This is a genomic window from Achromobacter sp. JD-1, from assembly GCF_038594925.1.
GTDB classification, from domain to species: domain Bacteria; phylum Pseudomonadota; class Gammaproteobacteria; order Burkholderiales; family Burkholderiaceae_B; genus Achromobacter; species Achromobacter spanius_C.
On record NZ_JBCGCS010000006.1, the window covers coordinates 56999 to 172341 of the forward strand.

Genomic DNA, 115343 nt, shown 5'->3' on the forward strand with positions numbered 1-115343 from the left:
GGGCATGTTCTCGATGGTCATCTCCACCCCGATCTGCCGCCAGTCCTGCATCAGCAGTTGTTGCGACTGCTCGCGTGCCTGCGCGCCGGCCGTCGTGGAATTCGTGAACGCCAGGCGCTGGCCGTTCTTGACCCGGATGCCATCGCTGCCCGGCACCCAACCGGCCGCATCCAGCAAGGCGCGCGCGGCCTGCGGGTCGTGGCGGTGCGCTGGCAGCGCGTCGTTGTACGCCCAGTGGCCTTTAGGCACATAGGATTCCGTCGGCAGCGGCCGGCCCTGATAAATGGCCTTGATGCGGGCTTCCTTGTTCATGCCCAGATACAGGGCTTGGCGCACTGACTTGTCCGCGAACGGAGCAAAGCCCAGGTTCAGCGCCACGTGTTCAATGAACGGCGTGGGCACCGCCATGATGCGCGCACCCCGCAGCTTGGCCGCCTCTTGCTCGAAGCTGGGCTGGATGCCCGACAGCCCAAGGTAGTCGATCTGGCCGCTGCGGAATTGCGTATACAGCATCGTCTGGTCGGGGATGTACTTGAAGATGACGCGCAACAAGTAGGGGCCCTGGCCGTGATAGGCGGGATTGCGTTCCAACTGGATATGGTCGCCCGCGCGGCGCGCGCCCCAGCGGAAAGGACCCGTACCCACGGGCGCCTGGTTATACGGCGCGGTGTTGGGGTCGGCGGCCGTGGCAAGTATGTGTTCCGGCACCATGAAGGTCTGGGACAGCACCGACATGTACGGCGTGAAGCTGCTTTCCATGCGCCAATGGATTTCGTCATCGGCCACGACGGTGATGTCGCGCACCAGCGAATGGCCGACGCGATTGCGCGCCCGGAACGCAGGGTTGTTGATCAATTCCAGCGTGTACTTGACGTCGCGGGCAGTGAACGGCTTGCCGTCGTGCCAGGTGACGCCCGTCTTCAGCTTCACCTTCCAGACCAGGCCGTCGGCCGACAGACCGCCGTTGGCGACAGACGGCACTTCGCGCGCCAGGTCGGCCACGATGTTGCCTTGCGCGTCGATGAACCACAGCGTGCTGAACAACTGCCACCACACGCCCTGGTCCACTTCGCTGCCCGGCATCAGCGGATTGAATACCGTGGGTTCCTGCGAAATGCCGGCAATCACCTGTCCGCGCGGGGCGGACGGCGGCGTTGTCGTGGCTGGTGTCGCTTGTGCCCAGGCGGGCGCGGCCATCAAGGTGCCGGCCGTGGCCGACAGCTTCAGGAAATCCCGTTTGGAAATCTTGTGTTGGATCATGGCTTGCGTTTCCCCGTTGTGGTTTGCTTGTTTGAATTTGCCGAAATCAGGCGGATCGCAGCGTGGCGCGGTCGGGCGACAACGCCTCGGGCGTCAGGCCACGGGCTTGCAACGCGTCGGGCAAGGCATTGCGCTGCGCCAGCGCCGCCACGGCCTGCCCCATCGCTGGCGAGGTCAGCACGCCGCAACCGCCCAGCGCCGCATACCAGATGAAATCAGGGCTGTCGGCGCGCGCGCCGCAGACCGGGTTGCGGTCGCGCACATAGCTGCGCACGCCCGCCCAGACGCTGAGGGGTCGCGGCACGCGCAAGCTCGTTTCCATCTCAATGTTGTAGATGCCCTGCGCCACGTCCAGCTCTTCGGGATAGACCTCGCCCGGGGCCACCGGTTGCGCGTCGGCGGGCGAGCCCATGAAGCAACCATGTTCCGGCTTGACGTACCACTGGTAGTCCGCGTTGCACACATGCGGCCAGTGCCCGCCTTCCGAACCCGGCAGCAGCGGAAAGGTAAAGGCCGTGCGCTTGTACGGCGTAATGCCGATGGGCGCCACGCCCGCCATCTGGGCAATCGTGTCAGCCCAACCGCCGGACGCATTGACGATCACGTTGGCGGTGTAGTCCTCTTCCTGGGTGCGGATGCGCCACTTGCCGGCGTGCCGTTCTATCCCCTGCACCGGCGTATTGGTCGCCAGCACGGCCCCGTTGCGCTTGGCGCCTTTCAGGTAAGCCTGCAGTAGCGTGTTCACGTCGATGTCCTGCGCGTCTGTTTCATGGACGCCCAGGTCGAACTTGTCGGCCAGCAACGCGGGGAACAGGGCCATCGCTTGTTCGCGGTCCACCCATTCGGCGTTGCCGCCCGCTTGCCCGATACGGGCGTGCAAGGTGTCCAGCACGGCCTTTTGAGCATGGCGGCCCAAGGTCAGACTGCCGCGCTGCTCGATCAGGGGAAGGTCGGCAAAGCCCGAGGGCGGTTCATAAAAGAACGCGCGGCTGGCAGCGGCCATGGCGCGCATCTGGTCGGCCGAAATGCCAACGGTGAACTGGCCGGCGGTACGCCCCGAACTATGAAAACCGAAATGCGGCTCTTGTTCGATCAGCGCCACCTTTCCCGACCGAGAAAGAAAGTAGGCGGCTGCCGCGCCTGAAATCCCGCCGCCCACAATGACAAAATCCACCTGCATCCTGCGTTCCCCTTTCATCTGGAATGCCGCGAGGCCTGCTGCGCGGCGCCGGGCTGTTCCCGGAATGACCCGATTGAATCCCAACGCCTTCGGCAGTGTCGAGTCGAATAAATGGAATCGAAACCGCAATAATCTGCACCGGGTCCGGGGTCGCCCAAGCGCGGGGGCACGCGCTACGGGAAAACCATGACCAGGCAAGTGCCCTGTCCGGCGTCGTGGCGAAGCGGCCATCCGCCGTCGTTCTATTAATTGCATCCCGCCCGCGATTTTTTGACATCGACGCGGCAACGCCTTTCGCGCGATCCTGCTCGCCAATGAAGCACTCCTGGATGAAACCCAATATGAACGACAACACCCGCCACGGCAGCAGCCGCAAAGCCATCTACTCCGGCAGCGAGTATGAACGCACTTACAGCTATGCGCGCGCCGTCGCGTTGAACGGCCACATCCGCCTGTCCGGCACAACCGGCTACGACTATGTCGCCGACGTGCTGGCCGACGGCGCCCAGGCGCAGACCGAGCAGATCCTGCGTAATGCGCAGCATGCCTTCCAGCAGGCGGGCGCGTCGCTGCGCGATGTGGTTCGGGTGCGTATCTATATCGCCCGACCCGAAGACTACGACGCCGTCATGGACGTGTACGCGGCGGCGTTTCGGGGCATAGATCCCGCGTGCACCACCGTGCAGGCCGGCTTGTTCGATCCCGCCATCCGGGTCGAGATCGACATGGACGCCATCGTCGATGCCGCCGCTTAACCTGTTGCACCATGCGCCGGCCGACGCGGTGTCGCGTCTGCTGGACAGGGCCGAGCCCCTGCCCGCCACGGCCGACGTGGTCATCATCGGCGGCGGCATCATGGGCTGCAGCGCCGCCTGGTATCTGGCTCGCGCCAATCTGAAAGTGGTGCTGCTGGAAAAGAACCGCATCGCCTCGCAGCAGTCGGGACGAAATTGGGGCTTTGTGCGGTCGCTGTACCGAGACCCGGCCGAGCTGCCCCTGGCGGCGCAGGCGCTGTCGCTTTGGCCCGGCTTGCGGGCAGAGCTGGGCCATGAGACAGGTTGGATGCGCAGCGGCTGCCTGTTCCTATGCGCCGACGAGTCCGAGCGCCGGTCCTACCAGGCTTGGCTTGCCGAGGCCGGAGGCCGGGTCAGTGACACGCGCATGCTGAGTCCCGACGAGATCGCGGCGCGGTTTCCGATGGTGTCCCGGCGTACCGAAGGCGGCATCATCGCCGAATCGGATGGCCAGGCCGAACCCACCCTGGCGACCCTGGCTTTTGCCCGCGCGGCCATCGGCGCCGGCGCCGTGGTGCTGGAAGATTGCGGCGTCAGCGCCCTGGACGTCGCGGGCGGCAGCGTGTGCGGCGTGCAGACCGAACACGGCAGCGTGCGCGCCCCCATCGTCATCTGCGCGGCCGGCGCGCAGACCTTTCGCCTGTTGCAGGCGCTGGATGTGAAACTGCCGCAGAAGGTCGTACGCAGCACCGTATCGCTGACAGCGCCGCTGCCCGCCATGGGCCTGCCTTGCTTCGTGGGCTACGGGCTGGGCTTGCGTCAGCGGCCCGATGGGTCCTGCATCATCGCCACAGATGCCGGCACCGATATCGACCTGACGCTGGACTCTTTGCGCGCCTCGCATTATTTCCTGCGTGAAGTGGTGCGCAACCACAAGGGCTTTTCGTTCCGGCTGGGCAAGCCCTTCGTCAATGACCTGTACACCCGGCTGTCGGTGCCGAAATCGGATTGGGCGATCAAGCCCCGCGATCCGGACATCGCCCCCAACACGCATCGCGTGCGCGACAACCGCAAGCGGTTCGCGGAATTGTTCGCGCGGATGCCCCCCGTTGAAATCGTCAAGTCCTGGGCTGGCAACATCGACGTCATGCCGGACGCGCTGCCGGTGATCGATGCCGCCTGGCCGGCTCGCGGCCTGATCATCGCCACGGGGTTTTCCGGACACGGATTCGGCCTGGGTCCCGCGGTCGGCAGCACGCTTGCCGCCTTGGCCCGAGGCGCCGAACCCAAGACCGACCTGGCGCCGTTCTCGGCCGACCGTTTCCTGCGTGGAGCGTATTCACGCCCCTACGCGGCCATCTAATTCCTGGAGCAATGATGTCCGAACCCGCCCTGCCCCTTCCCAGCCATGCAGAACTGCAGCGCATGGCCGCCGGCCTGCGCTTGCCCGACCGCGCCTTTATCGACGGCGACTGGTCGGCGTCCGATAACGGAGCGCTGATCGAAACCAGCAACCCCGCCACCGACGCCGTGCTCGGCACGTTGGCCCATTGCGGCCAAAAAGACGTGGACCGCGCGGTGGCGGCGGCGCGCTCGGCGTTCCGCGGCGGCGCCTGGTCGCGCTGCGCACCGGAGCAACGCAAGGAAGCCCTGCTGAAGCTGGCGGCGTTGATCCGCCGTGATGGCGTCAAGCTGGCCGTCATGGAAAGCCTGGAAAGCGGCAAGCCCATTCGGGACTGCCTGCGCGAGATCACGCAGGAAGTGCCGGCGATCTTTCAGTGGTACGGCGAGCTGGTGGACAAGAGCTACGGCCACGTGGCCCCGACCGGGCAGGAAGACTGCGCGATGGTCGTGCGCGAACCCATCGGCGTGGTGGCGGCGGTGCTGCCCTGGAACTTTCCCCTGCTGATGGCCACGTGGAAACTGGCTCCCGCGCTGGCCAGCGGCTGCTCGGTCATCGTCAAGCCAGCCGAAGAAACGTCGCTGACCACCCTGGCCCTGGCAGCGCTGGCGATCGAGGCTGGCATTCCGCCGGGCGTCTTGAACGTGTTGACGGGGCCGGGCGAAACCACGGGACGCTTGATCGGACAGCACCCTGACATCGATGCCGTATCGTTCACCGGGTCCACCGACGTGGGGCGGCTGTTCCTGCAATACGCAGGGTCCAGCAACCTGAAAACGGTGGGGCTGGAGATGGGCGGGAAAAGCCCCTTCATCGTCCTCGATGACGCGGACCTGACCGACGATCTGATCGACAATGCCGTGATGGCCGCGTTCTGGAATGGTGGTCAGAATTGCTCGGCCAACATGCGCCAACTGGTGGCGCGGTCGCGGCAGGACGCCTACGTGGAGAAGATCATCGCGCGAACCAAGCAGATCGTGATCGGAGACCCGCTGAATCCGGCAACCGACATGGGCCCGCTGATTTCGGCGGGCCAGCGCAACCGCGTGCAGTCCTATGTGGCCAAGGGCCTGGAGGAAGGCGCGCGCCGCGTGCTGGAAGCCGGTGGCGCGCCGGGCGGTCGCGGGCACTACCTGGGTCCCACCGTCTTCGCGGACCTGCGTCCGGACATGGTTATCGCCCGCGAAGAGATCTTCGGCCCGGTCCTGGGGGTCCTGCCCGTGGACAGCATGGACCAGGCGCTGCGGATTGCCAACGGCACCGATTACGGCCTGCATGCCACCGTCTACACCCGTGACCTGGACCGCGCCATGTACTTCGCGCGCCGCCTGGAGTGCGGCACGGTCGCGGTCAACGGCTTTACCGAGGGTGACATCAAGACCCCCTTCGGCGGCTACCGGCGCTCGGGGTCGCTGGCGCGCGACAAAGGGCTGGAGGCCATGGCGCAATACCAGCAGGTCAAGACGATCTGGTTGCGTCTGTCCGCAATGGGGCTGAGCGCGTGAACGCGCCGGTGCTACGCGTCGCCGGCCTGCACACCCGCTTCCGGGTGCCGGGCGGCTGGAAGACCGTCGTCGACGGCCTGGACTTCGAGGTGGCCCCGCGTGAAACGGTGGCCGTGGTGGGCGAATCCGGCTCGGGCAAAAGCGTGACGGCCATGTCGATCATGCGCTTGCTCAATCCGCGCGACACGCAGGTGTCGGGCAGCGTCCTGCTGGGCGGCCGCGACCTGCTGGCGCTGCCCGAACCCCAGATGCGCAAGATTCGCGGCGCCGATATCGCAATGATCTTCCAAGAGCCGATGACCAGCCTGAACCCGGTGCGCACCATCGGGTTCCAGGTGGCTGAATCGCTGATGCTGCATCGGGGCCTGGACTGGCCGACGGCGCAGGCCGAGGCGCTGCGCCTGCTTGAGAAGGTACGCATCCCGGCCGCGGCGACTCGTTTGAAAGACTATCCGTTCCACCTGTCGGGCGGCATGCGCCAGCGGGTCATGATCGCCATGGCGCTGGCCTGCCGGCCCCGGCTGCTGATCGCCGACGAGCCGACCACCGCGCTGGACGTCACGATCCAGGCACAGATTCTGGCCCTGATCCGCGAACTACAGCAGGACGACGGCATGTCGGTGCTGTTCATCACGCATGACATGGGTGTGGTGGCGGAAGTGGCGGACCGGATGGTCGTGATGTGCGGCGGGCAGCAGATCGAATGTGGCGACACCGCTCGTATTTTCGAGGCGCCCGCCGAGCCCTATACGCGGGCCCTGTTGGCGGCCGTGCCGCGCCTGGGCGCCATGAAAGACGTGGCGCGTCCGCTGCCGTTTCCCGCCATCGACCGTCAAACCGGAATCAAGACGCCAGCCCGGGAAACGGCGAACACCGTGCGCGCCGATGCCCCGCCTGTGCTTGAGGTTCAGGCGCTGACGATGCGGTACCGCATGGGTTCGGGGTTGCTGTCGCGCGACCGCGGCATGGTACATGCCGTCGAGAACGTGTCGTTCAGCGTACAGCCAGGCGAAACCCTGGCGCTGGTGGGCGAATCGGGTTGCGGCAAGTCCACCATTGGCCGCAGCATCATGAACCTGCTGACGCCAACCTCGGGCACGGTGCGAGTCAATGGCCAGGACATCCACGCAGCCAGGGGCCGCGACCGCGACGCCATGGCGCGCCATGTGCAGATGGTGTTTCAAGACCCATTCTCCAGCCTGAATCCGCGCAAGACCGTTGCGGCGGCGGTGGCCAGCCCCCTGATAGTGAATAAGGTCTGCAAGGGCGACGCACTGCGCGCCCGCGTGGCCGAACTGCTGGCCTGCGTGGGCCTGGACAGCGCGGCCGGCGACCGCTACCCGCAGGAATTCTCGGGGGGACAGCGCCAGCGCATCTGTATCGCCCGCAGCCTAGCGCTCGGGCCGTCGTTGCTGGTGGCCGACGAGGCAGTATCCGCGCTGGACGTATCGATCAAGGCGCAGATCATCAACCTGATGCTGACGCTGCAACGCGACCTGGGGCTGGCTTATCTTTTCATCTCGCACGACATGGCCGTGGTGGAGCGCGTAAGCCATCGCGTCGCGGTGATGTACATGGGCGAGATCGTCGAGATCGGCTCCCGCGCCGCCGTGCTGTACGACCCCCGCCATCCCTATACGCGACGCTTGCTGGACGCCGTGCCCGTGGCGGACCCGGGCGCGCGCCTGGCCATGCCGCGCCATCTTATCCAGGACGAGATCCGGCACACGCTGCGCCCGCCGGGCTATACGCCACCCAGGCGGCGCTACCAGGAAGTCGCGCCCGGCCACTTTGTGATGCAGGACGACTAAGGCCCGCATGGCGCGCGCCTTCCGTCCACCACCCATGAATTCAAATCTGGAACCTGCCATGCCCATGACGCCCGCCCTGAAGACGCATCTGATGCGGTTCTACGACGGCACGCTACTTCCTGACGAACTTGCGCGGGCGCTGTCCAGCGACCCCGGCTGGTTTGCGTCCGACACCGTGGCGCGCGGCGAGCGCGTGCGTGATCTGCCACTGCGGCCCGGCGGCATGCCCGCCTTGCGCATCCAGGATCAAGGGCGTGTGTTCGACCTGTACGACTATCTGGCCACCAACGGCGTGGCCGGCCTGTTGGTGATGAAGGACGGGCAAGTCGCGTTCGAGACCTATCAGCGTGGCATCGCGCCTGAAACGCGCTGGAACTCGTGTTCGCTGGCCAAGTCGGTGGCGGCGACGCTTGTGGGCGTGGCGCTCAAGGAAGGGCTGATCCACTCGCTGGACGATCCGGTGACACGGTACGCGGACTTGGGCGGGGTCTATCGCCAGGTTACGCTGCGCCAGATGTTGCGCATGTGCTCGGGCGTGCAATGGAACGAAGACTACGGCGACGCGGCATCCGAGCGCCGTCAGTTGCTGGACATCCAGACCCGCTGGCAAGCAGGCGGCATCCGCGACTTCATGAAAGGCCTGCCCGCGCGCCAACCGGCGGGCCAGGCCTGGGCCTACAACACGGGGGAATCGTATCTGCTGAGCGCGGTGATGGAAGGCGCAACGGGCCAGCGGCTGGTCGACTACCTGGAGTCGCGGCTGTGGTCGCGAATCGGCATGGAATCCGACGCGACCTGGTGGGCGGAATGCCCCGGCGGCATGACGATCTCGGGCAGCGGCATGAATGCCACCCTGCGCGACTACGCACGGTTCGGGCAATTCGTCCTGGAAGACGGGCAACTGGATGGCGAACGCCTGCTGCCCGAGGACTGGGTGGCGCAGGCAGGAACCCCGTACCGTATTGGCGACACTGAAATTCCCTACGGCTACATGTGGTGGGTGCCAGAGTTGAAGGACCCCGCCCTGGCCGGCGCCTTCCAGGCAGAAGGCATCTATGGGCAGTTCATCCACATCAACCCGGCGCACAAGCTCGTGGCCGTGGTGCTGAGCGCGCGCGGCAAGCCCAGCTATAAAAAGCGCGTCGAGATCAACGACGATGCTTTCTTCGCGGCGCTGGCCCGGGCGTTCTAAGCGCTTTGGGCCAAGACGAGCGAGTCCGGCCGCCTCAACGTTGACGTCGCCATACTGAAGTCGCCACATAAGCGCCTTCACATTGATGTCCCCAATTAGCTTAGAATCGGAACAATTCTCAATAAAACTTCTTGCCCGCAAGCTCACGGCGGCAATCCCACAATAAGAGGTTCGCTCTGAAATCCGGTTTCCGCCTATCCATGGCCTGGTTGCACACCTGGGTCGGCCTGTGGTTTTCGTGGCTGCTGTACGCGGTTTTCCTGACCGGATCGCTGGCCCTCTTCGCCGAACCCATCACCCATTGGATGACGCCCGAGCACCACGCGGCCGAAGTGGCGGCGGTCGATGCCGCGGCGGCCGCGCAAGACCGCACACCCGTGGACCGCGCACGCCGTCTGGACCTGGCCGTGGACTACATGGCGCAGCATCACCGGGGCGCGGGCATGTGGGAGATCTGGCCCGTTAACCGGCACCATGACAACGGTTTGTCGGTCTACTGGTTCGACAAGAACGGCATGTACGCCGACGCCGAACTGGACCCCGCCACGGGCGCCGAACTGGACGACCATCATGACGAAGCAGGCCGCGCCACCCTGGGCGGCACACACTTCGTCAACTTCCACTACATGCTTCACGAAAGCCGCTTCGGCGTGTGGATCGTGGCGTTCGCCACCATGGCGATGTTGGTCGCGCTGATCTCGGGCGTGGTCACGCACAAGCGCATCTTCAAGGACTTCTTCACCTTCCGCGCCAAGAAAGGCCAGCGTTCGTGGCTGGACGCGCACAACGCCGTGGCGGTGCTGACGCTGCCCTTCCAGTTCATGATTGCCTACACCGGCATCGTGATTTCCAGCGCGCAACTGATGCCCGCCCCCGTCGTGGCGCAGTACGGGGCCGGCATGGAAGCCACCCGCCTTTACCTGGCCGAAATGCAGGGCGAAGAAAGGCCCGCGCGCACCGGCCAGGCGCTGGCCATGCCGCCGCTGGAACCGCTGGTGGCGCGCGCCGAATCCCTGATTGGCCAAAGCGCGCGCGCCATCGTCATCCAGAACCCCGAAGACAGTTCCATGCGCGTTGCGGTCTACGGCTGGAACGAAACCAGCGACGCCTTGCACAACATCAGCGCCACCACCGGCATGGCCGAGTTCTCGGCGGCCACGGGCGAACTGCTGCGCATGCGCCCGGCGGGCGGCGTCATCGGCGGCGCGCCGGCACTCACGCGCCAGGTCATGGGTGACCTGCACATGGCGCCGTTTGGCGGGCTGGCCGTGAAGTGGCTGTACTTCGTATGCGGCCTGGCCGGGGCCGCCATGATGGGCACGGGCGCCGTGCTGTTCATGGTGAAGCGGCGCGCCAAGCTGGGTAATGAATTCGGCGCCGCCACCGCGCGGATGTATCGCCTGATCGAAGGCCTGAATGTGGCCGCGCTTGCCGGTCTGGCGGTGGCCTGCATTGGCTACTTCTGGGCCAACCGCCTGCTGCCCGTCGCACTGGAAAACCGCGCCTTGTGGGAACTGCGCTGCTTTTTCGGGCTGTGGGCGTTGATGCTGGCGCATGCCTGGCTGTGTCGGCCCCGGCTTGCGTGGACGACCCAACTGGGCTTGCTGGCGGCGCTATGCCTGCTGCTGCCGGTGCTGTCATTCGCCACATTGGGCGACCACCCCGTGGCGCAGATGGCGCGCGGCGACTGGGAAAGCGCGGGCGTGGAACTGACCGCCCTGGCCGTTGGCGTACTATCCGCCTGGGCAGCCATCCGTTTGTGGAAAAGGCCTGAGCCCGCGCCCACCCGGCGCACCCCTCGCGCGACTCAAAAGGCTGCGGCATGAACCTGAACGACGTATTCGCCATTGCAGTGGCTTTGTTGCTGACCTATGCGGGCATGGCCTGCCTGAGCCTGGCCATGCCACGCCATTACGATCAGGTCTGGGGTCGCGATCCGTCAGCGGGCCACACGCGCGTGCTGCGCGGCGCGGGCGTGCTGTTGCTGGCGCTGGCCTTGCTGCCTTGTGTGGGCCTGTGGGGCAACACAGTGGGTGTGGTGGCGTGGCTGGGCTGGCTGTCGGCGGGCGCGCTGCTGTGGGTGGGCATGCTGTCTTGGGCGCCCCGCCCCGCCGCCCGCACCGCTGCGCTGGCCGTGGCCATTTCCTTGGCGGGTATTGGCATCGGCTTCTGACGCCAGGCGAAAGCCGCATTGCGATTTTCCCCTCCGTTTTTCCCTGTTTGACCCGCATCAAGCCAGGCTGACATCGTCTTCCATAGGCAGACATCAACACCATATGTAGTGATAGAGTTTTGACACCCCACTACATATGGTGTCCGACATGCTGCTTCCGCACGATCTCCCCCCTAACGTCCCAGCCCCTCCCGCTGCATTCGACCGCAACAAGCTGGTCGATGTGGAAAGCGCCATGGAGGAATACCTGGACCAACGCGATTGGCGCGTCAACGCCAATGCCAACCAGGGCTACAGCCTGGGCGGCCTGATCCTGAACGTGGCCGGCAAGGTCACGGCCAACTATTGGCTGTCGCACGTGTTCACGCCCGAAGCGGGTCAGGCGCACCGCGACGGCGACCTCCACATCCACGACCTGGACATGCTTAGCGGCTATTGCGCGGGATGGTCCTTGCGCCAACTGCTGACCGAAGGCTTCAACGGCGTGCCCAGCAAGGTGGAATCCACGCCGCCCAAACACATGTCGGCGGCCATCGGCCAGATCGTCAACTTTCTGGGCACACTGCAAAACGAATGGGCAGGCGCGCAAGCCTTCAGTTCGTTCGATACCTACATGGCCCCTTTCATCCGCCGCGACGCCATGACCTACGCGGACGTGAAGCAGGCCATGCAGGAACTGATTTTCAACCTGAACGTGCCTAGCCGCTGGGGCACGCAAACGCCCTTCACCAACCTGACCTTCGACTGGACCTGCCCCGCCGACCTGAAAGAACAGGTGCCCTACGTGGGCGGCGAGGAAATGCCGTTCACCTATGGCGAACTGCAAGCAGAAATGGACATGATCAACCGCGCCTACATCGAAGTGATGATGGCCGGCGACGCCCGGGGCCGCGTGTTCACCTTCCCGATTCCCACCTACAACATCACGCCGGACTTTGATTGGAGCCACCCCAACACCACGCGCCTGTTCGAGATGACGGCGCGCTACGGGCTGCCCTATTTCCAGAACTTCCTGAATTCGGATTTGGAACCGCACATGGTGCGGTCCATGTGCTGCCGCCTGCAACTGGACCTGCGCGAATTGCTCAAGCGCGGCAACGGCCTGTTCGGTTCGGCCGAGCAGACCGGATCCGTGGGCGTCGTCACCATCAACTGCGCGCGGCTGGGCCATACCTGCCGGGGCGATGAAGCCCGGCTGATGCAACGGCTGGACCACCTGCTGGAGCTTGGCCGTGACGTGCTGGAAACCAAGCGCTGCGTGGTGCAGCGCTACATCGACCAAGGCCTGTACCCCTACACCCGCCGCTACCTGGGCACCTTGCGCAACCACTTCAGCACGCTGGGCGTAAACGGCATCAACGAGATGATCCGCAACTTCACCAACGACGCCGACGACGTCACTACCCCGGCCGGCCACGCGCTGGCGGTGCGACTGTTGGACCACGTGCGCGAGCGCATGACCGAATTCCAGGAACAGACCGGGCACCTGTACAACCTGGAAGCCACACCCGCCGAGGGCACCACCTACCGCTTCGCGCGTGAAGACCGCAAGCGCTTTCCCGGCATCTTGCAGGCGGGTAGCTTTGCCCAGCCTTACTACACCAACTCCAGCCAATTGCCAGTGGGCCATACCGACGACCCCTTCCACGCGCTGCAATTGCAGGAAACGCTGCAAAGCAAGTACACGGGCGGCACCGTGCTGCACCTGTACATGAACGAGGCCATGTCATCGGCCCAGGCATGCAAGGAATTGGTGCGCCGCGCGCTGTCGAACTTCCGGCTGCCTTACATCACCGTCACGCCCACGTTTTCCATCTGCCCCCACCACGGGTATCTGGCTGGGCACCACGACGTCTGCCCCAAGTGCGAGGCCGAAGGCAACACCCCCGAACCGGTGCGCTGCGAGGTCTGGACCCGCGTCATGGGCTATCACCGTCCCGTGTCGTCCTTCAACACCGGCAAACAAGGCGAATTCCATGAACGCCGCTTCTTCGTCGAACAACACTGAACCGGTCGCGCGCAGGGCTGCGCATGCAGGGCCCCCGCAACCCGTGGCGACGGCCCTGCCCCGGCATGCGCCCGCCATCGGCGGACTGGTTCCGTTTTCCACGGTGGATTGGCCGGGGCAGTTGGCCGCCGTGGTCTTTATTGCCGGTTGCCCGTGGCGATGCCATTACTGCCACAACCCCGATCTGCAAACCCGCGCCGCCCGCTACGACTGGCGCGATACGCGCGCCTTCCTGCGAAGCCGCGCGGGTTTGCTGGACGCGGTGGTGTTTTCGGGTGGCGAACCGCTGTCCGAACCCCGCCTGCCATCGTTGATACGCGACGTGAAGCGCATGGGCTACCGCGTGGGCCTGCACACGGCCGGCATCTACCCCTTGCGCCTGGCCGATGTGTTGCGCCACCTGGATTGGGTGGGTCTGGACATCAAGGCCGATGCGCAAGGCTACGACGACATCACCGGCCGCCGCGATTCCCATCGCCCGGCCATGGCGTGTCTGACGCAGTTGCTGTCAGCCGGTACGGACTTTGAATGCCGCATCACCTGGCACCCCGATTGGCTGGCCGAGGAACGGCTGCTGGACTTGGCGCAAGCGCTGGCGCACCGGGGCGTGCGGCGCTTTGCCGTGCAGTCGGCGCGCGGTGCTTCCAACCTGCCCGCCGCGCGCATGCTGAGTCCGCAGGCGCAGGCGAGCATAGGGCAATGGTTCGAGGAGTTCGCTTATCGCTGAACCAGAAAAGCCGGAGGAAAAAAGCGGCAGAAAAAAGCGGCAGATACAACCGGCAGTCTCAGGTGCCTAACGCCGCGCCGCCAGCGCCGCTTCCAACGTGGCCCGAAAACGCGGCGACCCAATCGCGCCCACATTGCACCGCGACCACGGCGACACCGCCGTGGGATCCACGCTGAACACGCGGCCCGGCGCCATGATGACTTTCTCGGGCATCAGATCCGTCGCCAGCGTCAACGAATCCGCCACGCCGGGAAACGATGACCAGAGATACAAGGAACTGGTCGGCCGCGAATACACCTCGGCGCCCAGCGCATCCAACACCTGCAAAGCATGGCCCGTGGCGGCCTCCAGCCGTTGGCGCAAGCGCGCCAGATGGCGCTCGTAGTGCCCTTCGCGCAGCATCACGTCCACCATGCGCTCGCAGTATTCCGAACTGCTGACGTGCACCAGCGCCTTCAGGTCGGCCAGGTCGCTGGCCAGCGCCGAGTTACAGGCGATGAAGCCCACGCGCAACGCCGCCGAGAACGACTTTGAAAAGCTGCCGATGTAGATGGTGCGTTCCAACTGGTCCAGCGCCGACAGCCGCACCGCCGACGTGGGCTTGAAGTCCGCCAGCGCATCGTTCTCCACGATCATCAGGTTGTAGCGCTCGGACAACTGCAGCACCTTATAGGCCTTGGCCAGCGAGATGTCCGACCCGGTCGGGTTGTGCGCCAACGACTGCGTAAAAAACAAGCGCGGCTTCTCGCGCTGCAACAAGGCTTCCAGCGCCGCCACGTCGGGCCCGTCCGACAGGCGCGGCACGCCCAGCATGCGCACGCCCGCCAGCTTCAGCTTGCCGAATAGCGGGTAGTAGCCCGGGTCGTCCACCAACACGGTGGCGCCCGGCGGCACAAAGTAGCGGATCACCAGGTCCATCGCCTCGTTCGCGCCATGCGTCAGCACCAACTGCGACGGCGCCACATTGACGCCCACGTCGCCCAGCTTGCGCACCAGGCTTTCGCGCAGCGGCGCGTAGCCAAAGCGGCTGCCGTAGCGAAACAGCGCACCCAAGCCGGTACGCACCACCTTTTGGTGATAGCGGTCCATGCGCATGTCGGCCAGCCATTCCACGGGCGGAAAGCCATCGCCGGCCTGGACGGCGTCGGGCTGCGTCTTGAGCTGTTCACGCATCAGCCAGACGATGTCCATGGCGCGGCTCAATTGGCCGGGTTCCTCGTCGGCCGCCTTGCGCGCGAAATCGCCGTCCAGCACGAAGAAGCCCGAGCCACGGCGCGGTTCGACCAGCCCCTGGGCCACCAGCATTTCAAACGCCACCACCACGGTGTTCTTGGCGTAGCGGTGCAACTGCGACAGTTCGCGCAGCGACGGCAGTTTGTCGCCCGGTCGGTAGACGCCATCGGCAATCTGCTGGCCGATCAGCTTGGCCAGGCTTTCCGCAATGGGCGCGCCGCGCGGCCGCTTACCGGTGTTGCTGGGGTCATTCATGCTGTGTTTTTCGCCCTGGGCGTCCGTCAAAATTGGTGCAGTGCGATGGTACTGTTTGGCAAAACTGTACCTCTCAATAGCGGTACAGTTTACCTAGAATCAGGCCACTCAATAACGATACGGAGACCTGCCATCGTGGCCGATTCACGCCTACCCAACTTCCGCGCGCTGACCCCCGCACAACGCCTGGCCGCCATTGCCCAGGCCGCCGCGCTGACCCCCGATGAACAACAGTTGCTGGCCCAGCCCGGCGCGCTGGGACTGGACCGTGCCGACGGCATGATCGAAAACGTCATCGGCGCATTCGAACTGCCGCTGGGCGTGGCGGGCAACTTCCAGGTCAATGGCCGCGACGTGCTGGTGCCCATGGCCGTGGAAGAACCGTCGGTGGTGGCGGCGGCGTCCTACATGGCCAAGCTGGCGCGCGAATGCGGCGGCTTTGAAACGTCCAGCACGCGCCCCTTGATGCGCGCGCAGGTGCAGGTGCTGGGCCTGACCGACCCGCACGGCGCGCGGCTGGCGCTGCTACGCGAACGTGAACGCATCCTGACGCTGGCCAACAGCCGCGACAAGGTGCTGATCGAGCTGGGCGGCGGCTGCCAGGACATCGACGTGCATGTGTTCGCCGACACGCCGCGCGGCCCGATGATCGTGCTGCACCTGATCGTGGACGTGCGCGACGCCATGGGCGCCAACACCGTCAACACCATGGCCGAAGCCGTAGCGCCGCTGGTGGAAGAAATCACGGGCGGCTCGGTGCGCCTGCGCATCCTGTCCAACCTGGCCGACCTGCGCCTGGCGCGCGCCCGCGTGCGGTTGACCCCGCAAGTGCTGGACACCAAGGATCGCAGCGGCGCCGACATCATCGAAGGCGTGCTGGACGCCTACACCTTCGCCGCCGTCGACCCGTACCGCGCCGCCACGCACAACAAGGGCATCATGAACGGCATCGACCCCGTCATCGTGGCCACCGGCAACGATTGGCGCGCGGTGGAAGCCGGCGCGCACGCCTACGCCGCGCGCTCGGGCCGCTACACGTCACTGACCACCTGGGAAAAAGACAACTCGGGGGCCTTGGTCGGCACCATCGAAATGCCCATGCCCGTGGGCCTGGTGGGCGGCGCCACCAAGACGCATCCGCTGGCGCGGCTGGCGCTGAAGATCATGGACGTGCGCTCGGCCCAAGAGCTGGGCGAAGTGGCGGTGGCCGTGGGCTTGGCGCAGAATCTGGGCGCGCTGCGCGCCCTGGCCACCGAAGGCATCCAACGCGGCCACATGGCCCTGCACGCGCGCAACATCGCGCTGGTGGCAGGCGCCGTGGGCGCCGAGATCGATACGGTCGCCAAGCGCATGGCCGAAGAAAAAGACGTACGCACAGACCGCGCGCTGGCCTTGCTGGAGGAACTGCGCGCCAAGAAATAAGCCCTGGCCCCCGGCTACATAAGAACAGAGGCGATGCGACCAAGGCACGGCCGCACCGCCCCACCACAACGGAGAGAGACATGGAACCAAAATCCCCAGCGCCGTCCTGGCGCCTGGCAGAAGTGTGGAACGACACGGTGGACCTGCGCCAACTGGCGTGGGCCATTGGCATTGGCATCGCCATCAGCGTCACCGGCTTCTACGCCGCCAGCCGCTGGCTGCGTGGCGTGGTGGCGTCGCCGGAACTGGCGCACGCCTACGCCATGCTGGCCGGCCTGGCCGGCTGCGTGATCGCGGGCGTGATCTGCGCGCGCCTGTTCCCGCCCAAACGCGAAGTGGTCGAATACGCCTCCACGCATGACCCCGCCTGGCGCGCCGAAGTGCTGGCCGAACTGGCCGAGCAGCCGGGCGGCCTGGGTTCGCTGGCCGACCTGCCCGAACCCGTGGTGCGCGAGCTGAAGGAACTTGGCCTGTACGAACTGTTCGCCGAGGCCAAGCCGCAGTCCGTCACGCCGCCGTCCACCGACCTGCCGCAAGGCGCATCCAAGGAGGCGCTGGCATGAGCGACCCCATCCTGCTTGAACAAATCATGGTGGCCGCCGCCATGGGCCTGCTGGGCGCGGTGGTGTTCGCCGCCATCGGCCTGGTGTCCGGCACCGACGAAACCACCACGCTTGCGCCGCTGACCTTGCTGGTGGTGCTGCTGGGCGTGCCGCCCGCCGGCGTCTTCACCTTCTTTCTGGCCGGCGCCGTGGCCAAGCACATGACGCACGCGGTGCCCACAGCGCTATTGGGCATTCCAGGCGACACCATGGCCACGCCGCTGCTGCAAGACGCGAACATGCTGCGCAAGCTGGGCGTGCCGCACATTGCGTTGCGCAAGATGGTGTCGGGCGCCATCGTGGCCGCCTTCGTGGCGGTGCCGCTGGCCGTGCTGTTCGCCGTGCTACTGGCGCCGTTTGGCGCGGCCATCACCAAATCCGCGCCCTGGATCTTCCTGGCGGCGGCGGTCCTTATCGCGTACTTCTCGGCCGGACGCTGGTCGGCGGTGGCGCTGCTGGTGCCCTTCGTGGTGGTGATCATTGCCCTGCAAAGCCTGACCGCCAAGTACGGCGTCAAGCTCAGCATCAGCTATTTCCTGGGCATCGCCATCGGACCCTTGATCGCGGATTTGTTCACCGTGGTGTCGCCCATGGGGCGCAAGAGCATGATGCGCGACAAGGTCCGCACGTTCTCGCTGGCGCCCGACGTCAAGGGCTGGTCGGGTTATTTTCCCAACCCGCTCAAGGTCATGGACCGCGTGCAGACACGTTGGACCCTGGCCACCGCCGCCGTCTCCAGCGCCACCTTCGTGTTCAGCCCCGTCGCCATGACCGTGGTGCTGGGCGAGCTGGTGGGGTCGCGCATCAAGCATGCCTACCATCGGCTGACGACCGTGCTGTCGGCGCGCAACGGCGTCACCGAAGCCACCTACATTGCCGAGGCGCTGATTCCGCTGATCGCCTTCGGCCTGCCGCTCAGCCCCGTGGCCGCCGGCCCCGCCGCGCCGCTGTTCAACGCGCCGCCGCGCTTCACGGTGGACGCCGCCACCGGCCAGACGCACAACCTGCACAACCTGCTGAGCCATTGGGAATTTCTGGGCTACGGCATGCTGGCCGTGCTGCTGGCGGCACTGGTGTCTTACCCCTTCGCCATGAACTTCGCGCGCCGCGCCGCGCTGTTCGTGTCGCGCCGCGTCAGCCACGAAGCCATCATCGCCACCTTCGTGGGCCTGATCATCGTCATCAGCATCTGGGAAGGCCAATTCCTGGGCCTGCTGGTCATCCTGACGATGGGCCTGTTCGGTGGCCTGCTCTCGCGCCGCTTCGGCTTCAACACGGGCGTGCAGTTCATGGGCTACTACACGGCCGTGCTGTCGGTGCCGGCTATTGTGAAGCTGATGGCGTAAGCGCTTGACACACTAGACCAGCACCAACACCGGCGGGGCCATGCGCCCCGCCGACTCAATCCCCGCCGCTTGATCCCGCGCAAGGCAACCCGCCATGCCTTGCTCTAGCCTCTGTCCACTTGACCAGAGGAAAGGCATCAACATGACGTGGTTCACATCCCTCAAACTTGCCGGCCGCGAGCTGTTGCCCATTGTGCAGGGCGGCATGGGCGTCGGCGTGTCGGCGCATCGCTTGGCGGGCGCGGTGGCCAGCCAGAATGCGGTGGGCACCATCGCCAGCATTGATTTGCGCCACCACCATCCCGACCTGCTTGAAAGAACCGAAAAGTGCAATGACCGCGACCTGATCGACAGCGTCAACCTGCTTGCGCTGGACCGTGAAGTGCGCGCCGCGCTGGACACGGCGCAAGGCCGGGGCTTGGTCGCGGTGAACGTCATGAAAGCCGTGCGCGGCCACCCCGCGCTGGTGCGGCAGGCCTGCGAAAGCGGCGCGCAGGCCATTGTGATGGGCGCGGGGCTGCCGATGGACCTGCCCGAGATGACGGCGGATTTCCCCAAGGTGGCGTTGGTGCCGATCTTGTCCGAAGCGCGCGGCGTGGCCGTTGTGTTGAAGAAATGGATGAAGAAGGGCCGGCTGGCCGACGCCGTGGTGATCGAACATCCCGGCTATGCGGGCGGCCATCTGGGCGCTGCGCGCATCACCGACATTCACGACGAGCGCTTTGATTTCCAGCGCGTGCTGGCCGACTGCCATGCGCTGTTCGATGAACTGCAATTGGGCCGCGACGCGCCGCAACTGATCGTGGCGGGCGGCGTGGGCAGCCATGACCAAGTGCGCCATTGGCTAGCCCACGGCGCCGATGGCGTACAGGTGGGCACCGCGTTCGCCGTCACCCAGGAAGGCGACGCCCATGAAAACTTCAAGCGCGTGCTGATGGATGCCGACCCGGCCGAACTGGCTGAATTCACCAGCGTGGCCGGACTGCCCGCGCGCGCGGTCGCCACCCCTTGGCTGACGCGCTATCTGCGCCAGGAATCCACCTTGCAAGCCGGCACGCGTTGCGATCCACGCCGTTGCAGCCAGCGCATGGACTGCCTGACGCAATGCGGGCTGCGCGATGGCTTGTCGCGCTTTGGGCAGTTTTGTATTGATTTAAAGCTGGCTGCCGCGCTGCGCGGAGAAGTCAGCCGTGGGTTGTTCTTCCGAGGCGCGTCCAAGCTGCCGTTCGGCAGCGCCATGCGGTCGGTGCGCGAACTGATGGACTATCTGCTGCATGGGCAGATGCCGGCAGCGGCGTAAGCCGCCTACCGCGCCGCCGACAGATCAAACTGAAACACCGCCCCCGGTTCCGGCCGTTCCACCAGCCGGATCTCGCTTTGATGCAGTTGCAGAATGCGCTGCACGATCACCAGACCCAGGCCGCCGCCATCACGCGGCCCCCGGTTCAACGCCGAGGCGCGCGTGAACAAACCGCTGCGCAATTCCAGCGGAATACCCTTGCCCGTGTCGCTGACCTGCACCTGCACACGGTTCTGCGCCACGCCCAACTGCAAGGCAATCCGGCTGCCCGGTGGGCTATGGCGAATGGCGTTGTCCAGCAGGTTCGTCAGCACCCGCTCGATCAGGCCCAGGTCGGCGCGCACCAAGGGCAAGGCCTGGGGAATGTCGGTCGTCAGTTCCTGCTGGCGCGCTTCGGCGGCAAGTTCAAACTTCTGCATCACGTCCTGCACCAGTTCCGGCAGGGAAAACGTTTCCGGTTCCAGCCGCACCAAGCCAGACTCAAGCCGCGCCAGTTCGAAGAGCTCTTGCGCCAGCCGCCCCACCTTGCGGCTTTGCGCCAGGGCTATGTCCAGATAGCGGCGGCGCTCGCTGACGTCCAGCGTCTCATCTTTCAAACGCAGCGTTTCCAGGTAGCCATGCAAGGACGTCAGCGGCGTGCGCAGGTCGTGCGAAATATTGGCGACGAGGTCGCGGCGTTGCTGGTCTTGCCGCGTCAGCTCGCGCCATTGGTCAGAGATGCGCCCGCCCATCTGCACGAAGCTGCGGCGCAGTACCGAGATTTCATTCAGGCTCTTGTCCGTTGCGTCGCCGGGCCGGGCCAACGCAGCCAGCGCTTTGCCATCGTCGCCTTCAAACGCGCTGACCGCCCGCGTCAAGGCGCGCAGTGGCCGCGTGATGAGCGCAAACGCCGTCAAGCCCGCCACCAAGCCCAGCAAGGCCACCAGGGCAATCGACCACAGCGTGGTGCGCAACACCGAACTGCGCGACACCGACATCGCCAATGCATCGTGCGCCTGGCCTTGCAACACCACGTAGACGTAGCCTGCGTCCGACGCCCCCACACGCACGGGCGCGGCGCTGAACACCTTCTGGGCATCCTCGCTGCGCGGATCGTCGCCCACAATGGGCAGCGTGTCGCCCGCCAACAGGCGCTTGACCGGGTTCAGATCCACCTGACGCCGCTTGATCTGCCCGGCCGGCGCGGCGTCAGCCACGATGCGGCCGTCGTTGTTCAGCAGATAGACCTCAACGGCGGGGTTCACCGCCATCAACATGTCGAACAGCGAGCGCACGGCGTCGGGCTTCCAGCCATTGGCGTCCATCAGTTCGGTGCTGCCGGCAATATGCTGCGCAAGGCCACTGGACAAGCGCTGCACCACTTCCTGCTCGTAACGCGAATTGGCGGCAATCTGCAACCAGGCCGACGCGCCGCAGCAGGCCAGCAACAGCAGCGCAAACACGGCGGACAAACGCTGGGTCAAGGTGAATCGTTTCATGGTGCGGCTCCGGCAGCGCCCGGGCCAGCGGCGAATTTATAGCCCCTGCCCCATACGGTCAGGATGCGGCGGGGGTCGGACGGGTCGGCCTCGATCTTCGTGCGCAGCCGGTTGATATGCGTGTTGACCGTGTGTTCATAGCCTTCGTGCTGATAGCCCCAAACGTGGTTCAGCAGGTCCATCCGAGAAAACACCTTGTCGGGATGGCGGGCAAAGAAATGCAGCAGATCGAACTCGCGCGGCGTCAGGTCCAGCCGGCGATCATCCACATCCACCGTGCGCGCAATGGGGTCAATGGACACGCCATGCACGGCCAGGCTGCCGGCATCGATGCGCGCATTGCGCTCAATAGCGTTACTACGGCGCAGCAGCGCCCGCACCCGCGCCACCAGTTCCAGCATGGAAAACGGCTTGGCCAGATAGTCGTCGGCACCCAGTTCCAGGCCCAGAATGCGGTGCACCTCGCTGGACCGCGCGCTGGTGATGATGATGGGGGTGTAGCGCGCCATGGCCCGCGCGCGCTTGCAGATTTCCAGGCCGTCGATGCCGGGCAGCATAAGGTCCAGCACCAGCGCGTCCCAACTGCCCTCTTCCAGCCGGCGCATGCCCTCGTTGCCGTCGGCCGCGTGTTCCACCTCATAGCCTTCGTCGCGCAGATGCAGGCGCAGCAATTCGGCAATGTGGGCGTCGTCTTCAACAATCAAAACGCGGCGGGGCGTGTCCATGGGGGGCTCGGGCAAAGGGAACACCGCCATTGTCGCCAATCCGCGGGCGGTGAGTTATCACAATTTTTTTAAGTTTGCGTGAGGACTTCGATATCGGCCCCGGGAAAGAATGGCTCCAACGACAGCACCCCGCCCCGGAGACCCGCCATGATGGCAAGCCCCGCCAGTCACATTCCCCCCGCCGCCGCCCGGCCCCCCGGCGTCATCCACCCCGGCTGGCTGCGCGTGGTGCACTGGCTGAACGCGCTGGCGGTGGTGATCATGGTGATGAGCGGCTGGCGCATCTATAACGCCGCCCCGTTCTTTGATTTCACCTTTCCCAACGGCATCACGCTGGGCGGCTGGCTGGGCGGCGCCTTGCAATGGCATTTTGCCGCCATGTGGCTGCTGTTTGCCAACGGCCTGCTGTATCTGGCCCTGAACCTGGCCACCGGCCGGCTCTGGCGCAAATTCTTCCCTTTAAGCCCGCGCGGCGTGGCCGCCGACCTGGGCGCCGCCCTGCGCGGCAAGCTGTCCCACGGTGACCTGCGTCACTACAACCAGGTGCAGAAGCTGGCCTACCTGTTCGTCATTGTCGACATTGTGGTGCTGGTGCTGTCCGGCCTGGTGCTGTGGAAGTCCGTGCAGTTTGACCTGCTGCGCGAGCTGATGGGCGGCTATGAATCCGCACGCCGCGTCCACTTCTTCGCCATGGCGCTGCTGGTGGCCTTCGTGGCCGTACACCTGGTGATGGTGGCGCTGGTGCCCCGTAGCCTCATCGCCATGATCCGCGGCAAATAAGGAGCCCACCGTGAGCCAGAAAAAACGTTTGTCGCTGCTGGGCCTGGACGGCGCGGCCATTCTGAAAGAAGCCAAGAACCTGATCAGCAAGCGCGTCGAGCAACCTTCCCGCCGCGCCTTCCTGCGCAACAGCCTGACGCTGGGCGGCGTAGCGATGCTGTCGGGGTGTTCCTTGTCCGACGATGAGAACGTGGAAAAGGCGCTGACATCCGTATCGCGCTTCAATGACCGCGTGCAGGGCTGGCTGTTCGACCCCAACAAGCTGGCGCCCACCTACCCGGAATCCATGATCACCCGGCCGTTTCCCTTCAATGCCTATTACGGCATCGACGAAGTGCGCCACGTGGACGAGGAAACGTTCCGGCTGGAAGTCACCGGCATGGTGGCCGACAAGCGCCAATGGCGGCTGGAAGAGCTGCGCGCCATGGCGCAGGTGGACCAAGTTACCCGCCACATCTGCGTGGAAGGCTGGAGCGCCATCGGCAAATGGGGCGGCGTGCCGTTTTCCACCTTTCTCAAGCGCGTTGGCGCGGACTTGACGGCCAAGTACGTGGGCTTCAAGTGTTCCGACGACTACTACACCAGCATCGACATGCCCACTGCGCTGCACCCGCAGACGATCTTGGCGCTGACCTATGACGGCAAGACCTTGCCCCCCGAGTACGGCTTCCCCATGAAGCTGCGCATGCCTACCAAGCTTGGCTACAAGAACCCCAAGCACATACAGGCAATTTTTGTCACCAACACCTACCCAGGCGGTTACTGGGAGGACCAGGGCTACAACTGGTTCGGCGGAAGCTAGGTGCACCCCTGTCTTACTCAATCCATCAAAGGAACGCATCATGAAGACACTCACCACCGCTGCTTTTTCCCTGTGCCTGGCCTTTGGCGCCGTGGCCGCGCATGCCGCCGACACCATGGGCAAGGACAGCATGAGCAAAGACGGCATGAGCAAGAGCTCGATGTCCAAGGACGGTATGTCGAAAGACGGGATGGCCAAGGACGGCATGTCGAAAAGCGGCATGGCCAAAGATGGCATGAGCAAGGACGGCATGGCGAAGGATTCGATGTCCAAGGACTCGATGTCCAAGGATTCCATGTCGAAGGACGGCATGAAGAAGTAAGGAACAGGCACCGGGGCGTGCGCGGGCCGGCTGTCGCCACCCGCCCCGCCGCCCGCCGCCTTGCTCGCGCCCCTTTTTTTGCGCCCCCGCCTTTTCGCGCCCGCTTTGCTGTGTCTTGAAGGAGCCACGCCATGACTTTGAACCGTAGACATTTCCTGACCCTGGGCGGCGGCGCCGCGCTGGCGGCCGGCCTGGCCCCCTGGCTGACTCCCCGCAGCGCCTCGGCCGCCAAAGCCGCCGCAAGCTATCCCTACACCTTGACCGACGAGCAATGGCGCGCCCGGCTCACGCCCGCCCAATACCAGGTGCTGCGCCGCGACGGCACCGAACGGCCCTACTCCAGCCCCTTGAACGACGAACACCGCAACGGCACGTTCTCATGCGCCGGCTGCGAGCAGCACCTGTTTTCGTCCAACACCAAGTTCGACAGCCACACCGGCTGGCCCAGCTTCTGGCAGCCCCTGCCCAACGCCGTCGGCGAAACCCGCGACACCGGCTTCGGCATGGTCCGCACCGCCGTGCATTGCGCGAATTGCGGCGGACACCTGGGCCATGTCTTCGATGACGGCCCCCGCCCCACCGGCCTGCGTTACTGCATGAACGGCGTCGCCATGACGTTTACGGCACAGGGCTGACCGCCCGGGGCTGACCTGCCCGGGGCTGACCTGCCCGGGGCTCACCTGCCCGGGGCTGACCTGCCCGACTGAACATCCGCACCTTCAGGATTTACGACCATGAACTTCCAAGCCAAAAAATTCTGCGCCGCCCTTGCCGCCGCCTGCGGCCTGTTGGGTGCGGGCGCATCGCAATCCGCCGAAACCGCCTTCATCATTCCCGCCCCGGCCGTTGACCAAACCCAGGCCGCCGCCGGACAAGCAAAAGCTGTCATTGCCGGCGGCTGCTTCTGGGGCGTGCAAGCCGTGTTCCAGCATGTCAAAGGTGTCAGCAACGCCGTATCCGGCTACGCGGGCGGCAAGGCGGATACCGCGGACTACGACACCGTCAGCGGCGGCCGCACCGGCCACGCCGAAGCGGTTGAAATCACGTATGACCCCAAACAGGTCAGCTACGGCGAACTGCTGCAGATCTACTTCTCCGTGGCCCACGACCCCACGCAACTGAACCGTCAAGGCCCCGATCGCGGCACGCAATATCGGTCCACGGTGTTTCCCGCGGACGAAGGCCAGCGCAAGGTGGCCGAAGCGTATATCGAACAATTGAACAAGACCGGGGTGTATTCGAAGAAGCTGGCCACCACGATTGAACCGCTGCAAGCGTTTTACCCGGCCGAGGGCTATCACCAGGACTATCTGGTGCGCCACCCGACCAGCATGTACATCGTGATAAATGATGTGCCGAAAGTGGAAAATCTAGCGAAGACGTTTCCCGCGAAGTATCGGGAAAAGCCGGTTCTGGTGAGTGAAAACGCGAAGTAACGCGGCGACACATAATCCCGGCCCACACGTAGGATGGGTGAAGCGCGCGAAAACCCGCACAAGATAAGCAGCCCCGAACGCGCGGAACCCATCGTGCAGCCATTGCGTTGTGGCTGAAACGGTTTGGGGCTGCTAGGTTGCTTTATGGGTTGCGCGCGTTGTAATTCAACGTATTTTTCACCGGCGTGCCGCGCTTCACCCATCCTACGATTGACCCAAGCACCAGCCAGTGTGTACGTAGGATGGGTGAAGCGCGCGAAAACCGGCACAAGATAAGCATCCCCGAACGCGCGGAACCCATCGTGCAGCCATTGCGTTGTGGCTGAAACGGCTTGGGGCTGCTAGGTTGCTTTATGGGTTGCGCGCGTTGTAATTCAACGTATTTTTCACCGGCGTGCCGCGCTTCACCCATCCTACGATTGACCCAAGCACCAGCCAGTGTGTACGTAGGATGGGTGAAGCGCGCGAAAACCGGCACAAGATAAGCATCCCCGAACGCGCGGAACCCATCGTGCAGCCATTGCGTTGTGGCTGAAACGGCTTGGGGCTGCTAGGTTGCTTTATGGGTTGCGCGCGTTGTAATTCAACGTATTTTTCACCGGCGTGCCGCGCTTCACCCATCCTTGTATGTTTTCATAGCACTTACCGATCTTGCTTCGGGGGTGCTGATCGTGGTGAGGTGGCCGTCGATCTGGCCGCCAAGAATGGCCGTCAGCCCATCCGCGGCGGCCGCACACGAAAATGCTACGCCCCCTAACAGCAAACTGCGACGAATGGCGAAAGGCAAGGCTTGCTCTTATTCGGTTGTCTCCCTGAAAGTGTGAAAAGCCATCCGCCCATCCAATACCGCCATATTCTGAAGATCTCTTCTGCAAAAAACGCAGCACGAAGGCATCGGCATTACAGGCGGGCCGTGTCCGTTATTCCTGCGATTCGCGCAGTTCAGATCTGCGGGTTCAGCTATAGCCAAGCTCGTTCAGCTACCTAGAATTTAGAGCTCCTGATAATTCAAAAATGAATTCAAAAAGAATTCAAAGATTCGGAGACAAGCAATGACCCAATCCCTTCCCACACGACGGGCCATCCTGCTGGGCGGCATGCTGATGGGCCTGGGCGTCAACGCCTTTGCCGCCCAAGGCAATTGGCCCGACCGACCCATCCGGCTGGTGGTTGCCGGTTCACCGGGCGCGGGCGGCGATATCTTTGCCCGCCTGATCGCCGCGCCCTTGTCCAAGGCGCTAAAGCAGCCCATCGTCGTGGAATCGAAGCCCGGCGCGAACGGCTTGATCGCATGCGACGCGGTGGCCAGGTCAGCGCCCGACGGCTATACCTTGGTGCTTGCGCCCTCTTCCGCCATCCTGCTGAATCCGGTTGTGCTTCCCTCGCTACCCTACGACCCGGAAAAAGACCTGCTGCCCGTCGCCCAGGTCGGCGCGGCAGGGATTCTGCTGGTTGCGAACCCCAGCATGGGCTTCAAGAATCTGGCGGACATGGTCGCCTACGCCAAGGCCAACCCCGGCAAGCTTGCCTACGGATCCTGGGGCACCGGTTCGTCCGGCAACCTGGCCATGGAGGGCATCAAGTCCCATTACGGCCTGGACATGCCGCATATTCCCTACAAGCAATTGGTCACGGAAAGCACCGACCTGATGGCCAACACGATCAGCGTGGGATTCATGGACATCGCCTCACCCGTTCCCTTCATGCGTAGCGGCAAGTTGGTGGCCCTGGGTCAGACGGGTTCGCGGCGCTGGCCTGCCACGATGGACGTGCCGACCCTGGCCGAGCAAGGCTACAAATTCGAAGCCGACGGCTGGTATGGCGTATTTGCCCCGGCGGGCACGCCGCCCGAGATCATCGACCGGCTTAACGCCGAGATCTACCGCGCGCAGCACACGCCCGAGGTCCGAGCAAGCATCGAAGGCCAGAACATGATCGTGCCCCCAACAATTTCCGCGCAGGAATTCGCGGCATCGATCAAGCGCGACGCCGTCATCTGGCAAGGCCTGGCCAAAGTGGCCGACCTGAAAAACAAGTAGGCCAAACGCATGGACACGTCTTTCAATCCCGCCTTCGCGGTCGACGCCTTGCAAGGCCGCGTGGCGGTGGTCACGGGCGCCACGGGCGGAATCGGCCTGGCCATCTGCAAACACCTGCGTTCCCTGGGCGCGGCCGTGGCGCAGGTGGATATCAACGCCTCCGATACCGCCCCGCAACCCGATGGCTTGCTGAACGTGCGTTGCGATATTTCCGACCCGGACTCGGTAGCGACGATGGCCAGCCGGCTTGGCGAGCGCTTCGGCCGTTGCGACATTCTTGTCAACAACGCAGCCATCAGCGCCGCGCCGGTGGGGCTGGAGGACTTCCCGATCGACTTATGGGACCGCATCTTCCGCGTCAATCTGCGCGGCGCGTTGCTGTGCGCGCAGGCGCTGTTTCCCCTGATGCGGCCGCAGCAGGCGGGCAGCATCATCAATGTGGCGTCGATCTCTGCCCAGACACCAACGCGAGTCGGCGCCTACGGCACCACCAAGTCCGCCTTGCAAGCCTTGACCCGCCAGATGGCCGTGGAATGGGGCCCGCTGGGGATCCGCGCAAATTCCATCAGCCCGGGCATGATCCGCACGCCCCTGTCCGAGGCGCACTACCGCGACGACGCCGTGCTGCAAAAGCGCATCGCCCACATCCCGGCGCGGCGTATCGGATTGCCGTCGGATATCGCGGGAGCCGTCGCGTTTCTTGCCAGCGATGCGTCGCTGTATGTGAATGGGCAGGACATCGTGGTGGACGGCGGGTTTGTCAAAGCGTCGCTTGCGAACCTGTATGCAAGCTAAGACATTGAGGCTGAGCCATCAGTGCCACCAAGGCGCCAACCCACTTCCCGAAAGGGACCGACGGAATGACGCGTCAAAGAACGACTTCTAGCCAGCCGCGGCTTCCGCTGCCACATGGGTTACGCGCGGTTTATGCCGCATTTCTTGCTTCGACTTTGCCGCGCTGCACCCATCCTACGGTCGGCATTTGTAGGATGGGTGCAGCGCGCGGTGCGGGGCAGAAGATTATTGATGCTGTATCGCGCGTAACCCATCTGGCGGCGTCCGCGTCAGAGCCCCGGCTGCTGATGGGTTCCGCGCGGCTTATGCCGTATTTCTTGCTTCGATTTTGCCGCGCTGCACCCATCCTACGGTCGGCATTTGTAGGATGGGTGCAGCGCGCGACGCGGGGCAGAAGATTATCGGCGCTGTATCGCGCGTAACCCATCTGGCGGCGTCCGCGTCGCCGGTGAAGCCTGGGCGAGCGGACGCTTCCAGCAAGTTACAGCGGATCCGGCGCGCCCCTCAGCCTGATCTCGGCGACCGTGCTGTCACCGTGCTGATCCAGCGAAAAAGCGTATCGTCCGGCGTAGCGCAACTCAAGGCGGCGGCAAAGATTGCCTAGCCCACCGCCGCTTCCGACCAGATCAACCGGGGCTTGCAAGCGGCCGGGGTTTTCTACCAGGATGATCAGTTCGTCGCCCTGGAGCCGGGTACGAATGTGGATCACAAAGCGCTCGCACGCAGACCGCATGCCGTGCTTGATGGCGTTTTCGGCAAGGCCTTGCAAGGTCATCAGCGGCAGGTTGATCTGTAGCGTGGCCGGGTCGATCTGGCATTGGCATTCAAGCTGCGTGTCGAAGCGCAGGGCTTGTATGCGTACGTAGGCTTGAGCCGCCTCGATCTCTTCTTCCAGCCTGGACAGGCCGCGCCCACGACGGTCCAGCGAATAGCGCAGGTAGTCCGCCAGGCGGCGCGTCATTTCTTCCGCAATGGCGGGGCGCTCGGCAATCTCGGCCACGATCGTGTTGAGCGCATTGAAAAGAAAGTGGGGCTCTATCTGCAAGCGCAGATGCTCAAGCTCCAGTTGCAAGGACCGGGTCTCGGCCTTCATCTTGGACATGCGTTCGGTGCGGGCGGCAAGTTCGGCCGACACGCCGAAATACACCAGCGTCCAAATCGAAAAGATGCCCATGTAATAGAGCAAACCCAACCGGTAGGCATGGCTGGGAAACAGGTGCACGACCCCTGGCGGCAACAGCCGATGGATGGCGTAGGCAATTGACGCCAGCAGCGCCCCCGCAGCCAGGCACAGCAGCACGGCGCAGGCAAGCACCACGACCGGCGAATCGGCCTTGCCCGCGCGACGTCCATGCAACACGGCGGCCGTGCTGGTCATCGCAAACGCCAGCGAGTCCATCACAAGCGTCAGCCACAATGCCGCCGCCGCATTGTCGAACAGCGACATCCGGATAAAAAAACCGACCATCGCAAGAAAAATCCATCCCAGGATCTGGGCGCGCCAGAAGCCCGGCGACGATTCCCCTTGACCAAGGCCCTGGCTGAGTGATGTCGACATCATGGACGCGCTCTTCTCGTAACAGCCATATTCAAGCAACGCGACGGGTTCACGGAACAACGCATATGGCCTTATATTTACCGGCGGTTCGAAACCGAAGCGATATCGGAATCGACGATATCGCCGAACCGAAGAATATACCCGTCACACTCCGCCGCCTGAGAGGAAAATGCTACGTGTGCTGATCGTCGACGATGAAGCCCCGGCACGGCGCTACCTGCGCCGGCTGCTCGAAGCCATGCCCAATATCGACGTCGCCGGCGAGGCCTCCACCATTGAGCAAGCCCACGACCTGATCCAGGCCCATGCGCCAGACGCCCTGTTTCTGGATATCGAACTGACCTCCGGCACCGGGTTCGATCTTCTGAGCCGCCTGGAATCCGCGCCCACCGTGGTCTTCGTCACCGCGCACAACGACTACGCCACCCGCGCGTTCGACGTCGCGGCGGTCGATTACCTGCTCAAGCCAGTCAGCCCCGACAGGCTTGCGCGGGCGCTGACGCGGCTACGGCCCCGCGCCACTGGCTACGTGCCGATGAAAACGAAGGTCGGCACCAAACTCATCAAGGTCGAACGGCTGACGCTTGTGCAGGCGCAAGGCGACTACGTCCGCCTGTGCAGCGCCGCCAATGACAACGAGCTGATGCACATCACGCTCAAACGCCTGGCCGCGCATCTGCCCTACCCGCCTTTCTGCGCCTTGTCCCGGTCGATCATCATCAATCTTGAGCACATCGCGCAGTTGTCGCCCCTTTCCGGCGCGCAAACGGAAGTGAGCTTCAGCAACGGCGTAGCACCCATCGTGCTGGGCCGCGTCGCGTCGCTACGGCTGCGGCGCGCGGTGGCGCGGAGCTAACCATGGCGCGCCGCGACTTGCTTCCGCCATTGAATCCCGCCCGGGCGTTCGAAGCCACGGGACGCCTGCTGAGCATTTCCAAGGCAGCCGATGAACTGTGCGTGACACCCGCGGCGGTCAGCAGGCAGGTCCGGGCGCTGGAAAACTATCTGGGCACGCCGCTGTTTTTACGCATACGCGGCGGCCTGACGCTGACACCGGCAGGCGCACGCTACCTGTCGGATTTGATCCCTTTGTTTGCAACGCTGCGTGAGGCCACCCTGGCGGTGGCCGGCAACAGCCAGGGCCGGGATACGCTGCGCATCCGCTCACCCGCCACCTTTGCCGTACGCTGGCTCATCCCGCGACTGGCAAGTTTTCATCAGAAGCATAAAGACATCGACGTTCAAGTCATGACGTCGTTCGCGCCGCTGGATTTTCAGCGCGAAGACATTGACGCCGGCATACAACTGGGCGATGGCCGCTGGCCGGGAATGCGCACGCTGCAGCTTGTGCGCAACGAGCTGATTCCCGTGGCGGCCCCCACGCTGGGGCTGACGCACAAAAGGCAGTTGGCGACACAAACCTTGCTGCATTCGATGGCGCGACCCGACGACTGGATGCTATGGCTGCGCGCGGCAGGCTTGCGCAGCGTCAACCCCGCGCAAGGCATGAAGTACGAAACCTCGTTGCTTGCCTACCAGGCAGCCATCGAAGGCCATGGCGTCGCCATTGGCCAAAAGGCGCTGATCGAAAAAGAACTGGCGGACGGAAGCTTGGTGGCGCCGCTGGATCGCATACTCGACCACGAGGATTTCACGTATTACTTCGCCTGGCCGACGGGCAAGCCGCAATCCCGAGCGTTGCGTGTGTTCCGCGATTGGCTGTCCACCCTTGTCGCCGTTTGATCCCCGCGCGCCTGCATTGACCCTTTTACAAAAAGTCAAAGCATCCGGTCGATAAAGTCGTTTGCCGGGTCTGGCGCTGCTACCTATTCTGCCTGCATGACAAGAGAACACGGTCACCCATCAGACCGTGTCGTGCAGGAGACAGGACATGTTCAAACGTAGCTTGCGAGACCTGCGGGTCGTGGATTTCTCGCACGTACTCGCGGGACCCGTCTGCACCATGATGCTTGCGGACATGGGCGCGGACGTCATCAAGATCGAACCCCCCGGCGGGGAACTCGGCCGGCAGATCGGCCCGCCCTGGATCGCGGGCGAAAGCGCCGTGTACTTGAGCGTGAATCGCAACAAGCGCGGCATCGCGTTGGATCTGAAATCCGACAGCGGTCGCGAAGTCGCGCGCCGCTTGGTCAGCCGCGCGGACGTGGTGGTTGAAAACTACCGTCCGGGCGTCATGCAGGCGTTTGGCCTGGACTACGACACGCTGGCCAACAGCAACCGCGGATTGGTGTATTGCTCCATTTCCGCGTACGGACAAACCGGCCCGCTGCGTGGCCGGCCCGGCGTGGACGGCATCATCCAGGCCGCCAGCGGCTTGATGAGCACCTTGGGGGTCGCGGACGGCGAGCCGGTAAAAGTCGCGACGCCGGTCGCCGACATGACCACGGCCTATATGGCCACGATCGCGATTCTGGCCGCATACCACGCAGCCCAACGCAGCGGCCAAGGCGAATACCTGGACATCAGCCTGTACAACGCAACGTTGATGCTGCAGCAGATCGGCTACGCGTCGTACTTTGCCTCGGACACCGCACCCGCCAAGGCGGGCAGCGCCGCCCCCTACGCCGCGCCCAACGAGGCCTACCAGACCCTTGATGGCTGGATCATGGTGGCCGCCTACCATCCCAAGCGCTGGCAAGCCTTGTGCGCCGTATTGGGCGCCGGGGAACTGGAACATGATCCGCGTTTTTCCAGTAATGAATCCCGCGTCGCGCACCGCGACGCGCTGCGCCAGGCGTTGACGCCCTTGTTTCGGCAGCGCGCCACCGACGAATGGGTGAATCGGCTTGCCAAGTCGGACATCCTGTGCGCGCCGGTGGCGGACTACGACGATGTCGTCCGCTCGCAAGCGTACGCGGCCAGCGGCATCGACAGCTGGGTTGACCATCCTGTTGCCGGAAAAGTGCGCATGCCGGGCTTCGCGCCCGGGCCCGCTCACGCAACCAGCGCGCATGACCCCAACACGGCCGCGCCAACGCTGGGCCAGCACAGCCGCCAGATCCTGAACGAATGCGGCTATGACCCAGCAGAGATAGAAGCCATGTTCGGTAGCGGCGTCCTGGGAATGCCCGAGCCATTTTCTACCTGAAAGCCAAGGAAACTCCGATGACATCCAATGCATCCATCGCCGAAGCCGGCGCCTCTGTTCCGGACGAGGTATTGATCCAGCAAGACATCGCCGACGGCGTGCTCACCTTGAGCCTCAACGACCCGAACACAGGCAATGCCATGTCGGTACGCATGGCCGAGGCGCTTGCCGAGGCCCTGGAGCAGGCCAACTCGCTATCAAACGTGCATTGCGTATTGCTGCGCGCCACAGGCAAGCACTTCTGCACGGGCGGCAATGTAAAAGACATGGAGCGAGGATCCGACTTGATGCAGGGCTCGGCCACCGAGGTCCGCACCAGGCTGAAATCCACCCTGCATCGAATCACCCACGCCTTGCAAGCATTGCAGATGCCGTCAATTGCGGCGGTCAACGGGGCGGCGGTCGGCGCCGGCTGCGACCTGGCGCTTATGTGCGACCTGCGCGTGGCCAGCGAACGCGCGACGTTTGCCGAAAGCTTCCTGCGGCTGGGCCTGGTGTCCGGCATAGGCGGCGCCTGGTTCTTGACCCGCATCGTGGGGACGGCAAAGGCCCTGGAGTTGACGCTGACCAGCGAATTCATCGACGCGTCGACCGCGTTGCAACTGGGCATGGTGTCCCGCGTGGTGGCGCCGGAAGCCTTGGACGAGACAAGCGCCGCCTTGGCCCGGCGCATTGCGTCGAACCCGCCCCAAGCCTTGCGCATGGCCAAGCGTCTGGTATTGGATGCCGCCGAGTCGACCTTGCCGATGGCGCTGGAGAACGCTGCCGCCCTGCAGGCGATTTTGCTGTGCGGGGATGAGCACAAGGCCGTTGTCCGCGAGTTTCTCGCGCAGCGCGACCGCCGCGATCTTGCTAGTCAGCCCGCTTGAGCGCGTTGAGCGCGCACTCAGGAAGCTGGCATACGAAGCGTGCAGGCCAATGACGCCCGCACCAACTAACTACAGGAGACAAACATCATGAATCCCATCATCACTTCTATCGTCCGCCTGGCGGCCTCGGTGCTGGCCGTGCTTGGCCTTGCCTGGACCGCATCGGCACAGGCGGGCGGCTACCCGGAAAAGCCCGTGACATTTGTCGTGCCATTCGGCGCAGGCAGCGCAACCGACCTGCTGGCACGCGCATTGTCAGCGTCGCTGACACAGCAGACGGGGCAAGCCGTCGTTGTGGAAAACCGCCCAGGCGCAAGCGGCATGATCGCCGCGCATCACGTTGCCCGAGCCGCCCCCGACGGCTACACGGTGTTGATCACCACCAACACCACGCAGGCCGCCAACCCCCATCTTTTCAAAACGCTCCCGTATGACCCAGCCGCGGATTTCACCCCACTGACAGGATTGGGACGCGGCGGCCTGGTTCTGGTGGTGAAGGCCGACTCGCCTTATCGCACTGTCGATGACCTGATTCGCGCGGCCAAGCAAGCCCCCGGCAAACTGAGCTTCGGCAGCGGCAATTCGTCCAGCCGCATCGCGGGCGAAATGCTCAAGCAACTGACCGGCACGGATATCGTCTGGGTCGGCTACAACAGCAATCCCAATGCGCTGAACGATCTGCTGGGTGGGCACATCGACATGATGGTGATCGACACCGTAACGGGTTTGTCGCAGATCGAAGCAGGCAAACTGCGCCCGCTTGGCGCATCAACCCAGGAACGCCTGCCCCAACTGCCGGATGTATCTACCCTGGACGAGGCCGGCATCAAAGGCTATGACATGGGCTATTGGTTCGCCGCCTACGTACCCGTCGGCACACCCGCGCCGACGGATGCGAAGCTAAGGCAGTTATTGATCGAAGCCGTAGCCAGCGAGGGCGCGCAAGCGTTCTTTCGGAACTCAGCAACCCAGGCATGGACAACGACCTCCGCCGAGCTAAACGCGTTTCAGGCTACCGAGCTTCAGAAATGGGGCCGAGTCATCAAGGCGGCAGGCATCAAGCCGGAATAGCTGCGTATGGGGCATGCACCGAATCGGCGTGCGCGCCGGGCCATCTTTGAATGGCCCCATCAGCCGCTTCCAGGCCATCCAGCACATCATTGAGCCGGATCAGAACTTGTAGCGCAACTGCGCGAACACGTTGCGCGGTGCACCGTAGAAGACCGAGTTGTAGTTGCCCATGCCCGAGTAATAGTGCTTGTCCAGCACGTTGTTCACGTTCACCGTCAGGCGCAAGTCCTTGCTGAAGTCATATCCCGCCATCAGACCAAAAACGGCGTAAGTGCCCTGGGTGAAGCGATGGTTACGCGCGTCTACTTCCTGCGTGAAGTAGGTATTGCCTTGCCAGTGCACGTTTCCGCCCACGGTCAGGCGGTGCCAGTCACCCCGCAGGCGATAGGCCGTCGCCAGCTTGAAGAGATGCTCGGGTTGTGTGGTGCTGACGCGCTGGCCGTCGCGGTCGCGCGAACGGCTGTAGGTGTAGCCCGCGTTCACTTGCCAGCCCGGCAACACTTCGCCGGAGACTTCCAGTTCAAGGCCGCGCGTGGTTACGCCCGGCACCGCGATATAAGCCGCGCCGCCGGTGGGCGTCGAGGCACCACTGGGGTCGGGTTCGGCAACGTTGTCCTGCTTGAGCTGGAACAGCGCGACGCTGGCATTCAAGCGCCCGTCCAGATACTCGCCCTTGGCGCCAAGCTCGATGCTCTTGCCCGTCAGCGGGTCAAGCTGGCGGTTGTTCGCATCGAAGTTGTAGGCCTGGGGCTTGAACACGTCGGTGTAGCTGGCGTACACCGTGTGGTTCGCATCCAGATCGTAGGTAACCCCCGTGTAGGGAATGAGCTTTCTACTCACGTTCGTCGAGTAGCCAACGTAGCGGCCGTTCGCATACCGGATGTCCTGGCTCCAGGAATAGTTCGTCAGCCGGCCGCCGAGGATGAACGCAAAGCGGTCTGTCGGATGCAGCACGGTCGCGGCATACAGGATCTTCTGATTGACCTGCATGTCTTGCGTCAGCCACCAGGCGTACGAGCCGGGCTCCGTGGCGTTGTTGTTCCAGTTGAACGCATCATCGATCCACAGGTCGGTGTCACCGTCCTCGCGGCGGGATTGCGCGTGCGTGCGCGCCGCGTTGTAGCCGACCACCAAGTCGTGCTGACGGCCAAACAGCGTGTAGGGGCCAGACGCCTGGAAGTCGATACTGTTTTCTCGCGAGTCCGTGTCAAAACGCGCGGCGCCGCCGGGATAGAACCCGTGGCTTACGCTGTGGTCAACCACGTCCACCGTCGCGCTGCCCATGCCCGAAATCAGCTCGCGCGATTTGTAGTCCCGGTGCGCGGCGGCCAGCTTGAAGTTCCAACCGTTGTCCAGCCTGTGGCTGATGTCCGCGAACAGGCGCGTGGTGTCCTGGTTGCGCCATGCCCATTTGTCGGCCGGGTTGGTCGAACGCGAGAACGTCACTTGCGAGCCGTCCGAAAACAGCGAAGGCAGGTGGGTGTTGGTGGTGCCGTCATTCCGGTTCTGTTGGTAGTCCACGCCGAACGACGCGGTGGTGCGGGGCGACAGGTCGGCTTCGAGGATGCCGTAGCCGATGGACTCCTTGCCTTTTGCATGGTCCATGAAGCTGCCGTGGGTCTCGGCGGCGCCCACGACGCGGCCTCGCAGCTTGCCGCTTTCGCTCAACGGGCCACCCAGATCGACTTCGCTGCGGTAGCGGTCCCAGGAACCGGCTCCCGCCGACAGGCTGCCCTGGAATTCCTGGGTGGGACGCTTGCGAATGAAGTTGACCACGCCCGAGGGATAGCCTGCCCCGTTGACCAGGCCCGTGGCGCCCTTCAGCACTTCGATGCGGTCATAGATGACCGAGTTCGTGATGCTGTAGTTATCGCGGACGTTGCCGCCGTCGCTGGACAGGCTGGGAAGGCCGTCGAACTGGAAATTCGACAGCTGAAAGCCGCGCGAGTAAAAGCTGTAACCCTCGGAGTTGTCCTGGCTGACCGTAATACCCGGCGTCTGCTCGAGCGCCTGCGCCACGTTGACGATGCCCTGGTCGTCCATTTGCTGGCGTGTGATGACGCTGACTGACTGCGGCGTTTCTCGCATCGTCAGCCTCATTCGGGTAGCCGAGGTGGACTCGGGGATTGTGTAGGAACCGGTGCCTTCGCTGGGCGGGATGATGGCACTGGCACTGACCAGGACGGGTTCAAGCGACGTCACCACGCCCACGGCGGGCAGCGGGCGCACGGTAAGCACGCCAGCGCTTGTCACGACAAGCTCCAGGCCGGTTCCCGCCAGCGCCTGCCGGGCCGCCCCCTCCGCGCTCAGCACGCCGCGCACCGGCGCGGCTTGCCGGCCAGCCACCAGCTCCGCGCCCGCGGAGATGGTTTGACCGCTTTGCAACGAGATCCGGCTCAGGGTGTCGGTCAACGGGCCGGCGGGCAGGTCATAGGCAACGGCGGCCCGCTGCCCGACGCCCACGGGAGCGTTCTGGGCATATGCGCAGGGAGCCATCAGGCAGGCGTTCAGTGCGCCGGCGACAAGCGTCGCGGCGGTAGTCAGGGGAAATTTCATAGTTGCGGGAGGTTTTTCGGATAGAGAATTCGGTTGCGTCATTAGTCATGACGGCTACCGGCCTCCAATCCCCTCATTGCCCTGTCATGCCGCATCCAGAAGCGTCAGCCACGGCCCAAAGCGCTGCATCCGGATCGGCAGCGTTTGGCTCAGCGCCAAGAGTGTCCGGTCCGGATCGTCCAGCGGAAAAACACCGAACACCCGCAACGCGGCAGCCCTTTGCGAGACCCGTATCAGGCCGGGCTGATACGCCCGCACCTGAGCCACGACCTCGTCCAGCCGCGCGTCGCGCACACTCAGGATGCCGTTTCGCCAGGCATCCTGCGCGCCATCCTTGCGTGCCCAAGCGCGGTCCTGATCGAAGGCCGCCGTAGCGGACTGCGGCAAGGCCATGGGATCGCCGCGCGCCGGGCGCACAAGCAACGAATGCTCAATCGCGCTGGCGACGGCGTAGTCGTCGAACTGGCTGACCGCCAGCCGGGTCGAGTGGGCGGATACGTCGCCGTGGTGAGTACGCACCACGAAGGGCCGGTCGCCGGCGCGCGCCTCGGCGTACAGGCCGCCTTGGCGCAGTACGACAGTGCGCTGCGCGTCGTCGTAATGCACGTCGACAGCCGAGCGCGCGTTCAACGTCAGCACAGAGCCGTCGGCCAGCGCGTAGGTCTGACGCTTGCCGGTCCGTGTGGCGTAACTGGCGGACAGGCCGGCCAGCGGAATGTAGCGGTCGGTGACTAGCGCGCCGGTGGCGATGCCGCCCACCAGCATCGCAAGCTTCAGCACCCGGCGCCGATCCAGACCGCTGGTTTGCAGCAAGGTGGCGCGGGCGGCACGCGCCGGGCCGGGCGCATCGCCCGCGGCCGCGCGTAGCCGGGAAAGGGGCTGGCGCATCAAGCCGTCTACTTCAGCCCACGCACGCGCGTGGTCCGGATGGCTGGCGAGCCAGTGCTCGAAGCGCTGGCGATCGTGGTCGCAGGCGTGCCCCGACGTCAGCAAGACAATCCAGTCGACCGCGCGCTCCGTCAGCGCGTCGCCTGCGGGTGGCGTATTCATCGGGAATCCGCCGCGCGCCGCGCGGCAAGACAATGCAGGAATGCCCGTTTCACATGCCGCTCGACCGTGGCCAGCGACACACCCATCGTTTGCGCGATGGCGGGATGGGTCATGCCGTCAAGGCGGTTCAGCAGGAACGCATGCTTCACCGGCACGGGCAGGCCGTCGAGCAAGGCATCGATTTCCATGACGGCTTGCTTGAGCATGAGCAGCGTTTCGGGCGACACGGCCACCGGTTCCTGCTCGTGCGCCAGCGCTTCCAGGTAGCGCGCTTCAACGTCACGCGCCCGCCACAAGTCGATGGTCAGCCGGCGCGCCAACGTCAGCAGGTAGGCACGAGGTTCGGCGATGGGGGTGGAGGTGGCCGACGTCAGTACGCGGCAGAAGGTGTCCTGCGTCAGATCGGCGGCGTCGGCGCGATTGTTCACGCGCCGGATCAGCCAGCCCAGCAACCAATCATGGTGTTCCGCGTAAAGCCGGTGGACGTTCTGGTTCGCGGGTGAATCCATGGAGGGTGGGCGACAGGCATGTTAATAGGAATAACACTCATTTATAACGTGGATCGCCCTCCAAGACAATCGCCACCAGCCGCCCGCAAGCCCTACTCCGCCTTGATCCCCCCGCGCTGAATCACGCCCGTCCACTTCGCCACATCGTCCTTTATCCGCTGCGCGAATTCTGCCGGGGTGCTGCCCACCGGCTGAAAACCCAAGCCCGCCAGCTTGTCGCGCAGCGCGCCGTTGCGCACGGAATCGGCCAGCGTTTTCGACAGCCGCTCGATGATCGGTTCCGGCACGCCCGCAGGCGCCACCAGGCCGAACAGCGGCGAGATGTCCACGCCCGGCAGACCCGCCTCGGCAAACGTCGGCACGTCCGGCAACTGGCTGACGCGCTTGGGACTCGTGACCGCCAAGGCCCGCAGGCGCCCCGCCTTGATATGTTCCAGCAGCGTGGGAACCGTGGCGAAGGCGAATTGCACCTGGCCACCCAGCAGGTCGGTGATGACGGTGCCGCCGCCGCGATACGGCACGTGCAGCACGTCCACGCCCGCCTGCTGTCGCAGTTGCTCGCCCGCCAGATGCGGACCGCTGCCCACCCCCGCCGACCCGAACGACAGCGTGCCCGGCTGCGCCTTGGCCAGCGCAACAAAAGCGGCAACGTCGGTGGCCTTGACGGACGGATGCACCACCATCACGAACGGCGCGGTCGCCATCAGCGAGATCGGCGCAAAGTCCTTGATCGCGTCGTAAGGCTGGCGATCGCCCAACAGCGCGGGGTTGATCGTGAACGTGGAGTCGACCATGCCGATGGTGTAGCCGTCCGGCGCCGACACCGCCAACGCGCGCGTGCCGATCGTGGTGCCGCCCCCGCCCCGGTTCTCAACCACGAAGGGCTGGCCCAGCGCCTCGGCGTACACCTGGCCCGCCATGCGGCCCAGCGTGTCGGTCGCCGCGCCCGGCGGATAGGGAATGTACAAGCGCACCGCCTTGTCCGGATACTGCGCGGCGCGTGCCGCGAAGCTCCAGGGCAACGCGGCCGCGCCCACTGCCATGGCCGTGCCGTTGATCAAGAACGCTCTGCGCGATGGGTGCATGTTGTTGTCTCCAGGTTTATGTTTTGATGCGGCCTCTTTGGGCTCGCGTTGTCGTCGTGTCAGGCGCTGAACCGGCCTTCGGCAAGTTCCGCTTCCGGGTCGGCGCCCAGCCCGGGCCCGTCCGGCACGGTCACCCAACCGTTTTCAATGGGCACGCTGCGCCCATAAGGCACGTGGGCCAGTTCCACGTATAGGCGTTCCAGCGATACCTCGGCCTGCTGCGCCGCGATCAGGTGCAGGCTGGCCAGATAGCCCGGTCCAAAAAATGCCACCTGAGGCGCGCAGACAACGTTCGTTCCCGCGCACTTCTGCGCGATGCGCCACGCGCCGGTCAAGCCCAGTTTGATGACGCTGGGCTGCACGTACCGCGCGGCTTCGTTGTCCACCACCCGTTCCAGGTCGGTGACGCTGCTGGCGTTCTCGCCCACGGCCAGCGGCACGCCGCAGGCTCGCTTCAAGCGGGCCAGCGCGCGGTCGTCCTCCGGCGGCCACAGCGGCTCTTCGATCCAGAACGGGTCATGCGGGCGCATGGCGGCGATGGCGGCTTCGGCTTCGCCAGGCAACCAGGCGCAGTTGGTGTCCACCATGATGGGCACGCCCGCCCCCGTGCTGCGGCGCACGGCGGCCAGCGCATCGCCGGTGCGCTCGTGCAGCTTGATCTCGGTATAGCCTTCGTTCATGGCGCGCGTCGTCACCGCGTCCAGGCGCTCGGCATTGCCGTAGTACTGAAGCAGCGACGCATAGACGCGCACGCGCTCGCGGCGCTTGCCGCCCAGTAACTGATGCAAGGGCACGCCCGCCCGCTTGGCGCGCAGGTCCCACAGCGCGATGTCCAGGCCGGCCAACGCATGCACCACGGGACCGGACCGCCCCAGGTTATGCAGCGTGCGCTGCATGCCCGGCAGCAAGGTGTCGTCATCCGCGTCGCGTCCGCAAGCCAGCGGTGCGATCAGGGTTTCAAAAATTGCGACCAAGGCGCGCGGCTCCACGCAATACGACTCGCCCCAGGCCACCGTGCCGTCTTCCGTCTGCACACGCACCAGCGCGCTGTCCAGCTTGTTGCGCGGCCGGCCGGCGAACAGCGGCGACGGGCTCCAGTGATGGAACGGCAGGCGCAGGGGGATGCAGGTGACGGAAACGATAGTGTTGGCGGGCATGGCGATAGCTGAAGAAGCAGAATGCGATCCGGCTATTCTGGCGGCGCCTTATTCATATGGTCAAATAGCTGAATTGACTATTTTCATATGAAATTCATATGCTCAACCGGCGAGAACTCCTGCTGCTGCGCGCCATGTATCGGCACGACACCGTCACCGCCGCCGCGGCGTCGGTCAACATGACCCAGCCCGCCGCCAGCGCGCTGTTGCGTGACATGGAAACCCGCTTGGGCTTCGCATTGTTCAGCCGCGAGAACCGCCGGCTGCACCTCACCAGCCAGGGCCGTGCGCTGATACCCGAGGTGCTCAACGCACTGGCCGGCATCGAAGCCGTCGACCGGCTCGCCGTCGATATCCGGCAAGGCGCGCTGGCGCGGTTGGACGTGGGCGCGGTGGCGATAGCGGCATCCAGTCTGCTGCCTCCGGCGCTAGCCGCCATGCGACAGGCCCACCCGGCGGTGGCGGTAACCGTTCGCGCCGGCACCGCGCTGGAGATCATCGAAATGGCGGTCGACCATCGCATTGATCTGGGCATCATCATCGGCGCACCGTCCGACATCGACCGCGTCAGCAGCTTGCGGCCGGCGCCGTTAAGCCTGCATGCGGTCATGGCGCAAGATCATCCCTGGGCGCGGCAGTCGGCGCTGACGCTGGAAGAAGTCGCCAACGCTGGCCCGATCGTGCTGGCCCCCGCCCTGCCCGCCGGCCGCGCAACGCGTCAGGCGCTGGAGTCGCGGGGGCTGCCGTATCGCCCCATCATAGAAGTGGCGCAATCATCGGCGGCCTGCGCACTGGCGGCGCAAGGCTTGGGCGTGGCCATCGTCGAAAGTCTTGGCGCGCAGTATGCGGAGCGCCAGGGATTGGTGGCGCGGCATTTGCTGCCTTTGGAAGACCCGGTCCTTGCCGTGGTGTGGTCGCGCGACCGCGCCATGAGTGGGCCAGCGCAGTTGTTGCAGCAGGGGTTGGCGGAACAAGCGCGCATGTGGTTGGCGCGGAGGTAGGGTGTGCCGGGTTGTTCTATCTGAACCCCACCGATTCGATCCGATTGCGCCCCCGTTGCTTGGCGTAATACAGCGCACGGTCGCTGCGGCTAAGCGCCAGTTCGGCGTCGTCGTCGTTGGTATGCAATGTGGAAATGCCGATGCTGACCGTCAGCGGTATGTGCCGCTCGCCCAACAGATACGGCGTGTCAGCCATCTGGCGCTGCACGTTCCGGGCGAACAGGTGCGCGCTTTCGATGTCGGTATCGGGCAGCACGACGGCGAACTCCTCGCCGCCGATGCGCCCCACCAGGTCGGTATCGCGCAACTGCGCGCGCAGCATGTGCGCAAAATGCTGAAGCACGCCATCGCCGATAGCGTGCCCCCAGGTGTCGTTGATGTGCTTGAAGTGGTCCAGGTCGCACATCAGCACCGCCGAACCCAGGCCGCCCCGTCCCTTGATCCGCGTGAGCTCGGCCGCGATGTGCGACATGAAGTGGCGGCGGTTGGGCAGGGTCGTCAGCGCGTCCGTGGCGGCGAGCTCGCGCAATTCGAATTCAGCGCGCTTGCGGTCAGTGATGTCCGTGACGAACCCGTGCCACACCACGCCATTGTCAGCGTCGAGGCGCGGGCTGGCGGCCCCCTGCCGCCACCGCAGGCCCTGCACCGGCAGGCAGACGCGGAACTCCAGGTGCCACGGCGTCAGCGCGGCCGCCGCCGCATGCAGCGATGCGCGATAGGCGGCCAGGTCCTCGGGATGAATGCGTTGTTCGATCGCGGTGGTGCTGGCGAGCACGTCATGGGCGGTAAGCTCGAACATGTCCCGGATGCCCGCGCTGACATACGAAAACCACGAGCCACCCTCGGGCACCGCCCGACACTGGAAGACCAGGCCGGGCACGGCGTCGGTCAGGTTGACGACCAGGTCCGCCGTGCGCTTGAGCCGCTCGGACATGGCGCGCACCGCGCTGATGTCGGTGGTTGTGCCCATCATCCGCAGCGCCCTGCCCGCTGGGTCCCGGCTGATCACCTTGCCACGGCTGCAGATCCACTTGTAGCTGCCGTCCTTGCAACGGATGCGGTGTTCGACTTCGTAGCTGTCGGTCTTGCCGTCGAAATGGTCCTGCATGGCGGCGCGCACGTAGTCCAGGTCGTCCGGATGCAGGCGGTTGTAGGCGTCTTCGATACGCGTCGTGAGTTCTGATTCGGAATAGCCAAGCAAGGCCTTCCAGCCGGGCGAATAGGTGATCTCGCCTGTCACCACGTTGCGGTCCCAAACACCCGTGCCACTACCCGCGATGGCCAGCGACAGTTTTCGGGCTTCTTCGCGCCAGGTGTCTTCGTCGGCGCGCTCGCTCAACCGCATATGGCGCTGTTCAATGGCCGCAGCCGCCAGGCCGGCCAGGTCCGTCAGGGCCTGGCTGTCTTCCTCGGTGACATCGCGCGCCTGCCCGTGCAGCAGCCGCAAGCTGCCCAGCAGGCGCTCGTCGGCGGCGCGCACCGGGCATTCGATGGACCAGGGCAGCGAGCTCGCGGGCGGTGTGCCATCCGCCACCTGCCATTCGCCATCGACGTCGGTGCCTGCCAGGATTGCCATGTCCACACCAAACACGCGCCGGGCAAGACGCACGAGCCGGTCCAGAGAACCGTCGGGTTTGCATTGCGCGCCGCCCGAGCCATCGCCAGGGGGTTGGATTAGGTACGGATCACCGATAACGGTCATTTCAGAACCTGATCAATACGGAATTCACCGGTACAGCCGGACGGAACGTGCCTGACATTTTGTCACATTCCTCACTACAATTGCGTGGGCTTTTTGGGATTCTTGTGGCCGGGCGGTCGCAAGTACGTCGGCACCCCGCAACGCCCACGTATCATGCCCACGATCAACGCCGACCTGTTTGTCGGCGCGCAACCCTGGCTTTCAAGGACACCTCATGAAATTTGGATACACCATCGTTTACGTGCCTGACGTGGCGGCGTCGTTGTCTTTTTTTGAAGCCGCCTTTGGCTTTCCGGTGCGATTCCTGCACGAATCCAAAACGTACGGAGAACTTGATACCGGCGCCACCACGCTATCGTTCGCCGCGCATGAACTGGCTGCAATGAACTTCGCCACGGGGCACATCGAAGCGTCAGCGTCGCCCAAGCCGTTGGGCATGGAGGTCGGCTTTGTGACGGACGATGTTGCCGCCGCCCACGCCAAGGCCTTGTCGTTGGGCGCAACGGAACTCAGCGCGCCGACCGCCAAGCCGTGGGGGCAAGTGGTGTCGTACCTGCGCTGCCCTGACGGCACGCTGGTGGAACTGTGCACGCCGGTGCAAGGCTGAGGATTAACGCTTCGCCCCCGGACAGACAACTTTTCAGGGTTCCAACATGACGCTTGCAGTACAAATGACGGCAATCATTGTAGGCATCGTCGCCTACGGCCTGGGCAAACTCAGCGTTTACCTTCGACAGGATGACGAGCGAGATCCGGCGCTTCCCGAGGATCCCGCCATGTTTTGGGAACCGCGCCGGTTTGAGCTGTGGACGAAGGCCCAGGAAAATGAGGTCGCGGCGGAACGAGCAGTGGCAACATTGATTGCGACGCTGTCGCTGGCAAGCATCGCCGGCGTCGCCGCGTTGGGGCAATTGAATATCATTGGCAACCGCGGCGTCGTAGCGCTCATCCTGGGCTTTTTCTTCCCGGTGATCTTCTGCATCGCCAGCATGCAATGGCGCCAACTCCTGCTCAGCGATCGTGCGCGCCGGCTTCAAGACGCCTTCGACCTGAACCAACCCATCCGCCGCCTGCCGCGCGACCGCAGACGGCAGTTCCTGGCGTCCGCGCTACCCAAGCTCGCCGGGATCATGTTCATGGCTGCGCTGACGCTGACCGCGCTGGCCCTGCCCGCCAGCAGCGTGAACTGTGCCAGCCCTCGTGCCGAATACAGCTACGACCATCTGTTGTGCAGCGGTTTTATCCAAGCGCTGGCGCACAGGGATTGACGGCGCAAGGCGCCCGCATATGGAGTTTTCCGCGCGTCCACGTAGGACGGGTCAGCGCTTGGGGGGCTTCATGCCTCGGTCTCATACACCAGGCCGTAGCGCCCGCGGCTTTGTTTTATTCGCGCGAAGCCAAGTTCCCCCAAATGCATGCCGGCGATCAAGAGTTTCTCTGAACTGACCATGTCCAACAGCCGGGATCGCGTGGCGGCGGCAAGGGAAGGATTCTGATCAAAGGCAATCGAAACATCCGGCCGTTCAATCTGGATGTGGGGAAAATGAACAATATCTCCCCAAACAAGCAGGCTCTGATCGGAGGATTCGAAAAGATATCCGGAATGTCCATCCGTGTGCCCCGGTAGTGGCAAGGCTCTGATACCGGAAACCACCTCGCCTTCCTCGAAAGTGCGGAGCATGTTTCGGTAGCCGTCGAATACTCTACGCGCGATCAGGAAGTTGCCGCGCGCGCGCTCGCTGGCACGACTTAAATTTCCGTCATCCTGCCAGAAGGCAAGCTCGCGCTGATGCGCCACAAGCTGCGCATTTGGAAAGACGATTTGTCCGGCTGCGTCCACCAGCCCACCGACGTGATCGGGATGGGCGTGTGTAAGCAGGAGGGTGTCGACGTCCGAGGGTTCGACGCCAGCCAGCGATAAATTCGATAGCAGCCGGCCACCCCATTGTTTAATCCCTCCCGCCCCGCCGTCGATAAGCATGGTGCGCCCCGCACCGCGGACCAAGTAGGCATTGATATGGACAGCGGTCGGCTCGTTCTGGCCCGCGGCATTTTGCATTCTGCAGGCCTCGCCCAGCTCGATATTCGAGAGCAAGTCCAGGCTGGCGGCTAGGTAGCCGTCGCTGAGGGCGGTAACCGTGAAATCCCCGGCTTGCTGGCTTGGAAATGGATTGGCGGACACAAATTTCTCCGGTGGACTTTGTAGTATCGGGCTTGAATATTCAGCGCTGCATAACCGAACAACGGATGCGCGCCTTTCAATCAGCACAGCGCGTGATGGCGTTGGTTTACGCGCTGCGGCAACTTGTCAGTTGTTCCGTCATCGGCGCATACAAGTGAACGTCTTCAGACAAGCGCTCGATTAACCGAGCTTGTCGCCGAGGCAGTTTGCCCAGCCAACGTCGCTCCGGAAACTTCTCGAGCGCAACGGCTCGCATGGCCAAGGGGGTAAGGCCCATCTGGATCAGAGGTTCGGCGCCGCTTGCACACAGCACAAGGAGTTCGTCCTTACTGACCGCTGGCGCATGGCCAATATCTCCGTACAGATTTCGGTGCCAGTCGGTGATGTGCTGTTGCCACCTTGCGAAATTGCCGCCGCCCTTCTGGCGGTATTCGTCGCCCGTCAGAACATCCGGGCCGTCAATCGTGTGCAGGGCCAGGTAGATCGGGCAACCAACGCTTAACGCCTTGAAGCGCTGCGACGTGTGAAAGCCCTTGACCGAGATAAGGGCGGGTAGTTTTTCAGCACTGTAGAAGTCGTTCCATTCGGCTTCGCTATTGGGATCAGCGAAGCTGCATTCCACGGTATAGATCATCAGGAAAATCCTTCGTCACGGGCTAGGCGCTTTCGGCACTCAAACCCATTTCATTGCAGTAAGGTCATGCTAAACGCGCCTCTATCGTGTATATAGCGATATAAAATCAGCCTTCAGTGACATTGACTCAAGCTGCTTCAAGCGCGCCCCCATCAACGAGCCCCCATGCGACGTAAGATTCCCAGTAACTCCGCGCTTCTGGCATTCGAGGCAGCGGCGCGACACGGCAGCTTTGCCCGCGCGGCCCAGGAATTGGCGCTGACCGAGGGCGCGATCAGTCGTCAGATCGGTCGCCTGGAGGCGTTTTTAGGCGTCGCACTCTTTGAGCGCGTGGGGAATCGGGTACGGCTTGCACCCAACGGCATGCGATACGCGCTGCAAGTGCGCGAGATCCTGAATCGCCTTGAGCGAGACAGCCTTTATGTGATGGGGCAGCCCACCGAAGGCGGGACGATTGATATCGCCGCTATTCCCACCTTCGCCACCCGCTGGCTTATCCCTCGGCTGAAGCGCTTTCAAAACGCGCATCCCAACATCACCGTGCATATCACCGAGCGTATGGAACCCTTCATTCTTGCGGGTAGTGGTTTCGACGCGGCCATCCATTTTGAGCATCCGGCATGGGCGGGAATGCACTTGCATCACCTGCTGGAGGAAGTGCTGGTGCCCGTCTGTAGCCCGGCCCTGCTGGCGGAAGCGGGTGCCAACACGTCGCTGGACGAGCTGCCACGCCTTCACAGGCGGCAAAACCCGGACGCATGGCAGCGTTACGCTCAAGAGGCCGGCATCGAGTTGACGAATTCGGCGGTAGGCGCGCGCTACGATCTGCATTCCATGCTGATCGCGGCGGCGGTAGCCGGCCTGGGGGTCGCGCTGGTGCCGCGTCTTTACATCGAGGCAGAGCTTGAACAAGGCCGTCTGGTCGCGCCTTGGCCGGACAGCAAAGCGATTGCCAAGCACTTCTGCCTTGTACTTCCCGAGCCGATCACGTTGAGTGAAGCGCCACTACAGGCATTTGCAAAATGGATGCTTCACGAAGCGCAGGGCGTGGCGTCGTCGTTCAGCGCCTGACGTGCATCACTTAACGTGGAAACCGCCCCCTGAATCACGAGGCGCCCGCAACCAATCGCGGAACGCGCGCACCTTGTCCGCCATCGGCCCCCTGCCCGGCCAGACCAGGTAGTAGCCAAAGTCCTCCAGCCAGGCATCGTCCTCCAAGCGGACCAGCCGCCCCGTGGCAAGCTCGTCTTCCACCATTGCCACCGGCAGCAGCCCCGCGCCCTGCCCGGCGGCGACCGCCTTCAAGAGCAGGCTGCCGTCGTCGAACGCCGGCCCCCTGGGCATGCCTGCATCTTCGACGCCCTGCGCCGCAAACCAAAGCTGCCAGCCACTGCGCTTTTCGTCATGCACGCGCGGCCAGCGCAGCAGGTCTTGCGCATTCGCCGGCATGCCCAACGAGGCGACCAGGCTGGCCGATGCCACCGGCACGACGCTCACCGTCAACAGGTGTTCGCTTTGCAGGCCCGGGTAGCGGCCCAGCCCATGCCGGATGGCGATATCCACGCCGTCGCGTGAAAAATCCGTCAACGCGTTGTTGGTCACCACTTGCAAGTCAATGTCGGGATGGCGCGCGTGAAAGTCGTTCAGACGAGGAATCAACCAGGCCGAAGCAAAAAAAGTGGTGGTGCCCACCGTCAGCACGCGGCTTGCCGGCGGCGCCGCGATGCGTGCCGAGGCATCCAGAATCTGACGAAACGCATTGCGAATGGGGGGCAAGTAATTCTTGCCGGCATCGGTCAACAGAATGCCCCGGTTCACTCGCACAAAGAGCGCCACGCCCAGGTGCTGTTCCAAGGTCTTGATCAACTGGCTGACCGCGCCGGGCGTTACGCACAGTTCTTCCGCCGCGGCCTTCATGGACTGATGGCGGGCGGCGGCGTCAAACGCGCGCAGCGCATTAAGCGGGGGCAGTCGTGACGGGGTCATGAGCGTTCATCGCGGCATTATTCAGAATAGTTTTACTAATCTGAATTCAATAGAAAACAGGGTTTGTTGCATTGGCTTATTGCCGCTAATTTACCCGGATTATTGCGAAACATCGATTCATCCGGGAATAGCTTAACTATATGAATGAGACCATCACTACACACCTTGCCGACGCCGACCTGCTGGACCAGGACCTGACCTATGTCGCAAGCTTGATCCAAGCCCGCGACGTATCGCCGGTTGAACTGACCCACCGCCAATTGCAACGCATCGAAGCCCGCGACGGCGCACTGCACAGCTACGCTTGCCTAACGCCCGACCTGGCCCTGCAAGCCGCACGCGACGCGGAAGCCGAGATACGCGCGGGGCGATATCGCGGCCCGCTGCACGGCATTCCTATTGCGCTGAAAGACCTGTGCCGCCAGAAAAACGTACCCGCCGCCGCCGGCATGACGCTCCATCGCCACGCGCCCGCCACGCATGACGCCACCGTTGTCCGCCGCCTGCGCGACGCGGGCGCGGTCCTGCTGGGACAGTTGCAGATGACCGAGGGCGCGTACTCCGATCACCACCCAAGCATCACGCCACCGCGCAACCCTTGGAACGCGGACTACTGGACCGGCATCTCGTCCAGCGGCTCCGCGGTAGCCACGGCGGCCGGGCTTTGCTTTGCGGCGACGGCGTCGGATACCGGGGGATCCGTCCGCTGGCCCTGCGCCGCCACCGGCTTGACCGGCATCAAGCCGACCTGGGGCCGCGTCAGCCGGCACGGCACCCTAGAGCTGGCCGCATCGTTGGACCACATCGGCGTCATCGCGCGCAGCGCGCAAGATGCCGCCGTCATGCTGGAAACCATGGCGGGCGCCGATCCGCTGGACCCGACCGCGTTGCAGGCGCCCGTGCCGCGCTACACGCAACACGCCACCAGCTCTCTGCACGGCCTGCGGATTGGCATCGATTCCGATTGGAACGGCAGCCACGTCGACGCGCAAACACAGCGCATGCTGGCCTCGGCCGCGCAGACGTTCCAGGACTTGGGCGCGACACTGGTCCCGGTGCAATTTCCGATTGCGGACGCCGAACAGGCGGTACTCGACTGGGCGCCCATTTGCGCGGTGGAAGCCGCGGTGGCCCATGCCGATACCTACCCGTCGCGCCGCGCGGAGTATGGCCCCGTCCTGGCGGCGGTGCTGGATGCGGGCCACGCCTTGTCTGGCCTGGACTATCAGCGCCTGTTGCTGCGCCGCATGGCGCTGCGCGGCAAAGTCGACGCCCTCTTCGTCGGCATCGACGCGCTGCTGACACCCGTGCAGCCAATGCCGCCGCTGACCTTGCACACCATCAGCACGCTAGGCGAGCAGCCCGAACTGATTGCGGCGCTTCAGCGCTACACCTGCGTATTCGACATGACGGGACACCCCTGCTTGACGCTGCCGGCGGGCCAGTGCAGTGCCGGCATGCCGATGGGCGTTCAACTGGTGGCGGCGCATTTGGCCGAGATGAGCTTGTTTACCCTGGGCGCCGCCTTCCAGGCCGCCACGCCCTGGCATCTGCGCAGGCCCACCACCAAGGCGCAAGCATGACGATGCCCCCACCACAGACCGCAACGCCGTCCACCCATGGCCGAATTTTTCATGGGTGGTTCGTCGTGGCCGCCGCCTTCGCCATTACCTTGCTGGGCTTCGGCAGCGCCTATTCCTTCAGCTCGTTTGTCGATGCCTTGCAACGCGACTTCGGCGCCTCGCGCGGGGCGGTGTCGCTGGTGTTCTCGCTGGCGGGATGCCTGTACTTTGGATTCGGTGTATTCAGCGGGCCGTTGGCCGACCGATACGGATCAAGAGCGTTGGCGCTGACGGGAATGCTACTGCTGGCCTTGGGACTGCTGCTCGCCGCCGCCGCACAGAACATGACGCAGATCTATCTGGCTTATGGGCTGGGCGTGGGCCTGGGTGTGGGATGTTCGTATGTGCCGGTGGTGGGCGCGGTGCAGCGCTGGTTTCAGCGGCGGCGCGGGCTGGCGTCGGGGCTGGCGGTCAGCGGCATCGGGGTGGGCACGCTGCTGATGCCGCCACTGGCTGCGGCGCTGATCGGGCTGTGGGGATGGCGAAGCGCCTATCTTGCGTTGGCCGTGGGCGTAGCGGTGCTGGGTGTCGCCGCATCGCGTTGGGTGGAAAACTCGCCGCTGGACCGGGGTCTGACGCCAGATGGCGAGCCACCGGCCCCGACGTCAGCAAGCACGCCAGCGCCCGAAGGCCTGTCGGTACGGGACGCCGTCCGCAGCAAGCCTTTCGCCAAGCTATATGCCGCCTGCCTGGTCTGCGCGTTTGGCGTCTTTGTGCCGTTCGTGCATTTGGTGCCCTACGCAATGGACCACGGTGTAAAGCCCGAACTGGCCGTGCTGCTGCTTAGCCTGATCGGCGTGGGCAGCACGGCTGGCCGGTTCTGCCTGGGTCCGCTGGCGGATCGCATTGGCAGGCGCAACGCGCTGGCGGCCATGTACGGTGGAATCGCCGCCACGCTGGCAGCCTGGGGCGCTTGCAGCCAGTTTTGGACGCTGGCGTTATTCGCCTTGGTGTTTGGCGTGTGCTATGGCGGCTGGGTAGCGCTGCTGCCGGCGGTCGTGATGGACGCTTTTGGTGGCCGCCATATCAGCGGGATTATTGGGGCGCTGTATACCAGCGTGGCGCTTGGCACCTTGGTCGGGCCGGTTGCGGCGGGATATGCCTACGATTTAAGCGGCAGCTACGGGCTGCCGATTGCCGCGGCGGTTGTGGGCAGCGCGCTGGCGGCGGCAATAACCAGTTTGGACAAAACGCAGCATGTTGCGCGCACGCCGCGTTGGCACCCGCCCGCGCAATCTAAGTAATAGTATTTCTTATTCGCATTCGGTAAACTTCCGGGCATCTTGCCATCACCCGACTCTTTTACCCTCCCCGCCGTCGAGCAGCTTTATCGCCATCACCATGGCTGGCTGCAAGGCTGGCTCCATCGCAAGCTGGGCAACAGCGGCGACGCGGCCGATCTGGCGCAGGACACGTTCTTGCGGCTGATGGCCGCCCGCCGCCCACCCGTGTTGCGCGAGGAACCGCGCGCCCTGATCACGCATATTGCCAAGGGGTTGCTGGTTGACCATTGGCGCCGCCGCGCGGTGCAGCAAGCCTACCTGGACGCCATCGCGCATCTGCCCGAACCGCAAGTGCCGCCGCCGGAAACGGGCCTCATCATCGTGCAGACCCTGGTGGCAATTGACGCCATGCTGCAGCGCCTGCCTGCGGCCACGCGCGACATGTTCCTGCTGGCGCAGCTGGACGGTCTTACCTTGCAAGAGATCGCCGAGCAAACCGGCAAACCCGTGATTACGGTACGGCGCCATCTGCGCAAGGCCTTGATGGCCTGCATGGCCGTTGCCGCATGAGCGCGCTGGGCAGCAACGCCATGACGGCCATGCCCAGCGACCGGTTGCTGGAAGAAGCGGCCGACTGGGTGATCCGGCTGCGCTACGAACCCGCCGATGCGACCACCCGACGAGCATTCGAACGTTGGCTTGAGCAGAACGAAGCTCATGCGCAGGCTTGGGCACGTGCCGAGCAGGTGCTGGGCGCGTTTGACGGCCTGCCCGCCCAGATCGGCCATGACGTGCTGCGCGCCACCCGCAAGCGGCAAGGCCGCCGCGCCGTACTGCGCGTGGCGCTGGGCCTGGGCGTTGTGGCGCCGGTCGGCTGGATGGCGTGGCGCGAAGCGCCCGCCTGGCGCGCGGACATGCGCACCGCCGCGGGCGAACAACTGACACGCGTGCTGGACGATGGCACGCGGCTGGTACTGAACAGCGGCAGCGCCGTCGACCTGCGCTTTGGCACTGCTGAGCGCCGTCTGGTGCTGATGGCGGGCGAGGTCATGGTGACCACCGGACAGGAACCGCAATCCACCTACCGACCGTTCATAGTCCAGACCCCGCAGGGCGAGGTGCAGGCATTGGGCACGCGCTTTTCGGTGCGTTTGATCGATGATCGCACCGAGGTCATGGTGTTTGAACACGCCGTACTGGCGCGCCCCGCGCAGGCCGCCCCCTTGCGCATCGACGCGGGGCAGCGCGGCAGCTTCACGCTAGCCCAGGCCGGCGGGATCGCGCCGGTGGACGACAGCGCGGCGCTCTGGGAACAAGGCATGTTGGTCGTGCGCGACCAGCGCCTGGCCGATGTGGTGTCCGAGCTGGCTCGGCATCGCCCGGGCATCCTGCGCTGCTCGCCCCAGGTTGCCAACCTGCGGGTGTCGGGCGCCCTGTCGCTACGCGACACCGATGCCGCCCTGCGCGCGTTGGCCGAACGTCTGCCTATTGCCGTGCAACGTGTCACGCGCTACTGGGTATCGGTCGGGCCGGCGGGCGCTTGATCTGACGCGCAATAAAAATAATTTGCATTCAGGTGATCACTTTTTCGTTGTCGTGCGGAGTAGGTAGTGAAACCGCATCGAGGGGATGCGGGCGCTTCTTGCTTGACGATGAAAGGATGAAAGAGTGATGGCACGTGTACGCGCAACGCGGGGCAAAGCACCCCGCAAGGCAATGATCTGGTCGGCGCTTTGGTGCACCGCCATGGCGAGTGCAACGGCGGGCGCGCAGACCGCAGCACAGTCGGTGGCACAGCGCGGCACGACGCCCAGCTCGCAAGTGCGCGCCGTGGAGATCGGCGCGGGCACGCTCGATACCGTACTGGCGCGCTATGCCGCTGCGGCCGGCGTACAGATCGTCTACGATCCCGCCTGGCTGGCTGGCCGCCAAAGCCCGGGCATCTCGGGCGAGATGAGCGTGCAGCAAGGCTTCGACCGCCTGCTTGCGGGCACCGGCTATCGCGCCGTGCCCAGCGCCGCGGGCACCTATGCCTTGCAGGCCGCGCCGCAAGGCGGCGTCACGCAGCTAGAGGCCGTGACCGTCATGGGCGCGGCAACGCCCGCCACCAGTGAAGGCACCGACTCGTACACCAGCAATGCCGTCACGCTGGGCAAGGGCACGCAGACGCTCAGGGAAATTCCGCAGTCGGTGTCGGTCGTGACGCGCCAGCAGTTGGATGACCAGAACTTGAATAGCCTGTCGGACGCAATGCGCAACGTGACCGGCATCACCGTTGAAACGCTTTCCAGCGGCGGCAATATTTCCAGCTTTATTTCGCGCGGCTATACGCTGGATACGATCCAGTTTGACGGCCTGCGCGCACCGGCCGGCGCGGGCAACCTGTCGGCGGGCTTCGACCTTGCCATCTACGACCGCATTGAAGTGCTGCGCGGCCCGTCCGGGCTGTATCAAGGCACCGGTGAACCTGGCGGCAGCGTGAATCTGGTGCGCAAGCGCCCGCTACAGGAATTCGCCTTCGGCGCGCAGGCCAGCGTGGGGTCGTGGGATTACTACCGGGCCGTGGCCGACCTGAGCACACCCTTCGATAGCGAGGGCAAGCTTCGCGGCCGCTTCATCGCGGCCTATGAAGATCGCGGTTCGTTCGTGGACCGCGTGAATTCCGAGCGCCCTACCCTTTACGGCATCATCGAGGCCGACCTGACGCCGCACACCACGCTGGCGGCCGGCATCACGCATCAACGCTCGCGCACGACCCCGGCGTTCGGCCTGCCCGCCTATGCCGATGGCTCGCTGCTTGACGTGCGCCGTGGCACCAACCTCAGCGCGGAATGGAACCGCATCGAAGAGGAATCCACCGAGTTCTTTGCCGACCTGGAACACCGGCTTGAAGGCGGTGGCGTGGTCAAGGCAAGCGTGTTCCATCGCGATACCGATACGCCCACGCGCCAGACCACCTGGTCCAACCGAGCCGTCGACCCGCTTACCGGCGATACCAATCTTATTGCCTGGTCATACCGCAATCACTGGAAAACCACCGGCGCGGACGCCCACCTGAACCTGCCGGTTGAAGCCTTCGGCCGCGAACACAGCCTGCTGGTGGGCGCTGACTACAGCTACACGCGCAAGCAGTTCAATTACGGCGGCGGCACGCTGTTCCCAACCAACGTCTACGAGCCCGTCATCGACATGCCCATGCCCGACATGGAACAGGTCAACGGCAACGACGGGCGCACCAGCGAGTTCGGCCTGTATACCCGGGCGAACTTCCAGGCGACCGACAATTTGAAGTTCATCGCGGGTGCTCGTCTGGGCTGGTGGAAGAACGACGCGCGCAACGCCAACCAGTACTTCGGCGACTTCAGCCAGACCGAAACGCGCATCGCCGCGCGCACCACGCCGTACGCCGGCTTGGTCTACGACCTGACGCCGCAAGTGTCCGCCTACGCCAGCTACACCAGCATCTTCCAGCCGCAAACCGACATCGACGCGCAAGGCAACACGCTGTCGCCGCGCGTGGGACGCCAGATCGAAACCGGCTTGAAGGGTGCGTTCATGGACGGCAGGCTCAACGCGCATGCCGCACTGTTCCAGATCGTGGACCGCAACCGCGCAATGAGCGACCTGAACAACCCCATGTATTCGGTGGCGGCGGGCAAGGTGCGCAGCCAGGGCTTCGAAACCGAGATCAGTGGTTCGCCCCTGCCCAACTGGGACATCGTGGCGGGCTATGCCTACACGCAGACCAAGTACCTGGAGGCGGCCGCGGCCACGGAAGGACTGTCGTACAGCACGATCACCCCGCGCCACGCCATCAACCTGTGGACGCGTTACCGGTTTAGCGAACCGACGCTGCAAGGCTTTAGCGTGGGCACGGGCGTGCGCTGGAACAGCGGGAATTATCTGCAAAGCGGCAACGTGCGTTGGGACCAGGGCAGCTATGCGGTCGTGTCGGCCCAGATTGGTTACCGCTACAACCGCCACGTTGAGGGCACGCTGACGGTCGACAACCTGTTCGATCGTAAGTACTACGAGAAGCTCGGCGGCGCGTCGCGGCAGAACTACTACGGGCAACCGCGTAGTGTGATGTTGACGTTGCGGTATCAGTATTGAAACGAGGGTGGGCGCGGTGGCTGCTGTCGATCGAACTTCTGCCGCGCTTGCCTGAAGCCATCCGCATTCTCGACGCCCCAGGTCCACGACGGGATCATCCGGACCTGCAGCTCCGTGCCCGAGTCCGAGATCTGGTGCTCCACTCTGGAAAGCGTCTCGTCGAAATCATGGCGCAGCACCGGGCCATCACGCTCCAGCTGCCGTAAGGTGCGCGTCAACATGCGTTGCGTCACCCCGTGCATGCGTCTGCCGATTTCGGCTGCCATACACGCCTAGCGTGTGGACGACACCGCGCGATGGGTTTCGCGCGATAGGCAGCGATGTTCTTGTCGGCGATAGGACGCGCTGCACCCATCCTACAATTCACGCAATTCACGCAATTCACGCCCGTAGGATGGGTGCAGCGCGAGAAGGCCTTCGCAAATGCCGCAACACCTACCGCGCGAAACCCATCAAACATCGGTGAAACCACAACCAAACCAGCCGACATCTGACTCTCACGCCCGCGAGCTACAGCGCCTTCAGTTTCAAGCCATGTGCAGCAGCAGCTTGCCCACCGTAGGCCGACCGCCACCTGGCGTTGGCATTGGAAGCGATGCACGACGCCCCGGCCCAGGACTGGACGGCGGAATCGCTGGCGCGCACGGCCGGCATGTCGCGCTCTGGTTTTGCTGCCAGATTCAAGGCCGTGGTCGGCCAATCACCGCTGGACTATCTGACCGGATGGCGGATGCACTGCGCGAGCCGGTTGCTTCAGGAGAATCACGCTCTGTCCAACGTGGCTAGCCAAGTTGGCTACGAGTCGCCGGCTGCTTTTAGTCGAGTGTATCGACGTGAAATGGGGATGACGCCGGCGAAGTTTCGCAGGGGTGGAAAGTCGGGATGAGGTGCGAGGCTAGGCAGCCAGCGAGCATCCTCGCCGGGCTTGGCGCTCACTCTCCCTTGATCTTCGCCTCTTTGATGACGCCGCTCCACTTTTTCATTTCGCTATCGATGAAGCCGGCAAAGTCCGCCGCGTTGCCGGGACGGGCTTCCATGCCCTGCGCCAGCAACTTGCGCTGGACGTCCGCGTTGTTGAGCGCGCCGTTGATTTCCATGTCAAGGCGGCTGACGACGGCGGCAGGCGTCCCGCCGGGAGCCAGGAATCCGTACCAGCCGGAGGCGACCACGTTGGCCAGGCCTTGTTCGCGCAAGGTCGGCGCGTCCGGGTAGATCTTGCTGCGTGCCGCCGACGCCACGCCCAATACCCGCAGCTTGCCTGCCTGGATGTGCGGTAGCGCGGCGGTGATGGCGGTCAGCGTCGCGTCGAGCCGGCCTGCAAGCAGATCCGTATACGCAGGGACGTCGCCGCGATATTGCACGCTCAGACCCTTGACGTCGGCGTCACGCAGAAACAATTCGGCGGCAAGGTGAGGAAGCGAACCGGTGCCCGGTGTACCGAAAGTCAGCCCGTTGGCCTGCGATTTGCCTAAGGCGATCAACTCCTGCGCTGTCCGTGCCGGCGACTCGGCATTCACGATCAAGAACAATGGCACGGTCGCCGCCATGGCGACCGCCTGCAGGTCTTTCTTGGGGTCGTAGCCAAGCTTGCCGTACAGGGCTTCCAACGTGGCGTATGGCGCCGCGCCATACAGCAGTGTGTAGCCGTCAGCCGGCGCGTGGGCAACGAATTCATTGCCCACCCGGGTGCCCGCCCCCGTCTTGTTTTCGACGATGAAGGACTGGTGCAGGCGACGGCCAAGGTATTCCGCGATCAGGCGGGCCGACAGGTCATTGGGGCCGCCGACGCCATACGGGGAAATGATGCGCACGGGGCGTGCGGGCCAATCGCCCTGAGCGAAAACGCGCGGCGCCACGCCGCCGCACAGCCCTGCCGCGGCCGTGCCGATAAAAGCCCGCCTGGTCATGTTCATAAGAGTCTCCTGATTATTGGTATGTGATCGCCGTCCCGGCACCGTGCCGATAGCGTGGGGAGGCGATCTTTTGGAATATTAGGGGCGCAAATCTATCAGTACAAACTTCATTTTCTTGATAATTCAAAGGGTAAAGTTATAAATTCCAGGCCGCCGGAAATCGGCGAAATAAAGGAGACGTCATGGCAATCGAGGTAACGCTCAGGCAGTTGCGTGCATTCCTGGCCGTACGGGAATGCGGCAGCTTTTCCGAGGCGGCGCAAACCCTGCATCTTTCGCAGGCGGCGCTGAGCGGCTTGGTCAAGGAGCTGGAGAGCCGGCTGGGCGTACGGCTGCTGGATCGCAACACCCGCAGCGTCAGCGCCTCGGCAATCGGCGAGGCATTCGAGCCCATGGTGCGGCGGGTACTCGCGGACCTGGACGAGGCGTTGGAGGGGGTCAGTAATCTGAAGGCGCTGCGGCGCGGACTGGTGCGGGTTGCCGCGCCCGAGCCCTTGTCCTGCACGTTGCTGCCCGAGCTGATCGCCGGTTACAGCGAGGCTTATCCAGGGATAGAAGTGCGTTTTGACGATATTCCCATCGAACAGGTGTTGACCAATCTGCAAAATGGCAGCGCGGACATCGGCTTTGGACCCGCGGGTGTGTTGACGGGCGACGCAATCGATGTGCACGTGGCGCGGGCGGACCCCTTATGGGCAGCGCTGCGCGCGGACGACCCCTTGGCAAGCGGCGAATCGGTGACCTGGAAAGATTTGCGTGAGCGGCCCTTGATCAACTACATGCCCAACCTGGCGCTGAATGTCCTGGCCAACGTGCCCTCTAGCCGTCACCCTCGGGACATCGTCGCGGTCCACCGGGTGAACACGGCCTTGGCCATGTTGCGGGTACGGTCCGGATACGTGATCTGCCCATCCATGGCTCGCCCCCTGGTCGAAGGGTTCGGACTGGTGTTTCGCCCCATCCTGCAGCCGGTGGTGACCTGGCGGATCGCCATCTTCGTGCGGCCCCGCAGTTCGATTTCGCCCGCAGTGGAAGGGTTTCTGGACCATGCCTTGCGCTTCGGCAGCCGCAACGCCGATAAATAAGATTAGCTTATAGAAACTTCAGAAATCACAGTTTGTTTGATAAGAGTGCGCCCGGTATCTTTGCCTATTCCCGGAGACCTGCCGCGCGCCAAAACATGACGTCATCGCGCTAACGGTAGTCGCCGCTTTTAGCCATCGGATGCCCATGACGTTGCCCGACCTTGATTCTTTTCTCTCACCCCGTTCCATTGCGATCGTGGGTGCGTCTTCCAGCCCCGCCAAGATCGGCGCCGTGCCCGTCCGCTATTTGGTAGAGCACGGTTACGACGGCGCCATCTATCCCATCAACGCCCGCGCGGACCAGATCGAAGGCCAGCGGGCGTATCCATCGTTGCGGGCGGTCGAAGCCCCCATCGATCTTGCCGTTTTCGCCATTCCAGCATCCAGCGTCGACGCGGCGTTGGATGATGCCATCGCCGCCGGGGTGAAGAATATCGTCATGTTCTCGGCTGGCTTTGCCGAAATGGGCAAGGAAGGCGAGCAGGCCCAGGCTGCGTTTGCCGCCAGGGCCAAGGCCGCCGGCATACGCGTGCTGGGGCCGAACTGTCTGGGCTTCATGAATGTGGCCCGGGCTGTCTATGCCACCTTTTCGCCCGTGGTTGCCACCGGCGCGAACGAGTCGGGTTGCGTCGGTATCGTCAGCCAGAGCGGCGCCTTTGGCGCCTATGCCTACGCGATGGCGCGCGAACGCGGGCTGGGCCTGTCGGCTTGGATCACCACCGGCAACGAGTCGGATATCGGTGTTGCCGATTGCATTGCATGGATGGCACGCGATCCAGCCACGCGGGTGATCATGGCCTACCTGGAGGGGTGCAAGGATGGCCGTAAGCTGAGAGATTCCCTCGACCTGGCGCGGGCCGCGGGCAAACCCGTCGTGGTGGTCAAGGTGGGCCGGACTGAACTGGGCGCCTTGACCGCGGCGTCCCATACCGCCGCGCTGGCGGGCGACGACGCGGTTTTCGATGCCCTTTTCCGGCAACACGGCGCGTATCGCGCCCGCACTATCGAGGAGTTCTTCGACGTTGCCCATGGGCTGGCGGTGGCCGGGCTGCCACCCAACAAGCAGGTCGGCTTGTTGACGGTGTCCGGCGGTGTGGGCGTCATGATGGCCGACGAGGCCGCTGACGCGGCACTGGAGGTCACGGCGCTTCCTGCCGCCGCGCAAGCGATGATCCATGCCCGGGTGCCGCTGGCGGCCACCCATAACCCGGTGGACATTACCGGCCAGGTCACCGCCGAGCCGGATCTGCTGGAGGCCACGGCGCGCATCATGCTGGGTGAAGCCGGTCACGGCAGCCTGCTGATATTCCTTGCGGCGTTTGGGGCCACGCCGGCCATGCGGATATTGCAGCAGCAGATGGCGCAAGCGCTGCGCAACGACTTTTCCGGACGCTTGATCATCTTCAGCACCCTGGCCGACACTGCGCAACAACGCGCGCTGGAAGCCGCTGGGTGCCTGTCCTTTACCGATCCGGCGCGCGCGGTGCGGGTCATGGCCGCCATGCAGTTCTTCATCCACCAACAAGAGCGCGTCAGCCCCCCGGACGCGGAAACGCTCTGGCCTGACACCATGGCCGCAATGCCGGCGCCGGCGGACGCCAGCGCCGCGCCTGGTCCCTTGCGACGCGGGGCTCACAACGAAGCCGATGCCCTGAGAATGCTCGCGGCACACGGTATCCCCATCGTCCCGTTTCATCGCGCGAACAGCCCTGACGACGTCATTGCCGGCGCGCAGTCGCTGGGCTTCCCCGTGGCAATGAAAGTTCTTTCCGCCGACATCACGCACAAGAGCGATGTCGGCGGCGTGGTCCTCAACATCCATGATGCGGACGAAGCCGCTACCGCCTATGCCCGCATCCTGGATGCCGCGCGGTCCTTTGCGCCAAACGCCCGGATAGATGGCGTGCTGGTCGCGCGCATGGTGCGCGGCGGCGTCGAATGCATTCTAGGCGCGCGGCGCGACCCGGCGTTGGGCGTCGTCGTCATGCTGGGTTCAGGCGGCGTGACGGTCGAACTGCTGGGCGACGTCACTTTCCGCCTGGCGCCCGTCGATATCGATCAGGCCCGCGCGATGGTCGGTGAGCTCAAGACCGCAAGGCTGTTGCAAGGCTTTCGGGGCAAGCCCCCCTGCGACGTCGAGGCCTTGGCCGAAGCCATCGTCCGCTTGTCCCGTTTTGCGCTAACCGCGGGAGACTCGCTTGAATCGGTGGAACTGAATCCGTTTGTCGTGCTGCCCGCGGGCCAGGGCGCGCTGGCGCTTGACGCCGTGTTGCTGACGGCTCCACCAGCCGCAACGAACGCAAGCTCGCCGGCATTGGCGCCCTCCACTTCTCTCTAAGAGTCGTTTGACCATGAACAACGATATCGAAGCATCCAGCGTGCAAGCGGCCGCTCGCCATGCCGTCATGATCACATTGCCCTTGTTCGAGATGGCCCGCATGCGCGCCGCCAACACGGCGCGCAAACACCCGGCCCAGGGGTTTGCCGGCGATAGCCCTTCGTCACGCATGCGCTGGCTGAATCAGTTCACCCACACGAGGCGCCTGCGGAGCCCGGACGACAAGGAGGTCGTCACGCCAAACAATGACACCTTATTCACCAATGCCTGGCTGGATCTATCCGAGGGCCCCGTCGTCATTGATGTACCGGCCATGGGTCAGCGCTATTGGGTCTTGGGTTTTCTGGACGCCTGGACCAACCCCTGGGCCTACGCCGGCCGCCGCATGACGGGGTGCGAGGCGCAGCGACTCTTCGTGCACGGGCCGGCCTGGCGCGGCAACGTGCCCGCGGGGATGCATGAAATCAGCGCACCTAGCAATGATGTCTGGGTCATCGGCCGCATCCTGGTCGATGCAACGGCGCAAGATCTGGCGGAAGTCCATGCGTTGCAAGACCGTTTCGCCCTACTTCGCATGGACGGTACGCCGGCGCTTTCACGCATCGATACCTTGATCGACGAGCGAGGCGCCGGCGTGCCCCAGGCACAGGAGTATGCGCGCGTGGTCGACACGATGCTGGCGCGCAATCCATCCGCGCATCCATTGCCCGCCTGGCCGATCGCGCCCGAGTTGCTTCAGCAGGCGTTGGGTGACGTATACACGGAACTGCGTGACGTCGCGCAGTCTTCTGAACTTGGCGGCGGCTGGACGACCGCTGTCAACGTGCGCGACAACTTCGGCGACGACTTCGTTACCCGAGCCCGCATCGCGCGTAACTGGATCGGCACCTTGGGTATCGACGAAGCCATGTACATCATGGCGGAAGTCGATGAACAGGGGCTGGCCTTGAGCGGGGCGCATCGTTATGAATTGCACTTTCCACGATCCGGCTTGCCGCAGGTGGCATCCTTTTGGTCCATCACCCTGTACCGGCGCAGCGACTGCCTGCTGGTCGCGAACCCCATAGGCCGTCATTCGATCGGTGACCGTACACAGGGTTTGCTGCAAGACGCCGATGGCGGGCTGCGCATACGCATCCAAGCTGACGACCCCGGCCATGGGCACAACTGGCTGCCTGCGCCCGCGGGTGAAGGCTTCTACCTGACACTGCGCCTCTATACCCCAGCGCGCGCACACCTGGAAGGGACGTTTGCTTATCCGCCGGTACGGCGTATGGCATGAAGGAAGAATCCATGCAAAAAATGTCTATGTCATCACCACGGCGCAAGGGAAAGCAATGTCGAACTTCTTGAAAAACCGGGTGGCGATAGTCACCGGCGCAGGCGGCGGGCTGGGGCGCACCCATGCGCTGGAGTTGGCGCGTCACGGCGCCCAGCTTGTCGTGAATGACCTGGGCGAATCCGCACAGGCCGTGGCCCAGGAAATTCGGCGAGCAGGTGGTCACGCCATCGCGCATCAGGGCGACGTTACCCGTTACGAAGACATGGAAGCCATGGCTGCGCATGCCGTCGCTGAGTTCGGACGGGTGGATATCCTGGTGAACAACGCCGGGGTTCTGCGTGACCGTAGCTTCGCCAAGATGTCGCTGGATGAATTCCGCCTGGTACTCGATGTGCATATCATGGGGACGGTCCATGCCACCAAGGCGGTGTGGACGGGAATGCGCGAACGGAACTATGGCCGCATCATCATGACGACCTCTTCGTCAGGGCTATATGGGAACTTCGGTCAGTCCAACTACGGTGCGGCGAAGATGGCGCTGGTGGGGCTGATGCAGACGCTGGCGCTGGAAGGCGCCGCAAGAAATGTGCGGGTGAACTGCATCGCCCCCAGCGCGGTCACGGCCATGACGGAAGGACTGCTGCCGCCCGAGGCGCAGGCGGTAATGACGCCGGAACGCGTTAGTACCGCGTTGTTGGCCTTGGTGGGCGAGGACGCTCCCACGCGCATGATTCTTCTGGCGGGCGGCGGCAGTTTCGAAAGCGCCCAGATCACCATGACGCAAGGCATTCATATCGCCGATGGCAACGATCCCGCCCTTACGCTGCCGGCAAAGTTGGCGGAAGTGCAGGATCAGGCTGGCCAGATGAGCCCGGCCTCGGGCTGGGACCAAGCCAGACATGAAGTGGCTAAAGCGTTGGCTGGGGGCAGCAGCAGATAATGCGCCTGATTCAGGCCATAGGCCGCGGCATACCAATCGAAAAGCGCGCGCTTGGCGTGCCGGCTGACTGGAATTGCGTGAGAGTCGCCGCCGCCCCCCGGGCGCTAGTGCTTGCTGCCCAAAAGGCTCAGCACGTGAGGCAGGAGTGGCAGGGTATTGGCGGGATTCCATACTGCCGAGTACTCCGCTTCGACCACCAGGCCATCGATGTCCTTGAACACCACGCCCGGAACGCCGGCGCGGGCGAATGACCGTGGCACGAGTGATACGCCGCGCCCCATGGCAACCAGGCTCACCACCGACACGAAGTGTTTGGCGTAATGCATGATCCTGGGGCTGAAACCGGCCTCCATGCAGGCGGCGATTGTCAGGTCATGAAAGCTTGGCCCGCTGTGCCGGGGAATCGCGACGAAGGCATCTTCAGCCAACTCTTCCAGTTTGACGCGCCGGCGTCGCGCCAGCCGGTGTCCTTCATCCAGTGCGATCACCAGCCCGACGCGTCCCACCGGTATCGACTTCATGTCGCCCACGCCCTGAGAAACCTGGGCGAAGCCGATGTCGATGCGATCCTGCTCCAAGGCCTGAAGCTGCTCTGACGACCCCATTTCTTCCCATACGCTTTCCAGGCCGGGCAGATCGCGTTCCAACCCCAGCACCACTTCCCGAATATCCATGAACAGCACCGCCGCCACGAAGCCAATGCGCAGGTGCCCCGCATCGCCCCGTTCGGCGCGCTGCACCGTGCGAATGGAGAGTTCCGTCTGCGCCAACAATCTGCGGGCTTCCTGGACTAGCGCCGTGCCGGCCACCGTCAGCTTGACGCTACGTTTGTTGCGGTCAAAAAGGGTGACGCCGAGCCGTTCTTCCAGCTGCTGGATGGCCTTGGTCAACGGCGGCTGGGAAATGAAAAGACGCGCGGCGGCCCGCCCGTAGTGGAGCTCTTCAGCAAGCGCAAGAAACATGCGCATCGACTTCAAATCCATGGCGCGGGACGTCAGAAATGGGAAAGCGTGAATGGGACCGCCGAACTCAGTAATTCCAAATAAGAATTACTGACATCCGAAAAACATATTGGACGGCTATTACACAGAATAAGCAGAATCGCTCCATAGAACAATATTCATATCGGAGACTTTCATGCGCAGCCCCTATTTTCGATGGTTTGCCGCAGTTGGCGCTTGCGTGCTGGCCGCGGCCAGCGGGGTGGCGCAAGCCGACTATCCCGAACGCCCCATCCGCCTGATCGTGACGTTCGTGCCGGGCGGCGGCGCCGACCTGCTGGCGCGATATCTGGGCCAGGCCCTGACGGCGGAATTGAAGCAGACCGTCGTGGTGGAAAACCGGCCCGGCGCGGGCGGCATGATCGGCGTCGAGACAGGCCGCAACGCGCCCGCTGACGGCTACACCCTGACGCTGATTTCCTCCAGCTACACGGTCAACCCCAGCCTTTACCGGATGTCGTTCGATCCGGTCGCGGACATCACGCCCATCGTGCAGGTGTCGCGCGGCCCCTTGCTGGTGGTGGCCAACCCCGGCTTCGCCCCCAATACCGTGCCCGAGCTGATCGACTACGCCAAGAAGCATCCAGGCGCCATCAACTACGCGTCTTCCGGCCAGGGCAGCGTCATTCATCTGGCCAATGAAATGTTCAACCGCAAGGCGGGCGTCGAGATGACGCACATCCCTTACAAGGGCGGCGGCAACGCACAGAATGATCTGATGGCCGGCCAGGTCCAACTCTATTTCGCGGCCACCGCCAGCGCGCTGCCGCACGTGGCGTCCGGCAAGATGAAGGCGCTGGCCGTCACCACCGCTACGCGCATCGCCGCATTACCCAATGTGCCGACCATCGCCGAATCCGGCATGCCTGGCTATGACGCCACGCTCTGGTACGGCTTGATCGGCCCCAAGAACCTGCCCGCCCCCATCGTTGAAAAACTCAATGCCGCCGTCAATCGCGCGTTGCTGACCCCGGAAGCCCGCGAAAAGTTGTTGGCAGATGGCGCCGAACCGGCCGGCGGCACGCCCGCCGAATTCACCACCACGATCCGCAACGAGATTTCCCAGTGGGGCAAGGTAGTTCAGGACCTGGGCATCAAGCCCGAATAATTCAGGAGCAAGCATGGCACGCGTCAGTCCCCCGCAGGTTCAGGACATGTCCGCCGAACAGAAGCGCATTTATGACCTCATCGCCTCCGGCCCGCGCGGCCGCGTGCGCGGCCCGCTGGCGGTGTGGCTGCACCGGCCATCCATGGCCGAACCCGCGCAGGCGCTGGGCCAGTTCTGCCGCTACGACAGTTCTCTTTCCCCCCGCCTGTCCGAATTCGGCATCCTCGTGCTAGCGCGCTGGTGGGGCTCGGAATTTGAATGGTGGGCGCATAAGGCCATCGCGTTGAAGGCTGGCGTGTCCGAAGCGGTGATCGACGCGTTGCGCGATGGCAAGCCCATCCCGTTTGCGCAAGCCGATGAAGCCTTGGTCCACGAGTTCCTGACGCAGCTGCACGAGACACGTCGCGTGTCCGACGACGTCTACGCACGCGCCGAAGCCATGTTTGGCCAGAACGGCGTCATCGACTTGGTGGCGCTGGCCGGCTACTACACCCTGATTTCGATGACGCTGAATGTCTTTCAGATAGACCCGCCCGAGGGCGAGCCCCACGAGCTGAAAGCCGCCGACAGCGCCAACCCTTAACACTGCACGTCATCAACAGATAGAGCGAAGATCATGAACAAGAGGCTGGAAGGAAAAGTTGCGATCGTCACCGGCGCGGGCTGCGTCGGTCCGGGTTGGGGGAATGGACGCGCCGTCGCGGTGCGCTTCGCGCAGGAAGGCGCGAAGGTTTTCGCGGTGGACAAAAGCGCGGATGCCATGGCTGAAACGTTGCAACGCGCCAAGGATGCGGGCGGAGACATCACGGCCTGGACGGGCGACGCGACGGTCAGCGCCGACGTCCAGGCCATGGTGCAGGCTTGCGTCGAACGCTATGGCCGCGTCGATATCCTGGTCAACAACGTCGGGGGTTCTCGCCGCGGCGGGCCGGTGGACCTGTCCGAAGCGGACTGGGACGCGCAAATGGACTTCAATCTGAAGAGCGTGTTCCTGGCCTGCAAACACGTCATCCCCGTTATGCAACGCCATGGCGGCGGCGCCATCGTGAACACCGCGTCTACCTCCGGCATACGCTGGACGGGAGCGGCGCAGGTCGGCTACGCCTCGGCCAAGGCCGGCATCATCCAGCTGTCCCGCGTTGTCGCCGTGGAATATGCCAAGCACAACATCCGCGTGAATACGGTAGTGCCCGGCCAGATGCACACCCCCATGGTCGAAGCGCGGCTGGCCGGACAGCGCGCAGGTGGCAACGTGGATGCCCTGCTGGCCGAGCGCCAGGCCCGCATTCCCCTGGGCTTCATGGGAGACGGCACAGATACCGCGAATGCCGCGCTGTTCCTCGCCTCTGACGAAGCCCGCTTCGTTACCGGAACCGAGATCATCGTCGACGGCGGCATGAGCGTGCGCTGCGACTGACTTCACCCACTGAAAAGAGAGAGGCGCACAAAGCGCCTCCCAGGAGACATCATGCATGATTCAAAGCGGTTCTTCTTGTCCAAGCGCAGGCATATCCTGAACGCGCTGGCCGGCGCGGCACTGTTGGCGTTTGGCGGCGCACCCGCGTTGGCGGGCGCCTTTCCCGAAAAGCCGATCCGGCTGATCGTCGCGTTCTCGCCAGGTGGGCCGACGGACGTGCTGGCACGGCTGGTCGCCAAGCGCCTGGGCGACGGACTGGGCCAACAGGTCGTGGTCGAGAATAAGCCCGGCGCGGGCGGGAACATCGCCGCCGAAATGGTCGCCAACGCGCCCGCCGATGGCTACACGCTGCTCTACAACAGTTCGTCCATTGCGATATCGCCGGCATTGTTCGCCAATGACAAGCTCGACCCGGGAAAGATCTTCACCCCCGTCGCCTCCGTGGCGAACGTACCCTTGGTGTTGATCGTCAACCCCTACGTCTCCGCCAACACGGCTGTTGAATTCGTCAAGCTGCTCAAGGAAAAGCCTGGCAAGCTGAACATGGGTTCGTCCGGCAACGGCACCATCGATCATCTGACCAGTGTTCTTTTCGCGCGCCAGACCGCAACGGACTTCGCGCACGTGCCTTACAAGGGCAATGCCGCGGCGCTTCCCGACCTGCTTTCTGGCCGCATTGAATTCATGATGTCCGGCAGCCTGAATGCGTTCCTGCCCTATGTGAAGGAAGGCAAGTTGAAAGCGCTGGCCGTCACGACGGCAAAGCGCGTATCGGTACTGCCGGAGGTTCCCACCCTGGCCGAGACCGTTGCCCCCGGCTTCGATTCCGGCACGTGGCAAGGCATTGTTGGCCCCGCCGGCATGCCCGCCGAGGTGACCGCCCGGCTGAACCAGGCCGTCAACGACGCCATCAAGGACCCCACCCTCAAGGCCAGCCTGGATGCGCAGGGCGCCGAGGCCACACCCGGCACGCCCGCCCAGTATGGCGATTTGATCAAGTCGGAATACCGGCGCTGGAGTGCCATCATCAAAGAAACCGGCGCCACCTCAAACTGAATCGAGCCCACCCATGCCCCTGGCCCGTGAACTCTGGGATTGCCATACGCATATCTTTGGCCCCTGGAACGAATACCCGCTTGCCGAGCGTCCCACCTATGTGCCCGACGAAGCCCCCTTCCCGGCACTGGAAGCCTTGCATGCCGAATGCGGCATCACGCGCGGCGTCATCGTCCAGGCCACGCCTTATGGCGATGACCACCGCGCCTTGCTGGCGGCGCTGTCCGCCAGCAAAGGCGCGTATCGCGGCATTGCCGTCATCACGGAACACACGCCCGATGAAAGCCTGACGCAAATGCACCAGCACGGCGTGCGTGGCATACGCCTGGGGATGATGAAGCATCTGGCCGGCAAGCCGGATGTTTCGCGTATGGGCGAGCTGCTGGCGCGCATCAAGCCTTATGGCTGGCACGCGTTGGTGCATGCGGAGCTGGCCGATGTGCTTGCCACCGTGCCCGCCCTGCTTCGGTGTGACGTACCGCTCATCATCGATCACATGGCCCGTGCGCCCGTCGCACGCCCGCAGGAATGGCAGCCGCTGCTGGATCTGCTGCATCACCCCAACCTCTGGATCAAGGTCTCGGGGGCTGACCGCGTGACGGAAGGCTCGGACGGCTTCCAGGCGGCGCTGCCGCTGATGTCGGCGCTGATCCAGGGCGCGCCCAGCCGGGCCATCTGGGGCAGTGATTGGCCGCACGTCAACATCCGCTACCCCCAGCCGCGCATGCCCGACCTGCTTGCCCTGCTGCGGCGCGCCTGCGGCGAAAACCCGGCCGCGCTGGATGCCGTGCTGCACGGCAACCCCCGGCGGCTCTACGGCTAAGTCCATCCATCCCTTCTTGTGGAGGCCCTATGTGGGAACCCTCTCAGCGCTACCCCGACCCCGCCATTCGAACGCTGGCGCCCCAATTTGAGAAATACCATCTGCTGTCCGCCGCCGTGGAACGCTTGGCAACGGGTTGCCGCTGGGCCGAAGGCCCCGTTTGGTTTGGAGATGGCCGCTACCTGCTGTGGAGCGATGTGCCCAACGACCGCATCCTGCGCTGGGACGAAATCAGCAACTCGGTCCACGCGTACCGCGCGCCATCCAACCATGCCAACGGCAACACACGCGACCGCCAAGGCCGGCTGATCACCTGCGAACATCGCACCCGCCGCGTGACCCGCACCGAGCACGATGGACGCATCACCGTGCTGGCCGACAGCCACGCGGGCCGACCGCTCAATTCACCGAACGATGTCGTGGTCAAGTCGGATGGCTCCATCTGGTTCACCGACCCGCCCTTCGGCATCGTCGGCCACTATCAAGGCGAACCCGCCCGCCAGGAACTGCCCGCAAACATCTACCGGATCGACGGTGTGTCGGGAGAACTCACCGTTGCTGCCGAAGGCGTGAACGGCCCTAATGGGCTGGCGTTCTCGCCCGATGAAAAGCTGCTGTACGTCATCGAATCGCGCGCACGCCCGCGCAACATCCTGGTGTTTCAGGTTCAGGACGACGGCGTCACGCTGTCGCGGCCGGATGTGCTGTTGAACGCCGGTTCCGGAACGCCAGACGGTTTTCGCGTCGATGTCGACGGCAACCTTTGGTGCGGCTGGGGCATGGGCACCGAAGAACTCGACGGCGTGCGCATCTTCTCGCCCGACGGCGAAGCCATTGGACATATTGCCCTGCCCGAACGCTGCGCGAACCTGTGCTTTGGCGGCACCCACCGCAATCGCCTGTTCATGGCGTCATGCACATCCATTTACTCGCTATACGTCAACACCCAAGGAGCCCTCGGCGGTTGAATCGCTGGCTTCCAGGAGACCACACACCATGAAAAATAGAATCCTCAGCACCATTTTGGGCGGCGCCTTGGCGACCGCATTCGCGTTTGCCAGCGTCAGCATCGCCGCGCAACCTACGCGCCTGGTCGTCGCTTTTCCGCCGGGCGGGCCCGCCGATTCCTTGGCGCGCATTCTGGCCAAGGAGCTTGAAACCGAGCTCAAGACGACCGTCATCGTTGAAAACAAGCCGGGCGCCAACGGCGCCATCGCCGCCAACTATGTAATACGTAGCCCCGCAGACGGCAGCGTGCTGTTCCTGAGTTCGGCGGGCGCCATCGCGATCAACCCGTCTCTGTATCCCAGCCTGTCCTACAAACCAATGGAAGACTTCACGCCGATTGCGCTGGTGGTGCATACGCCCGAAGTCTTGGTGGTGTCTCCCAAGAATCCCGCCAAGACCGCCGCAGACTACGTCGCCGCCGCGGCCAAGCGCAGCGAACCCGCTACGTTGGCCTCGTCGGGAGTGGGAAGCATGCCGCACATGACCATCGAGCTATTCAAGAACCAGACGAAGGTCGACTTCCTGCATGTGGCGTACAAAGGCGCCGCACCGGCCATCGCCGACACCATCGGCGGTCATGTTGAGGCTTTTTTTGGGGATGTGTCGGGCTTGATGCCGTTTATCAATGATGGACAACTAGTGGCGCTGGGCGTCGCAGCGCCCGCACGCTTGAAGTCCTTGCCCAACGTACCTACGCTGGCTGAGCAAGGCGTTCCGAACGTGGAAGCCAGCAACTGGTACGGCGTGTTCGCGCCCAAGGGCACGTCTGCTGAGCTCGTGGCCAAGCTGAACGAAGCCGTACGCAACAGCCTGAAGGCCAACGCGCTAATCGCCAATCTGGCCAGCCTGGGTGTGGAACCCAGTCCCTCGTCGCCGGAAGAATTCCGTGGTCTGGTGCAAAGCGACACTGCCAAATGGGCGGCGGTCATCAAAGCGGGGAACGTCAAAGCCGAATAAAGCAATCCCGCAAGCCGAGATGCGGCGCGCCCCAGATGGGGCGCGCATTGCATTCAAGTGATCCTACCTTTTTGAGGTAGCTCCATCAGGCAGTTGGTGCACCTCTCAAGCAAGAATGTCCGTAGCGCGGTGGTCTTCCGGCACACCTTGGACGAGAAACACTGCCCCAACGCTGTTTGCCGTCCTTAATGGCTTTATCGCTTGGTAGGCCGGTGACTCATACCAGCGCGACGCACGCTCCAGATCGGGAAACTTGACGACGATCAGGTCGGCCGTTGGCTCGCTCTCCAACGAAAGATACGGCCCGCCGTGGATGATGAACTGGCCTGCGAACGGCTGGAGTGTCGAGTCGATTTGCTCGAGATAGGCGCGGATCTCGTCGTTCAGGTGCGTTTCGGAAATGATGGCGACGGCATAAGCTGGCATGAATGACTCCTGAAATGACGGTGTTGATAGCTGCGCAACCATGCAATGTGTTGCGGCGATGTGATGCCAGTGTCGACTGGACGATCCTGTACGTCGATGACGTCGGAGGTAATCACGTCGTGTGCCATCCGCTGTCGTCTTTCCAATCGCGCGAACGACCGAGGCTTACCGGTTGCCGGGCCAGCCGCTGTCTACGTCAAGCGCGAAATAGCGTTATTACCTGGCACGTAATCGATCGGGATCGCCCGCTGCAGCAACATCACGCTATCGCATTCGACAATGCGTGTCCGCAGCAACCAAACCATTTTTCCAAGGAGATTCCCATGAGCGAAAATGTCCGTCCAAGCATCCCGGCCCAAATTGCCGAGCAATATGTTGGCATTTGGAACGAAAACAATCCGGCACGCCGCCGCACGCTAATCGAACAGACCTTTACGGCGCAGGCCAGTTATCTGGACCCGGTCATGCAGGCGGCTGGGCACGATGGCCTTGATGCGATGATCAGTGCCGCCCAAGCACAATTTTCCGGTTTACGCTTTCATGTGTCCGGAACGCCGGATGGACATCATGACTTCGTTCGCTTTTCGTGGTCCCTTGGTGCAGAGGATGCCGAACACCTGGCGGCTGGCACCGATATTGTCGTAGTAGCGCCGGACGGACGCATCGAACGGATCACGGGCTTTCTTGACAAGATGCCTTCTTGAAGCCGGACGTGTCGTGTGGCAGCTAGTCAGCATGGAGATCGCATGGAACAACAAGACCACGCCCGGCAGAGTGAGCGCGACAGCCGCTACTTTGCCGATTTCGCCACGGCACTGCGCTATTGGCGCGACAAGCGTGGCTATACCCAGCTTCGGCTGTCGAGCGAGAGCGGTATCTCGCAGCGACACATCAGCTTCCTTGAAAGCGGCCGTTCGCAGGCGAGCCGCGAGATGGTTCTGAAACTTGGAATCGTCCTCGACATCCCGCTGCGCGAGCGCAACGTGATGCTGCTGGCGGCCGGCTATGCGCCGGCCTACCGGGAACGCCGCCTGTCCGATCCGGAACTAGCCGCGGTGAAGCAGGCCTTGGACTTCATGCTGGCCCAGCAAGCCCCGTATCCGGCGCTGGTGGTCGATCGGCTGTGGAATCTCGTGATGGCCAATGCGCCGGCGGCAATGATGATGCGCTGGCTGCTCGAGATGCCGAACGGCGCCCCCTTGCCAAGCGAGGGCGTCAATGTGCTGAAACTGATGCTCGATCCGAATGGGGTTCGCAAGCACCTGCAGAACTGGGAAGACGTCTGCGCTGATCTGCTGCATTGGATCCAGCGTGAAGCGATGAGCGACGGCCTCGGGAGCGAGGCGGCGAACTTGCTCGATGAATTGACCGCGTTGCCAGGGATCAACGAAACAACCCGCGTGGCCAACCTGGATGCGCGTGCGCTGCCCTTCCTACCGATGCAGATTCGCAAGGATGGTGTCGCGCTGAACTTGTTCACTTCAATTGCCACCATGGGCACTCCGCACGACGTGACAGTGCACGAGTTGCGGATTGAATCGTTCTTTCCGGCTGACGAGGCCACGGCACGCTGGTTCCGTGAGCGCGCAGCGATGTCGGAACAAGCTTGAAGGAGATGGGTGTACGCGTAGATCGTAAACCTGCGGTGGCCGTGTCAGCTTGCACTGCGCTTCCCAGCGCTACTTCCGCTTCGGAGCGGGAACGGTCATAGACCCGACCCGACCGCCCCTCCTTACTGCTCCCATTCCCCCGTCACTCCCATCACTTCAGTTCTGGAAAGTCCACGACGGTGTCATTCGCACGATTGAACACGTTCGTAAACGTGATAACGGCGATGGCCAATGCGATATCCACGACGGCCTCGTCCGGATAACCCGCCGCGCGCAAGGCCGTGAGTTGCTCGGCGTCGAGGGTGCCTCGGCCTTCTTGAAGGTGCCGGACAAACTGGATCAACGCATCGCGCTTTGCATCGCCGGTCGGCTGCAGCGCCCTGATGGCGCGCACGGTGTCCACGGGCAGGCCGGATGCCTTGCCCGCCAGGCTGTGCGCGGCGACGCAGTAGTCACAACCGGCAATCGCGCTTACCACCAACTTGATGGCTTCGCGGTCCTGCGCGGACAGGACGCCTTGCGCCAGCACCGCGTCGGCGGACAACATCGCCTTAAGTGCGGGCGTATTCAAGGCGCCAATGGCCGCATAGGCATTGGGGACCATGCCCACCGCTTTGCGGATAGCGGCGAAAACGTCGGCGGTTTCACCGGAGGCGCTTGCGGCGGCGGGCGTATTGATACGGGAAGTCATTTTCTTGGTTCCTTTCAAAGTGGTGTTGCTGAAAACCGGCAGCGGTGAACCCGCCGATACAGAGAAATTCAAGCTTTACGCGCAATGGCGGCGTTCAGGCCCAAGGCGATCAGTTCCGCCATGGCCGCCACGACGCCAATTGCTCAAATGGCTCCGGCGCCCAACACGGTGGCCCCCAGCGCACTGCCGATTGAAAATCCGAAATACATCGTCGAGGTGTTAAGCGCTAGCGCAACGGGCGCTTGCGAGGGGACGCCCGCGCCGATAAGCCGTGCCATTTGCGCGGGAAAGAATGACCACACCGTGAAGCCCCACACGGCGACGGCGGCCAGGACCAGACCCAGTGAAACTCCCGGTGGCAGCGCCGTTGCAATGGCCAAAGCCAGGAACGACAACGCCAACAGCACGAGCGACCCGCGCACCACCGTGCCAGCCCCGAAGCGATCATTGAGGACCCCACCCGTCATGACCCCCGCCGCTGCACAAAGCCCCCAGAGCGAGACAGACGCTGTGATCTCCAGTGGGCCGAAGGCCAACACGGCGCTCAGATACTCGGCGATATACGGGTAGGCAGCAAAGGCGCCGATTGACCAGAACAGGCTGACCGCCAGCAAGCGCAACACGGAACGCTGCGCAACCACCGAGACACGTTCGCGCAAACTGGCCACCGCGATGCCCTGCCCCGCGTCACGGTCGATGCCAGTCAAAATGCCTGCAATGGCCACCAGGCTCATCGCGCCGACCAGCAGAAAGGTTGCCCGCCAGCCGAACGCGTGACCGATCAGTCCGCCAAGCGGCAGGCCCAGTGCGATGGCCAATGTCTGCCCCCCGCTGACAATGGCAAGCGCACGCCCCCGCATCGTGGGTGGGACGATGACGCCGGCCAGGCCATTGGCGGCGGGCACATATAGCCCCGCCGCAATGGCCATCAGCACGCGCGCGGCGATCAGCACGGGGAACGACGAAGACAGCGCGGCCACGACGTTGCCAATGGCGAACAGGGCCATCGCAATCAGCAGCACCTGCTTGCGGGCCATGCGGCCGGTCGCCACGGTGGTCACCGGCGACGACAATGCCAGCACCAGCGTGAACACGATCACCAACAGCGCGATGGTGGGCACGGGCAGCGCAAAGTCGTTCGCCATGACCGGCAGCAAGGGCGCGATCATGAAGCCTTCGGTGCCAATGGCGAACGTTCCCAAGGCCAGGAATCCCGCCGGCAGCAACACCGTGCGCGAATCGTCGGCAAGCGTTGCGGTCATGACGCAACTCTCCTACAAATGCAGTCTGTGCGGGCGCGAGCCCGCCTGTCAGGCGTCTTAGACGGGGATGGGATTGGCGGCGATTTCAGTGTTGAAACCGTCAATCAGCGCATGTTCACCAATGCCGGGGTTGTCGCGCAGGGCACGAATCGCCTCAACAAATACTTCCGGTGCGTCGGTTGCCAGCCCCTTCATCGTTTCGGCGATAAAGGCGTCCAGCGGCATGGCGCGAGGGTCACCGCTCTTTTTGATCAGGTCGGTGTCGACCCACGGCGGCGCGATTTCCTGGACGGTCACGCTGCTGCCTTTGAGCATGAAGCGTTGCGACAAGGCATACGAGTGCAGCGCCGCCTTCGAAGCGGAATAGACGGCATTGGTGGCAATAGGCACGTAGGCCAGAACCGAGGTGTTGTGAATGATCGTCGCGCGCGGCTGCGCCTTCAGGTGTTCGATCAGCGCAGAGGTCAGCCGGATCGGGCCAAGCAGGTTCGTGTCGAGAATTTGGCGAGACACGGCATCATCGATCCGGCCCGAAGGGTCGTCGAACGGCATGATCCCCGCATTGTTGATCAGTACGTTCAGCGTCGGGTAGTCGCGGATCAGTTGCGCGGCAACGCGGTCGATGTCGGCCGCATCCGAGATGTCCAGGGCGACACCCTCGATCCCCGGATGGGCGGCGGCCACTTCATCCAGCAGGGCCTGACGGCGCCCGGCGATGATGACCTTGTTACCCAGGGAATGAAACTGTTCGGCAAGCGCGCGGCCAATGCCCGAGGTGCCGCCCGTGATAAAGATTGTGTTGCCCGTCATCTGCATGATTTGTCCTTGTGTTGCGCCTGGATGGCGCCTTCGATGGACGTACTATGCGCGGGTCGGGTGAAGTCTCAAATGCCATAGATCCAGCAAAAACGGACACGGGTGATAAGCAGGCCGCCCATGGCCGGTCAGGCGGCGTCGCGGTCTTGCATCGACACCAGGCTCCGCTTCACGCTGGCCGGGGGCTGGCCAAGGTTGCGCAGGAAGGCGCGCCGCATTCGGTCACGGTCAGCAAAACCCGTGTCACGTGCCACGATTTCCAAAGGGTGACGGCCGTCTTCCAACATGACGCGCGCAGCCTCCAAGCGCAGCATTTCCACGGCCTTGGCCGGAGACCGCCCGGTTTCTTCGCGAAATACCCGGCTGAACTGACGCGGTGACAGGCTGGCAGCTTCGGCAAGCTCTTCGACAGACAAGGGATTGCGCAGGTTTTCACGGGCGTAGGCCAGCGCGCGCTTTACCCGGTCAGAGCGAGGCTCCAGCGCAAGCATCGCCGAAAATTGCGATTGCCCGCCGTGGCGACGATGGTAGACAACGAGCCTACGAGCCAATGCCCGGGAAAGCGCAGCCCCATGGTCGTCCTCGATCAGCGCAAGCGTCAGGTCGATGGCCGATGACATTCCCGCCGACGTCCAGATGTTGCCGTCACGGACGAAAATGCGGTCCTCTTCGACCCGAACCTTCGGAAAGCGCGCCCGAAGCGCCGGCGCATGCGCCCAGTGCGTGGTGGCGGTACGGCCGTCAAGCAGACCGGCGTGCGCCAGCACAAAAGCGCCTGTGCATACCCCAGCCACCCGGCGGGCTTGTTCCCCCGCACGGGCGAGATACGCACGCACCCCGGGCGAAATATCCTGGGGCGCCAATTGGCCGGCAACCATCAGCGTATCGGGTATGACACCTAGCGGCGTCGTTTCGATACCTGCGTTCATGGACGACCTGACCGTGCCGCCTTTTTCAGAGAGCACCGTCAGCCGATAGCCCTTATCGCCCAGCTCAGTATTGGCGAGCTCAAAGGCAGAGAGCGCCGCCAAACCCATCAGCTGGAAGCCATCTTCCAGAATCAAACCCACGTGCCGCATCATGCTTCCTTTTCAGGCAATGAAAGATCAGCTTAATCCGGCACGGGGAACGGCATCCACGTTGTTGAAAAATATCGGCCCACTTTGTTGCGCCATTTGGACGTCGAAAGCCATCCTTCGTTATTCCTGTTTCCGGCAATCGCGCAGCAGCGCATAAAGCCCCGCCGCCCCAAAAGCCGCCATACCCAGGCCCACGCTGACGAACAGCCCGGTCTGCGTGGTAGCGAACAGCCCCCCACCCAACGCCACCACCGTGCGCGCCAAGGCGCCCGCCAACGGTACCGCCATCTTTCCGGTGCCTTGCGCGGCGCAGTACTGGGTGAAGCCAAGGCCAAAGAAGCCAAAAAAGGGGCCAACATGGCGCAGGTAAACGCTTCCCGTCGCCACACTTTCGGGGTCCGTCAAAAACGCGCCCAGCCATAACTCGGGCCATATCGCAACCACCAACCCAATAGTCTCGGCAACGGCGAACCCCAGACAGGCTGCGATCAACGCAGCGCGGCGTGCGCGATCGATCTTGCCTGCCGCCGCGTTAGTGCCAATCAGGATCGCGGCAGGCCCGCCGATGCCGAAACTGAGCGGCACCAACAAGAATTCCAATCGCGCAGCCGCGCCGTATCCGGCCACGGCCGCCAAACCGTACGCCCCAACGTAGCCGGTAACGATGGCGATGGTGAGATTGGTACTTGTCGCGATAAGGGCCGACACGCCGCCGACCTTGAGAATGTCGGCAAATAGCCGACGTTGCAGCCGCACCGGTCTGGCGGCCGGCTGCAGCACCCCTTGGCCACGCCAAAGATATATTGCGAAAACCAGGCTACCAACGGCGTAATACAAGACCATTGCCAACGCGCCGCCTGTCACGCCCAGCCCCCGAAAGCCTGCCGCGCCAAAGATCAGCAGCCACGATACCGGTATCAGGATGACCCCGCCGCCGCACACCACCCGCATCGGCAAGCGCACATTTCCACTGCCCCGGATGACCGCCAGCAGTGCGTTGAACAGCCAAATCAGCGGTGCCCCGCCAAAGACGACGGCGGCATAGTGGTCGGCGTGCGCAAGCGCTTCGCCGCTGGCCCCCATGGCACTGAACGCCGCGGTGCCAAAAGCCAAGACGAGCCCTGCCGTGACAAGCCCAAACGCCACCGCAATGGCGACGGCATGCCAAACCAGCGCGTTGGCTTGCACGCGGTCGTTGCGCCCGAGCGCCCGCGCAACCGCGCCAAGCATTCCCCCTCCGACCGCGCCGGTCGCAAGCGCCGTCGTCAACGCCAGCAGTGGAAACACAACCGACACACCAGCGAGCACGTCTTCACCGAGCTGGGAGAGAAACCACACCTCCATCAGTCCAACAAAGGTTTGGCTAAGCATCACCAGCAATGTCGGGCCGGCAAGCGACAACATCACAGGCAAAATTGGGGCGGTCAGCAGGCGCTCGGTCTGGACGTCACGGCTGCGGGAATCGGTCTGCGCGGTCATGACGGCACTCGAAGACGGTTCTGGGCGAGCGCAGAATATGCCAATGTCGTGTTGACGGGAATGTCGAATACACGGCAATTCGAGCCATGGTGATGGTCGGATGCGAAACAATGGGGTTGGGCTGGAATCACCCGGATTTCCCCGGTTGCTCAAGCCAGCCCACATCTGACTCATGCGCCCACGCGTTGAAGCGTCTTCAGTTTCAAGCCATGTGTAGTGGCAGCTTGACCACGGTGGAACGGCTTGCCATATTTGCCGGGGCCCTTGTGGCTTGGGCAAGTGGATACTCGCCCCTGATAAGCACTCTGAGCTTGCCTTTGGCTATCCAATCGAACTTCCGCTACGGCGGTAATCGGCCAAAAGCGAGCATTCGCGTCACCGCACCGACATCCGAGCGTGGCCGCTTAGGGTCCCGCAGCGGCCATAACCCTCCCCTCCCGTATCAGCTCTAAATATCGGCTACATCGCGCAGCCGTACGCCGGAGAAGTTGGCCGCACTCAATGCATCAAACATCGCGCGGTCGCAGATAAGAGGTGCTCCCATGCGATCCTGGCGGAAGATATGGGCGTCTCCCACAACATCCTGTTTGAACACCAAGCTGGCTCCGCCAACGAGGCTATAAAGCTTCTCGTCCTCGCCGGTCTGATAATTGTGGCTGAGCTTGATCCTCACGCGAGAAGCGGCTTCATCCAGGGCATCGAGTGTGCGCAGCACATTGCCTAGGTAGTATTGAGGGGCGGGGCTGCCGTCAGCAAGGCTGAAGTCGCATGCCACAAATGCAAACGCCTCGGCGTCCAATTGCTCAAACAGTTGCTTCAACGGCTCCGACACAATCCATATGCCAGCGAGCTCTTCCAGATCGCGTGGCATTCCGCCCTTCTCCGGTACATGAACCAGGTGCGGACGCTCCGGATACTGATCTGGCATTCCATTAGGACGCGAGACGACATTCATCCCCGGATCGATCAGCTTCTGTTCGTTGGCGATCTCTATGCCGGGAACCCTGCCGTTTCCCAAGAAGCTGGCGTCGATCAGGAAAAATTTGCCCTTATGAGATGCGGCTTCGCCTGAAACTTCAATGGCGGTGGGTTCGGTCACGGTGGCTTCCATCATGAATGTGGGCGCAGAACGGGAATGCAGGTGAGCCGATGCTAACGGGGCTTTAGCGCAGCCACAAGTTCCGTCGAAATGGTGCCTGTGATACTTGATTCACTTGGCCGCTTCCGGCCATGAGCGGCCATCTGGCGAAATGGCGGAAAACCGCAAAAGAAACCTGGACAAGGACTGGAAAGCGCCTCGTCTCGCTTTAATTACGTAGACGCTGACAGGCGCGGGCTATGACGCCGTGCGGATGAACATAGCTAAATGGGGCATACGAACTCTCGGATCGTGCGCATATGTTAAGAGCAGCCTAGAAACTTCAATCCGTCCGAAGCCAGTCTTTGGGGTAGAGATGCTCAACCGACCTTCAACATACCAATCGTCCTTAGAGGGCTTCGCGTGCGCATTCGCCTTTTCCGCTGCTCGCTTGACGAGTTGGGTTTGGTGCTTTGAATCGCTGATTCCTCGCTCTGCTATCTCGGAAAGTTGCCTGATCGCGTATCTCATCTCGGGGCGCAGCCCGGTCACGCGACCTTCGAAGACCGACTTCCAATTCATGTTGATCGGGAGGCGGATGGACGAGTATGTGTCGGAAAGTGCACGCAAGTCTGCTGGGAGTGGGCCCGCCTTTGCAGCATCAGTGTGAACATGCAAGTGGTCCCAATGAGCCTGCAAATCTGTATAGATAGTCGATCCCGTAAATGCCGCCAAGTAAAGCGCTGCTTCGAGCCCATAGCCCTTGATCATTTTGACCTCGCCTTTGTCCTGTCCAGCTTCTAGGGGCTGCATCAAGGTCAGAGGATCTTGGGCATATTTCCTTTTGACCTCGGCAACAGCCGCCTCAATCACTTCAGCGGAGGTACCAGGTTGGCTTTCGACAATCAGCTTGTGCAGTCGGTCGGCGGGCAGACGGCTTAGGGTTCGCATGAAGTCATCTCGCGCCAAATCGAGCAAGCTGTCCGCGCTTTTGCTATCCAATTCCCAGTCTTTTGTACGTTGCTCAGCCATGTGCATTACGCTGTTGGCAAACGTGATGTCGACGTCCATAGGGTTGGGGACGAGGTGAACGTATCCGGCATCTATGAAAGGCTCAAGTATGAAAAGAGCGTAGATGTTCTTGAGCGTCTGTTGCTTGTAATCGGAAGGTCGATGCGTTGGACTGAACTCCGGGCGGATGAGTGCTGCATTCACAAAAGGGTGCGCAACAATTACTTGGTCGAAATACTCCAGCCATCCAGTGACGACTGGTGCAATCGTTCGCGCATCAAGAGCTCCTAAATAGACGGCCCTGAAAACGTCCTTCCTAGCTCGGGGTAACAATTCAGCCAGATCAGTCTCGGTAGGCCACAGGTCGGAATAGAGTTCGTGGATCGCTACGACCTGATCATCTCTGATTTCTCGACGCACGTCCTCCCACGACCGCCCCGCATCGAGTCCGAGCATGTGCGTGACCTCCCGGCAGAGGATGAGGTTGCGCTCGCGGATACTCAATACATCCCACGTTGGACGGTCACCTTTCGCCAGTTGTTTGCAGCAGTTCTTGAATTTTGCTCCACTGCCGCAGCCGCAGTCGTCGTTTGGCCGGAGCTTATCTTTCAGTGGTTTCTTGGCGAGGTACTCATGGGACTTCGATTGCCTGCCAAACGCATCTTGATAGTGAACGTGGCCATCGGCGTATTTTACGAACATCTCTCCACCAAAACGCCACAGTTCGTCGCGTGGCCGCAGCGCTTCGGAAATGTCGGCCCATGTTCCAGAGTACTGATTCTCGGGATATAGCCACTCTCGCTTTCCCGCAGCAACGTATCGCTTCGATTGAGCCTTCAGCAGGAGGTTAATCTGAGTGACCGCCTCTCGCGAAAGGTGCCGCAATCGGACAAAGGCATCGGTCCTCACTAGGCCACCTCCCCGGTACCGCGCATTGGTACGTCTTTTCGTTAGGTCGGTAGTCCGAGGATTTTTCGCATATTCGACATGCGTGAGTATGAGGCAAGTATTCGCATTCAACGCGAAAACTGTTTGCGTTCCCAAGAGTGAAATCGAAGGATCCTTCGCCTCCGTGCCGCCGGCTGCGATGGGAACAATCGCCCTGTTATAGACAGCCACCGGATGATCGCTGACTATGAATTTCACGTCTGAGTGTTCAGCGGTGACGATCTCTCGCACTCCCTCTGCCCACATTGTGCAATGCATAAGACGTAGAGCCTGCATCTCGTGCATCAAATCGACCTGAGTCAGCTCCGGATAAGCTTCCTTGATCCAGTCGAGACCTTTTGGAGTTCTTAATTTCTGTGCATCGAGATATTCGAAAAAGTCTTGGAAGCAATCGTGAATTTCACTAGGGTTGCCAGAAACAAGTGCCCTTACCGCGGTCGAACCGGTTCGATCGATCTGGCCAAACAGAAACCTCTCGATGTCGTCATTTAGGTTATTTCCGAACTGCGTTGTGTAGAGGTCGAGAGTACAGAAGCACCTCTTCAATGGGAGCAATGAGACAGGCGGCCGGCGTTGGCCGCCACGTTGAGTTTCCGTCGCTGCCCCGACATCGTTCCCGCCCGGCCCCTTATCTAAGTAGTGAAGGCGGCTTTCGCCTGGTAACAAGAACTGCCTCTGGTACCAAACTGGCACATAGTGGTTGTTTCGAGTCAGATGCTGATTCATTGAACGTCGACAGCTTGAACGGAGGACGAATCGGATTATCCCACGGCAGTTCACTCTACGTGTAGCCGAATTGGCTCGTTCGGCTACACGTGCTCATAATTGCGCCTTCAAATAGAGAGGGATTCGCGCAGTTACTAGCCCGATCTTTTCCATAATGGTTTCTGCGAGTGCTGAAACTTTTATACCCGAAGCACGCAACTGTGACGCGACTCTGATCAATGCCCTGAACAGGCAGCCAGAGTTTGCACCTATGGCTGCTTCGGGTAGAACCCCGACCATCACGCAATCCTCACCACTCCCCCGCCCATTCCCCTATACTCCCCCCACTACCGCACCAACGGTAGCTCGGTGTGGAAGCCGAAAAGCTATAGGCGGACAGCCGCCGCTCAGGCGGCATTTTTACGTTCGCGCGTCTTTGCACGTCCCTATGGGCGGGCCTTGACGGGGGTGCGCTTGCGCACGCCGGGTCCTATAGCTCCGGTCTTCCAACCTTGTCTCGTGCCCGCCCACCCCGTTTGGAAGCGGGGAGCGGGGTCGTCGCCACTATAGGAGGCACCCATGCCCCAGCACCCCCTCACCCAAAATCCCTGGTCCATCGACACCGACCCTGAACTCGGACTTGTCGCCCTGGCGCATCTTCATCACATCGACCGCACCCGCCACGCCATCGACGCCATCGCGCGCTTGGTCGGCAACAGCGCCTTCGAACCTGACGCGACCGGCAGCAACCCCCTGGACGCATGGACCATCGCCGCATTAATGGGCGGGGTTCAAAGCATGTGTGACTACGTTGGCACGCTGACCGATGCAATGTTGGAGCAGGCCCGCTCAACAGGCACCGATGCGGGAATAGATCGGTCGCTGCGCCATGCAGCCAGCCCCATCCCATCCTGACCGCCGCCAACGGTGCGCCCCCCTACACAGCCCCCAACAACACCGCCGAATCCCCCGTGCGCCATACGTTGTAAACCGTGTTCCGCGTTATCACCCAGCCCTCCCCCTCTTTAGCCAGTTCAACGTCGTAGCGGTTCTTCATCAAATAATGGCGAGTGGGATCGCTCCGGGACACATGCTGGGCTTCGACCAGTGCATCCATGCGCGCAAGATCGCCGTCAATCGCAATCCGTTGATTGCTCACAGAATGCGTCGTGTCCAGCTTCGCAAGCGCCCCGGCAAGCGCTGAGACGATGTGTTCCCTGCCCTGGATAACGGGAAAATCGAAGCCGGCCTTGGCGGCGGCGGGGCCGAAGTCCGAGATGGCGTGTTCAGCCAGGGATGAGGCCAGAAGGTGCTGGTCGCGAAGGTCGATGCCGGCGGTGAAACGATGCAGGGCGTCGATGATGGCAAGCTTGTCGGCGGTTGCGTTGGGAAGCGTGGGGGAAGTCGTCATAGGGTCTTTGTTATTCCAAGAGGGTTATTCAAGATCGGCGTCGATGCGTTCAATCAAACCATCGGCGTTGACTGCGAATTTGAGGACCCCGATCTCATGGCCGAAGTCGCCTGTGAAATCGACCCGGGCGACTGTCTTGCCGTCGTCCAACTGCTGGATCGACAGCAGCCTGCTGACGGTCTTGTAGCCGACGAAGAATTGCTCCAGATACCGGCGTATGCCTTTGGCGCCGACAAAGGCATCGCCAACCGATACATCGTCAATGATGGCGTCGGGTGTGAAGAGGCGCAGCGCGCCGTCGACGTCGAAGGCGTTGGTGCAGGGAAGGAATGATTCCGCAGGGGCTTTCATGTGTAGGCTCCTTAGCCTTGGACGATGGTGGTATCGGCGATGGTTTCGGCAAAGCCCTGGCCGAACAGCGCTGCCGGCGTTTGAAAACCCGGGCGGACTTCTCCGCCTAGCACGCGCCTGCCGGCCTCGGCGGCTGCGGTGGCAGTGAACGTGTAGCCGTTCACGGTGTCGAGCACCGACCGAATGATTTCGCCGTTGGACTGGGTAATCTCCACAACCGCTTGATACCGGTTGGCCAAGCGCTCTGCTTCGTTTGGCCCGTCGGGTAATGCCGAAAGATCCCCTTGCGGGAATCCGCCGCCGGACACGTGGACGAACGTTTCAATGTTCGGCACGTTCGTCGACCGCCACAGGGTGATGAGGTCGGGTAGCGTCACCTGAAAGCAGTCCACGTGGCCTTTACCGAAGTCGAGCTTGCGGGTGGACCCGGCTGGCACGGCCGCCAGCTTGCCGTTGACGCGGGCCAGGGTTTCAGTGGTGACGCTGCCCATGGCGCTGATGGCCGAACCGCGCGACAGGCCGCCCGAAACGTTCATGGCCACGCTGATGTGTGCGGGGTGGCTTGCCCGGGCGACGGCATGCGCGACCAGGCAGCCAAGCATGGCAACGCTGCCGCCGCTGCCTGGCAGCAGCATGACCCCGGCTGCTTTGGCGTCGGTATCGAGCTGCTCGGCCACGCGGTAGCCGTCAAGTTCCGCGGCTACGTCAAGATAATGGACGCCATTGCGAATGGCCGCCCGCATCAGCACATCGGCGGTGCTGGCAAACGGGCCGGCGCAGTTCAAGAGCACGCCGACATCGCGCAGCGCATGGTCGATGACGGTGGTGTCGTCCAGCGCAAACACGCGATACTCCACGCCTAGCTGCGCGGCCAGCGTTTCCAGTTTTGCCTTGCTACGGCCGGCCAGGACAAGCGGCGTGCCTGCCGCCCGGGCGTGTTCCGCCGCCATGCGGCCGGTGTAGCCCGTCGCGCCATAAATCATGAGCGTTTTCATATCAGTGGTGCCGTTCCTTGTAGACAGATTTCAGGCGATGGCCTAGTGAAATCAGAATACGTTTCGGCCCCACTCCCCACTCACCGGATCCTGCCCGAACATTGCCCATTTCTGCTTTTTCCTTGAAGGGCGGGTTGGCCTCTGTTAGCGTCGGCCCATGGAAAAGCAATTGCAAGAATTAAGGGTTCTGGCCAGCCGGGCCGAGAACCGGCCCACGGAAACCGGCATTCCGCGTGTCGCCATGGTCCAGGGTGAAATTCCCGAGCACCTGCTGGCCGCCGTCTACGACCCGATGATCAACCTGATTCTGACCGGATCCAAGACGATGACGGTCGGCGACAGAACCTTTCGCTATGACCCGGCCACCTACTTTGTGATGTCGGTGGACCTGCCCGCCGTTGGCGCTATCCACCCGGACGCAAACGGGGCGCCGTATCTGGCCGTGAGCTTGACGCTGGACCCCGCAATCGTGGCATCGCTTATCCACGACCTGCCCGTGGAAGTGTGCAGCACGCTATTTGATTCGGGGTTCTCGGTTGCGCCGGTGAATAGCGAACTTCTTGACGCGTGGGTTCGAATGCTTCGGCTGATGGATCGACCGAACGAAATCGCGGTTCTTGCTCCCGGCTATGAACGCGAGATTCTGTTTCGGGTGCTGCAAGGGCCGCTTGGTTGGATGCTGCGAGACATCGCCACGCCAGACACAGCGCTTTCGCGTGTTGGCGTGGCTATTCACTGGATACGCAGCCACTTTGCCGAACCGATACGGGTCGAGGCCTTGGCCGATATGGCGGCGCTGAGCGTGTCGGCCTTCCATCGCCATTTCAAGGCCGTGACGGCATTGAGCCCGTTGCAGTATCAGAAGCGCATCAGGCTGCTACACGCACGATCACAACTGTTTTCTGGCCAAGGCAACGCCACGTCGGTTGCGTTCGACGTCGGCTACGAAAGCCCAAACCAATTCAGTCGGGAGTATTCCCGCTTGTTCGGATTACCGCCGTCCCAGGACCTTGCAAAGGCCACGAAAACCATTCGCGGCGATATTGCAGTCTGACACCTTATATCTCTGAAACCTTATCTCGGCGGTCAGCCCGGACCGTCGCTCGCAGCCGCAAGAAGCGGCACCAAGATGTCGCTGATCGGCGTCGGAACGCCATGCGCCCGGCCGCGACGCGCGATGATGCCGTTGCGAATATCCCATTCCAGTGGCCGGCCAGCTTCGCGATCCGCGAGGATGGACGTGCCCATGTCCGCGGGTGCCGACTGGAATTTGTCGAGAATCTCTTGCGACACTTCGTCGCCAAGTTCAATGCCCTCTGCGCGTGCCACGGCCAAGCATTCCCGCAGGTAGGCCAGCGCCAGCCCGGCGATGTCAGGACGGCCGAACATGCCCGAGCGACGAGACGTGAGCACCATGAGTCCCGCCACGGCGTTCTGCATCAGCTTGCGCCAGGCGAGAGCGCTGAAGTTTTCGGCCAAGTCCACGTAGCACTGCGTGCCTTGCAGCGCTTCGGCCACGACGCGGGAAGCAGACGTATCAGGCAGCGTCAGGCGCACGTCGCCGCGCAGGCGTACCGAGCCATCGGATTGCGCCTGTGCCGGAAACCACACGACAGCGGGAACGATTCGTCCGCGTGGAGCGCGCGGTCCAACCTTCTCTAACTGCTCGAGCCCGTTCTGCAAGACGCACACGACTGTCTCTGGGCCGACCAGCACGGCGAGCCATTCGGCTGCCGCCTCGATCTGCGTGGTCTTGACGGCAAGAAAGACAAGATCAGCCGTACGAGTAATCTGCGTTGGGGTCGTCCGAACCGGACCGGGGACGGTCGTAGAGCCGCCGCCCTCTAGCAGCGTCAGGTGATCGCGGGGAGTCCGTCCACACAGCAATGGCGTGCGGCCGACCTTATGCAGCATCGCCGCGACTGTGGTGCCGATCGCACCAGGACCCACTACAGCAATAGGGTTGGTTTCAGTGTTCATCAAAGCGGATTCCTTTATGGGGCCATCTCGCGTGTCGCATGATGGGTGCCGTGGTGGCGCCAATTATCCGTCCAGCTTGAATTGACGGCGAGCGTTGGGTAGATGCTTCGTTCGTTATTTAATACAAACTATGATTGCAAAAAAGTAAATCAACAGAGGGCAGCCGTGCCACGTCCCGATCTCAATCTTCTTCTGGCGCTGGATGCGCTGCTCGACGAGGGCAGCGTTATCGGCGCCGCGCGCCGCATGCACTTGAGTGCGCCGGCGATGAGCCGCACCTTGAGCCGCATCCGCGAGGCGCTGGGCGATCCCGTGTTCGTCCAGGTCGGCCGCAAGCTCATGCCTACCCCCAAAGCGTTGGCACTGCGCGAACAGGTGCGGGCAGCGGTCGAACAGGCCTCGCAGGTGTTCGCTTCCGATGCCGAGATCGACCTGAAATCGCTGGATCGGCGTTTCAACGTGCGCGCCACCGATGAGTTTGTGAGTATCCATCTGGGCCATCTTCTGGATGCGATGGCGCGGGACATGCCACGGGCGATGCTGCGCTTTTCGCCGGAGGAAGACGACGTGGACGAAGAGGCGCTGCGCAGTGGTCGCATCGACCTGTTCATCAGCGCTTCGCGCAAGCTGGGGCCCGAGATTCGTGTGCAGTCCCTGTTCACCACGACGTTCGTGGGTGTCGCGCGCGCCAACCATCCGATTTTCGACGACGAGATCACGCCCGAACGCCTTACCCGCTGGGAGCACATCAACGTGTCGCGGCGTGGCAAGGCCGCCGGGCCGCTGGATGACGCGCTGGAAGCGCAGGGCCTGCGCCGGCACGTCGCCCTGGTGGTGCCCAATCCGTACACGGCGCTGTTCGCATTGCAGGATTCGGATCTGCTATTGCCCCTGCCCCGGCATCTGGCAAGCGCCGCGCTGTCCGCAGGCCTGCGCATTCGCGTATTCGACCTGCCGACACCGCTGGAAACGGTGCTGCTGACACAGGCCTGGCATCCGCGCCTGGAGGGTGATCCGGCCCATCAATGGTTGCGGCAAACCATCCATACGCTCTCCAACGAGAGCCAGGCACAGGCGGCCAAGCGCGCCAAGCCATAGGAAGGTGCTTGCCCCGATGCGTGCGTCTTACGCAATCGTTGGAGTGCAATAAATTCACTTTTCGGAATGATTGGGCCTACCTACAGTGATGCGTATTGATCTCTGTAGAAGGGTTGCAACGTGCATTCGGCGAACGTGCCTGAAGCAAATTCGGGCGTCTCTCCACGCCTTTCCCGGTTTCGGGACGGCTTGGCGCGTGGGCTGCCTTATCTTGATCTGACGACGCCACGCGCAACCTACGTAATGCGTTCGATCCTGGCCGCTTGCCTGGCCTTGGTGGTGGCTTATCTGCTGGAATTGCACGCGCCCTACGCGGCGGCTTCCAGCGTGCTGCTCGTCATCAACCCTGTCCAGGGCGGCGTGATCGGCAAGGGGGTGTGGCGGGTGCTGGGCACGCTGGTCGGGATGCTGGCGGCCTTCGTGCTGATGAGCGCCTTCGGCCAAATGCCCTGGCTCTTTCTGTTCGGGTTCGGCGTGTGGCTGGGGGTGTGCGTGGTGGGCATGACGCTGCTGCGTCATTTCCGGGCCTATGGCGCCACGCTGGCGGGCTATACCGTGGGCTTGGCGGCCTACGGCGCCATGCAGCATCCGGAACGCACCTTCGATCAGGTGATGGGGCGTGGCGCGTCCGTGCTGATCGGCGTGGTTTGCCTGGCGCTGGTGTCGGCCGTGTTCAGCAGCCGCAGCGTACATAGCCGCCTGGCCATACTGCTCGACCGCCTTGCGGCCGCGACGGCGGGCGTGTTGGCGACGCATCACCAGGCTATTCAAGGCACCGCCGAGCCGGGCGCCAAGCCCCTGGATGCCGGACGACGCTCGCTCATCACCGAGGTATATGGCGTGGACGATCTGCTGGCGCTGGGCAAGGCCGAGTCCGCTGATCTGGCCCATCGTGCCGGCACGGTGCGGCACACGATGGTGTCGCTGTTTTCGGCCTTGGTAGGCGGCGCGCCGCCCCTGCGCGAACACAGCGCCGGTCTCGCTGTGCTGAGTGCGTTGCAGCCGGACTGGGAGGAAGCATGGCGGGAGGTCGCGCAGGCTCTGGCGCAGGAACGCGGCTCGGCCGAGCGCGGCCCGACAGGACACGGCCCGACCTCAACGACACGAGCCATCGAACGACTGAACGCCCTGCGCGCCCGGCTGGTGGCGGTCCTGTCCGCGACCTCGCTGGACGATGCCTCCGAGCAAGCCGCCTTGATGATCGCAGGCGATCGCTTGATCGAGCAACTGGACGATTACCTGCAAGCCATCGAAGGTATCGAGCGCTTCCACCAAGCCACACCAACGCCGGCGCGCGTGTCCGTGCCGTTTCACCGCGACACGGTGGCGGCTTTCCAGAATGGCCTGCGCGCCTTGTTGACTGTGTTGATGGGAGGCGCCTTCTGGATCGCCACCGGCTGGACGGAAGGCAACATGATGCTGGCGGGCTTGGCGGCGGCATGCGCCCTGCTGTCCACTGCGCCCAATCCCGCGCTGGGCGCGGTCGAATTCATCAAGGGCACGGTGGCCGCCGTGGCGATGGCCTTTCTGTGCACTTTCCTCGTGCTGCCGCACGTCTCGGGCCTGCCGCTGCTGCAGGTGACCCTGAGCCTGTTCTGGTTGCCTGGCGTGTATGCCACCACGATGCCGCGCCATGCGCTGGCGGGCGTGGCCTATCTGGTGGCGTTCACGACCCTGGCGGCGGCGGACAACCCCATGCGCTACGACTTTGCCCTGTTCCTCAATGGCGCGGTGGCCTGGATCCTGGCGACATGTTTCACGCTGCTGGGCTTCAAGATCGTGCTGCCGCGCAACGGGGCGCGCGACGTCACGCGCTTGCGCCAGCGCATCCGCGACGCGGCGCTGGCCACCTTGCGCAACGAGCCGCCCGATGCACCAGCCTGGCAATGGCGCCAGCAACACCGCATCGCGCAACTTGGCGCCTTGCTCAGGACGCAGCCGCAGGCGATGGATCGCGCCATCGCCCAGGCGCTGACCAGCCTGCATCTGGGTCGGGAAATCCTGCGCCTGCGACGCTGGCTGCGCCAGGCGCCCCACGACGCCGAATGGCCGTGCGTGGTGGCGCGCACGCTGCGCCATCTGCGCCAGCGGGCCGATGATCCCGCGCGAGCCGCACGCCATGCCCGCCGCGCAGCGACCTCCTTGGCGCGTTTGCCGTTGCGGTCCAACGCCACGATGGATGAGGTGCGGCGCGTGGCGGTCGTACTGCTCGACATCGCCGCGCTGCTGGAACGCCATGCGAACGACGTTCCGTATTCCTCTGAAGGCCACACCCATGCTCAGTGAATTTTCTTTGGCCGGCATCTACCTGCCACCGTTCCTTGTGTACGCCTGCCTGGCGCTGCCTATCTATATGGGCCTTCGCTTCGTGTTGGTGCGTTGCGGGGTGCTGCGCTGGGTGTGGCATCCGGGCCTGTTCGAGTTCGCCATTTCCCTTTGCCTTGTTTCCCTGTTGGTGCTTTATGTCTGAACGTTCGTTTCCCGCCAAGCTCCTGCTGCGCGCAGGTCTCACCCTGGCGGTGGTCGTTGCTGCCGGGTTTCTGGTCAGCGCGCTGTGGCGCGCCTACGTCGTCGCCCCCTGGACCCGCGATGGTCGGGTCAGCGCGCATATCGTGCGTATCGCTCCCGAGGTGTCAGGCACCGTCGTCGAGGTCTCGGTCATGGACGATCAATACGTCAAACAAGGTGACCTGCTCTATCGCATCGACAATGCCAGCTTCGCGCTGGCGTTGGCCCAGGCCGAAGCACAGTTGGCATCCGCCGAGGTGTCCTTGCGCCAGAAAACCGACGAGGCGCGGCGGCGCCGGGGCATGGAAAGCCTGGTGCCGGCCGAAGACATCCAGCGGGCGAACCAGGCGGCCGCCATCGCCCGGGCCGACCTAAGCAGTGCACAGGTCGCCGTGGACAGGGCGAAGCTGGATCTTGCACGCACTGAACTGCATGCGCCAACCGATGGCTACGTCACGCGCCTGCGATTGAGCAAGGGCGACTACGCCGTGACGGGCCAGCCCAACATCGCCCTGATCGACGCCCACAGCTTCTGGATCACCGGCTACTTCGAGGAAACCAAACTGCGTGGCATCCAACCCGGCGCTTCGGCGCGGATCCGCCTGATGGGGTACGACCAGGTGTTGCCGGGGCGGGTAGCCAGCATCGGGCGAGGCATTACCGACAGCAACCAGCAGGCCGACGCGCAGGGCCTGCCAAGCGTGGAACCCAGCTTCAGTTGGGTGCGGCTGGCGCAGCGCATCCCGGTGCGCGTCGAGTTCGAGCATGTCCCGCATGACATCCTGCTGGCGGCCGGCATGACCGGCAGCATCGAAGTCACGCCCTCGCCAGGCGCGGCGGTGCCCCAGGGCCGCCTGATCTCGCTGCTACACCGCTGGATGTGAGGACAAGGCCATGCATGTACCTATCCCTCGCACTTGGTCGCGCCTTCGGCAGGCGCTGCTTCCTACCCTGTTGGCATTCCTGACCGGCTGCACCACCGTGGGCCCGGACTACCGCACGCCGACGCTGGATGTGCCCGCGCACTGGATTGATACCGACGCCGCCATGTCCAATGGCGACCACGATGGCCTGCGCACCTGGTGGCGCACCTTCCAGGATCCCTTGCTCAACCGCCTGGTCGCACAGGCCCTGGCGCACAATCAGGATCTGGACATCGCCTTGGCACGCCTGCGCCAGGCCCGCGCCGAGCGCGTGCAAATCGCCTCGGCCGCCTTGCCCGAGGTCTCGGTCGGAGCTGGCGGCGAGGCAACACTCGGCAGCAAGGCACTCAGCTCGCAGCCTGGCGGACAGACGCGAGCCTGGCATCTAGGCTTGGATGCGAGTTGGGAGCTGGACCTGTTCGGCGGCACGCGCCGCGCGGTCGAGGCCGCCGATGCCGGCATCCAGGCCTTGGCCGAGGACCATCGTGCACTGCAAGTAAGTCTGGTCGCCGAACTGGTGGCCGATTACGCCGGGCTGCGTGCCGCGCAACTGCGCCTGGCCATCGCACAAGACAACATTCGTACGCTGGCCGAAACCGAGCGCTTGGCTGAACAAGCGCACCGCAGTGGCCTGGGCACGCTGGCCGACGTCACCCTGGCACGCGCCGAGCGCGAAACCGCCGAGGCGCAGCCGCCCTTGCTGGACGCGGAAATCGCCCGTTTCAGCCATGCCATCGGTGTGCTGGCGGGCGGGTTTCCCGGGGACTGGCGTGCCGACCTTGCAACGTCCGCGCCGGCTTTGCCCATGCCAGCCGACCTGCCTCTGTCGCTGCCGTCGGACGTCATTCGCCAACGCCCCGACCTGCGCGCCGACGAACGACGCCTGGCCGCCGCCACCGCGCAAATCGGCGTGGCGCAGGCCGCACGCTTTCCCACATTCCGTATTCCCTTGGGGCTGGGCACCACCGCCAGCGTCATCCACGACCTGTTCTCAGGCGCCAGCCTGGCGTGGTCGGCGGCCGTGCAGGGTAGCCTGCCTCTCTACGACGCCGGCCACGCGCGCGCAGGCGTGACCGCGGCACAGGCGAACGCCGACGCCGTACGGCGCGTCTACGAGCGGGACGTACGTTTGGCGCTGCGCGACGTGGAAGACGCCTTGACCGCATGGACCAGCCAACGCCAACGACAAGCCGCGTTGCAGAAGGCCGTGGCCGCCAGCCAACAAGCCCTGGAACAGACCCGCCAACTCTACGCGCGCGGGTTGAGCGCTTACCTGCCGGTGCTGGTGGCGCAGCGCAGCCTGAACCAGGCACGCGATGCGTTGGTCATCAGCCAGTTGGGGCAATTGCAAGGAGGCATTGCCTTGTACAAGGCGTTGGGGGCTGGGTCGTCGGACACGGCATTGGCCCCTTAGATGCCGGCGTGAGCAGCCGGCACATTGAAGCCGCCCACCCTCAAAACGGCACCATCACCTTCAACGTCCCGCTATGGCTGCGCACGTGCTCAGAAAACTGCCCGTCATACTGCAACCGAAAATCCACGCCCCCTGCTCGCATCACATGCAAGCCCGCCCCCACCTTCCCCACCACATCATCAATAGGCAGCGTCGTATCAAACGACCCCGTCCCGGCAGGCGCGCCGCGCAGGCGTGCGCTGGACGTCCAATCATTCTTCGACAGGAACGACACACCCGCGTACAGGAACGGCCGCAGTACCGCGCCGTCGGGCAGCTCTGCGCGTCCGCCGAATTCGATCATGGGTGACAGGCCCATGATGAACTGGTCGTTGCCGTCCACCGACAAGGCCAGCGGGTTTGATCCCGACTCCTGGTATCCCGGCATGCGGGTATAGCTGGCGTCGACATCCAGGTAGGGCTTCACATACATGTTGTCGTAAGCGAAGGTGCGGGCGGCGCGCAGGCGCGCGTTGAAGCCGTAGACGTCGGGATGGCTGGTCAGGGTGTCTTGGTATCCCGCAATGTCGATGTTGCGATCCATGCGATAGCCGCCGTAGCCGCCGCCCACCGCCGCCGAGAACACCCACTGCCCTTCCTCGCGCTTGACCACCGCGCCGATATAGCCGCTGTCGCCATCGCCGCGTACGTTGCCGTTGGTGGCGCGCACTTTGCTGTTTTCATAGGCAGCCGAGCCGCCCACGAACCAGCCCGGGCTGACTTCACGCTGGCCGCCAAACTGGTAGGTCACCGTGTCGTAGCTGAAACCCGTCGTGCCCTTGCTGCCGTCCTGGTCGGTGGAGCGGCCCGTTACCTGGCCCCAGAAGCAATTCTGCTCGCCGGTAAAAGCGTCGACGCCGGTGAACGTGGGGCACGACATCATCCCGCCGGTGAATTGCCCAAGGTTTGCGGCCGACTGCACGGCGGGCGCGGCCGTGACGCCTGGCGACAGGCTGGCCACGCTGTCTTGATAGGTGCCCGCCCCCGCGCGCGAAGCCTGGTCCAACTGGCCGAACAGCGGCGCCAGGGCCGAGTTGCCGCCGGCGTCCCAGATGCGTTGAAGGTGACCCGCCACCTGCACTTGGTTTGACTTCAGTTGCATGGCCGGCGCATTGAAGTCGGCGGCCGACACACGGATTCGCGTGTCCTGGCCGACCTGGCGCGTGGCGTAATCGAAGACGGGGCTGTCCATGGCGTCCACGCTGCCTTGGGAACTGCCCTGCACCGTCAGCACCGTCAGCTCGCGGTCGGGCAGCAGCGCGGCGGCAAGCACGTCGATCTTGCCGTTCAGATCGCCATTGCCTTGCACCACCATTCGCGAGGCACGCATCTGGTCGAAATCCACGTCGGCGCGCAGTACGCCGCTATCGGCCTGACGGAAATTGCCGCTTACGGTCAGGGTCTGGAATTGGCCTGGCGAGCCAATCACGATCAGCCCCGAGTTGATGACGTTGGCCTGATACGCAACGGCCGCGTTGGCAACGCCGCCTGGCAGCACGTAGAAATTGCACGCGCTGGTGGAATCGCTGTTGCCGCAATAGACGTTGCCGGTGACGGTGCCGTAGGTGTTCAGGGTAAGAAAGGAACCCGCCGCCGTGGTGGAATCGCCATTGAACGTCAACGCCGTGTTCGACAACGCGGCAAGCGATCCGCCTGCATTGACGTTGACCACGTTGTTGTGGCCGTCCAGTATCCACACGCCCTTGCCGCTGTTGGTGCCACCCACCACACTGCCGTTGATGTTGACCGTTACGCTCTGTTCGCTTTGTCCGCCCTGGCTTTGCGCCATGATGCCCGTGGAATCCGAACCCGTTGCGCTAAGCGTTCCGCTTTGGTTGACGGTGACGCTGCTGGCATTGCCCGCGCTGCTGCTTACCGATCCCGCAAAGCCGCCCTGCGGGCCGCCGGCCAGGCCGCCGCCACCGCCGATGGACTGCGCGATGATGCCGTAGGAATTGGCGCCCACGGTCGACAGGTTTCCGTTAAAGGAAACCGATACGCTGCCGGCGCTGCTGGAGTTGAACGTGCTAGGCAGAAAGCCGGCCGAGTTCGTGGTGATCAGCTTTGTCGTGTCGCCCAGGATGCCGCCGCCGTCGGCGATGGACTGCGCCACAATGCCGTGCGCACCCGCGCCATGCGTGTTCAGGGTGTATTGCAGGTTCAGGCTTACCGAGCCGCCATTGGAATTGCCCCCGCCCAAAACCGTGGTGCCTACGCCGGTTGCCGTGCCGGAGGTAACGATGCCCCCGCCGCCACCGATTGATTGCGCGATCACGCCGATGGCCCGATCGCCATAGGTGTTCAGGTTCAGGCCGGTGGCCACATTGATGGCCCCACCCGTGCCGCCCACGCCAGCGCTGCCCGCGTGCAGGTTGAATTGCTGGCTGCCGGGCTTCGAGGCGGATGCCGTGCTGCCGGCCATTGCAATACCGCCGCCGCCGCCAATGGACTGCAAGACCAGCCCGTGGGCGCTGTCGCCGTTGGTCTGGATGGAGGCATAGCTGCCGCCGGCTACCGTGACGTTGCCGCCCGCTCCGCCGCTGCCACCCGTGGCCCCAACACGCAGCGAGCCCTTGGCCAGCGGCGATCCGGTGGCGCCCATTCCGCCGCCGCCGCCGATGGACTGCATGACGATGCCCATGGCGCCATAACCAGACGTGTTGAAGCTGTTGGTGCCGTTGCCATTCAGGAAGGCATTGATACCGTTGCCCGCGCCGCCGGATCCGCCGGAACCGCCCACCGAAATCGACACGTTGGATGTAGAAATGCTGGATGACGCGGTCGATGCGCCGCCCGCGCCACCGCCACCGCCAATGGATTGCAGTACCGCCGCGTCCGCGTAGTCGCCGAAGGTATTTGTGGAAGCGCCAAGGCTGGCGGGCGAGGAAGTCGTGCCTATCGCGCCGCCGTTGCCGCCAGCGCCACCGTTGCCGCCCACCGAAACGTTGAACTGGTACGTGGTGCCGGAATCGCCCAGCGACCCCGATGCGTTGTTCTCGCTGGTGCCACCCACCGCCCCACCCAGGCCGCCCGAGCCGCCAATGGTCTGCACCAGCAAGCCGTCTGCATCCGCGCCATGGGTGGTGATGTTGCCGTCGCTGTTCAGAATAATGGTGCCGCCGAAGCCGCCGCCGGTACCGCCGCGGCCGACCGACACAGTGCCCCGGACATCGGTGGTGCCGTCTTCGCTTTCACTATTGACGGCAAGCCCGACCTGACCGCCTTGCGACGCACCGCCGCCGCCGCCGATGGACTGAACCAGCACCGCGCGCGCGCCGTCGCCGTGGGTGACGACCGTGCTGGTGGGGTCGACGGTAAGCGACGCGATGCCACCCTGCCCGCCAGCCCCGCCGATGCCGCCCACGTTCGCCGTGATGGAAACGTTGGCGTCCACGTTGGGACTGCGCCCGGTGGCTGAGCCCACGCCGCCCGACCCGCCGCCGCCGCCGATGCTTTGCAGCACCAGGGCGTTCGCGGAGTCTCCCCAGGTGGTGATGGTGCTGCCCGCCAGGCTAAGCATGGCAGTACCACCGTAGCTGCCCGGCCCGCCGCTGCCGCCCACCGACGACTGAACGGTGCCGCCCACGGAGTCGCCCGTGCCAACCACCGTGGACAGCGCCGAGGCGCTGCCGCCCAAGCCGCCGCCGCCGCCGATGGATTGCACCAGCACGCCCTGCGAGTTGGCGCCGTAGGTGGTCAGAATCGAGTTGTTGATGGCCGACGACGCCGAGCCACCGCCACCGCCCGTTGCGCCGGAACCGCCCATTGCAAACGTCACCGCAACCCCAAAGGACGCGTCCTCGTCCGGAACGGCAATCGCCAGGGCCTTCGCCACCGACGCGCCGCCGGCTCCGCCACCGCCACCGATGGACTGCACGACCACGCCATGCGCGTCGCCATTGGTGGTGCCCGACGACCCTGTCGTCAGGCTTGCGTTGGAAACATTGCCCACCGCGGTACCGCCCGCGCCACCGCTGCCGCCGGTGCCACCCACCGCGACGGCGATGGCAAACCCCACGCCGGCGTCGTAGGAAGACGCCGCGCCGCCGGTCCCGCCGCCGCCACCGATGGACTGCGACACGATGCCGTAGGCATGGTCGCCGCTGGTATTCAATGTGTAGCCGTTCATGCCGACGGTGGACGAGCCGCCGTTGCCGCCGCCTCCGCCCTGGCCACCAATGACGGCCACGCCGCTTGCCGCGCCGCCGTCCCCGCCACCGCCGCCGATGGACTGGCCCAACATCCCGATTGACCCCGTCCCGCTGGTGCTCAGCCCGCCGGACTGGCTGATATTGACCGTGCCGCCAGACACCGCCGTGCCGCCCGCGCCGCCCAACGCGATGATGCCGCTGCTGACACCCGCTGTTCCGCCGCCGCCGCCAATGGCCTGCGCCGAAATGCCGTGGGATGACTGGCCGGTGGTCGAGATCGACGATTGGCTGTTGATCGTGACCGAGCCGCTGGCCCCGCCAATACCCGCATCGGCGCCAGCGTTGCCGAACAGTTCGAAGTTGCCCGTGGTGACACCACCGACGCCGCCCAGGGACTGGCCAAGAATGCCGATGGAGTCATCGTTCCGGGTCTGGATAGAGCCGCCGGTGGTGGTTACGGTGACTGCCTCGCCCGCGCCACCGCTGCCGGCGTTCTCGGGCGTGAAGTCGATGATGCCGCTGCTGGTCTCGACCCCGCCGCCCGCGCCGCCCTGGCTGATCGCCGAAATGCCGTGTGACTGCACGCCGTTGGTCTGAATGCTGGCGTTGCCGTTCATGGTGATGTTGATGGTGCCGCCGTTGCCGCCGGCCGCGCCGTTGCTGTCCTCGCGGCCCGCGCCGCCATTACCGCCCAGCGTGATCACATTGACGCCAGGCAGGTAACCGCCGGAAGTCGTGACCGACGACCCGCTGTTCAGCGTGACGGCGGTCGTGGTGTTGCCGTTGCCGCCGCCGTATCCGCCGATCTCGCCGCTGGTGTTCGTGATTGTCTGCGGGCCCATGCCGCCATTGCCCCCCAGCCCGATGACGACAATGCCGCCAGACGCATTCGTCAGGCTGGTGGGCGCTACCGTCGACGTGCTGGCCACGGAGACCTGGCCGCTGTTGACGACGCTCATCGCGCCGAATTGGCCACCGGTGCCGCCGTTATCGCTGCCGTCCTCGGACGTCATGCCGTTGCCGCCCTGGCTCAGGATATACAGGCCGCGTACGCTGCCCAGGGCCGACCCGTTGACGTTCACCGATACGTTGCCGGTGTTGGTGATGATGGTGGGATTCGAGTAGTTGGTCGCCCCGGCGCTGGAGCCGCTGCCGTTGTCATGCCCCCCGTCGCCAGCGATGGATTCGGCGCCGATGCCCCAGGCATAGCGCCCGGCGGTGCCGGTGACCGAAACGGTCGCGCTGTTGTTGATATTGACGACATTGCTACCCCCGCCATTGCCGCCGTTCTGATCGCCCGTCGCCGCACTGTCCTGGTTCCCGCCCACGACACCGATGCTGGCGCCGTAGATACCCACGCCGCCATACGGCAGGTTCGACACGCTGATGTTGCCGCTATTCGTGATCGTGACGGCTGAACCGTCGCCGCCCCGACCGCCGTTGCCCCCGCCAATCACCGTATCGCTGGCGTTGGCGCCAATACCACCGACCGAGGCGCCATAGATGCCGAACTGCGATCCTGAATCCGCCCAGATGCCGGGTCCGCTGCCTTGCCCGCTGGCGGTCGGTGCGTTCTGCACCGTGATGGTCCCGCCATTGTTGTTGATGGTGATGGTGCCGCCGTTACCGCCGTTCGTGGCGTTATTACTGGTGTCGCTGGACCCCATGCCGCCTGTAAGCCGAACGAAGATGCCGCCCTGTGGGGCGCTGGGCTGCAGCACTGCGCCGTTGTTGATCACCGTGTAGTTGCCACCGTAGTCGCCGATGTTGTCGCCGGTGCCGGCGTTGGCGGTATTGGTGACGGTCACCTGCGCCCCTGCCCCACCCTGGCTGGACGAAATGGTGCAGGTGGTGGAAGTGGAGGGATTGGTATTGACCGCGGGGCAACTCAAGGCCGCGGCGGCAGGCTGCGACATGATCAGGCCGACCGCCGTAACTGAAAGCAGCTCCAGCCAGTTCGCCGGACGCGGCAGCGATCGACGCGGTTCAAACCCAGGGCGCAAAGCGGCCCTTGCGCGCAAAGTTCGCGTTGCGGTCGCCTTCTTCATCTTCAACCCCTCGCAGCAAGCCCGTGACAACAGGCCGCATTAGTTTTCTGATTCATTCTGATGCCGTGGTTTTTATCACGCAGGCGTGTGGGCGTTTTGACGTTTCGACGAAACGCACTTTTCGGTCGACGAATCGGTGTCAGGCTTGTCAAAAAACCACAACGACAGTCCGTGCGCATCAGGCGGTCATTCTTGACGCGCAAGGTCTCAGTGACGAGCAGATGCAGCGCGCGATCCCGCTCCCAAGTTCATCAATGTGGGGCCGGTCGTTTAAGTCACGCCACATCCACCACGATTTTTCCGTGCGCGCTTGCGCTGGTGATTGCGTCGTAGCCCGCTTCTGCTGATCGCAGGTCGAACCGGCGGGGATCAAGATTCGGCCTGAGCTTGCCGGCTTCCACCAGCCGCGTGGCCTCGCGCAGCATGGCGCCGTGATGGGCGCGGTGCTGGCCGGTAAGAAGCGGATAAAGCGTGAATATTCCCGAATACGTGGCCTCGCGAAACGACAGCGGCGCCAACGCATGCGTGCCCCATCCCAACGCGCTGACGACATGCCCAAAGTGTTTGACCGCGGCAAACGCGGCATCCAGCGATGGGCCGCCAACGGTGTCAACAACCAGGTCAAAGCCCGCGCCCTGCGTCAACGAAGCCACATACGTCTCCACCGACTGCGCTTGGTAGTCGATGGGCGTTGCGCCCAGGCGAGCAACCAGATCATGGTCACGCAAGGCAGCCGTGGCAAAAACCTGGGCGCCCAAGGCGCGCGCCAGTTGCACCGACACATGGCCGACACCACCCGCGCCGCCTTGCACCAGCACGGTCTGGCCAGCTTGCAGGCGCGCGCGGTCGACGATGCCCGAATAAGACGTGATAAACGCAAGGGGCAACGCCGCCGCTTCGCGCATCGAAAGGTTCACCGGCTTGATGGCCAGCAAGTCGGCATCCACCACCGCATACTGGGCCAACGACCCCTGGATGCCACCGACACCACCCGTCATGCCATAGACCTCGTCGCCGACGTGGAACGCGGCTACGCCGGCCCCGACTGCATCGACCACGCCGGCCATATCGATGCCCAGCACCAAGGGCAGCGGATGCTTCGCGTGCGCGGCGCTGCCAGCCCGAATCTTGGTGTCCAGCGGGTTAAGGCCGCTTGCGGCGATGCGTACGCGCACCTGGCCCTGGCCCGGCTGCGGCATGGGGATTTCGGTCAATTCAAGCGGACCGTTGTAGCGGTTGATAACAAGCGCCTGCATGGTCATGATCAACTCCTTTCTGGTGTCTGGCCCGTCGAATGAACAGGTCCGTGCCTGCATCATTGATCATGCTATAACGCATGTAAATCAACGTTTCTGCACTTCAGTCAAACGAAAATGAATGACATGCATCTGGAATGGAGCGATGTCCGGGTCTTTCTGGCGATTGCCCGCTGCGGCACGCTGGGCGGCGCAGCGAAGCTCGTGGGCCAGACCCAACCGACCATGGGGCGCAGGTTGCGTGCGCTTGAGGAAGCGCTTGGGCACACGCTGTTTCAGCGCACCAGCGATGGTTTCGTCCTGACCGATGACGGCGCGGCCGTGCTGGCCTATGCCGAGCGAATGGAAGAAGAGGCGCTGGGTTTCACCCGCGTACTGGCCGGAAAGGAATCCCAGCTGAGCGGTCTGCTGCGGGTCTCTTCATCGGACTGGTTTGGCATCCACGTACTGACGCCCGTGTTCGCGCGCTTTCTGGCGAAGCACCCTGGCGTCTCGTTAGAGCTGCTTACGGATTCACGCCTTTACAACCTGGCGCGGCACGAAGCCGATCTTTTGTTTCGCATTACACCGTTCGACGAACCCGACGTGATCCAGCGCAAGCTGATGCACATCGACTACGCCTTGTATGGGCACGCCGATCTGGTGTCGCCATCACGCGGCGACGGCGACGGCTACACACTGATCAGCATGGACCGCGCCTTCGGTGCACTGCCCGACGTTGATTGGGTCAAGCGAATGCTGCCCAAAGCCAGGATCGTGTTCGGTAGCAACAACCGTGGCGTGCAGGCACGCATGTGCGCCGAAGGTTCCGGCTTCGCGGTTCTGCCGTGTCCGCTTGGCGATGCCACGCCGGGCATACGGCGCATTGACTTGGGCGAAGCGCCGCCGGGCCGCGATGTATGGCTTGGCTATCACCGCGACCTACGCCGAGTTGCAAGGCTGCGTGCCCTGCTGGACGTCACGGTTGCAGCATTGGCGTAGGCGTGAGCCAGACGCTGGGCCGTGTCATTCACCGGCCCAGATAATCCTCCACCGCACTCTCCACCGTGGGATGAAAGTGCGTGTCACTGAAAACCTCCGACAGTTCAAAGCGCTTGAGCTTGTCGCGGACCGGGTCCTTCATCTCGGCAAAATGCAGTGCGGCGCCCTGCTTGGCCAGAAGCTGGCTAAGCTCGCGCAGCATGTCGGCCGACGTCACGTCAACGCTGGTGACGGGTTCGGCGGCCACCACCACGCGCCGCACCGGCGTGGGCGACGCCTCGACGGCTTGCATCAGCCGTTGCTGAAACAGCTCGGCGTTGGCGAAGAACAGGGGCGCGTCCCAGCGGAACAGCACCAGCCCGTCTATCAGGGCAGCGTGAGGGTAGCGCTTCAGGTCGTGGTAGCCGCGCAGGTTCGGCACCTGGCCAAGCACCGCATAATGCGGGCGCCAGCCGTCCCACAGGAATTCGATGACGGCGATGACCACGGCCAGCCCGATGCCAGGAATGGCGCCGAACGCAGCCACGGCGGCAAAGCACAGCATGGATAGCCAGAACTCCCATTGCTGGATGCGATAGATGCGGCGCAGGTCCTTGAATTCGAACAGGCCGATGGCGGCGGCGATGACGACGGCGGCCAGCGCGCTGCTGGGCAAGTAGCGCAGCAGGTTGGGCGCCAGCAAGAGCAGCATGGCCACGGCAACCGCTCCCACGACGCCGGTAAGCTGGGTGCGCGCGCCCGCCGCTTCGGCCACGGGCGTGCGCGATGCGCTGCTGCTGATGGGAAAGCCCTGGAAGAATCCCGCCGCCAGGTTGGCCATGCCCAACCCCACCATTTCCTGATTCGGATCCACGCGCGTGTGCGTGCGCGCGGCATAGGTGCGCGACAGCACGCTGGTATCCGCAAACGCAATCATCGCCACGGCGCAGCCGCCAAGCACGATCGTGACCCAGTCCGCGTTGCTCAGCCACGGCAACGTGAATGTTGGCAGCCCTTGCGGGATCTCGCCCAGTACGTTGACACCCCGTGCATCCAGCCGAAACAGGCTGACCGCCAAGGTTGCCAGAATCACCGCAATCAGAATGCCGGGCACGCGGTCAAAGCGCTTTAGCAGCAAGATCACCGCCAGGGTCGCCGCGCCCACCGCAAACGCGTACCAGTTGGTGTGGCCATCGATAACCGCCCGCGTCAACAGCCACAGTTCCTGCAACGGGCCACCGCCGTCAATCGGAATCGCGAATATCTTGGGCAACTGGCTTGCCAGCACCGTCAATGCAATGCCGTTCATGTAGCCATAGCGGATGGGCTTGGACAGCAGTTCGGTGATGAACCCCAGCCGCAGCAGGCCCAGCACGATGCAGAACAAACCGGCGACGATGGCCATCAGGCTGGCCACGGCCACGGCGCGCATGGGGTCGCCCACGGACACGCTGAGCACCACCGCCAGGATCGGCGCGGCAAGCGCCGAGTCCGGCCCCAGCACCAGGATTCGGCTGGGGCCGAATATTGCATAGGCCAACAGCGGCACGATGGTGGCGTATAAGCCGTAGACGCCGGGCACGCCCGACGCCTCGGCATAGGCAATGCCCACGGGCACCAGCATCGCCGCCAAGGCCAGGCCGGCGGCCAGGTCGCGGGGCAGCCAACCAGCCTGATACGACCTTAGTACCGCCACCCCCGGCAGCCAGCGCAGCCAGAGCCGGGGTGGATGGTCGACGGGCGCGGCCGTGGGCGGCGGATAAGGCATGAAACACCTTGGCGGTAGCAACTGGGGGATGCATATGAAATGCGGTGACAGCGTTGAAATCCAAAGGGAAGTGGTTCGCCGTCAGTACATCAGCCAGACGATTACCGTTCCCCATGTCGTAATCAGGATATGCCCGAACGCGACGGTGCCAGAATAGCCGATGACGGCAATGGGGCTCTCGGATTTCTCCTGTACCGCGGCAAGACCCGCCGTCATGGTCTGCACCCCGGCCAGGGCGCCCAGCAAGAGCAGCGGTTCAAGATGCAGCAGATATCGCCCCACCAGCAAACCGACGAACAAAGGAACCATCGTCACCACGATACCCGCCAGGAAAATCGTCAGCCCCACTTCTTGCAGGGCTGCCACAAAAAGCGGGCCAGCCTTCAGCCCGATCATGGCGACGAAGCCCGCCAGCCCGATCGACTTCATGAACTCAAGCGCGCCATGCGATATGCGGCCAAACAACGGCTTGGCCGAGTTCCGCCAACCCACCAACAAGCCCAGGATCAATGTGCTGACACTGCTGCCCAGGGCGATATGCATGCTGCCAATGGGGAACACCAGCGATATCCCCACCACCGCGCCGATGAAGATGCCAAAGCCCAGCGCAACAAAATCCGTGGAATCCGATTCGCGCACCACGCTGCCGACACGGGCGGCCACCCGTTCAACCGCTGGCTCAAGCCCCACGATGTTCAACACGTCGCCACGCAGCAGCACCGTGCCCGGGCCTATCGGTATCTCTTGCCCCGCCCGCCGGATCTGGCGCAGGAACACACCGCGCACTTCCTCGGCCTGCTCGGCGATTTGAGCGACCGTCTTTCCGACGAAATCTGCGTTGGACAGCACCACGTTGAACATCGCGCTTGGAATATCGAGCAACTCTCGGTCGGCTTCCGCGACCGCGCTACCCTCCAGAAGTTTGAGTATCACCTCGCTTTTGCCGGAAACGGCAACCACATCCCCAGCCAGCAGGACTGTGGCGGGTGTGGCCAAGAATATTGCGCCATCGCGCCGGATGCGCTCAACGAAGATGCGTTCGGGCGCGTACAGGGATTCGACCCAGGCCACGGATTGGCCCACTGCGGGGCCATCGGCCTGGATGCGATACGCTCGCAACTCGAACCTGCGCCAGGCAGAGGTCACGCCCGCCTTCTGCCGCTGAATGCCGTACACCTTTTCAAGCCGGGCGCCTTCGGCTTTCAGGTCCAGACCCAACAGCTTGGGCCCCAGGCTTGAGCAGAACCAGATGACGCCGAATGTGCCGAAGATGTAGCACAGCGCATCCGCCACGGCGATTTGGCCGATAAGGCGGTCTTGCTCTGCAACGCTGATGGGCAGATGCCGGATGGCTTCGCTGCCCGTTCCGATCACGGGCGACTCGGTCAGCCCGCCTGATATCAGGCCCACGGCATACCCGAGTTCAAGCTTGAGCAAGCTGGCCAGCGCCCAGGCGGTAAGCAAGCCCGCAACCGGCACGACGACGCCCAGCACCGCCCACCGCCACCCGCCATCCTTCATGCCACGAAAAAAGCTGGGCCCCACCGAATAGCCGATACCGAACATGAACAACAGGAACAGCACCTGCTTGGCGGTGTCGGATACCGGCACACGGACGAAGTAGCCAATCAACAGGCCCGCCAGCAAGGACCCGGTTACCGGTCCGAAGCCCACCCCGCGAAACTTGAATCCGCCCACCCAATAGCCCAGCCCGATTGCCAGGAACACGGCCAGCTCGGGGTAGCGCTGCAGCATGTTGCTAAAGTAGTCCATGGCGTTCGCCCCTAGAAAGACGACGTTCTACCTTCTGGAATGTCCCGTACCCGCTTCCGCTGGCGCTCTATTCCGGGGAAGGCTCCGCAACAAAATGCCCGCCCAATGCAAGATGCAGATTCACGCGCTGAACCAGGCGTTGCGCGCGGATGTGCATCAAGTCGCTCTGGACCCGCAATAGATCGCGCTTGCGCTGCAACACATCAAAATCATCGAATTGGCCGATCTGCCGTTGCACCCGCGCCAACTCCAACGCACGGAGGCTTTCGGAAAACTGGCGCTGTATTGATCGTTCGCGCAGCGCCAATTGCTGTTCGCCTGTCAGGCCGTTTTCCACTTCCCCCATTGCCGTCAGGATCGCGCGGGCGTATAGCGCCAAAGCTTCGCGTTGCTGTTCGGTGCGCAGTTCCAGCGTGATCTGGCGGGTACCCCCGTCGAACAGCGGCCAGGCCAGCGACGCGCCCACCGGGAACACCCAGCTTTGCATGCTGGTGGCCAGGCCGGAATAGTCTTTCGTGAAGCGCCCCGCACCAGCGAATATCGAAATGGCCGGCAAGCGCGCGGCTTTTGCTTCCTCGGCGCCAAAGTACGCCGACACCAGGCGTTCGCGCGCGGCGACCAGGTCGGGCCTGCGGTCCAACAGGTCCAAAGGCAGACCGGGGGGCAGCAGCGCCGGCGCATCGGGAATGGTCTCGTTGGCTTGCAAGGCGCCGGCGGGATAGCGTCCCAGTATCAGCTCCAATGCCCGCAAGGCCTGGGCACGCGCCTGTTCACGCTGGGCCACCACGTCAGCCGCCGCGGCTACCTGTTCCGACCAATACGCCACGTCCATGTCGCTGACTTTGCCGATGCGGCGACGGTACTGCACCAGCTTGAGCTGCTCGTCGGTGGCGCCTTCAATTTGCTGCGCCAGCGACAGTTGGCCGCTTGCCTCCAGGGCAGCAAGCCAGCTGCGGGCGGTCAAGGCGCCGATGGACTGGCGGGCATAGGCGTAGTCCGCTTCGGCGGAACGGTATCCGGCTTCGCCAGACAGTTTCTGAGCCCGCGCCCTGCCCCACAAGTCGATTTCCCAGTTCAGCAGGATGGCGTAGCCATTGGCCGAAAACGCGCTGCCCGGCGTCGGGTCCGTGGCCGCGCGCGCGCCGATGCCGATGGTGGGCAAAAGGTCGGCGCCCGCCAACCTGGCCTGATGCGCCGCCTGTTGCATCCTGCTGGCAGCCACCCGTAGATCAATATTGTTGGCCAGCGCTTCATTGATCAGGGCGGTCAGCGTGCCGCCATCCGCAAAGCCGGCCCATTGCGGCGAGAACGCGGCGGCCGCTGTGCTGGCAGTCCATTGGTCGGGCACATGCGTGCCGGACATCGCTTGCTCGTACAAGGCGGTGTCCTCTGGGCGGTCCAGGTTGGCGCAGCCCGCCATGAAGGCCATGGCGCAGCACACCGTTGCAAGCATGCGTGGGGCGATCGGGCGGCGCGCTGGCATGGAGGCCCCCGTCAATGAAGCTTAAGGACCAGATAGTCGAGCTTGGCGGAGACGCGGACGATCACCTTGCGCACCATATGCAGCATCCCCAGGCTGTCTGTGTAGATGGCGGCGCGGCCTCGGGCACCCATGGCCAGCGCCGTGTCTTGCGGCGCTTCAAGGTCGATGCGCACGGCGAACTGCATGGGCGCGGCGGCGTGGGCGCCCTCGGCGGTCGTGCCGGGCAACACGCCGGATGCCTGGATTTGGCCCTGGGACGTTGCCCAGACGATTGAATCCACCTTGCCTTTGAAGACGTGGCCGGGGACGGTACGTAGCGACACCTCGACCTCGTTGCCAGGCTTGACCTTCGTAAGCTGATTCTGATCGAAGAAGGCGATCACCTGCTGCGTCGTCTCGACGAACGACATGATGGGGCGTAGCGGTAACGCCGCGGCGTAAGAGCCCACCCGCGCCTGCAAGTTGATGACGTACCCGTCCGCGGGCGCATAGAGCGTGGTCTGCGCCAATTCCCATTTGGCGGTATCCAGCTCGGCTTTGACCTGCGCCACGGCCACTTGGTCGCCGTCCACCACGGCGGATACGTTCAGCCGGACCTTTTGTTCCGCTTCGCGCGCCGCTTCCCAGTTGGCAATTCGTACCTTCAATTCACTTTGAAAACTCTGCACATCGTATTGGCTGCCCGCCCCGCGCGCCGCCAAGGCGGTGCTTTGGCGCAAGCGCATACGGGTCAATTCCACTTGCGCCAGGGCGGCTGCCGTCATCGATTGCGCCGCCGCCAAGTCGCGATCCAGCGACTGCTGGGACGTTTGCGCATCGATAAGCTTGGCTTCGAGCTGCCTGACTTTCAGCTCGTAAGGCTCGGCGTCCAGGCGCAGCAGTACGTCGCCTTTCTTGATCAGCCGATTGCCCTCCACGGGAATTTCCACCACGCGCCCGGTCACCCTGGGGACGATCTCGACCACATAGTTGACCACCCGCGCCTCTGACGATGAGGGCGTGACGACATTGATCGTCAGCACAAGCGCCACCAATCCGGCCGCGCCCACGGCGACCACGCCAACCTGCGATTGGATATTCCACGGGAGCAGCTTCAGCTTGATGAATACAAGCCAAACCACCAGCCCATACACGACCGCAATGAGCTCAAGCATTGCACCCCCTCGTCAACTAACTGTTTTGGGACCGGGCCGTGGTTCCTGTCGTGGTTCCTGTTCAGGACTGGTGTGGCTTTCTGTCTTGTTTTCGCGTGCCGTCTCGTCTTCGTTGGCGCTTATTTCCTGGTAATAGTGATCGTGCTTGTCTCGGCCGTAAGCCAGCCGGTAGCCGACCGGCTTTGTATACGCCCACAGCCAGGCAAAGGGCCACAGCATGCCCCCAAACACCAGGGACATCAGGCAGAGCGCCTTGATCGCATCGGCTTGAGGGTGATGCCGTTTTTCGGCAATGACTTCGGGCAGGACATGGAGCTTCCAGAATATCCAGATGGCCAGTATTGGCACCAGAACGAGCACGAACCAGACGAGCACATCGGCGATCGAGTCTTCCAGGTGTCCGGACACGGCATGCGCCGTAATGGGAATGAGTGCGGTCGCGATGGTTACGGCTACGAGGAGTCTTGACCGCAACTTGGCAAGAAACATATAGCGCCCCTTTTTCTCGATAACGCGATTCGCGAGAACTTGAATTGCATTGTTGCCACTGACTGCTCGCAAAGTCCATGCTAATTTCGGCAAAATACCGACAGTCCCGGCGCCCGGAGGAAGGTATGAATCTTCATCATTTCGAGTCGTTTGATTCGTATGCGCAAGCGATTCTGGCAGCGCACGCCCGCATATTCCTGCTGGGGCCTGGCGGTAATGAATGGCGAATCGGCCATCTTGATGTGAATGGCATCGACGTTCAACGTGGCGTCGCAACGGCGCCAAGCTTATGCGAAGCCACGGGCCGCCCCACGCACCTGACACTGCTGTTGTCGCAACCGCCTTCAAGCCCGACGTGGTTGAACGGACAGCCTTTTTCTCAGGATTCCGTCGGCATCCTGGCGCCGTCCAGAGGCTATGCCTTTCGGGCCGCGGGTTCGAATGAGTGGATCATGATTGCCTTGCCCCTCGGTTCGGACTTATTCGCGGGCAGTAGCTTGATGGCGCAGACGCTGCGGCGCTGGGCGGACGCAGAAAGCATGGTGCGTACAGACTACCTGCAGGTCGCGGCATTGCGTGATGCCGCCATCACGTCATTGGCGCCGTCATGTCCGCCGGAAATCGGCCGTCGCCTGATCGAGCAGCGCTTGTTTGATCTGATCGCTTCCCGCACCCCGGTTCAAAGGTGCCGGGGACGCCCTTCGATATCAATGTCCAAGCTGTGCGAGTCCGCCCTGAAGGTTTTTCGCGAGCAAAACGCCACCGCGCATGTCAACGACCTGTGCAAAGCCATGAGGATCAGCGAGCGCAGCTTGCGAGACTTTTTCCTGGCGTGTTTCGGCATGGGACCGGGGCATTATCTTTGCCTGCGCAAGCTGCACGAAGTTTATTTGGATCTTGCCAAAAACCGCGACCCGCGAATGACCGTAGCGGATTGTTTTCTTCAGCACGGGTATGCGTATTCAACGTATGCGGCGGCCCACTACCGCAGATTGTTCCTGGAAACGCCGTCCCAGACACGCCACCGGCTGCGTCAGCAATAACGCCGGGTACGCCCAATTTCTTTCCTTACAGATTTTCGCCGGAATCATCATGGACGTAAGGCTTTAATCACGTTCACAATCAACGCCGAACGCCTGAACTGGTCACATTGATCCTTCCCATCGGACTCGCACAACGGGTAGAGGAGTGAAATCATGGCTAAGAAGAATACGGCTGAAAAGAACACGGAAAAAAAGAACACGGAAAAAAAGCAGGATGCGGAGGAAAACGGCGCGCCAGAGCAGCCCGCGTTATCGCGCAAGCGATACGAAGAGGAATTGGCCCGGCTCCACATCGAACTGGTCAAACTTCAACAGTGGGTCGTCCACACGGGCGCCAAGGTGTGCATTATTTTTGAAGGACGCGATGGCGCTGGCAAAGGGGGCACGATCAAGGCCATTACAGCCCGCGTCAGCCCGCGCGTCTTCCGTGTCATCGCGCTGCCCGCACCCACGGATCGCGAGAAGACCCAGATGTATATGCAACGGTACCTTCCCCTCTTGCCCGCCGCCGGCGAGATCGTGATTTTTGACCGTAGCTGGTACAACCGCGCCGGGGTGGAACGGGTGCTGGGTTTTTGTACCAAGGAAGAGGCCAAGGGCTTCTTGAAGGCGGTGCCGCTGGTGGAGCGCGCCCTCACGGAATCTGGAATCATCCTGCTCAAGTACTGGCTGGAAGTCAGCGAAGAAGAACAAACGCGCCGCCTGCAAGCGCGCATCCACGACGAGCGCAAGATCTGGAAGCTATCCAAACTGGATCTGGATTCGTACAGCCATTGGTATGACTATTCGCGCGCGCGCGACGACATGTTCGCGGCCACGGATACAGGCTTGGCGCCCTGGTTTATTGCCGATTCCAATAACAAGAAGCGGGTGCGGCTGAATATCATCAGCCATATTCTGCAGAGCATTCCGTACAAGGCGCTGCCCAGGACAAAAGTGACGTTGCCAAAGCGGCAAAAGCCGCAAGGCTACCGCGAACCCACCCACACCATCAGGCAAGTTCCACAGAAGTTCTAGTCAGTGCGGTGCGGCGATACGGCCGAGACCGGCGGGGTTCCTCAAGCGGCGCAAGGATAGGAAAACAGAATATTCCCCTGCGCCGCAGTTCAAAAATTGAAGCGGCCGACGCAGACCATGCGTCGCGAGGAACGTTGAGGTGCGTGCGCTGGTCCAGGTTCAGCCCGCTGACCGTGTAGGTAACCAACTGCCCGTTACAGCCCGGGTTCGCCTTCCCATTCAAGCTGTTTACAAGCTTGACGTACTCACTGGGCGGGATTGTCTTCATTGTGGTCATGGCATCTTGCTCCCAGGTTTCGCGTGCCTATCCCTGACGGCATATCTGCATTTTATTGAGTCCGGCCGCGACGTTGCGCAAGCCATGCGGTCTGGCGAAGCAAATAGTTGACGAGGATCAACAACGATGTTGAGTCCATGCGAAATGCCATGCCGACGTGATTCATAGTGTCCACAAGACGACTCTGTCATGGACGTACCGCTGACTTTGCATGCTTCTTCGTCGCCGATTACGGGTATCCACAAAGGAGAAGGACATGACCTGGTTTGTTGCAACCTTGAAAGCCTATCCAGAGATCGCCATTTTCCTGGCGCTGGGGATCGGCTACTGGATCGGGGGCAAGAGCTTCAAGGGCTTCAGCCTTGGCGCCGTCACCGCTACCCTGCTGGTGGCGATTGGTATCGGCATTCTGGGCGTGAAGATTTCACCCAATGTGAAGTCGGTCTTTTTCCTGATGTTCCTGTTTGCGGTGGGCTACGGCGTCGGTCCCCAGTTCGTGCGGGGCATTGCCAAGGACGGCTTGCCTCAAGCGATCTTTGCCGTGTTGATGGCGCTGCTGTCGCTTGGGGCAGCCGCGGTCGCGGCGATCCTTGCGGGCTATGACTTGGGTTCGGCCGCGGGGCTATTCGCCGGTTCGCAGACCATTTCGGCGTCGATGGGTTTGGCGACAGACGCGATCAACCGCCTGGGACAAACCCCCGGGGAAACGCAAGCCTTGCTGGACGCCATGCCCATCGCCTATGCCGTGACCTACATTTTCGGTACGGTGGGCTCGGCGATCATACTGGCGCAGATTGGCCCGAAGCTGCTGGGCATCGATCTGGTGGCGGCCTGCAAAGCCTATGAACAGAAGCTTGGCGCGGGCGGCGGCGCGGCTGACGCCACCCAGTGGTACGAATTCGAGGTGCGGGCCTATTCGGTCGCGCCGGAAAGCCCCTTCATCGGCAAGACCATTGGCGAGATCGAGGCCGGCACGCAAACCGGCTATCGCGCATTCGTGGAACGGGTACGTCGGGGTGGCGCCGTCATCGAGGTGGATCTGACCACGGTGATTGAAGCGGGCGACGTTGTCGCCATTGGTGGCAAACGCAATCAATTGATCGAGCGGCTTGGCCCCAGCGGCCGCGAAGTCGAAGATGCAGAGCTCTTGGACATCAAGACCGAGGGCGTGGACATCTACATCTCGAACAAGAAAGTGGACGGCAAGCCGCTGGAAGAACTGGCCAAGTGGCCAGGTGCGCGCGGCGTTTTCCTGAAGCGCATTCGGCGCGGCCCGACCGAAACACCCATTCCCGTGCTGCCCAAGACGCAGTTGTTCCGGGGCGACGTCATTACCGTCGTCGGCCGCACGCAGGACATCAATGCCACCGCCAAGCAACTGGGCTATGTTGACCGGCCGACCACCGTGACGGACGTCGCGTTCATGTCACTGGCGATCACTCTGGGTGCCCTGATCGGCGCCATTGTGATCAACGTCAGCGGGATTCCCATCACGCTGTCCACGGCGGGCGGCGCGCTGATCGCCGGCATTGTGTTCGGCTGGTTCCGGGCAATTCATCCCACCTTCGGACGCATTCCCGAGCCCACCTTGTGGTTCATGAATTCGGTGGGTTTGAACGTGTTCATCGCGGTGGTGGGCATATCCGCCGGCCCCGGCTTCGTGGCCGGACTTCAAAAGCTTGGCATCAGCCTGTTCCTGTGGGGAATCTTTGCAACGGCGGTGCCGTTGATCGGCGGCATGTTGCTGGCCAAGTACGTCTTCCGCTTCGACCCCGCCTTGATCCTGGGGATTTGCGCGGGCTCCCGCACCACCACGGCTGCATTGGGCATGGTGTGCGACGCCGCCAAGAGCCAGGTGCCCGGGCTGGGCTACACGGTCACCTACGCGGTCGGCAACACGCTGCTGACGATCTGGGGCATGGTGATCATCATCATTCTTTCTTAGCCGACAACCTCGCCCGCTGCCTTGTTGCGCACGCGCGGCAGGCGAGCGGGAAAGCCACCAAAGGAAATGCCATGACGAGCAAAGCGGATGACAGTCAGCACTTGGACCACCTGTTCTCAAACTCCGCCGCGCGTTTGGACAGGTGGCGCGATATGAATGCAAAGGCACAAGCCTGGGCGGGCGACGCGCGCGGCGGCAAAGGCCACGCCGGGGCCGCCGCCGTGCAAGAGGCGCTGGCCGAATTGCTGCCCATGGAAAGCTACTTCGCGTATCCGGGCACGCCTCTGCTGCGCGCCCTGGAAGAACGCCTGGCGGACCACGACGCCATGGGCACGGCGCGCCTGATTCTTCGCATGAGCAATGCCTTGCTGTCGGGCAGCTATCGCTACCACGACAGTGAATGGACGGCGACGGATGAATCGTCCTCTGACGCGCAAGAGCACCTGCTGCCCGGCTTGGGCGGGCAAGCCGCCCGGCCGCCGTACTTTGAAGTGCTGCTGGTGTCGCCCATGTCGGCGGCGCGCTCGGCGGCGATATGCCACGAACTGCGTCACTTGCGGCGTGCCGACGACGGCCTGGTGTATGAACCGGTGCTGGTGGGCAGTTTTGAAGACGCCATCCTGGCCACGATATTGAACGGAAAAATCGAGGCCGTCGTGATCTATGACGGCATTTCCATGTCGTCGGCGCACGATGTGCCGCTGCTGAAGCATTTCCTGGACGTCTACCGGCGCCTGGATACCTCCCAGGCGCCGGCCGGGATAGGCGTCAGGCTGGCGCGCATCATCGCCAACATCAGGCCAGAGCTGGATATCTACATGCTGACGGACCGCAAGGTTGAACAGCTGGCGGGCGACCCCGCGGCCTCGTCCATCCGCCGCCTGTTCTACGAGGCCGAGGAACCCATCGAAGTACACCTGAGCATTCTGGAAGGCGTGCGCGAGCGCCAGACAACCCCATACTTCGACAACCTGAAGCACTACGCACTAAGGCCGATCAGCACCTTCCACGCGCTTCCGATTGCACGCGGAAAGTCCATCATCAAGTCGAACTGGGTGCGGGACTTTGGGGAGTTCTACGGCCTGAACCTGTTCCTGGCCGAGACATCCGCCACGACGGGGGGGCTGGACAGCATGCTGGAACCCACGGGCAACATCAAGACCGCCCAAGAGAAGTTCGCGCGCGCGGTGGGCGCGGATCATGTGTTCTTCGTGACCAACGGAACGTCGACGTCGAACAAAATGGTTTACCAGGCGGTGACCAAACCGGGCGACATCGTCATCGTCGACCGCAACTGCCATAAGTCACATCACTATGGAATGGTGCTGTCCGGGGCGCAGCCCCTGTACGTGGAAGCCTATCCCATGACCGAGTACTCGATGTACGGGGCCGTGCCGCTACGCACCATCAAACAGGCACTGCTGGGCTTGAAGGCCGAAGGCAGGCTGGACAAGGTCGCCATGGTGACGCTGACCAACTGCACGTTTGACGGGCACATCTACAACACCCGCCAGGTAATGATGGAATGCCTGGCCATCAAGCCAGACCTGATCTTTCTTTGGGATGAAGCGTGGTTCGGCTTTGCGCGTTGGTCGCCCTTCCTGCGCCCGCGCACCGCCATGGGCGCGGCCGCCGCACTGGAACAGTGGCGTGATGACCCTGCTGCCCTGCAAGCCTGGGAGGAACAGGCCCAGGAACTGGGAGAAGATCTGGACCCGAAGGACGCGCGCTTGCTGGACCGGCAGTTGGTGCCGAATCCCAAGACCATGCGCGTGCGGGTGTACGAAACCGATTCCGTGCATAAATCCATGTCCAGCCTGCGCCAGGGGTCGCTCGTGGCCGTGCGCGACGAAGATTACGAACACCACATTTCGGCGTTTCACGAAGCCGTGTTCATCCATGCGTCCACATCGCCCAATGCGCAGATCATCGCGTCGCTGGATGTCGCGCGCCGGCAGATGGAGCTTGAGGGATACGAGCTGGTCATGCGCGCCATCGAGGTTGCGCTGGCCATTCGCCGTGAAATCGCCAAGCACCCGATCATCTCGAAGTACTTCAGCGTGCTGGGCGCCAACAAGATGATTCCGGACGAGTTCCGCCCTTCAGGATTCTCGGATTACCTGGCGCCCGGGATGAACTGGCTGACGGCGGTGCAAGCCCTGAAGAATGATGAATTCTGCTTGGACCCCACCCGCATGACGCTGGTGTGCGGCACGGCGGGGTACGACGGCACCGCCTTCAAGAACCTGTTGGCGTCGACCTACAACATCCAGTTGAACAAGACCTCGCGCAACAGCGTGTTGCTGCAAAGCAATATCAACAACACGCGCAGCGACGTCGCGGCGCTGATCAAGGTGCTGCTTGAAATTTCCGGGTCGATCGAAGCCAGGCTCAAGGAAGGGGGTGAAGCCGAACAAGCGGCGTTCGCGGCGAAAGTGCGTAGCCTGATGGAAGACGTTCCCAACTTGCCCAACTTCAGTCGCTTTCACGACGGGTACCGCGACAATTCAGCCAGCGCCACTTCCGAAGGGGACATACGCACTGCCTTCTTCGCGGCCTATAACGAAGACGAATGCGAGTACATCCCGCTGTCGGCGGCAGCGCTGGATGACCGCCTGGCCAACGGCCCTGAACTGGTGTCGGCGAACTTCGTGATTCCGTACCCGCCCGGGTTTCCCATCATGGTGCCCGGCCAGATCATCGACGCCGACACCATCGAATTCATGCGCAAGCTGGATGTGAAAGAGATCCATGGCTATAACGCCGCACGGGGCATCAAGCTGATCAAGCCGGCGGCCATCAAGCCTCGACCGGCAAGCGGTCAATAACGGCCGTCAGCGCAAGCGCCGGGCGCGTGTGATTCGCTCGCGGATCAACGCTCGGCGCCGGGGTTCGACGCGGCGGGCGTCGGGGGAGTCGCAGGCGTGGCGGGCGTCCCAGCCGTCGCCGGAGCCGTATACCACCGCTCCGGCGCCACCACCTTCGGTTGGTCGGGGTCGCCTTCGTAGGCCGGCGTCATGATCTGCACGCCGTATTCGTTGAAGACATCCAGGATGTGGCGGTGCAGTTCGGCATAGGTCTTGGCGATTCGTTGCGTGTCGCGGATATAAACGTTCAATTCATAAGTCACCGCGAAGTCGCCCAGCTTGGTCAGCAGCACGAATGGTCCCGGCTCGGTGAGAACGCCCGCCGTCCGCTGCCCCGCCGTGCACAACATCGCTTCCACCTGCCGCCATGGGGTTTGATAACCGATACCGACAGAGGTATGCAGAA

At 63.5% G+C, this 115343-nt stretch carries 97 protein-coding genes and 1 pseudogene (2 of these 98 running past the window's edge); 60 read left to right on the forward strand and 38 right to left on the reverse strand.

Annotated features, from left to right (window positions below; all coding sequences use genetic code 11):
• Positions 1–1260, reverse strand: the 5' portion of a protein-coding gene (locus WBR68_RS11420; protein WP_230694271.1) for a peptide ABC transporter substrate-binding protein. The gene continues 393 nt to the left of window position 1, outside the view; the window shows 1260 of its 1653 coding nt (coding positions 1–1260); it begins with the start codon at positions 1258–1260; its stop codon lies beyond the left edge, outside the window.
• A gap of 46 nt (positions 1261–1306) precedes the next feature.
• Positions 1307–2440, reverse strand: coding sequence for an NAD(P)/FAD-dependent oxidoreductase (locus WBR68_RS11425; protein WP_127184449.1), 1134 nt, complete (start codon positions 2438–2440; stop codon positions 1307–1309).
• 341 nt (positions 2441–2781) lie between these two features.
• Here WBR68_RS11425 and WBR68_RS11430 point away from each other — a divergent pair, with 341 nt between their 5' ends.
• The 9 genes from WBR68_RS11430 to WBR68_RS11470 all read left to right on the forward strand — a co-directional run bounded on the left by WBR68_RS11430 (position 2782) and on the right by WBR68_RS11470 (position 13992).
• Positions 2782–3195: a Rid family hydrolase gene (locus WBR68_RS11430; protein WP_230694273.1), complete on the forward strand. Its 414-nt coding sequence runs from the start codon at positions 2782–2784 to the stop codon at positions 3193–3195.
• The gene (locus WBR68_RS11435; protein ID WP_127184447.1) at positions 3182–4537 is read left to right on the forward strand and encodes an NAD(P)/FAD-dependent oxidoreductase; all 1356 of its coding nucleotides are present in this window, start codon (positions 3182–3184) and stop codon (positions 4535–4537) included. Before WBR68_RS11430 ends, WBR68_RS11435 begins: the two co-directional genes overlap by 14 nt.
• Positions 4538–4551: 14 nt before the next feature.
• Positions 4552–6081: an aldehyde dehydrogenase family protein gene (locus tag WBR68_RS11440; RefSeq protein ID WP_230694274.1), complete on the forward strand. Its 1530-nt coding sequence runs from the start codon at positions 4552–4554 to the stop codon at positions 6079–6081.
• Positions 6078–7892, forward strand: coding sequence for an ABC transporter ATP-binding protein (locus WBR68_RS11445; RefSeq protein ID WP_230694276.1), 1815 nt, complete (start codon positions 6078–6080; stop codon positions 7890–7892). The genes WBR68_RS11440 and WBR68_RS11445 overlap by 4 nt, the downstream gene beginning before the upstream one ends.
• A gap of 58 nt (positions 7893–7950) precedes the next feature.
• Entirely contained in the window at positions 7951–9084 is a 1134-nt protein-coding gene (locus WBR68_RS11450) for a serine hydrolase domain-containing protein (protein ID WP_230694278.1), read from the forward strand.
• A 200-nt stretch (positions 9085–9284) separates the two neighbouring features.
• The gene (locus WBR68_RS11455; RefSeq protein WP_230694279.1) at positions 9285–10910 is read left to right on the forward strand and encodes a PepSY-associated TM helix domain-containing protein; all 1626 of its coding nucleotides are present in this window, start codon (positions 9285–9287) and stop codon (positions 10908–10910) included.
• The gene (locus WBR68_RS11460; RefSeq protein ID WP_050450266.1) at positions 10907–11257 is read left to right on the forward strand and encodes a DUF3325 domain-containing protein; all 351 of its coding nucleotides are present in this window, start codon (positions 10907–10909) and stop codon (positions 11255–11257) included. Before WBR68_RS11455 ends, WBR68_RS11460 begins: the two co-directional genes overlap by 4 nt.
• Positions 11258–11405: 148 nt before the next feature.
• Positions 11406–13265: a ribonucleoside triphosphate reductase gene (locus tag WBR68_RS11465; protein ID WP_230694281.1), complete on the forward strand. Its 1860-nt coding sequence runs from the start codon at positions 11406–11408 to the stop codon at positions 13263–13265.
• Positions 13234–13992: an anaerobic ribonucleoside-triphosphate reductase activating protein gene (locus WBR68_RS11470; RefSeq protein ID WP_230694282.1), complete on the forward strand. Its 759-nt coding sequence runs from the start codon at positions 13234–13236 to the stop codon at positions 13990–13992. Before WBR68_RS11465 ends, WBR68_RS11470 begins: the two co-directional genes overlap by 32 nt.
• A 66-nt stretch (positions 13993–14058) precedes the next feature.
• Here WBR68_RS11470 and WBR68_RS11475 read toward each other — a convergent pair whose 3' ends face one another.
• Complete coding sequence (locus WBR68_RS11475) at positions 14059–15480, reverse strand: aminotransferase-like domain-containing protein (RefSeq protein ID WP_230694283.1); 1422 nt, start codon at positions 15478–15480, stop codon at positions 14059–14061.
• 132 nt (positions 15481–15612) lie between these two features.
• Here WBR68_RS11475 and WBR68_RS11480 point away from each other — a divergent pair, with 132 nt between their 5' ends.
• From WBR68_RS11480 to WBR68_RS11495, 4 genes are all read left to right on the forward strand, one after another.
• The gene (locus WBR68_RS11480; RefSeq protein WP_230694403.1) at positions 15613–16902 is read left to right on the forward strand and encodes a hydroxymethylglutaryl-CoA reductase, degradative; all 1290 of its coding nucleotides are present in this window, start codon (positions 15613–15615) and stop codon (positions 16900–16902) included.
• Positions 16903–16982: 80 nt separating this feature from the next.
• Positions 16983–17465: a hypothetical protein gene (locus WBR68_RS11485; RefSeq protein WP_230694284.1), complete on the forward strand. Its 483-nt coding sequence runs from the start codon at positions 16983–16985 to the stop codon at positions 17463–17465.
• Positions 17462–18850, forward strand: coding sequence for a tripartite tricarboxylate transporter permease (locus WBR68_RS11490; RefSeq protein WP_127184442.1), 1389 nt, complete (start codon positions 17462–17464; stop codon positions 18848–18850). The genes WBR68_RS11485 and WBR68_RS11490 overlap by 4 nt, the downstream gene beginning before the upstream one ends.
• Positions 18851–18992: 142 nt before the next feature.
• Positions 18993–20150, forward strand: coding sequence for an NAD(P)H-dependent flavin oxidoreductase (locus WBR68_RS11495; RefSeq protein WP_050450262.1), 1158 nt, complete (start codon positions 18993–18995; stop codon positions 20148–20150).
• A gap of 5 nt (positions 20151–20155) precedes the next feature.
• On the opposite strand, the gene WBR68_RS11500 is transcribed toward WBR68_RS11495, so the two are convergent.
• Together WBR68_RS11500 and WBR68_RS11505 are read right to left on the reverse strand one after the other, a co-directional pair.
• On the reverse strand, positions 20156–21628 hold the full coding sequence (locus WBR68_RS11500; RefSeq protein WP_230694285.1) for a sensor histidine kinase: 1473 nt from the start codon (positions 21626–21628) through the stop codon (positions 20156–20158).
• Positions 21625–22353, reverse strand: a complete 729-nt coding sequence (locus WBR68_RS11505; RefSeq protein WP_050450260.1) for a response regulator transcription factor — start codon at positions 22351–22353, stop codon at positions 21625–21627. Before WBR68_RS11505 ends, WBR68_RS11500 begins: the two co-directional genes overlap by 4 nt.
• Before the next feature lie 147 nt (positions 22354–22500).
• Here WBR68_RS11505 and WBR68_RS11510 point away from each other — a divergent pair, with 147 nt between their 5' ends.
• The 7 genes from WBR68_RS11510 to WBR68_RS11540 all read left to right on the forward strand — a co-directional run bounded on the left by WBR68_RS11510 (position 22501) and on the right by WBR68_RS11540 (position 28527).
• Complete coding sequence (locus WBR68_RS11510) at positions 22501–23133, forward strand: cytochrome b/b6 domain-containing protein (protein WP_230694286.1); 633 nt, start codon at positions 22501–22503, stop codon at positions 23131–23133.
• A gap of 10 nt (positions 23134–23143) precedes the next feature.
• Positions 23144–23935, forward strand: coding sequence for a molybdopterin-dependent oxidoreductase (locus WBR68_RS11515; protein ID WP_230694287.1), 792 nt, complete (start codon positions 23144–23146; stop codon positions 23933–23935).
• 40 nt (positions 23936–23975) lie between these two features.
• Positions 23976–24257, forward strand: coding sequence for a pentapeptide MXKDX repeat protein (locus WBR68_RS11520; RefSeq protein ID WP_230694288.1), 282 nt, complete (start codon positions 23976–23978; stop codon positions 24255–24257).
• Positions 24258–24388: 131 nt separating this feature from the next.
• Positions 24389–24892, forward strand: coding sequence for a peptide-methionine (R)-S-oxide reductase MsrB (msrB, locus tag WBR68_RS11525; RefSeq protein WP_050450256.1), 504 nt, complete (start codon positions 24389–24391; stop codon positions 24890–24892).
• A gap of 99 nt (positions 24893–24991) precedes the next feature.
• Positions 24992–25693 carry a peptide-methionine (S)-S-oxide reductase MsrA gene (msrA, locus tag WBR68_RS11530; protein WP_050450255.1) on the forward strand — a complete coding sequence of 234 codons (702 nt, stop codon included), beginning with the start codon at positions 24992–24994 and terminating at the stop codon, positions 25691–25693.
• 1052 nt (positions 25694–26745) lie between these two features.
• The gene (locus WBR68_RS11535; protein WP_230694289.1) at positions 26746–27732 is read left to right on the forward strand and encodes a Bug family tripartite tricarboxylate transporter substrate binding protein; all 987 of its coding nucleotides are present in this window, start codon (positions 26746–26748) and stop codon (positions 27730–27732) included.
• 9 nt (positions 27733–27741) lie between these two features.
• Positions 27742–28527: an SDR family NAD(P)-dependent oxidoreductase gene (locus tag WBR68_RS11540; protein WP_230694291.1), complete on the forward strand. Its 786-nt coding sequence runs from the start codon at positions 27742–27744 to the stop codon at positions 28525–28527.
• A gap of 481 nt (positions 28528–29008) precedes the next feature.
• Here WBR68_RS11540 and WBR68_RS11545 read toward each other — a convergent pair whose 3' ends face one another.
• The gene (locus WBR68_RS11545; protein ID WP_230694293.1) at positions 29009–30088 is read right to left on the reverse strand and encodes a sensor histidine kinase; all 1080 of its coding nucleotides are present in this window, start codon (positions 30086–30088) and stop codon (positions 29009–29011) included.
• A 166-nt stretch (positions 30089–30254) separates the two neighbouring features.
• Between WBR68_RS11545 and WBR68_RS11550 the strand changes: the two genes are divergently transcribed.
• The 5 genes from WBR68_RS11550 to WBR68_RS11570 all read left to right on the forward strand — a co-directional run bounded on the left by WBR68_RS11550 (position 30255) and on the right by WBR68_RS11570 (position 35134).
• Positions 30255–30941, forward strand: coding sequence for a LytR/AlgR family response regulator transcription factor (locus WBR68_RS11550; RefSeq protein WP_230694295.1), 687 nt, complete (start codon positions 30255–30257; stop codon positions 30939–30941).
• A gap of 2 nt (positions 30942–30943) precedes the next feature.
• A complete protein-coding gene (locus tag WBR68_RS11555) occupies positions 30944–31828 on the forward strand; it encodes a LysR substrate-binding domain-containing protein (RefSeq protein ID WP_230694297.1) in 885 nt (294 codons plus the stop codon).
• Between the two features lie 148 nt (positions 31829–31976).
• Positions 31977–33194 carry a CaiB/BaiF CoA transferase family protein gene (locus WBR68_RS11560; RefSeq protein WP_230694299.1) on the forward strand — a complete coding sequence of 406 codons (1218 nt, stop codon included), beginning with the start codon at positions 31977–31979 and terminating at the stop codon, positions 33192–33194.
• 17 nt (positions 33195–33211) lie between these two features.
• Positions 33212–34063 (forward strand): enoyl-CoA hydratase-related protein, encoded by an 852-nt coding sequence (locus tag WBR68_RS11565; RefSeq protein WP_230694301.1) that lies wholly within the window; start codon positions 33212–33214, stop codon positions 34061–34063.
• An 87-nt stretch (positions 34064–34150) separates the two neighbouring features.
• Positions 34151–35134: a Bug family tripartite tricarboxylate transporter substrate binding protein gene (locus WBR68_RS11570; protein ID WP_230694302.1), complete on the forward strand. Its 984-nt coding sequence runs from the start codon at positions 34151–34153 to the stop codon at positions 35132–35134.
• Positions 35135–35233: 99 nt separating this feature from the next.
• Here WBR68_RS11570 and WBR68_RS11575 read toward each other — a convergent pair whose 3' ends face one another.
• The 5 genes from WBR68_RS11575 to WBR68_RS11595 form a co-directional block, all read right to left on the reverse strand.
• Entirely contained in the window at positions 35234–37690 is a 2457-nt protein-coding gene (locus WBR68_RS11575) for a TonB-dependent siderophore receptor (protein ID WP_230694303.1), read from the reverse strand.
• 84 nt (positions 37691–37774) lie between these two features.
• A complete protein-coding gene (locus WBR68_RS11580; protein ID WP_230694304.1) occupies positions 37775–38740 on the reverse strand; it encodes a FecR domain-containing protein in 966 nt (321 codons plus the stop codon).
• Positions 38737–39249, reverse strand: a complete 513-nt coding sequence (locus tag WBR68_RS11585; RefSeq protein ID WP_230694305.1) for a sigma-70 family RNA polymerase sigma factor — start codon at positions 39247–39249, stop codon at positions 38737–38739. The genes WBR68_RS11580 and WBR68_RS11585 overlap by 4 nt, the downstream gene beginning before the upstream one ends.
• A gap of 92 nt (positions 39250–39341) precedes the next feature.
• The gene (locus WBR68_RS11590; protein WP_230694306.1) at positions 39342–40334 is read right to left on the reverse strand and encodes a Bug family tripartite tricarboxylate transporter substrate binding protein; all 993 of its coding nucleotides are present in this window, start codon (positions 40332–40334) and stop codon (positions 39342–39344) included.
• Positions 40335–40393: 59 nt separating this feature from the next.
• The gene (locus tag WBR68_RS11595) at positions 40394–41491 is read right to left on the reverse strand and encodes a mandelate racemase/muconate lactonizing enzyme family protein (protein ID WP_230694307.1); all 1098 of its coding nucleotides are present in this window, start codon (positions 41489–41491) and stop codon (positions 40394–40396) included.
• A gap of 98 nt (positions 41492–41589) precedes the next feature.
• Between WBR68_RS11595 and WBR68_RS11600 the strand changes: the two genes are divergently transcribed.
• Positions 41590–42492, forward strand: a complete 903-nt coding sequence (locus WBR68_RS11600) for a LysR family transcriptional regulator (protein ID WP_230694308.1) — start codon at positions 41590–41592, stop codon at positions 42490–42492.
• A gap of 16 nt (positions 42493–42508) precedes the next feature.
• Here the strand turns inward: WBR68_RS11600 and WBR68_RS11605 are convergent, their stop codons facing one another.
• Positions 42509–44194: a sensor domain-containing diguanylate cyclase gene (locus WBR68_RS11605; RefSeq protein ID WP_230694309.1), complete on the reverse strand. Its 1686-nt coding sequence runs from the start codon at positions 44192–44194 to the stop codon at positions 42509–42511.
• A 214-nt stretch (positions 44195–44408) separates the two neighbouring features.
• Between WBR68_RS11605 and WBR68_RS11610 the strand changes: the two genes are divergently transcribed.
• Together WBR68_RS11610 and WBR68_RS11615 are read left to right on the forward strand one after the other, a co-directional pair.
• Positions 44409–44801, forward strand: a complete 393-nt coding sequence (locus WBR68_RS11610; RefSeq protein WP_050449469.1) for a VOC family protein — start codon at positions 44409–44411, stop codon at positions 44799–44801.
• Positions 44802–44847: 46 nt separating this feature from the next.
• Complete coding sequence (locus tag WBR68_RS11615; protein ID WP_230694310.1) at positions 44848–45462, forward strand: hypothetical protein; 615 nt, start codon at positions 44848–44850, stop codon at positions 45460–45462.
• Positions 45463–45530: 68 nt separating this feature from the next.
• Here WBR68_RS11615 and WBR68_RS11620 read toward each other — a convergent pair whose 3' ends face one another.
• A complete protein-coding gene (locus tag WBR68_RS11620; protein ID WP_230694312.1) occupies positions 45531–46376 on the reverse strand; it encodes an MBL fold metallo-hydrolase in 846 nt (281 codons plus the stop codon).
• A gap of 106 nt (positions 46377–46482) precedes the next feature.
• The gene (locus tag WBR68_RS11625) at positions 46483–47010 is read right to left on the reverse strand and encodes a sugar ABC transporter (protein WP_230694313.1); all 528 of its coding nucleotides are present in this window, start codon (positions 47008–47010) and stop codon (positions 46483–46485) included.
• Between the two features lie 165 nt (positions 47011–47175).
• On the opposite strand from WBR68_RS11625, the gene WBR68_RS11630 reads away from it, so the two are divergent.
• On the forward strand, positions 47176–48081 hold the full coding sequence (locus WBR68_RS11630) for a LysR substrate-binding domain-containing protein (RefSeq protein ID WP_127184414.1): 906 nt from the start codon (positions 47176–47178) through the stop codon (positions 48079–48081).
• Positions 48082–48087: 6 nt separating this feature from the next.
• On the opposite strand, the gene gcvA is transcribed toward WBR68_RS11630, so the two are convergent.
• Positions 48088–48996 carry a transcriptional regulator GcvA gene (gcvA, locus tag WBR68_RS11635; protein WP_230694314.1) on the reverse strand — a complete coding sequence of 303 codons (909 nt, stop codon included), beginning with the start codon at positions 48994–48996 and terminating at the stop codon, positions 48088–48090.
• Positions 48997–49136: 140 nt separating this feature from the next.
• Between gcvA and WBR68_RS11640 the strand changes: the two genes are divergently transcribed.
• The 5 genes from WBR68_RS11640 (at position 49137) to WBR68_RS11660 (ending at position 55954) form a co-directional block, all read left to right on the forward strand.
• A complete protein-coding gene (locus WBR68_RS11640; RefSeq protein ID WP_230694315.1) occupies positions 49137–50579 on the forward strand; it encodes an amidase in 1443 nt (480 codons plus the stop codon).
• On the forward strand, positions 50576–51862 hold the full coding sequence (locus WBR68_RS11645; protein ID WP_230694316.1) for an MFS transporter: 1287 nt from the start codon (positions 50576–50578) through the stop codon (positions 51860–51862). The genes WBR68_RS11640 and WBR68_RS11645 overlap by 4 nt, the downstream gene beginning before the upstream one ends.
• Positions 51863–51901: 39 nt before the next feature.
• Entirely contained in the window at positions 51902–52411 is a 510-nt protein-coding gene (locus WBR68_RS11650) for a sigma-70 family RNA polymerase sigma factor (RefSeq protein ID WP_230694317.1), read from the forward strand.
• Positions 52408–53385 carry a FecR domain-containing protein gene (locus WBR68_RS11655; RefSeq protein ID WP_230694318.1) on the forward strand — a complete coding sequence of 326 codons (978 nt, stop codon included), beginning with the start codon at positions 52408–52410 and terminating at the stop codon, positions 53383–53385. The genes WBR68_RS11650 and WBR68_RS11655 overlap by 4 nt, the downstream gene beginning before the upstream one ends.
• 202 nt (positions 53386–53587) lie before the next feature.
• Positions 53588–55954, forward strand: a complete 2367-nt coding sequence (locus tag WBR68_RS11660; protein WP_230694319.1) for a TonB-dependent siderophore receptor — start codon at positions 53588–53590, stop codon at positions 55952–55954.
• Here WBR68_RS11660 and WBR68_RS11665 read toward each other — a convergent pair.
• Complete coding sequence (locus tag WBR68_RS11665; protein WP_230694320.1) at positions 55945–56220, reverse strand: winged helix-turn-helix transcriptional regulator; 276 nt, start codon at positions 56218–56220, stop codon at positions 55945–55947. The two genes, WBR68_RS11660 and WBR68_RS11665, sit on opposite strands and share 10 nt — an antisense overlap.
• Before the next feature lie 329 nt (positions 56221–56549).
• On the opposite strand from WBR68_RS11665, the gene WBR68_RS11670 reads away from it, so the two are divergent.
• Positions 56550–56840, forward strand: coding sequence for a helix-turn-helix transcriptional regulator (locus tag WBR68_RS11670; RefSeq protein ID WP_230694404.1), 291 nt, complete (start codon positions 56550–56552; stop codon positions 56838–56840).
• A gap of 46 nt (positions 56841–56886) precedes the next feature.
• Here WBR68_RS11670 and WBR68_RS11675 read toward each other — a convergent pair whose 3' ends face one another.
• Positions 56887–57867, reverse strand: a complete 981-nt coding sequence (locus WBR68_RS11675) for a Bug family tripartite tricarboxylate transporter substrate binding protein (RefSeq protein WP_230694321.1) — start codon at positions 57865–57867, stop codon at positions 56887–56889.
• 182 nt (positions 57868–58049) lie between these two features.
• On the opposite strand from WBR68_RS11675, the gene WBR68_RS11680 reads away from it, so the two are divergent.
• The 4 genes from WBR68_RS11680 (at position 58050) to WBR68_RS11695 (ending at position 63512) form a co-directional block, all read left to right on the forward strand.
• Positions 58050–58952 (forward strand): LysR family transcriptional regulator, encoded by a 903-nt coding sequence (locus WBR68_RS11680; RefSeq protein WP_127184408.1) that lies wholly within the window; start codon positions 58050–58052, stop codon positions 58950–58952.
• Positions 58953–59097: 145 nt separating this feature from the next.
• A complete protein-coding gene (locus WBR68_RS11685; RefSeq protein ID WP_230694322.1) occupies positions 59098–61290 on the forward strand; it encodes an acetate--CoA ligase family protein in 2193 nt (730 codons plus the stop codon).
• 13 nt (positions 61291–61303) lie between these two features.
• On the forward strand, positions 61304–62572 hold the full coding sequence (locus WBR68_RS11690) for a DUF1254 domain-containing protein (protein WP_230694323.1): 1269 nt from the start codon (positions 61304–61306) through the stop codon (positions 62570–62572).
• Between the two features lie 55 nt (positions 62573–62627).
• On the forward strand, positions 62628–63512 hold the full coding sequence (locus tag WBR68_RS11695; protein ID WP_230694405.1) for an SDR family NAD(P)-dependent oxidoreductase: 885 nt from the start codon (positions 62628–62630) through the stop codon (positions 63510–63512).
• A gap of 104 nt (positions 63513–63616) precedes the next feature.
• Here WBR68_RS11695 and WBR68_RS11700 read toward each other — a convergent pair whose 3' ends face one another.
• A complete protein-coding gene (locus WBR68_RS11700) occupies positions 63617–64495 on the reverse strand; it encodes a LysR substrate-binding domain-containing protein (protein ID WP_083447535.1) in 879 nt (292 codons plus the stop codon).
• A gap of 154 nt (positions 64496–64649) precedes the next feature.
• Here WBR68_RS11700 and WBR68_RS11705 point away from each other — a divergent pair, with 154 nt between their 5' ends.
• The 7 genes from WBR68_RS11705 to WBR68_RS11735 are packed head-to-tail and all read left to right on the forward strand — an operon-like array spanning position 64650 to position 70882.
• Positions 64650–65621: a tripartite tricarboxylate transporter substrate binding protein gene (locus WBR68_RS11705; protein WP_230694324.1), complete on the forward strand. Its 972-nt coding sequence runs from the start codon at positions 64650–64652 to the stop codon at positions 65619–65621.
• Positions 65622–65634: 13 nt separating this feature from the next.
• The gene (locus WBR68_RS11710; RefSeq protein ID WP_050449487.1) at positions 65635–66204 is read left to right on the forward strand and encodes a carboxymuconolactone decarboxylase family protein; all 570 of its coding nucleotides are present in this window, start codon (positions 65635–65637) and stop codon (positions 66202–66204) included.
• A 33-nt stretch (positions 66205–66237) separates the two neighbouring features.
• Positions 66238–67038: an SDR family NAD(P)-dependent oxidoreductase gene (locus WBR68_RS11715; protein WP_050449488.1), complete on the forward strand. Its 801-nt coding sequence runs from the start codon at positions 66238–66240 to the stop codon at positions 67036–67038.
• Between the two features lie 51 nt (positions 67039–67089).
• A complete protein-coding gene (locus WBR68_RS11720; RefSeq protein ID WP_230694325.1) occupies positions 67090–68094 on the forward strand; it encodes a Bug family tripartite tricarboxylate transporter substrate binding protein in 1005 nt (334 codons plus the stop codon).
• A gap of 13 nt (positions 68095–68107) precedes the next feature.
• The gene (locus tag WBR68_RS11725; protein WP_050449490.1) at positions 68108–68917 is read left to right on the forward strand and encodes an amidohydrolase family protein; all 810 of its coding nucleotides are present in this window, start codon (positions 68108–68110) and stop codon (positions 68915–68917) included.
• A 29-nt stretch (positions 68918–68946) separates the two neighbouring features.
• Positions 68947–69885, forward strand: coding sequence for an SMP-30/gluconolactonase/LRE family protein (locus tag WBR68_RS11730; RefSeq protein ID WP_050449491.1), 939 nt, complete (start codon positions 68947–68949; stop codon positions 69883–69885).
• A 28-nt stretch (positions 69886–69913) separates the two neighbouring features.
• On the forward strand, positions 69914–70882 hold the full coding sequence (locus WBR68_RS11735; protein WP_050449492.1) for a Bug family tripartite tricarboxylate transporter substrate binding protein: 969 nt from the start codon (positions 69914–69916) through the stop codon (positions 70880–70882).
• Positions 70883–70987: 105 nt separating this feature from the next.
• Here the strand turns inward: WBR68_RS11735 and WBR68_RS11740 are convergent, their stop codons facing one another.
• A complete protein-coding gene (locus WBR68_RS11740; protein WP_050449493.1) occupies positions 70988–71308 on the reverse strand; it encodes a DUF1330 domain-containing protein in 321 nt (106 codons plus the stop codon).
• Positions 71309–71631: 323 nt separating this feature from the next.
• Here WBR68_RS11740 and WBR68_RS11745 point away from each other — a divergent pair, with 323 nt between their 5' ends.
• Together WBR68_RS11745 and WBR68_RS11750 are read left to right on the forward strand one after the other, a co-directional pair.
• Positions 71632–72012: a nuclear transport factor 2 family protein gene (locus WBR68_RS11745; RefSeq protein WP_230694326.1), complete on the forward strand. Its 381-nt coding sequence runs from the start codon at positions 71632–71634 to the stop codon at positions 72010–72012.
• 42 nt (positions 72013–72054) lie between these two features.
• Positions 72055–72918: a helix-turn-helix domain-containing protein gene (locus WBR68_RS11750; RefSeq protein WP_230694327.1), complete on the forward strand. Its 864-nt coding sequence runs from the start codon at positions 72055–72057 to the stop codon at positions 72916–72918.
• A 151-nt stretch (positions 72919–73069) separates the two neighbouring features.
• Here the strand turns inward: WBR68_RS11750 and WBR68_RS11755 are convergent, their stop codons facing one another.
• The 7 genes and pseudogenes from WBR68_RS11755 to WBR68_RS11785 form a co-directional block, all read right to left on the reverse strand.
• A complete protein-coding gene (locus WBR68_RS11755) occupies positions 73070–73609 on the reverse strand; it encodes a carboxymuconolactone decarboxylase family protein (protein ID WP_230694328.1) in 540 nt (179 codons plus the stop codon).
• 68 nt (positions 73610–73677) lie between these two features.
• Positions 73678–74871, reverse strand: a pseudogene (locus WBR68_RS11760) (MFS transporter).
• A 57-nt stretch (positions 74872–74928) separates the two neighbouring features.
• Entirely contained in the window at positions 74929–75687 is a 759-nt protein-coding gene (locus tag WBR68_RS11765; protein WP_230694330.1) for an SDR family oxidoreductase, read from the reverse strand.
• A 128-nt stretch (positions 75688–75815) separates the two neighbouring features.
• The gene (locus WBR68_RS11770; RefSeq protein WP_127186328.1) at positions 75816–76766 is read right to left on the reverse strand and encodes a GlxA family transcriptional regulator; all 951 of its coding nucleotides are present in this window, start codon (positions 76764–76766) and stop codon (positions 75816–75818) included.
• A gap of 120 nt (positions 76767–76886) precedes the next feature.
• Complete coding sequence (locus WBR68_RS11775) at positions 76887–78245, reverse strand: MATE family efflux transporter (protein WP_230694331.1); 1359 nt, start codon at positions 78243–78245, stop codon at positions 76887–76889.
• 448 nt (positions 78246–78693) lie between these two features.
• On the reverse strand, positions 78694–79359 hold the full coding sequence (locus WBR68_RS11780) for an imm11 family protein (RefSeq protein ID WP_230694332.1): 666 nt from the start codon (positions 79357–79359) through the stop codon (positions 78694–78696).
• Between the two features lie 222 nt (positions 79360–79581).
• Positions 79582–82008: a DUF4238 domain-containing protein gene (locus WBR68_RS11785; protein WP_230694333.1), complete on the reverse strand. Its 2427-nt coding sequence runs from the start codon at positions 82006–82008 to the stop codon at positions 79582–79584.
• 558 nt (positions 82009–82566) lie between these two features.
• Here WBR68_RS11785 and WBR68_RS11790 point away from each other — a divergent pair.
• On the forward strand, positions 82567–82902 hold the full coding sequence (locus tag WBR68_RS11790; protein ID WP_230694334.1) for a hypothetical protein: 336 nt from the start codon (positions 82567–82569) through the stop codon (positions 82900–82902).
• Positions 82903–82924: 22 nt separating this feature from the next.
• Here WBR68_RS11790 and WBR68_RS11795 read toward each other — a convergent pair whose 3' ends face one another.
• Genes WBR68_RS11795 through WBR68_RS11805 form a run of 3 tightly spaced genes read right to left on the reverse strand, consistent with a single transcriptional unit; the run spans position 82925 to position 84744 of the window.
• Positions 82925–83398 carry a nuclear transport factor 2 family protein gene (locus WBR68_RS11795; protein WP_230694335.1) on the reverse strand — a complete coding sequence of 158 codons (474 nt, stop codon included), beginning with the start codon at positions 83396–83398 and terminating at the stop codon, positions 82925–82927.
• 24 nt (positions 83399–83422) lie between these two features.
• Positions 83423–83749 carry a nuclear transport factor 2 family protein gene (locus WBR68_RS11800; protein ID WP_230694336.1) on the reverse strand — a complete coding sequence of 109 codons (327 nt, stop codon included), beginning with the start codon at positions 83747–83749 and terminating at the stop codon, positions 83423–83425.
• Between the two features lie 11 nt (positions 83750–83760).
• The gene (locus WBR68_RS11805) at positions 83761–84744 is read right to left on the reverse strand and encodes a saccharopine dehydrogenase family protein (RefSeq protein ID WP_230694337.1); all 984 of its coding nucleotides are present in this window, start codon (positions 84742–84744) and stop codon (positions 83761–83763) included.
• A 157-nt stretch (positions 84745–84901) separates the two neighbouring features.
• Between WBR68_RS11805 and WBR68_RS11810 the strand changes: the two genes are divergently transcribed.
• Positions 84902–85798 carry an AraC family transcriptional regulator gene (locus WBR68_RS11810; RefSeq protein ID WP_230694338.1) on the forward strand — a complete coding sequence of 299 codons (897 nt, stop codon included), beginning with the start codon at positions 84902–84904 and terminating at the stop codon, positions 85796–85798.
• 32 nt (positions 85799–85830) lie between these two features.
• Here the strand turns inward: WBR68_RS11810 and WBR68_RS11815 are convergent, their stop codons facing one another.
• Positions 85831–86724, reverse strand: a complete 894-nt coding sequence (locus WBR68_RS11815) for an oxidoreductase (protein WP_230694339.1) — start codon at positions 86722–86724, stop codon at positions 85831–85833.
• Between the two features lie 165 nt (positions 86725–86889).
• Here WBR68_RS11815 and WBR68_RS11820 point away from each other — a divergent pair, with 165 nt between their 5' ends.
• The 5 genes from WBR68_RS11820 to WBR68_RS11840 all read left to right on the forward strand — a co-directional run bounded on the left by WBR68_RS11820 (position 86890) and on the right by WBR68_RS11840 (position 92667).
• Entirely contained in the window at positions 86890–87822 is a 933-nt protein-coding gene (locus WBR68_RS11820; protein WP_230694406.1) for a LysR family transcriptional regulator, read from the forward strand.
• Between the two features lie 243 nt (positions 87823–88065).
• Positions 88066–90108 (forward strand): FUSC family protein, encoded by a 2043-nt coding sequence (locus WBR68_RS11825; RefSeq protein ID WP_230694340.1) that lies wholly within the window; start codon positions 88066–88068, stop codon positions 90106–90108.
• Positions 90098–90292: a DUF1656 domain-containing protein gene (locus WBR68_RS11830; RefSeq protein ID WP_050446448.1), complete on the forward strand. Its 195-nt coding sequence runs from the start codon at positions 90098–90100 to the stop codon at positions 90290–90292. The genes WBR68_RS11825 and WBR68_RS11830 overlap by 11 nt, the downstream gene beginning before the upstream one ends.
• Positions 90285–91214, forward strand: coding sequence for an efflux RND transporter periplasmic adaptor subunit (locus WBR68_RS11835; protein ID WP_230694341.1), 930 nt, complete (start codon positions 90285–90287; stop codon positions 91212–91214). Before WBR68_RS11830 ends, WBR68_RS11835 begins: the two co-directional genes overlap by 8 nt.
• A gap of 10 nt (positions 91215–91224) precedes the next feature.
• On the forward strand, positions 91225–92667 hold the full coding sequence (locus tag WBR68_RS11840) for an efflux transporter outer membrane subunit (RefSeq protein ID WP_230694342.1): 1443 nt from the start codon (positions 91225–91227) through the stop codon (positions 92665–92667).
• A 40-nt stretch (positions 92668–92707) separates the two neighbouring features.
• Here the strand turns inward: WBR68_RS11840 and WBR68_RS11845 are convergent, their stop codons facing one another.
• The gene (locus WBR68_RS11845) at positions 92708–98773 is read right to left on the reverse strand and encodes an autotransporter outer membrane beta-barrel domain-containing protein (protein ID WP_230694343.1); all 6066 of its coding nucleotides are present in this window, start codon (positions 98771–98773) and stop codon (positions 92708–92710) included.
• Positions 98774–99180: 407 nt separating this feature from the next.
• Positions 99181–100167 (reverse strand): zinc-dependent alcohol dehydrogenase family protein, encoded by a 987-nt coding sequence (locus WBR68_RS11850; protein ID WP_230694344.1) that lies wholly within the window; start codon positions 100165–100167, stop codon positions 99181–99183.
• Positions 100168–100278: 111 nt separating this feature from the next.
• Here WBR68_RS11850 and WBR68_RS11855 point away from each other — a divergent pair, with 111 nt between their 5' ends.
• The gene (locus WBR68_RS11855; protein ID WP_127184387.1) at positions 100279–101142 is read left to right on the forward strand and encodes a LysR family transcriptional regulator; all 864 of its coding nucleotides are present in this window, start codon (positions 100279–100281) and stop codon (positions 101140–101142) included.
• A 28-nt stretch (positions 101143–101170) separates the two neighbouring features.
• On the opposite strand, the gene WBR68_RS11860 is transcribed toward WBR68_RS11855, so the two are convergent.
• The 5 genes from WBR68_RS11860 to WBR68_RS11880 form a co-directional block, all read right to left on the reverse strand.
• Entirely contained in the window at positions 101171–102889 is a 1719-nt protein-coding gene (locus WBR68_RS11860) for a SulP family inorganic anion transporter (RefSeq protein ID WP_230694345.1), read from the reverse strand.
• An 81-nt stretch (positions 102890–102970) separates the two neighbouring features.
• Positions 102971–104662 (reverse strand): aspartate-alanine antiporter, encoded by a 1692-nt coding sequence (gene aspT / locus WBR68_RS11865; RefSeq protein WP_230694346.1) that lies wholly within the window; start codon positions 104660–104662, stop codon positions 102971–102973.
• A gap of 67 nt (positions 104663–104729) precedes the next feature.
• Positions 104730–106145 (reverse strand): TolC family protein, encoded by a 1416-nt coding sequence (locus tag WBR68_RS11870; RefSeq protein WP_230694347.1) that lies wholly within the window; start codon positions 106143–106145, stop codon positions 104730–104732.
• An 11-nt stretch (positions 106146–106156) separates the two neighbouring features.
• A complete protein-coding gene (locus WBR68_RS11875; protein ID WP_050446457.1) occupies positions 106157–107299 on the reverse strand; it encodes an HlyD family secretion protein in 1143 nt (380 codons plus the stop codon).
• Positions 107300–107311: 12 nt separating this feature from the next.
• Positions 107312–107788: a DUF3302 domain-containing protein gene (locus tag WBR68_RS11880; protein WP_230694348.1), complete on the reverse strand. Its 477-nt coding sequence runs from the start codon at positions 107786–107788 to the stop codon at positions 107312–107314.
• Between the two features lie 125 nt (positions 107789–107913).
• On the opposite strand from WBR68_RS11880, the gene WBR68_RS11885 reads away from it, so the two are divergent.
• The 4 genes from WBR68_RS11885 (at position 107914) to WBR68_RS11900 (ending at position 114898) form a co-directional block, all read left to right on the forward strand.
• The gene (locus WBR68_RS11885) at positions 107914–108831 is read left to right on the forward strand and encodes a helix-turn-helix domain-containing protein (RefSeq protein ID WP_230694349.1); all 918 of its coding nucleotides are present in this window, start codon (positions 107914–107916) and stop codon (positions 108829–108831) included.
• Positions 108832–108984: 153 nt separating this feature from the next.
• Complete coding sequence (gene ppk2, locus WBR68_RS11890; protein WP_230694350.1) at positions 108985–109848, forward strand: polyphosphate kinase 2; 864 nt, start codon at positions 108985–108987, stop codon at positions 109846–109848.
• A gap of 533 nt (positions 109849–110381) precedes the next feature.
• Positions 110382–112070 carry an aspartate-alanine antiporter gene (aspT, locus tag WBR68_RS11895; RefSeq protein WP_230694351.1) on the forward strand — a complete coding sequence of 563 codons (1689 nt, stop codon included), beginning with the start codon at positions 110382–110384 and terminating at the stop codon, positions 112068–112070.
• A gap of 152 nt (positions 112071–112222) precedes the next feature.
• Complete coding sequence (locus tag WBR68_RS11900) at positions 112223–114898, forward strand: beta-eliminating lyase-related protein (protein ID WP_230694352.1); 2676 nt, start codon at positions 112223–112225, stop codon at positions 114896–114898.
• A 44-nt stretch (positions 114899–114942) separates the two neighbouring features.
• On the opposite strand, the gene WBR68_RS11905 is transcribed toward WBR68_RS11900, so the two are convergent.
• Positions 114943–115343: the end of a mechanosensitive ion channel family protein gene (locus tag WBR68_RS11905; protein WP_230694353.1), read on the reverse strand. The gene runs 1354 nt beyond the window's last position; the window shows 401 of its 1755 coding nt (coding positions 1355–1755); its start codon lies off the right edge, out of view; its stop codon occupies positions 114943–114945.

What these genes read in the sequence shown, in the direction of transcription:
- WBR68_RS11670 (WP_230694404.1), top strand. Translation starts at nt 56,550, where the DNA reads ATGCACGACGCCCCGGCCCAGGACTGGACGGCGGAATCGCTGGCGCGC.
- aspT (WP_230694351.1), top strand. Translation starts at nt 110,382, where the DNA reads ATGACCTGGTTTGTTGCAACCTTGAAAGCCTATCCAGAGATCGCCATT.
- WBR68_RS11805 (WP_230694337.1), bottom strand. Translation starts at nt 84,744, where the DNA reads ATGAAAACGCTCATGATTTATGGCGCGACGGGCTACACCGGCCGCATG.
- WBR68_RS11690 (WP_230694323.1), top strand. Translation starts at nt 61,304, where the DNA reads ATGAACAACGATATCGAAGCATCCAGCGTGCAAGCGGCCGCTCGCCAT.
- WBR68_RS11535 (WP_230694289.1), top strand. Translation starts at nt 26,746, where the DNA reads ATGACCCAATCCCTTCCCACACGACGGGCCATCCTGCTGGGCGGCATG.
- WBR68_RS11850 (WP_230694344.1), bottom strand. Translation starts at nt 100,167, where the DNA reads ATGACCATGCAGGCGCTTGTTATCAACCGCTACAACGGTCCGCTTGAA.
- WBR68_RS11505 (WP_050450260.1), bottom strand. Translation starts at nt 22,353, where the DNA reads ATGGACACGCCCCGCCGCGTTTTGATTGTTGAAGACGACGCCCACATT.
- ppk2 (WP_230694350.1), top strand. Translation starts at nt 108,985, where the DNA reads ATGGCTAAGAAGAATACGGCTGAAAAGAACACGGAAAAAAAGAACACG.
- WBR68_RS11425 (WP_127184449.1), bottom strand. Translation starts at nt 2,440, where the DNA reads ATGCAGGTGGATTTTGTCATTGTGGGCGGCGGGATTTCAGGCGCGGCA.
- WBR68_RS11800 (WP_230694336.1), bottom strand. Translation starts at nt 83,749, where the DNA reads ATGAAAGCCCCTGCGGAATCATTCCTTCCCTGCACCAACGCCTTCGAC.
- WBR68_RS11435 (WP_127184447.1), top strand. Translation starts at nt 3,182, where the DNA reads ATGCCGCCGCTTAACCTGTTGCACCATGCGCCGGCCGACGCGGTGTCG.
- msrA (WP_050450255.1), top strand. Translation starts at nt 24,992, where the DNA reads ATGAACTTCCAAGCCAAAAAATTCTGCGCCGCCCTTGCCGCCGCCTGC.
- WBR68_RS11695 (WP_230694405.1), top strand. Translation starts at nt 62,628, where the DNA reads ATGTCGAACTTCTTGAAAAACCGGGTGGCGATAGTCACCGGCGCAGGC.
- WBR68_RS11815 (WP_230694339.1), bottom strand. Translation starts at nt 86,724, where the DNA reads ATGAACACTGAAACCAACCCTATTGCTGTAGTGGGTCCTGGTGCGATC.
- WBR68_RS11855 (WP_127184387.1), top strand. Translation starts at nt 100,279, where the DNA reads ATGAATGACATGCATCTGGAATGGAGCGATGTCCGGGTCTTTCTGGCG.
- WBR68_RS11580 (WP_230694304.1), bottom strand. Translation starts at nt 38,740, where the DNA reads ATGAATACGCCACCCGCAGGCGACGCGCTGACGGAGCGCGCGGTCGAC.
- WBR68_RS11560 (WP_230694299.1), top strand. Translation starts at nt 31,977, where the DNA reads ATGTTCAAACGTAGCTTGCGAGACCTGCGGGTCGTGGATTTCTCGCAC.
- WBR68_RS11765 (WP_230694330.1), bottom strand. Translation starts at nt 75,687, where the DNA reads ATGCAGATGACGGGCAACACAATCTTTATCACGGGCGGCACCTCGGGC.
- WBR68_RS11795 (WP_230694335.1), bottom strand. Translation starts at nt 83,398, where the DNA reads ATGACGACTTCCCCCACGCTTCCCAACGCAACCGCCGACAAGCTTGCC.
- WBR68_RS11660 (WP_230694319.1), top strand. Translation starts at nt 53,588, where the DNA reads ATGGCGAGTGCAACGGCGGGCGCGCAGACCGCAGCACAGTCGGTGGCA.
- WBR68_RS11510 (WP_230694286.1), top strand. Translation starts at nt 22,501, where the DNA reads ATGATGGCAAGCCCCGCCAGTCACATTCCCCCCGCCGCCGCCCGGCCC.
- WBR68_RS11540 (WP_230694291.1), top strand. Translation starts at nt 27,742, where the DNA reads ATGGACACGTCTTTCAATCCCGCCTTCGCGGTCGACGCCTTGCAAGGC.
- WBR68_RS11500 (WP_230694285.1), bottom strand. Translation starts at nt 21,628, where the DNA reads ATGAAACGATTCACCTTGACCCAGCGTTTGTCCGCCGTGTTTGCGCTG.
- WBR68_RS11615 (WP_230694310.1), top strand. Translation starts at nt 44,848, where the DNA reads ATGACGCTTGCAGTACAAATGACGGCAATCATTGTAGGCATCGTCGCC.
- WBR68_RS11835 (WP_230694341.1), top strand. Translation starts at nt 90,285, where the DNA reads ATGTCTGAACGTTCGTTTCCCGCCAAGCTCCTGCTGCGCGCAGGTCTC.
- WBR68_RS11465 (WP_230694281.1), top strand. Translation starts at nt 11,406, where the DNA reads ATGCTGCTTCCGCACGATCTCCCCCCTAACGTCCCAGCCCCTCCCGCT.
- WBR68_RS11450 (WP_230694278.1), top strand. Translation starts at nt 7,951, where the DNA reads ATGCCCATGACGCCCGCCCTGAAGACGCATCTGATGCGGTTCTACGAC.
- WBR68_RS11770 (WP_127186328.1), bottom strand. Translation starts at nt 76,766, where the DNA reads ATGCGGCACGTGGGTTTGATTCTGGAAGATGGCTTCCAGCTGATGGGT.
- WBR68_RS11845 (WP_230694343.1), bottom strand. Translation starts at nt 98,773, where the DNA reads ATGTCGCAGCCTGCCGCCGCGGCCTTGAGTTGCCCCGCGGTCAATACC.
- WBR68_RS11785 (WP_230694333.1), bottom strand. Translation starts at nt 82,008, where the DNA reads ATGAATCAGCATCTGACTCGAAACAACCACTATGTGCCAGTTTGGTAC.
- WBR68_RS11725 (WP_050449490.1), top strand. Translation starts at nt 68,108, where the DNA reads ATGCCCCTGGCCCGTGAACTCTGGGATTGCCATACGCATATCTTTGGC.
- WBR68_RS11565 (WP_230694301.1), top strand. Translation starts at nt 33,212, where the DNA reads ATGACATCCAATGCATCCATCGCCGAAGCCGGCGCCTCTGTTCCGGAC.
- WBR68_RS11705 (WP_230694324.1), top strand. Translation starts at nt 64,650, where the DNA reads ATGCGCAGCCCCTATTTTCGATGGTTTGCCGCAGTTGGCGCTTGCGTG.
- WBR68_RS11645 (WP_230694316.1), top strand. Translation starts at nt 50,576, where the DNA reads ATGACGATGCCCCCACCACAGACCGCAACGCCGTCCACCCATGGCCGA.
- WBR68_RS11600 (WP_230694308.1), top strand. Translation starts at nt 41,590, where the DNA reads ATGCTCAACCGGCGAGAACTCCTGCTGCTGCGCGCCATGTATCGGCAC.
- WBR68_RS11585 (WP_230694305.1), bottom strand. Translation starts at nt 39,249, where the DNA reads ATGGATTCACCCGCGAACCAGAACGTCCACCGGCTTTACGCGGAACAC.
- WBR68_RS11775 (WP_230694331.1), bottom strand. Translation starts at nt 78,245, where the DNA reads ATGACCGCGCAGACCGATTCCCGCAGCCGTGACGTCCAGACCGAGCGC.
- WBR68_RS11740 (WP_050449493.1), bottom strand. Translation starts at nt 71,308, where the DNA reads ATGCCAGCTTATGCCGTCGCCATCATTTCCGAAACGCACCTGAACGAC.
- WBR68_RS11555 (WP_230694297.1), top strand. Translation starts at nt 30,944, where the DNA reads ATGGCGCGCCGCGACTTGCTTCCGCCATTGAATCCCGCCCGGGCGTTC.
- WBR68_RS11590 (WP_230694306.1), bottom strand. Translation starts at nt 40,334, where the DNA reads ATGCACCCATCGCGCAGAGCGTTCTTGATCAACGGCACGGCCATGGCA.
- WBR68_RS11430 (WP_230694273.1), top strand. Translation starts at nt 2,782, where the DNA reads ATGAACGACAACACCCGCCACGGCAGCAGCCGCAAAGCCATCTACTCC.
- WBR68_RS11755 (WP_230694328.1), bottom strand. Translation starts at nt 73,609, where the DNA reads ATGACTTCCCGTATCAATACGCCCGCCGCCGCAAGCGCCTCCGGTGAA.
- WBR68_RS11735 (WP_050449492.1), top strand. Translation starts at nt 69,914, where the DNA reads ATGAAAAATAGAATCCTCAGCACCATTTTGGGCGGCGCCTTGGCGACC.
- WBR68_RS11455 (WP_230694279.1), top strand. Translation starts at nt 9,285, where the DNA reads ATGGCCTGGTTGCACACCTGGGTCGGCCTGTGGTTTTCGTGGCTGCTG.
- gcvA (WP_230694314.1), bottom strand. Translation starts at nt 48,996, where the DNA reads ATGACCCCGTCACGACTGCCCCCGCTTAATGCGCTGCGCGCGTTTGAC.
- WBR68_RS11885 (WP_230694349.1), top strand. Translation starts at nt 107,914, where the DNA reads ATGAATCTTCATCATTTCGAGTCGTTTGATTCGTATGCGCAAGCGATT.
- WBR68_RS11710 (WP_050449487.1), top strand. Translation starts at nt 65,635, where the DNA reads ATGGCACGCGTCAGTCCCCCGCAGGTTCAGGACATGTCCGCCGAACAG.
- WBR68_RS11880 (WP_230694348.1), bottom strand. Translation starts at nt 107,788, where the DNA reads ATGTTTCTTGCCAAGTTGCGGTCAAGACTCCTCGTAGCCGTAACCATC.
- WBR68_RS11745 (WP_230694326.1), top strand. Translation starts at nt 71,632, where the DNA reads ATGAGCGAAAATGTCCGTCCAAGCATCCCGGCCCAAATTGCCGAGCAA.
- WBR68_RS11825 (WP_230694340.1), top strand. Translation starts at nt 88,066, where the DNA reads ATGCGTTCGATCCTGGCCGCTTGCCTGGCCTTGGTGGTGGCTTATCTG.
- WBR68_RS11460 (WP_050450266.1), top strand. Translation starts at nt 10,907, where the DNA reads ATGAACCTGAACGACGTATTCGCCATTGCAGTGGCTTTGTTGCTGACC.
- WBR68_RS11685 (WP_230694322.1), top strand. Translation starts at nt 59,098, where the DNA reads ATGACGTTGCCCGACCTTGATTCTTTTCTCTCACCCCGTTCCATTGCG.
- WBR68_RS11490 (WP_127184442.1), top strand. Translation starts at nt 17,462, where the DNA reads ATGAGCGACCCCATCCTGCTTGAACAAATCATGGTGGCCGCCGCCATG.
- WBR68_RS11780 (WP_230694332.1), bottom strand. Translation starts at nt 79,359, where the DNA reads ATGATGGAAGCCACCGTGACCGAACCCACCGCCATTGAAGTTTCAGGC.
- WBR68_RS11655 (WP_230694318.1), top strand. Translation starts at nt 52,408, where the DNA reads ATGAGCGCGCTGGGCAGCAACGCCATGACGGCCATGCCCAGCGACCGG.
- WBR68_RS11470 (WP_230694282.1), top strand. Translation starts at nt 13,234, where the DNA reads ATGAACGCCGCTTCTTCGTCGAACAACACTGAACCGGTCGCGCGCAGG.
- WBR68_RS11790 (WP_230694334.1), top strand. Translation starts at nt 82,567, where the DNA reads ATGCCCCAGCACCCCCTCACCCAAAATCCCTGGTCCATCGACACCGAC.
- WBR68_RS11830 (WP_050446448.1), top strand. Translation starts at nt 90,098, where the DNA reads ATGCTCAGTGAATTTTCTTTGGCCGGCATCTACCTGCCACCGTTCCTT.
- WBR68_RS11715 (WP_050449488.1), top strand. Translation starts at nt 66,238, where the DNA reads ATGAACAAGAGGCTGGAAGGAAAAGTTGCGATCGTCACCGGCGCGGGC.
- WBR68_RS11640 (WP_230694315.1), top strand. Translation starts at nt 49,137, where the DNA reads ATGAATGAGACCATCACTACACACCTTGCCGACGCCGACCTGCTGGAC.
- WBR68_RS11840 (WP_230694342.1), top strand. Translation starts at nt 91,225, where the DNA reads ATGCATGTACCTATCCCTCGCACTTGGTCGCGCCTTCGGCAGGCGCTG.
- WBR68_RS11875 (WP_050446457.1), bottom strand. Translation starts at nt 107,299, where the DNA reads ATGCTTGAGCTCATTGCGGTCGTGTATGGGCTGGTGGTTTGGCTTGTA.
- WBR68_RS11495 (WP_050450262.1), top strand. Translation starts at nt 18,993, where the DNA reads ATGACGTGGTTCACATCCCTCAAACTTGCCGGCCGCGAGCTGTTGCCC.
- msrB (WP_050450256.1), top strand. Translation starts at nt 24,389, where the DNA reads ATGACTTTGAACCGTAGACATTTCCTGACCCTGGGCGGCGGCGCCGCG.
- WBR68_RS11730 (WP_050449491.1), top strand. Translation starts at nt 68,947, where the DNA reads ATGTGGGAACCCTCTCAGCGCTACCCCGACCCCGCCATTCGAACGCTG.
- aspT (WP_230694346.1), bottom strand. Translation starts at nt 104,662, where the DNA reads ATGGACTACTTTAGCAACATGCTGCAGCGCTACCCCGAGCTGGCCGTG.
- WBR68_RS11750 (WP_230694327.1), top strand. Translation starts at nt 72,055, where the DNA reads ATGGAACAACAAGACCACGCCCGGCAGAGTGAGCGCGACAGCCGCTAC.
- WBR68_RS11595 (WP_230694307.1), bottom strand. Translation starts at nt 41,491, where the DNA reads ATGCCCGCCAACACTATCGTTTCCGTCACCTGCATCCCCCTGCGCCTG.
- WBR68_RS11520 (WP_230694288.1), top strand. Translation starts at nt 23,976, where the DNA reads ATGAAGACACTCACCACCGCTGCTTTTTCCCTGTGCCTGGCCTTTGGC.
- WBR68_RS11485 (WP_230694284.1), top strand. Translation starts at nt 16,983, where the DNA reads ATGGAACCAAAATCCCCAGCGCCGTCCTGGCGCCTGGCAGAAGTGTGG.
- WBR68_RS11810 (WP_230694338.1), top strand. Translation starts at nt 84,902, where the DNA reads ATGGAAAAGCAATTGCAAGAATTAAGGGTTCTGGCCAGCCGGGCCGAG.
- WBR68_RS11570 (WP_230694302.1), top strand. Translation starts at nt 34,151, where the DNA reads ATGAATCCCATCATCACTTCTATCGTCCGCCTGGCGGCCTCGGTGCTG.
- WBR68_RS11870 (WP_230694347.1), bottom strand. Translation starts at nt 106,145, where the DNA reads ATGCCAGCGCGCCGCCCGATCGCCCCACGCATGCTTGCAACGGTGTGC.
- WBR68_RS11440 (WP_230694274.1), top strand. Translation starts at nt 4,552, where the DNA reads ATGTCCGAACCCGCCCTGCCCCTTCCCAGCCATGCAGAACTGCAGCGC.
- WBR68_RS11605 (WP_230694309.1), bottom strand. Translation starts at nt 44,194, where the DNA reads ATGACCGTTATCGGTGATCCGTACCTAATCCAACCCCCTGGCGATGGC.
- WBR68_RS11665 (WP_230694320.1), bottom strand. Translation starts at nt 56,220, where the DNA reads ATGGCAGCCGAAATCGGCAGACGCATGCACGGGGTGACGCAACGCATG.
- WBR68_RS11475 (WP_230694283.1), bottom strand. Translation starts at nt 15,480, where the DNA reads ATGAATGACCCCAGCAACACCGGTAAGCGGCCGCGCGGCGCGCCCATT.
- WBR68_RS11545 (WP_230694293.1), bottom strand. Translation starts at nt 30,088, where the DNA reads ATGATGTCGACATCACTCAGCCAGGGCCTTGGTCAAGGGGAATCGTCG.
- WBR68_RS11610 (WP_050449469.1), top strand. Translation starts at nt 44,409, where the DNA reads ATGAAATTTGGATACACCATCGTTTACGTGCCTGACGTGGCGGCGTCG.
- WBR68_RS11630 (WP_127184414.1), top strand. Translation starts at nt 47,176, where the DNA reads ATGCGACGTAAGATTCCCAGTAACTCCGCGCTTCTGGCATTCGAGGCA.
- WBR68_RS11860 (WP_230694345.1), bottom strand. Translation starts at nt 102,889, where the DNA reads ATGCCTTATCCGCCGCCCACGGCCGCGCCCGTCGACCATCCACCCCGG.
- WBR68_RS11550 (WP_230694295.1), top strand. Translation starts at nt 30,255, where the DNA reads ATGCTACGTGTGCTGATCGTCGACGATGAAGCCCCGGCACGGCGCTAC.
- WBR68_RS11900 (WP_230694352.1), top strand. Translation starts at nt 112,223, where the DNA reads ATGAATGCAAAGGCACAAGCCTGGGCGGGCGACGCGCGCGGCGGCAAA.
- WBR68_RS11680 (WP_127184408.1), top strand. Translation starts at nt 58,050, where the DNA reads ATGGCAATCGAGGTAACGCTCAGGCAGTTGCGTGCATTCCTGGCCGTA.
- WBR68_RS11720 (WP_230694325.1), top strand. Translation starts at nt 67,090, where the DNA reads ATGCATGATTCAAAGCGGTTCTTCTTGTCCAAGCGCAGGCATATCCTG.
- WBR68_RS11575 (WP_230694303.1), bottom strand. Translation starts at nt 37,690, where the DNA reads ATGAAATTTCCCCTGACTACCGCCGCGACGCTTGTCGCCGGCGCACTG.
- WBR68_RS11700 (WP_083447535.1), bottom strand. Translation starts at nt 64,495, where the DNA reads ATGGATTTGAAGTCGATGCGCATGTTTCTTGCGCTTGCTGAAGAGCTC.
- WBR68_RS11625 (WP_230694313.1), bottom strand. Translation starts at nt 47,010, where the DNA reads ATGATCTATACCGTGGAATGCAGCTTCGCTGATCCCAATAGCGAAGCC.
- WBR68_RS11675 (WP_230694321.1), bottom strand. Translation starts at nt 57,867, where the DNA reads ATGAACATGACCAGGCGGGCTTTTATCGGCACGGCCGCGGCAGGGCTG.